Below are 115,343 nucleotides of genomic sequence, written 5' to 3'. Positions count from 1 at the left end.
CTCCTCACGAACCACTCCGGCCGGCAGCAGGCGCTCCTGGCGCAGGACCGTCATCAGCCGCTGCCCCTGCAGTTCGTGAAGCAGTGCCGTACCGGCACGGCCCGCGGGCGGGCACCAGCCCAGGCGGCGAGCTTCGCTGCTGCCGGGCAGGCGCGCCGCCTGTTCGGCCAGCGCCGTTTCCAGGTCGGCTGCCGGGATCGCCGCTGACTCATGCAGGCGGTAAAGGTGCAAGTGCTTGAACCACATGGCGCATTCCCTGAGCAAAAAGGACGCATATTATGGCCAAGGGGAGGCGGGGGTTCCAGTGCTGTAGGAATTGATGAGCAACACAGATTCAAACTGTTGTTTGAATGTGGGCAGCTGAGGGTCCTAGAATCGGGGTTGATCTCTACCCGCTTCAAGGAGGAGCAACAATGGATTCCCGACTCTCCCGCGTCACCCTGCGCGTTCGTGGCTATCACCTGGATGGCTATGGCCACGTCAACAATGCCCGTTACCTGGAATTCCTCGAAGAGGGGCGCTGGGGCTACTTCGACGATCGGCCCGACGTCGCTCGTCCATTCGCCAGCGGCAACCCCGCCCTGGTGGCCGTCAACCTCAACATCAACTACCGCCTGGCAGCGGTGGCGGGGGATGACCTGGAGGTGCATACGCGCCTGGCCGAGCTGGGCAGTCGAAGCGCGCGCATGCATCAGGAGATCCGGCGGGTTCGTGACGACAAGCTGGTGGTCGACGCCGACCTCACCTTCGTGCTGCTCGATGTGAAGGCCAACCGGCCCCTTGCCATCGAAGGCGAGCTGCATGAACTTCTGGCGCCCCTTGTCATGGAGGATTAAAGACGATTGGGGAGCGGGGAGGAACTCGAGTCGGAGCACGCATGTGGCTGGCTGAGCGTAAGGCTGGGTTATTTCCGTCTGATCCGTGAAAGCCTCCCGCTGCCTTTGCGCTGTCCGCGATGGTATGATGTCAGGCTGAAATGGCGCGCCATGCTCTTGCACATGGACGCGCCAACCTGCTGCAGTGCAAAGGATTCGACGACCCATGGGTGACATCGCCAGAGAAATTCTGCCAGTCAACATCGAGGACGAACTCAAGCAGTCGTACCTCGACTACGCGATGAGCGTGATCATAGGCCGTGCGCTGCCGGACGTGCGCGATGGCCTCAAGCCGGTGCACCGGCGCGTGCTGTTCGCCATGCACGAGCTCAGCAACGATTGGAACAAGCCTTACAAGAAGTCGGCTCGCGTGGTCGGTGATGTCATCGGTAAATACCACCCCCACGGTGACAGCGCGGTCTATGACACCATCGTCCGCATGGCCCAGCACTTCTCCATGCGCCATGTGCTGGTGGATGGCCAGGGCAACTTCGGTTCCATCGATGGCGACAACGCCGCGGCCATGCGTTACACCGAGGTGCGCATGGCCCGGCTTGCCCATGAGCTGCTGGCCGACCTCGAAAAGGACACCGTCGACTGGGTCGACAACTACGACGGTACCGAACGCATCCCCGATGTGCTGCCCACCAAGGTGCCCAACCTGCTGATCAACGGTTCCTCGGGCATCGCCGTGGGCATGGCGACCAATATTCCACCGCACAACATGGTGGAGATCATCAGCGGCTGCCTGGCGCTGATCGATGACTACACCCTTTCCGTCGACGACCTGATGGAGTACATCCCGGGGCCCGACTTCCCCACCGGGGCCATCATCAACGGCAAGGCCGGCATCCTCGAGGCCTACCGCACCGGCCGCGGGCGCATCTATGTGCGCGCCTGCCACACCATCGAGCATGACGACAAGAGCGGTCGCGACCATATCATCGTCACCGAGCTGCCGTATCAGGTGAACAAGGCGCGGCTGATCGAGAAGATCGCCGAGCTGGTGAAAGAGAAGAAGATAGAAGGCATCGCCGAGCTGCGCGACGAGTCCGACAAGGACGGCCTGCGGGTGGTGATCGAGGTCAAGCGAGGTGAATCGGGCGAGGTGGTGGTCAACAACCTCTTCGCCCAGACCCAGCTGCAGAATGTCTTCGGCATCAACATGGTTGCCATCGAGGATGGTCAGCCGAAGATCCTCAATCTCAAAGAGATCCTCGAGGCCTTCATTCGCCACCGCCGCGAAGTGGTCACCCGCCGGACCCTGTTCGAGTTGAAGAAGGCCCGCGAGCGCGGTCATCTCCTCGAGGGCCTGGCGGTGGCCATCTCCAACATCGACGAGGTGATCGAACTGATCAAGGCCTCGCCGAGTGCCGCCGAGGCCAAGGAGAAGCTGCTGGATAAGGTCTGGCAGCCAGGGCAGGTCACCGACATGCTGGAACGTGCCGGCGCCACGTCGTGCAAGCCGGAGGAGCTGGAAGAGGGCTTCGGTCTCAACCAGACCGGCAGCGAGTACCGGCTCTCTCCGGCCCAGGCTCAGGCGATACTCGAACTGCGCCTGCTTGCCCAGAGCATTGCGATCCACCAGGAAAAGCACTCGGCGAAAGCGCTCGGTCTTCAGAAAACGATAAATCAGCCCGATAATGGTGCGAGTCTTCCCAGTCCCGGTGGCCATGGCCAGCAGGGCTCGCTGCGCACCCTCCTGCAAAGCCCCTTCCACCGCGTGGATGGCACGTTCCNGTGCCGATGACATCGTCGGCCTCTACCCCCTCGACACACAGCAGCGGCAGTCCCAGCGCTCGAACGCAGGCATGCAGCGGTTCCACCTGGGAGCGCAGGTCATCGGGCATGGGCGGGCGATGGGCCTTGTACTGATCGAAAAGCTCATCGCGAAAGGTCTTGCCCTTGGCATCGAAGAACACCGCCATGCAGGTCTACTCGGCCGACGAGATGATGCTGATCACCGACAAGGGCACCCTGGTGCGTACCCGGGTCGATGAGGTCTCGATCACGTCGCGCAATACCCAGGGCGTGATGCTGATCCGTCTCGGCGAGAACGAGAAGCTGGTCAAGACCGTACGCATCGACGAGCCCGAGGAGGTCGAAGATGTCGAAGACGCCGACGCTGAGGGTGCCGAAGTTCAGGAGACCGACGTTCCGGACACCGACGCTCAGGGTGACGAGTAAGACTCGACAATAGACAGGCGAGCGATGTGCGCCGGGGGCAAGGCGGAGCGAGGGTCTTTTGCCATGGATGGCAAAAGTAGCGCCCAGGGAGGGCGTCACAGCCCCTCGCGAAGGCTTGCCGCCGGATAAGTACATCGCTTTCCGGGCTGTGAAAGAAGCCTTAATGCTAGAACGGAACCACGACGCTGATGACACGCCACTATAATTTCTGTGCCGGCCCGGCTGCGCTGCCTGTCCCGGTGCTTGAGCGAGCTCGCGAGGAGCTGCTGGACTATCAGGGACGCGGGCTCTCGGTGATGGAGATGAGTCACCGTTCCCCCGAGTTCGTCGCCATCGCCGAGCAGGCCGAGGCCGATCTGCGCGAGCTGCTCGCGATTCCCGACAACTACCGCGTGCTGTTCCTGCAGGGGGGCGCCAGCCTGCAGTTCTCCATGGTGCCGATGAACCTGCTGGGGCAGGGCGGGAGCGCCAACTTCCTCTATACCGGAATCTGGGGCAAGAAGGCCCTGGCCGAGGCGAAGCAGCTGGGCTTTCCGGTCCAGCTGTCGGGCTCCAGCGCGGAAAGCGGACACACCGCGGTGCCGGCCGAGGCCGACATCGTGCTGTCGAGTGATGCCGCCTACCTGCACTACACCGCCAACGAGACCATCGGCGGCCTGGAATTCGACTATATCCCAGGTACCGCACAGGCTGGGTTGCGCCGCGCCGACGGTGTCGAGGTGCCGCTGGTCTGCGACCTTTCCTCGAGCATTCTTTCCGGCCCCCTGGACGTGTCGCGTTTCGGCGTGATCTACGCCGGTGCCCAGAAGAACATCGGGCCGGCCGGCCTCACCCTGGCCATCGTGCGCGACGACCTGCTCGAGCGGCGCTGCGAGCGCATTCCGAGCCTGTTCGACTATCGTGCCATGGCCGAGGCCGGGTCGATGGTCAATACGCCGCCCACCTTCGCCTGGTACCTGGCCGGCCTGGTGTTTCAGTGGCTGAAGCGCGATATCGGCGGGCTCGAGGCCATGGACGGCATCAACACACGCAAGGCGGCGAAGCTGTATGCAGCCATCGACGACAGCGATCTCTATTCCAACCCGATTGCCTTGCCGAATCGCTCGCGAATGAACGTGCCGTTCGTGCTGGGCGACGAACGCCTCGACAAGCCGTTCCTCGACGAAGCTGAGCAAGCCGGCTTGCTCAATCTCAAGGGGCACCGTAGCGTCGGTGGCATGCGGGCCAGCCTTTACAATGCCGTGCCGGAAGCGGCGGTCGACGCCCTGATCGATTTCATGGCCGACTTCGAGAAGCGAAGGGGATGACACGATGAGCGATACCCCCACCAACCTGGATGCGTTGCGCCAGCGTATCGACGAGCTGGACAACGATATCCTCCGGCTGATCAGCGACAGGGCAACCTGCGCCAAGCAGGTCGCGGATGTTAAGACCAAGAGCGACCCCGATTCCGTCTTCTATCGGCCGGAGCGCGAGGCCCAGGTCCTGCGTCGGATCATGGAGCTGAATCGCGGGCCGCTGGACAGTGAGGAGATGGCCAGGCTGTTCCGCGAGATCATGTCTGCCTGCCTGGCGCTGGAGCAGCCGATCAAGGTCGCCTACCTGGGCCCTGAGGGCACCTTCACCCAGCAGGCCGCGCTCAAGCATTTCGGTGCCAGCGCCGTCAGCCTGCCCATGGCCGCCATCGATGAAGTCTTTCGCGAGGTAGAGGCCGGTGCCGTGAACTACGGCGTAGTGCCGGTGGAAAACTCAACAGAAGGTGTCATCAGCCATACCCTGGACTCCTTCATGGACTCCTCGATTCGCATCTGTGGTGAAGTGGTGCTGCGTATTCACCACCACCTGCTGGTGTCCGAGGCCACCCTGAAGGACAAGGTGTCGCGGATCTACTCGCATCCGCAGTCCTTTGCCCAGTGTCGCAAGTGGCTCGATGCACACTACCCCCGTGCCGAGCGGGTGCCCGTGTCATCCAACGCCGAGGCTGCCAAGATGATCAAGGGGGAGTGGCACAGCGCGGCCATCGCCGGCGACATGGCGGCCAAGCTCTACGGGCTGGAGAAGATCGCCGAGAAGATCGAGGATCGCCCGGATAACTCGACGCGCTTCCTGATCATCGGCAGCCATGACGTGCCGATATCGGGCGAAGACAAGACATCCATCGTGGTGGCCATGCGCAACCAGCCTGGCGCACTGCATGAACTGCTCGAACCCTTCCATCGGCACCAGATCGACTTGACTCGCCTCGAGACCCGTCCGTCGCGGTCCGGCGTGTGGAACTATGTGTTCTTCATCGACTTCAAGGGCCACTGCGACGAGCCCCGGGTCGCCGCGGTGCTTGAAGAGGTCCGCCTGCGCGCCGCCGAGATCAAGGTATTGGGCTCCTATCCGATAGGTGTGCTCTAGGCGTGGTGGGGGATGCACCCGGCCAGGTCGCAGAGTCGCGCATCCTGATTGTCGGCCTGGGGCTGATCGGTGGCTCCCTGGCTGCCGCCCTGCGTGCCGGCGGTTATAGAGGGGCACCGACCGGCGGCTTCGGGCCGGTTGAGCCTGCCGGCGGTTTCGGGCCGGTTGAAATCGTCGCCTGTGATCCGGATCCTGACGAGATCGCCCGCGGCATTGCCATGGGGCTGATCGACCGTGGCGATACCCGCCTTGCACCGCTGGTGGAGGGCGCCTCGCTGATCGTACTGGCGGTGCCGGTGCTGGCCATGGAGAGTGTGATGGCCGAACTGGCCGAAGCGCTGCCGGCCGGTGCGCTGGAGGGTGAGAGTCCGCGGGTCACGGTGACCGACGTGGGCAGCACCGAGGCCGCGGTGCGCGACTGTGCGCTGCGGGTGTTCGGGCGCATGCCGCCGGGCCTGGTGCTGGGTCATCCCATCGCCGGGTCGGAGAAGAGCGGTGTGGCGGCGGCAAACCCGCGCCTCTACGTCAATCACAAGGTGATCCTGACGCCCAGTGGCGAGACGGCGCCGGCCGCCGTCGCCCGGGTGCGCGCCCTATGGCAAGCCTGTCGCGCCCAGGTGCTGGAGATGGATGTCGAGCGGCATGACCAGGTACTGGCCCGCACCAGCCATCTGCCGCACCTGCTGGCGTTCTCGCTGGTGGATACCCTGGCGCGGCAGGACGAGCGTCTGGATATCTTCCGCTATGCCGCCGGGGGCTTTCGCGACTTCACCCGCATCGCCGGCAGTGATCCGGTCATGTTGCGAGACATTTTCGTTGCCAATCGCGAGGCCGTTCTGGCCTCCCTGGACGACTTCGAGGCCGGTGTTGCGCGGCTGCGCCAGGCCGTGGAAGCCGGCGACGGCGATGCCATGCTCGCCATCTTCGACCGGGCCAGCCATGCGCGACACTATTTCGACTCGCTCCTGAATCAGACCAGTTATCAGGTGGAATACCAGATGGAATCACAAGAGAAACTCACCTTCCGGGCGGCTCCTGGCGGCCACGTAGCCGGTCGCATCCGCGTGCCCGGCGACAAGTCCATGTCCCACCGCTCGATCATGCTGGGCGCGTTGGCCGAAGGAATCACCGAGGTGAAGGGGTTCCTGGAGGGGGAGGACAGCCTGGCCACCCTGCAGGCCTTCCGCGAGATGGGCGTGGCCATCGAAGGGCCCCATCAGGGCCGAGTCACGGTGCATGGCGTCGGCATGCATGGGCTCAAGGCGCCTTCGGGCCCGCTCTACGTGGGCAATGCCGGCACCGCCATGCGCCTCTTCTCCGGCCTGCTGGCCGGTCAGGCCTTCGATACCGAGCTGATTGGCGATGCCTCCCTGACCAAGCGCCCCATGGGCCGGGTGGCCGACCCGCTGCGCTTGATGGGGGCAGTGATCGAGACCGCCGAAGGTGGCCGGCCGCCGCTGAAGATCCGCGGCGGGCAGACGCTCAAGGGCATCGACTACGACATGCCCATGGCCAGCGCCCAGGTGAAATCCTGCCTGCTGCTTGCCGGCCTCTATGCCGACGGCGAGACCCGGGTGCGCGAGCCCGCTCCCACCCGCGACCACACCGAGCGCATGCTGACCGGCTTCGGCTATGAGGTCGGTCGTGAAGGCGATACCTGCTGGCTCACCGGCGGTGGCAAGCTCACCGCGGCGCCGATCGACGTGCCTTCGGATATCTCCTCGGCCACCTTTTTCCTGGTTGCCGCGGCGATCTCGCCGGGGTCGAATCTGGTGCTCGAGCACGTCGGCATCAACCCCACCCGTATCGGGGTGATCAATATCCTCAAGCTGATGGGTGCCGACCTGCACCTCACCAACGAGCGCGAGGTCGGCGGCGAACCGGTAGCCGACCTGCATATTCGCTACGCGCCGCTTCACGGGATCGACATTCCCGTCGACCAGGTGCCGCTGGCCATCGATGAATTTCCGGCGCTGTTCATTGCCGCCGCCTGCGCCACCGGAACCACTCGCCTGCGTGGCGCCGAAGAATTGCGGGTCAAGGAGTCCGATCGCATCCAGGCCATGGCCGACGGCATGGCGGCCATCGGCGTGGAACATACCGTGCTGGAGGACGGCATCGATATCGTCGGTGCCGGGGAGCGCGAGGTCGCCTACGGCGGCGGGCGGATCGACAGCCTGGGTGATCACCGCATCGCCATGGCCTTCGTGATCGCCGCGCTGCGTGCCGGCGAGGAGATCGTCATCGACGACTGCGCCAATGTGGCTACCTCCTTTCCGGGGTTCGTTGAGCTGGCCCGCACGGTTGGCCTGCAGGTCGGTGAAGAGACGGGGGTGCCGGCATGATTGACAAGCCCGCGGTGTTGACCGTGGATGGCCCCGGCGGGGCCGGCAAGGGCACCATCAGCCGCCTGGTTGCCGACCGGCTTGGTTGGCACCTGCTGGACAGCGGCGCCCTCTATCGTCTCACTGCCCTGGCGGCCCAGCGACATGGCGTGGCGCCTGATGACGAACCTGCGCTTGAGCGTGTGGCCGCTGAGCTGGACGTGACGTTCGTGGCCGAAGGGGACAAGACTCGCGTGCTGCTTGAAGGTGACGATGTCAGCCGCGATATTCGCACCGAGCAGGCCGGCGAAGCGGCTTCGCAGATCGCTTCACTGCCGGCGGTGCGTCAGGCGCTGTTGCAGCGCCAGCGCGACTTTCGAAAAGCGCCCGGGCTGGTGGCGGATGGCCGCGACATGGGCACCGTGGTTTTCCCCGATGCCCAGCTCAAGGTGTTCCTCACGGCGAGCTCCGAGGAGCGTGCGCGAAGGCGCTACCTTCAGTTGCAGGAAGCCGGGGTGGATGCTAGTCTATCGAGTCTTTTGAAGGAGATTCAGGCACGCGATGCACGCGACATGCAGCGCAGCGTGGCTCCGCTCGTACCGGCCGATGACGCCCTCGAGCTGGATACCACGAGCCTGAGTATACCGGAAGTGGTGGAACGGTTGACGGAGTGGCTGGCCGAACGCGGCCTCACCCGGCTGACTTGATCTCCCTTGCGGCGCCCCCGTCAGGATGTGATGGCATGGCCGAGCAGCCCTTTCTCTGAAAGCTCGTCCAGGTCGAACCGGCGTTAACATTCCCGGGGGTTTGGCAAATTAGGCCCGCACTCGCTGGTGGTGCGGAGAAGGCGGCAACGCCTCAACACCGTTGATCACGTAGGAAAATCATGAGCGAAAGCTTTGCTGAACTGTTTGAACAGTCACTCCAGGACATCAACATGGAGCCGGGCGCCATCGTCACGGCTACTGTCGTCGACATCGAAGGTGACTGGGTCACCGTCAATGCCGGCCTGAAGTCCGAAGGACAGATTCCCGTGGCTCAGTTCCGCGACGAAAGTGGCGAACTGAACATTGCGATCGGCGACGAAGTCAGCGTCGCCCTGGAAGCCGTCGAAGACGGTTTCGGCGAGACGCGTCTGTCTCGCGAGAAGGCCAAGCGCGCCGAAGCCTGGAAGGTGCTGGAAGCGGCCTTCGAGAAGGAAGAGATCGTCAAGGGCGTGATCAACGGCAAGGTGAAAGGCGGTTTTACCGTCGATATCGATTCCATTCGTGCCTTCCTGCCTGGTTCCCTGGTGGACGTGCGTCCGGTGCGCGACACCACGCACCTGGAGCACAAGGAACTCGACTTCAAGGTCATCAAGCTCGATCCGAAGCGCAACAACGTCGTGGTTTCCCGTCGTGCCGTTCTCGAAGCCGAGAACAGCGCCGAGCGTGAAGCCCTGCTGGCCACCCTGCAGGAAGGCCAGCAGATCATGGGTATCGTCAAGAACCTGACCGACTATGGCGCCTTCGTTGATCTGGGCGGCGTCGATGGCCTCCTTCACATCACCGACATGGCCTGGAAGCGCATCAAGCATCCGAGCGAGATCGTGGCCGTGGGCGACGAGATCAACGTCAAGGTGCTCAAGTTCGACCGTGAGCGCAACCGCGTCTCGCTGGGCCTGAAGCAGCTGGGCGAAGATCCCTGGGTCAACATCAAGGATCGCTACCCCGAGAGCACCGTGGTCACCGCGCGTGTGACCAACCTCACCGACTACGGCTGCTTTGCCGAGCTGGAAGAGGGTGTCGAGGGTCTGGTTCACGTCTCCGAAATGGACTGGACCAACAAGAACATCCACCCGTCCAAGGTCGTCAACATCGGCGACGAAGTGGATGTGATGATCCTGGATATCGACGAAGAGCGTCGTCGTATCTCCCTGGGTATCAAGCAGTGCACCGCGAACCCGTGGGAAACCTTCAACGCCCAGTACAACAAGGGCGACCGGGTTGCCGGTACCATCAAGTCGATCACCGACTTCGGTATCTTCATCGGTCTGGAAGGCGGTATCGACGGCCTGGTTCACCTCTCCGACCTCTCCTGGTCAGAGACCGGTGAAGAAGCCGTTCGTCGCTTCAAGAAGGGCGACGAGGCGGAAGCCGTCATCCTCTCCATCGATCCCGAGCGTGAGCGCATCTCCCTGGGTATCAAGCAGCTCGATACCGATCCGGTTGCCGAGTACCTGGCCGTCAACGACAAGGGCACCGTCGTCTCCGGGCGCGTGGTCGAGGTCGATGCCAAGGAAGCCCATGTCGAGCTGGCGACCGATGTCGTTGCCATCCTCAAGGCTTCCGAGATCAGCGCCGACCGCGTCGAAGATGCTCGCAACGTGCTGAACGAAGGCGATACCGTCGAAGCTCGCATCGTCGGCGTCGATCGCAAGAACCGCGCGATCAGCCTCTCGATCAAGGCTAAGGATCAGGACGACACCCGTCAGAATCTGAAGAAGCTGCGTGAAGAGAGCCCCGAAGCAGGTGGTCCGACCACCATCGGTGACCTCATCAAGCAGCAGATGGGTCAGGACTGATCCCTACGGCCCCGATCACTCGGGGCCGTCAGGAACGGTTGACAGAACGCCGCCCCGGCATGCCGGGGCGGCGTTCTCATTTTTGGTATGCAGCCGCGTTGTTGGAGGGCGCCTCTGCCGCACGACTGTGGCCGAATGCTCTCCGGGGCTAGCGGCCTGTGGCACGGCGTGGCACATGACTCATCGACGGTAGCTTGATAGTGGTCAGGAGGGTACCCTGCTAGTCGTAGGTGAATTTGCCGCGTCAACCGGAGCCCAGGAAGCCGCCATGGCCACCATTGAACAGAGTGCAATACTCAGGGCCTCGCCGGAGCGCGTCTTTGCGCTTCTGGANCTTGCGGTAATGCACCAGCATGCGCTCGTGTAGCGCGCAGATCGCCGTTATGCCTTCATCGCTGATCTGCTGGCAGGCCAGTTCGCCCGAAAGCCCTTCCAGGGCACCCATGAGATCATAGGTATCCTTGACCATCTTGTAGGTCAACTGCTTGACGCGTGCCCCCCGGTTGGGCAGTAGCTCCACCAAGCTGCGTGACCCGGCCGAGATGCAGGAGGCCTGCGAACTTGCCCAGCGTCTGGCCCTTCAGGCAGAGCGCCCCCACAAGTCATGGCTGCCGGAGGCTTCCAGTTTCCGTATGGGGCTCGAGATGGCCGATATTCTAGGTCTGCTCAAGCTTGACCAGCCGGCACTGGAGGCGGCCGTGCTCTATCGGGCCGTACGTGAGGGCCAGATAGGCATCGAGGGTGTGACCAAGCGTTTTGGTAGCGAGGTGTCGGGCTTGATCGAGGGTGTGTTGCAGATGGCCGCCATCAGCAATGCCCAGACCCCGAGCCAGGGCATGGTGCAGCACGACCAGCAGGACAACCTGCGCAAGATGCTGGTCAACATGATCGACGATGTGCGCGTGGCGCTGATCAAGATCGCCGAGCGTACCTGCGCCCTGCGCCAGGCCAAGGATGCCCCTCGGGAAAAGCGCCTGCAGGTAGCCCGCGAGGTATTCGATATCTATGCGCCATTGGCCCATCGGCTGGGCATCGGCCAGGTCAAGTGGGAGCTTGAGGACCTCTCCTTTCGTTACCTGCATGAAGATGACTACAAGACCATCGCACGGCAGCTGGCCGAAAAGCGGCTGGATCGCGATCGCTATATTCATGAGGTTGTCGACACGTTGCAGGGGGTGCTGGAAGCCCAGGGCATCTCTCCCTGCGAAGTTAGCGGCCGTGCCAAGCATATCTATTCGATCTGGCGGAAGATGAAGCGCAAGCGCATCGATTTCTCCCAGGTCAACGATGTACGTGCAGTACGTATCCTGGTGCCGGAGGTAGCCGACTGCTACACCGTGCTGGGCCTGGTACATTCCCGCTGGCGGCACGTGCCCAACGAGTTCGACGACTATATCGCCAATCCCAAGAAGAACGGCTACCAGTCGCTGCATACCGCGGTGTTCGGCCCCGAGAGCAAGGTGCTCGAGATTCAGATCCGTACCTTCGCCATGCACGACGAAGCCGAGCTGGGGGTCTGCGCCCACTGGCGCTACAAGGGGCACGACACCGGCGGCAAGAGCTCCAGCTACGAGGAGAAGATCGCCTGGCTGCGCCAGGTGCTCGAATGGCAGGAGGAGGTCGGCGACTTCAGCGACCTGCGCGAAGGCCTCTCCAGCGACGTGGCTCCGGATCGCATCTACGTCTTCACCCCCGACGGCCACGTCATCGACCTGCCGCGAATCGCCACCCCCATCGACTTTGCCTACCGGGTACATACCGAGGTGGGCCACCGCTGCCGTGGGGCCAAGGTCGATGGACGTATCGTGCCGCTCACCTACAAGCTCAAGACCGGCCAGCAGGTGGAAATCCTCACTGCCAGCAAGGGCGGGCCGAGCCGCGACTGGCTCAACCCCAGCCTGGGGTACGTCCGGACGTCCCGGGCCCGGGCCAAGATCCAGGCCTGGTTCAAGCATCAGGCCCGCGATCAGAACCTCGAGGAGGGCAAGGCGCTGTTCGAGCGGGAAATGAAGCGCCTGGATGTCGAGGACATGGATCTCGACACCCTGGCGCGCAAGGTCAACTACACCACCCCCGACGACATGTACGCCGCGCTGGGGGCCGGCGACCTGCGGGTCGGCCAGGTGCTGCACCAGGCGCAGCAACTGTTCGGCGAGACCGACGACCAGGAGCAGCTCGATCGTCTGCTGGCCAAGCCGCGGCGCGATGCTGGCAGGGGGGGCAGCAGCGATATTACGGTACTGGGGGTGGGCAACCTCAAGACCAGCATGGCCAACTGCTGCCACCCGGTGCCCGGCGAGCCCATTGTCGGCTTCATCACCCAGGGCCGCGGCGTCACGGTGCATCGGCAGGACTGCCCTAATATCCTGCAGCTGCGCGTCGACGAGCCCCAGCGGGTCATCGAAGTGGAGTGGGGCGAGCGGGCGCGTACCCAGTACCCGGTGGATATCGAGATCCAGGCCTGGGATCGCTCCGGCCTGCTGCGCGATGTCACCGGCATACTCAGCCATGACAAGGTCAATGTGCTCTCGGTCAATACGCTCACTGATACCCGTGACGGCATCGCCCGGATGCGAATCACCGTGGAAGTCGACGGCCTGGAAACCCTTGGCCGGCTCTTTTCCCGTATTCAGCAACTCTCCAACGTCATCGAGGTGCAGCGTTTGCGTAGCGGTGCCAAGGGGGCCAAGAGCCAGAGGCCAAAGAACAAGGGGAAGAAGGAATGAGCGAGAGCCGTTACGGCATCGACGATCTGCTCACGCTGATGGCCGTGCTGCGCGATCCGGTAGAGGGCTGCCCCTGGGACATCAAGCAGGACTGGGATTCCATCGTGCCTCATACCCTGGAAGAGGCCTATGAGGTCGCCGATGCCATCGAACGGCGTGCCTTCGGCGAGTTGCCCGGTGAGCTCGGCGATCTGCTGTTCCAGGTGGTCTATTACAGTCGCTTCGGCAAGGAGGAGGAGCGCTTCGATTTTCATGACGTGGTCCATATCCTCACCGACAAGATGCTGCGCCGCCACCCCCACGTCTTTCCCGAGGGCACCCTGGCTTCGCGCCGACCGCCCGGCGTCAGCGCCGAGCAGGTTGAGACGCATTTAGTCAACAGCCGCTGGGAAAGCCTCAAGGCCGAAGAGCGCGACCAGCGTGCCTCCGACGGTTCGGCGAATTCGGTATTAGATGACGTGCCGCGAACCCGCGATGATGCGACAGTCTGCTGGGAACGTCGCGTCTATGACCTCGACCGGCTGGACTCCGTTGACATGATCGTTTCCAGCTGGGGGCGCCCGGGAATCGCCCATGTGATGATCTCCTTCGGCTTTGGCGGTGAGGACTTCGTGGTCTTTTCGGTGGAGGTACGACGCCAGCGGGGGGAGCGCTTCTCCGAAATTGGCGGTTTCTTCCGCCAGTACGAGCTGGCGATCGTGGCCAGCGACGAGCGCGATGCGGTGCGCCTGCGCAGTAACGTGCGTGGCGAGCAGGTTCGGCTATTTCGTATCGCCATGCCTCGCCACACCATGCGTTCGCTGTTGCTCGCCTATGTCGATGAGGCGAACCATCTGCACGATAGCCCCCGTTTCTACAATACGATCACCGCCAATTGCAGCACCCTGATATTTGCCATGGCGCGCCGTATTGGTGCCGGGCTGCCGCTGGACTACCGGATGCTGGTCACCGACAGGCTGCCTGATTATGCCTTTGCCATGGGTGGCCTGTGGCAGGGTTTTGCGCTGAGTGAGCTGGAGGACAAGGGCAATATCGTCGAGCGGGCGCATCAGGCCCACGATGACCCGGCCTTTTCACGCCAGATTCGTCGTGGTGTGCCGGGATGGGAAACGCTGCCGTAGCGTCTGAGGGCGGGCCTGAGATGGCGCTGAATCGATATGGTCAGCAACTTCTCTTGTCCTCAATAGATTGGCTGGCCAAATAATGCTGCGCTACTATAAAGAACGCCACGGGAAAGCCCGTGGCGCATGTCCTCCCTGGGCATCCTCGGGATGCCTAACCACTCCCTGGCAGGCTTCCTGCCCGCTCGCATCCGTGTCGTATCACTCAGCAGTATCCATTGCCCGTCCCGTTGGGGGACACAGCCTTTATCACTCACCTGGATGACAGTGTGGCAACAAGGAGATGAAAGGTGTGTGATGCCAGCCTAAGGAGTTTAGGAGGCGATCGCCGTTGGCGCTACTTCCAGGCTGTGCCGCTTAGTTTATTCCTGGCATCCGCCATGCCATACAGCGAGCCTCTCCTCCAACGGTGCCACGCCGCTCTAGGAGCATCTTCAGATTGCGACTGGAGGCCGAAGGACTCCCGGCGGTGTTGCCCGACGTTGGCGATCACTGCCAATGTGGCGGCCTCCGCCGAGGCGCCTGGCGGCGCCAGTCGCGATGGAGACCAGCGCTCCAACAGCTGTTTTGTCCAGCCATGGCAGGCGATTACCACCCTGTTGGAGTATCTTCAGATCACGACTGGAGGCCGAAGGACTCCCGGCGGTGTTGCCCGACGTTGGCGATCACTGCCAATGTGGCGGCCTCCGCCGAGGTGCCTGGTGGCGCCAGTCGCGATGGAGACCAGCGCTCCAACAGCTGTTGCCATGGCAGGCGATTACCACCCTGTTGGAGTATCTTCAGATCACGACTGGAGGCCGAAGGACTCCCGGCGGTGTTGCCCGACGTTGGCGATCACTGCCAATGGGGGGGCCTCCGCCGAGGTGCCTGGTGGCGCCAGTCGCGACGCAGAGTCGGAGCGCCGAACCGAGCGCTCCCACCATGATACTTTCCACCGACGGTGCTACGCCGCTGTAGGAGTCTCACGTCCGATCATCCTCGGAAGTCGAGCGGGCCACCGTTGAGTCCGGTTCCAAGGATCTGAGCAGGCCGCGCAGCAGCGAGAGCTCCTTGCGGCTGGGTTGTGCGCGTGAGAACAGGGCCTGGAGCTGGGTTTCGGTTCTGGCATGGGGCTGCGTCAAGAAACCGCTCTGCCGCATGACACGACCCAGGTGCTCATGGAAGTGCTCCAGCTGCTCGCGGGTGGGCTGGCGTTCCTCGGCGGGGCGGGGGTGTCGGTAGAGGCTCTCGGGCTGCTGGCGCCACGCGTTGAACGTCTCGTAGGCCAGCACCTGTACCGCCTGGGCGAGATTGAGGATGCCATAGTCGGGATTGGCCGGAATGCTTACCTGGTGGCTGCAGCAGCGGATCTCGTCGTTGGTCAACCCGAAGCGCTCCCGGCCGAAGACCAGGGCGACCGGATCGTCGGCGTTGGCGACCAGCTCGCGTGCCATGGCCTCGGGTTCGTCGAAATGGGGCAGCGGCAGGCTGCGCAGCCGTGCGCTGGCCCCGACCACCTGCACGCAATCACTGACGGCCTCGGCCAGGGAATTAACGATCCTGGCATTGTCGATCACGTCCTCGGCGCCGGCAGCCATGCGCGAGGCTTCTGGGTCAGGAAAACAGCGGGGGTTGACCAGCACCAGCTTGGTCAGGCCCATGGTCTTCATGGCCCGCGCCGAGGCGCCGATGTTGCCGGGGTGATAGGTCTGAACCAGTACGATACGAATATTGGCGAGCATGAGTCAGGGTCGCAGGAGTCTGAAAACGGCGATGGTACCAAAAAACAAGCCCCGCACGTGGCGGGGCTTGCTCAGTCTTGCAGGCCGGTAAGGCCTTGGGGGGCTGGCTGGCTTACATCATGCCGCCCATGCCACCCATTCCACCCATGCCGCCCATGTCCGGACCGGAGTCCTTCTCTTCCGGGTCGTCGGCGATCATGCACTCGGTGGTGATCATCAGACCAGCCACTGAACCAGCGGACTGCAGGGCAGAACGGGTCACCTTGGCCGGGTCGAGGACACCCATCTCGAACAGGTCGCCATACTCGCCGGTCTGGGCGTTGTAGCCGAAGTTGCCTTCGCCTGCCTTCACCTCGTTGAGGATCACGGAGGCTTCCTGGCCGGCGTTGGTCACGATCTGGCGCAGCGGTGATTCCATGGCGCGCAGGGCGATGGCGATACCGTGGGTCTGGTCGACGTTGTCGCCCTGGAGGTCCTTGATCTTGGTCAGCACGCGGACCAGAGCGGTACCACCGCCAGGTACGACGCCTTCCTCGACGGCGGCGCGAGTGGAGTGCAGGGCGTCTTCGACGCGGGCCTTCTTCTCCTTCATTTCCACTTCGGTGGCGGCACCGACGCGGATGACGGCAACGCCGCCGGCCAGCTTGGCGACACGCTCCTGAAGCTTCTCGCGATCGTAGTCGGAGGAGGTATCTTCAATCTGGGCGCGGATCTGGTTGACGCGGGCTTCGATGTCACCCTCGCCACCGGCACCATCGATGATGGTGGTGTTTTCCTTGGACATGGTAATGCGCTTGGCGCTGCCCAGGTGATCCAGCGTGGCCTGCTCGAGGGTCAGGCCCACTTCCTCGGAGATCACGGTGCCGTTGGTCAGGATGGCGATATCCTGCAGCATGGCCTTGCGACGATCACCGAAGCCGGGTGCCTTGGCGGCGGCGACCTTGACGATGCCGCGCATGGTGTTGACCACCAGGGTGGCCAGCGCTTCGCCTTCGATGTCTTCGGCGATGATGGCCAGCGGCTTGCCGGCCTTGGCGACAGATTCCAGCACCGGCAGTAGTTCGCGGATGTTGGAGATCTTCTTGTCGACCAGCAGCAGGTAGGGGTCTTCCAGCTCGACCGCCATGGTGTCCTGGTTGGTCACGAAGTAGGGCGACAGGTAGCCGCGGTCGAACTGCATGCCTTCGACCACTTCCAGCTCGTCTTCCAGGCCACGGCCTTCGTCGACGGTGATGACGCCTTCCTTGCCGACCTTCTCCATCGCTTCGGCAATGATCTCACCGATACGGGCGTCGCCGTTGGCGGAGATGGTGCCGACCTGGGCAATGGACTTGCGCTCGGTGCAGGGCACGGCCAGGTTCTTGATTTCCTTTACCGCAGCGATGACCGCCTGGTCGATGCCGCGCTTCAGGTCCATCGGGTTCATGCCCGCGGTCACGCCCTTCATGCCCTCGGTCACGATGGACTGGGCCAGCACGGTAGCGGTGGTGGTGCCGTCACCGGCGACGTCGGAGGTCTTGGAAGCGACTTCCTTGACCATCTGGGCGCCCATGTTCTCGAAGCGGTCCTTGAGTTCGATTTCCTTGGCGACGGAGACGCCGTCTTTGGTCACGGTCGGTGCGCCGAAGGATTTCTCGAGAACCACGTTGCGACCCTTCGGGCCCAGGGTGGCTTTGACGGCGTTGGCCAGGACGTCTACGCCACGGGCCATGCGCTTGCGGGCGTCATCGGAGAACTTGACTTGTTTCGCTGTCATTTTTCGCTACTTCCTGTGAGTTCTTGAACGTCGTATGAAAAAAGGAGGTAAGAGCAGGAGCGGCTCAGCCTTCGACAACGGCGAGGATATCGGACTCGCTCATGATCAGGACTTCCTCACCATCGATCTTCTGCTTCTCTACGCCGAAGCCTTCTTTGAAGATCACGGTATCGCCGACCTTGACGTCCAGCGGGCGAACATCGCCGCTGTCGAGAATCCGGCCGTTACCGACGGCGAGCACTTCGCCACGAGTCGGCTTTTCCTGGGCATTGCCCGGAAGCACGATGCCGCCAGCGGTTTTTTGCTCTTCTTCAACGCGACGGACGACGACGCGATCGTGCAAGGGACGGATGTTCATTGCTCACGTTCTCCTGATGGTTTGCAGTGCCATGATTAAAGACATGGCTAATAACGACAGCGAGGCCAACGACAGCGAGGCAGGCAGCGATGGGAAAAACGCTTTTCGACAAGATATGGGAGTCGCATGTCATCACCGAGCGGGATGATGGCACTGCACTTCTCTTCATAGNCACGGCTGACCCTGTGCAACCTCTCCATCGAGGGCGGCGCCCGCTGCGGCATGATCGCCCCGGACGACACCAGCTTCGCTTATCTCGAGGGCCGCCCCTGGGCGCCGGAAGGAGAACGACTGGAACAGGCCATCCGCCATTGGCACCCCCTTCTCGATGCCCTGGAGGAGTCGCTCAACCTAATCGTCACGCCCCACAGTGCCTGGATCACGCCGGAGGCGCGGCAGCGCATCGTGACGCTGACCGCGGAAAATCTGCGTCAGGTTCAAGCGAACTGAAAGAGAGGGCGCCATGCTGCACAATTTCGGATCGATCAATCTCGACCATGTCTATCGCGTCCCGCACCTGGTGCATCCTGGCGAGACGCTTGCCAGCCGGGCTTACCAGGTAGGACTCGGCGGCAAGGGAGCCAATCAGTCCCTGGCCATGGCGCTTGCCGGAGGGCAGGTCAGCCACTGGGGGCGCCTGGGGCGACAGGATGCCTGGGCGCGAGAGCGTCTGGCCGATGCCGGGGTAAACGTGGCCCATCTCGCCCTGGTCGACGAGCCTAGCGGCCATGCCATCATCCAGGTGGATGATAGTGGCGAGAACGCCATCATTCTGTTTTCCGGCGCCAATCGTGGCTTTACGCCATCGGCGCTCGCTGAGCTTGTGGCATTGGCCCGGCCCGGGGAGTGGCTGTTGGCACAGAACGAGTGCAATGCGCTGCCGGAGCTCTTCGCGAGCGCTCGCGAGCGCAGCCTGAACATCGCCTTCAACCCGGCGCCCATGACGAAAGACGTGGCCCGGCTGCCGCTGGAGACCTGCCAACTGCTGTTTGTGAACCGCGTCGAGGCCGCGGGCCTGGTCGGCTTGCCCGAGTCCTCCGGTGCCGAGGCCCTGCTGGCAGGCCTGCGGCAACGCCTGCCCGAGACCGATACGGTGCTCACGCTCGGTGGCGCTGGTGCCTGGTATCAATCGGGTGATGAACAGTGCTATCAGCCCGCCCTGCCGGTCAAGCCCGTGGATACCACGGCGGCAGGCGATACCTTCATCGGCTATTTCATGGCAGCCCTCCAGGAAGGCAAGACTGTTGCCGGCTGCCTGGGACTGGCTGCCCATGCAGCGGCACTTTGCGTCCAGCAGTTCGGCGCTGCCGAGAGCATTCCGCTACGGGCCGACGTCGAGCACGCGATGAGCCAGTTCCATGCCTGAAATGCTACCTAGCGCTCACTTCACTTAGAGAAAGGAGTCCACGTGTCCCATTCCATCATCTTCGATACCGACCCGGGCGTCGATGACGCCCAGGCCATCGCCATTGCCCTGCGCCATCCCGAGATCGAGCTGCTTGGCTTGACCACGACCTACGGCAACGTGGACGTGGAGACCGCCACCCACAATGCCCTGCTGTTGAGCGAACTGGCCGGCCGCGGCGATGTACCTGTGGCCCAGGGAGCCGCCGGCCCCATGGTCAAACCGCGTTACCCGGCACCGGCCCACATCCATGGTGCCAATGGCCTTGGCAATATTGACCTGCCCGCCGTAACGGGCTGCAGGGATCCACGCAGTGCCGCACAGTTCATTGTCGATACGGTAAATGCCCGCCCCGGTGAGGTGACCCTGGTCGCGGTAGGGCCTGTGGGCAATCTTGCTGCGGCGCTACAGCTTGACCCGGGGCTTACCGAAAAGGTTAGGCAGGTGGTGATCATGGGCGGCTCGATCGGTGAGGGTGGCAATGTCACACCAGTCGCGGAAGCCAACATGTTCAACGACCCTCATGCCGCCCAGCGCGTGCTTACCGCCGGGTGGCCGCTGACCCTGGTGGGGCTCGATGTAACTCACCGCTGTGTACTCACGCAAGAGCACATGTCCCGTATTGAGGCGGGTCAGGGCGAATTGGGCAAGGTGCTCGCGGGAAGCTATGACTTCTATCGTGACTTCTATCGGGAATTCCTCGGTATCGATGGCTGCTGCCCCCACGACAGCTGTGCGCTGGCTTGGCTGCTACGCCCCGAGCTGTTTACCACCGCGCCGGGTCACCTGTCAGTGGTGACGGAAGGCGCGGCCGAGGGGCAGACCATCTTTGCACCGGAGGGTCGCGGCTTCATCCAGGAGCGCTGGTCCCAGACGCCGCTGGCCGAGGTTTGTCTCGAGACAGACGGCGATGCCGTGGTGGAGTGGATTACCGCCACGCTGGCCTGATCGGCTAGCCTGTATGACCGAGCCTGTCTGGCTAGCTCTTGAGGCTATAGCGTGACGAAATTGTCCGGGTCCCTGGGCTCGAGTGACTCGAGCTCCACGTGGGTGACCCGGGCATTCGGCGGCCCTTGCCAGAGCCAGGTCGCGACCTTGTTGACCGCATCGCCCTCACCGCAAAGCATCACCTCCACCTGGCCATCGGGAAGGTTTTTCGCATAGCCCGTAACGCCGTGTTGGAGCGCCTGATCCTGGACCGCTTTGCGGTACCACACGCCCTGAACCTTTCCCGCCACCACTGCCTTCACACAGCGCTTGCTCATGGCACATTCTCCCTGTGAGATATCGTCCTGTCGTTCTAACATCCCGCGCGTCTATCCACCAGCCGCACGCTTCTTGCAGCTAGGCATCATTTCATGGCGTCGAGGTTAAGTCGGTTCTCGCCGCTGGCGTAATGCTCTAACATTTACTGATGGGAACCTGTCGCTGCCACAAGCGACGGCAGGCCCATAAACGGCTCCGATCGGGCCAACAACAAGACTACAAGCCATCCTCACAAGGGAGTAACACCATGCGGGTCTTCGATCATCCCGAATTCGATCATCATGAGCAGATCGTCTTCGGCAGTGATGCCGCCAGCGGTCTGCGCGCCATCATCGCCATTCATGATACTCACCGCGGTCCGGCCCTGGGTGGCCTGCGCATTTTCCCCTATGCCAGCGAAGCGGAGGCCCTCACCGATGTTCTGCGCCTCTCCCGTGGAATGAGCTACAAGTCGGCCCTTGCCGATTTGCCGCTGGGAGGCGGCAAGGCCGTGATCATCGCCGACCCGCGCCGGGACAAGACCCCGGAACTACTGCGTGCCATGGGGCGGCTGGTTGACTCCCTGAGCGGCCACTACATCACGGCGGAGGATTCCGGTACCAGCGAAGCCGACATGCGTTATATCCACGAAAGCACAGCCCATGTCAGCGGCCTGGCTCGTCGCCCCGGCGAGTCCGGCGACCCCTCCCCCTTTACCGCCCATGGTGTTTTCTGTGCCCTGCAGAGCGCCATTCGTCATGGCCTGGGACGAGCGGACATGGATGGCCTCAGGGTGGCCATTCAGGGAATCGGCCATGTCGGGGCGCATCTGGCGCGTCAGCTCCACGCTGCAGGAGCCCGCCTGGTGTTGACCGATATCGACCAGAAGGCCCTGGAGCTGTTGGCCGGAGAGGTCGACGCGACTACCACCACGCCGGCTGCGATATTCGATGCGGAGGTGGATGTCTTCGCCCCCTGTGCCATGGGAGCGGTCCTGACCGCAGATGTGGCAAAGCGCCTGCAGGCAGGTGTAGTGTGCGGAGCGGCCAACAACCAGTTGGCGACGCCGGACGTGGCGGATCTGCTGCATGACCGGGGCATTCTCTATGCACCGGATTATGTTGCCAACGCCGGCGGCGTCATCGAGGTCGAGTACCAGCGTCACGAGGACTATTCACGCAAGGCGGTGATGGCTCATGTGGAACGCATCACCGCGACCCTCGACGAGATATTCGAGCGCGCCGGGAATCGCGGCACAAGCCCGGCGGCCATTGCCGATGAACTTGCCCGTGAGCGGCTTCTGACATAGGCCAGTCCTGGCATGCGTCGGGCGGCCTGGGCCGCCCGACTCAGCTTTCCAGCAGCTCCCGCCTCACCAGGACGGCTCTGTTGCGTGGGATGATCTTTCGCCCCTGGGCCAGCAGGTGACTCCGGATGAAGGCCGCCCCGAACAGCAGGATCAGCGAACTGTAGTAGACCCACAGCAGGATCATGACCACCGAACCGGCGGCACCGTAGGTGGAAGCGGTTGCCGTATAGGCAAGATAGGCGGCGATGGCGCTGCGCCCGATAGCAAACAGAAGTGCAGTAATCAAAGCCCCCAGCAGGACATCCTTCCAGGCCAGCACCACATCTGGCAACACCTTGAAGATTGTGGCAAAGAGCGCGGTGATGACTGCCAGTGTCACCATGAACTCAACCGCCGCGGTCAAGGGGCCGACAAATGGTACCAGGTCGTCGCCGGCCACAAGCAGTGCGCGAAGCATAACGCCGAAAACCAGTGAGACCAGCAGGATAAAACCGATGGCGAGCACCACGGCCAGTGACATCAGGCGTTTCTGAAGAAACAGCAGCAAGCCGTTGCGACCCGGCTTGGCGGTCACTCCCCACATGGTGTTGAGGGAAAACTGCATCTGGGCGAAAACGGTGGTGGCGCCTATCAATAGAGCACCGACCCCGAGCAGCGTCGGCATCAGGCCACTCTCCTCGATTCTCGATGCCGCGACTGCCTGTTCGACGGCGGTTGCAGCCTCCTCACCAAGGACCCCTTCCAGCTGGGCAACGATCTGCCCCTGAGCCGCTTCCTCGCCAAACACCACGCCAATGACCGTTACCGCAATGATGATCGTCGGAGCCAACGAAAAGAGCGTATAAAAGGCCAGTGAGCCGGCATAGCTGAAGGCATTGCGCTGAAGCCATAGCTGTATGGAGTCATGAATCACCCCCCACCAGAACGTGACGATATTGGTCTTCACTCCGCCTCCTTGTGATCTGGATTCAACCGAATGGCTCCGTTGGCACCTCCATTGCAGCCCTGCCTGACGCCCTACATAATAGACGGCCCCGAGCCGCCAGCGAAGGATTCGCCGATGTCCGCTTCAGACCATGATTTTGACTGTCTCGTATTCATCGGCCGGTTCCAACCCCCCCACCTGGGCCATTTGGCAGTTATCAACGAAGCATTACGTCATGCGAGGCAGGTCATCGTGCTCGTCGGCTCCGCCTGGCAGGCGCGTTCACTGCGCAATCCCTGGCGCTTTGAGGAACGACAGAATCTGCTGCGAGGCTGTTTCGACGAGGAGGAGAACGCGCGGCTCGAGATAGTGCCGCTGCTGGATGCGCTCTATAACAATGATGTCTGGGTGCGTGATGTCCAGCGCAAGGTACGTGACATTGCCGGCCACCGACATGCCAGACTGCCACGCATCGGGCTAATTGGGGCGAGCCGTGGCCAGTCAAGCTACTATCTGTCGTTGTTCCCTCAGTGGGAGTCACTCAGTGTACCGCTGGTTGAAGGCATTTCTGCCAGTCAGATACGCGAACGCCTTTTTCGCTCGAACTCCTCTACCGACGACTACCTGAGCACCGGCGCCGTCCATGACCTGCCACCACCTGTCTGTACTGAACTGCGCCGCTTTGCCGGCGGTGAAGCCCACCAGCAGCTGATGGAAGAGCAGCAACTGCTGGAGCAATATCGCCAGGCCTGGGCCCAGGCGCCCTATCCACCGGTCTTCGTTACCGTCAATGCGGTGGTAGTGCAGTCTGGCCATGTGCTGTTGGTACGCCGCACTGCGGCACCCGGAAAGGGTCTGCTGGCCCTGCCCGGGGGGTTCATCAACCCTCACGAGCGACTGCTGGACGCCTGCTTGCGCGAACTGCGCGAAAGGGTCAGGTTGAAAGTGCCGGAGCCGGTATTGAAAGGCTCCCTGCGTGGCCAGCGCCTGTTCGACGAGCCGCATCGCAGCTGGCGCGGGCGCACCCTGGCGGAAGCCTTCTATTTTGCCCTCAGGCCCGATCAGCAGTTGCCTCAGCTAAAGCCGGTCAAGGGCGGCGATCATGCCCGCTGGGTGCCCCTGGCCGAGCTCGAACCCGATGGCCTGTTCGAGGACCACTTCTTCATCATCCAGAATTTTCTCGGACTTCCGGCCGATTTCGGCGGCATCTAAGCTTGCAAGAAATCGCGCGGCAGCTTCATCATCTGCCGCCACAGCTTCTCGACGCCCGGCTTGTGAACCAGCGAGCAGCGATAGAGGCGTATCTCCAGCGGCACATCCCATTTGTCATCGCCGGCGCGCACCACCCGGCCGCTCTTGAGTTCATCGCGAATACAGAAGTCGGGAATCCAGGCCAGGCCGACACCCTGCAGGACCATGCCCTTAAGTCCTTCGGCCATGGCTGTTTCATAGATGGTGCGCAGGCGCAGGCGCAATGGATCGTTCTTGAGTAACATGCGGACGCTACGACCAAGAAAGGCGCCTTGGGTGTATGAAAGGTACGGTATCTGATCCTGGCTCTCCAGACTGAAGAGCGGCTTGCCCTGCTTGTCCGCCAGACTGACCGGCAGCATCTTGACCTGACCGATTGAGAATGAGGGGAAGACCTCCGCATCGAGCTGCATCGTTGCATACTGGTCGTGATAGGCCAGCATAAGGTCGCAGTTGCCCTCGCGCAGCACATGAATTGCCTCTCCCACGTTCATGGCCACCAGTCGTGTCGGCAGCTCGCCCAGGCCTTCCTGCAGGCGTGAGATCCACTCAGGATAGAAGCTCAAGGCCAGGGAGTGCGCCGCGACGATATCCAGCGCCTCGCGAGCCATTGACACACCGCGCAGGTGGCCCAGGCATTCATTGAGCTGCTCGACGAGATTGCGTGCGGTCACCAGGAACAGCTGCCCTTCCGGGGTCAGGTTGATTGGTGTGGTAGAGCGATCGACAAGCGTGACACCGACTGCCTGTTCCAGTGAGCGAATGCGGCGACTGAAGGCCGGCTGGGTGACATGCCGCTGGCGAGCGGAGGCGGAAAAACTACGTGTGCTGGCCAGGGCAACGAAATCTTCCAGCCATTTGGTCTCGAGGTTCACCGCGACTCCCGATGACAGCTTTGACGAGTGAAAGTGATGAAAGCTACTGATAGCGAAACGTCGGCACGCCGTGTCGCTCTTCAGGCAGGCCCTAATGTAACCCAGCCACTAGCCGAACCCAAGACGACATGGAGCAAGATGCTACTGTATCGGCGCTGTCAGATAGGCGGCTCGGGAGATGAGCTTCTGCCACAGCGGGCGATTTTGCAGTTCGTCGTAACCGATGCGGCGACAATTGGCAAAATCCCTTTCCAACATCAGGCGGACCTCTGCTGCAAACCGGCGATCGGGAATAAAGGCTGTGATCTCGAAATTGAGCCGGAACGATCGGTTATCCAGGTTCACGGTACCCACGGCTGCCGTACTGTCGTCGATCAGAATGACCTTCTGATGTAGAAAGCCGGGCTGGTAACGATAGACCTTCACCCCGGCACGTACCATATCGGGCAAAAACGAGAAGGCCGAGAGGTAGATCAGCAGGTGATCCGGTCGTTCGGGTATCATGATACGGACATCGACACCGCGCATGGCGGCCAGCCTCAGGGCATCCTGGACCCCTTGATCGGGAACAAAATAGGGGCTGGTTACCCAGAGGCGATCATGAGCGCTATGAATGGCATGCTGCACTAACAGGCTGGCGGTTTCCTGCCGATCGGCTGGGCCGGACGGTACGATCACTACGTTCTGGCACTCCTCGCAGGTAATCTGGGGCTCCCAGCTCAGGTTGATCACCGTGCCAGTGGCCCAGTGCCAGTCCTCCCAAAAGGCCTCCTGCAATCCGAGCACGCTGGGGCCAGTAAGCTTGAGGTGAGTGTCGCGCCAGGGTCCGTGCCGTGGGTGTTCGCCAAGGTATTCGACGCCGACGTTGAAACCTCCCAGCCACCCTTCGCGCCCGTCCACTACAAGCACTTTGCGGTGGTTGCGAAAGTTGAGCTGAAACCGATGCTTGAAGCCACGCGATGAGCGAAAGGCGCTGACCTCGACGTCGGCATCGCTCAGCTCGCGCAGATAACCTTCGGATAGATTTCGGCTGCCTACCTCGTCAAACAGGAAATAGACACGAACACCGCGGTCGGCTGCCTTGATCAAGTGTTCCTTGAGCTTGATGCCCAGGGCATCGTGACGAACGATGAAAAACTGGATCAGCAGGTACTCCTCCGCTGAATCGATACCGGCAAAGAGACTAGCGAAGGTGGTCTCCCCATCGATCAGCAGTTCGGCTTGGTTACCGCTGGTGAGCGGCATCATTGCCAACTGTTCAACGGCACGCACATCGGGGTCGCGGGCGTCCGCGAGGAAGGGCTCCAACCGTTCCCGATAGCGGGCAAGGATCCGGCGCAGGACCGTGTCGCGCTCACCACGCGCCGACACATAACCATAGAAGCGGGGGCGCCCAAAGATCCAATAGGCAGGAACCGCGAGATAGGGAATCGTCACCAGGGAGATGATCCAGGCAACGGCACCTTGGGAGGTGCGACTGGAAAGCAGAGCCAGGACTGCCGAAACAAAGCCCAGCAGATGAACTAGAAATATAGCCAGGCCGAAGAGCCAGGATGCCATGATCTCTCCCTGTAAAATCAGCGTGCTACAGCATACCTCAGACAGCAGCGGCCCCGCCAGATGGCGGGGCCGTGAAGCCGTAACACGTCACATGGCATGCCCGGAAGTGGAACCGGGATCCCTTCTACCCAAGATCAGGTCGTGACACGCTCGGCAATGATCTCTTTCCACTTGGCAGGGCCGGTCTGATGGACCGAGGTACCCTGGCTGTCGACTGCCACGGTGACTGGCATGTCTTCCACTTCGAACTCGTAGATCGCTTCCATGCCCAGATCCTGGAAGCCCACGACGCGAGATTTCTTGATGGCCTGAGCGACCAGGTAGGCTGAGCCCCCCACGGCCATCAGGTAAACGGCCTTGTTGTCGCGGATGGCATCGATGGCAGCCGGGCCGCGCTCTGCCTTGCCGACCATGCCCAACAGGCCGGTCTCTTCCAGCATGGTTCGGGTGAACTTGTCCATGCGCGTTGCAGTGGTCGGACCGGCTGGCCCAACGACTTCGTCACGAACCGGGTCCACCGGACCCACGTAGTAGATGAAGCGGCCTTTCAGATCGACGGGCAGGCTTTCGCCCTTTGCCAGCATCTCGACCATGCGCTTGTGAGCGGCGTCACGGCCGGTAAGCAGCTTGCCATTGAGAAGCAGAGTGTCACCGGGCTGCCAGGTCAGCACCTCTTCTGGGGTCACGGTATCGAGATTGACGCGCTTGACGTTGTCGCCAGCCTCGCGGGTGATTTCCGGCCAGTCCTCGAGCTTTGGCACCGGCAACGATGCAGGGCCAGAGCCGTCGAGCGTGAAATGCGCGTGTCGAGTCGCAGCACAGTTGGGAATGATCGCGACCGGCTTGTTGGCGGCGTGTGTCGGGTAATCTTTCACCTTGATATCGAGCACGGTGGTCAGCCCACCGAGACCCTGCGCCCCGATACCGCTTTTATTGACCTTGTCGAACAACTCGAGGCGGAGCTCTTCGGCACGGTTGGAAGCGCCACGAGCCTGCAACTCCTGGATATCGATCGGGTCCAGCAACGCTTCCTTGGCAATCTCCATGGCCTTCTCGGCAGTACCGCCAATGCCGATACCCAGCATGCCGGGCGGGCACCAGCCGGCGCCCATCTTGGGGAGCTGCTCCATCACCCAGTCGACGACACTGTCAGACGGGTTGAGCATGGCAAACTTGGACTTGGCCTCGCTGCCACCCCCCTTGGCGGCCACATGTACTTCGACACTGTCGCCCAGGACGATCTTGTGATGAACGATGGCCGGCGTATTGTCACCGGTATTCTTGCGGGCACCATCAGGGTCGGCCAGTACCGAGGCGCGAAGTACGTTATCAGGTAGCTGGTAGGCGCGGCGCACGCCCTCGTTGATCATGTCGTCCAGGCTCATGTCGGCATCCCAGCGCACGTTCATGCCAACGTGAACGAAGACCGTCACGATGCCGGTGTCCTGGCAGATCGGGCGGTGACCCATGGCGCACATCCGTGAATTGATCAGTATCTGGGCGATGGCATCCTTGGCTGCGGGATTCTCTTCCCGTTCATAGGCCGCCGCCATGGCGTCGATGAAATCCTTGGGATGGTAATAGGAAATGTATTGCAGGGCATCGGCGACGCTTTGGATCAGGTCATCCTGGCGGATCACGGTCATGAGCAAGGGGCTCCTGGGCATTATCGGGATGCCTGCCATGGCGAAAAAAAGACACAGGCCACGACAGTCTCAAGCGGTGTCGGATTATACCTCATGGCGACCTAACTGACAGTGATGTGACGCCAAGGTCTAACATTGTCAACGCTCACCACGATAACGGTATATTACTTCGTCCTATTTGCCTGCCATGCCTCTCGCTTCTAGGCTTGCGTAGTAGCCAGGGGGGTTCTATCGGATCTAAGGAGAGGATCATGTCTGTCACTGTCAGTGATTTTATCGTGTCACGCCTGCATGAATGGGGCATTGAACGCTTATATGGCTATTCCGGGGATGGCATAAATGGCGTCATGGCCGCACTGCGCCGAGCCAACGGCACCCCTCGCCTGATCCAACCTCGCCATGAAGAGGTTGCCGCCTTCATGGCGTGCGCCCACGCCAAGTTCAGCGATCAGGTCGGTGTCTGCGTTGCCACATCGGGGCCCGGCGCAGTTCACCTGCTCAACGGCCTCTACGATGCGCGCAAGGACCACATGCCGACCGTGGCCATCATCGGGCAGCAGGCAAGAATGAGCCTGGGGACCGATTACCAGCAGGAACTGGATCTCATGGCACTGTTCAAGGATGTGGCCAGTGATTACGTGCAGATGGTTACTACCCCCTCCCAGGCACGCCATGTCATCGACCAGGCCATGCGCATCGCGATTGCACGCCGTACCGTGACCTGCGTGATCCTGCCCAATGACATACAGGATCTGCCCATGGAAGATCCTCCCATGGAGCATGGCGCGGTTTTCTCCGGCGTGGGTTACCGCTTCCCCCGAGTGGTGCCGGAATCGGCCGACCTCGATGCGGCGGCCGAGATAATCAACCAGGGCAAGCGAGTTGCCATCCTGGCTGGTGCAGGGGTAAAGCATGCCGTCGATGAACTGCTCAAGGTCGCCGAACTTACCGGTGCAGGCATCGCCAAGGCGATTCTTGCAAAGACCATGATTGCCGATGACCTGCCTCGCGTAACTGGTTCTATCGGGCTGCTGGGCACCGAGGCCAGCGACAAACTGATGAAGGAGTGCGACACCCTTCTCCTCGTCGGCACACGCTTTCCCTACGTCGAGTTTCTGCCCGAACCGGGCCAGGCGCGTGCGATCCAGATTGACGTCGTTCCCGAAGCGCTGGGCGTACGCTATCCAACGGAAGTCAACCTGCACGGCGATGCGGCCCCTACGCTCACGGCGTTGGCCAAGCGACTCAAGTCCAAGCGCAACCGGAAATGGCGCAAGCAGGTACAGAGCTGGGTCGATGACTGGTGGGAGGTGACTGAGGCACGAAGCGCCACCAGCGCCTCGCCGATAAACCCACAGCATGTTTTCCAGAGCCTATCACCACGACTGCCGAACGATGTGATGCTGGCTTGCGACGTGGGTTCGGCAACCAACTGGTATGCACGTCATTTGAAAATACGCGCCGGTATGCTTGGCTCCGTATCGGGCGGGCTGGCTTCCATGGGTAACGGCGTACCCTATCTCATTGCCGCCAAGTTCTGCCATCCCAAGCGTCCCGCCATCACCATGGTCGGTGACGGCGCCATGCAGATGCTGGGCAACAACGCCCTGATCACCCTGGCCAAGTATTGGCACGAGTGGCAGGACCCTCGCTGTATTGTATTGGTGCTGAACAACCACGATCTCAGCCAGGTGACCTGGGAGCAGCGCGTCATGGAAGGCGATCCCAAATTCGACGTATCCCAGGAACTGCCCGAGTTTCGCTACGACGAGTACGCTGAATTGCTTGGTTTCAAGGGGCTTCGCATGGAGCATGAGGACGACGTTGACCGCGTCTGGGACGAGGCGCTGGCGGCTGATCGCCCGGTGGTGATCAATGCCTACACCGACCCCGATATCGCCCCGCTGCCGCCACATATCGAATTCGAACAGGCCAAGAGTTACCTCGCCTCTATCGTGAAAGGCGACTCATCCGGCATTCACAGCGCCAAACTCTCCGCAAAGCAGATGGGACGCTCGCTGTTCAAGCGCAAGAAGTGATGGGCCTGCTCTCCCGTCCCTCAGCAAGAGGGGCAATGTACAGTGGATTAAATCAAGATAACGGTATAAATAACCATGGCTAGAACGCCACTGGTTGGCAGCCTGAACAGCAGTACAGGCGTCGCGAGGCGACCATATGCCGCTCAATCACCGTGCCACAGGCGTGACACGCTAATCCTTCGCGTTCGAAGACGGCAAAGCGACATAGCCGCGGGCTCTCTCCCCGACGCCTGGCGGTGCTTGCCCAATCGTGGCGGTTGGTTACTCCGGCCTGCTCGTAGGCCTGTCGCGTCACCTCGATGATGGTTCGCGCCAGCTGCACCTGCTTCTCCTCTGTCAGATCACAGACCCTGGCCTTGGGCGGAAGCCCGGCAAAGAACAAGATTTCGGAGCGCAGATAGTTGCCAATGCCGGCAAATAGCGCTTGATCAAGCAGCAGCCCACCCAATGAGCGCCGAGCGAAACGCGGCTCGCCCAGGCGCACTAAGGCCTTTGCCAGCGTCACGCCATGGGTCAGCAGGTCAGGGCCCAGCCGGGCCAGGAAAGGGTGCTCATCGAGCCTGTCGGCCGACCACAGCGAGACATCGGATGCGCTGTAGAGACTCGCCGAGCGCCCTTGCGTCGTCAGCCGCACGCGCAGGGAACGTTCGGTATCCGGCTCGCGCTCGGCGTCATGGAGCTTCCAGACGCCATAGAGTTGATTATGAGAGTAGAGCACGCGGCCATCATCGAAACGCGTGAGCAGCGCCTTGCCCCAGCTGTCCACGGCCGTGACCCGGCGCCCTACCAGTGAATCGGCCTCGCTGGCCAGATCGGGAAAAGCGAACCAGACCGACTCCAGCTGCCTGCCGGCGAGCAGCTCGTGGAGGCGATCCGCGGCACGGCGAATCTCGGGGCCTTCTGGCATGACACCTGACTCCCACAATCAGCTCAAGTTGATAGTGCGGATTACCCACACAGCGAGAGGCGTCGGGGACAGGTCGCAGAGGGGGTCTTTTGCCATGGATGGCAAAAGTAGCGCCCAGGGAAGGGTTTACAGCGCCCCCTCGTAGACCTGTCGCCGAAACAGCCTTGAGTGAACAACGTTAACCCAGCACCAGCTGACGCTCCTTGAGCTCATGCAGCCGGTCGCGCAGCCGTGCCGCCTCCTCGAACTCCAGGTTCTGGGCTGCCTCGAACATGGCGTCTTCCGTGCGGGAGACCTCCTTGATCAGCTCACCCGGCGACAGCGCATTGAGATCGTAGATCGCGGCACCCTCGGCCACCTGGCGTTCGCCGCGCTTGCGGCCGCTCTTCTTGCCCGGCGTCCGGGCGGTTTCCATGATGTCGGCCACCGAGCGCGATATCGTGGTGGGGGTAATGCCGTGGGCCGCGTTGTGCTCCATCTGCTTGGTCCTGCGCCGCTCGGTTTCCTCCATGGCACGACGCATCGAATCGGTCACCCGATCGCCATAGAGAATCGCCTTGCCATGGGCGTTACGCGCCGCCCGCCCGATCGTCTGGATCAGCGAGCGCTCGTTGCGCAGGAAACCCTCCTTGTCGGCATCGAGTATCGCCACCAGCGAGACTTCGGGGATGTCGAGCCCCTCCCGCAAGAGGTTGATGCCGACCAGCACATCGAACTTGCCGAGACGTAGGTCACGAATGATCTCGACCCGCTCGCGGCCGGCAACCGGGTGATGTTGAAACTGTCGGAATTCACCCCGACGATCAACGCGCTGCTCGAGGAGTTACTCGGCGCGCTGTTTTCGGCGGAACAGGTGGCGGTGGTCAACGGCGATGCAGCGGTTGGCGCTGCCTTCTCCGCCCTGCCATTCNCTGAGGCGTTGTGCCACAGCCCCCTTAACAACGGATTGCTGAGTTGCGTTAGACTGATTCATGACCTGCCTCCCTCAATAGTGGCTCTGTGTTCTGGTCCCTACCTCAACGTAACCCACGACGTTGCGGCGGGGCAGGTCAATCCATAATGTCTACAGGGTGGTAATCGCTTGCCACGGTAGGAAAAATCCGCTGTTGGAGCGCTGCTCCGCATCGCGACTGGCGCCGTCAGGCGCCCCGGCGGAGGCCACCGCCACGGCAATAACCGCAACATCTCCGACACCCCCGGGAGGCCTGCGGCCTCCAGTCGTGAGCTAAAGCTTCCTCCTACAGTGAGGTAGTCGCCGACCTTGTTGGAGCGCTCGGTTCGGCGCTCCGACTCCGCATCGCGACTGGCGCCGTAGGCGCCTCGGCGGAGGCCGCAACGTCAGGTCGCCTGCTCCAGGGCGGTGATCCGCTCCAGCGCCTGTTCGCGATCGTCGCCGCAGAGGGAGTGGTCGTAGCCGAAGCGTTCGCACACGGCCGGGCGCCGCGGGTCGCCGAACAGCCGGCACAGGTTGTTCTCGTCGAGCTGCACGCAGCGTACCCCGGCCGGTTTGCCGTCGGGCATGCCGGGGATCGCCGAGCTGATCGACGGCGCAATGCAGCAGGCGCCGCATCCGGGGCGGCAGGCGCTCAAGGCTGTCTGCAAGCTCAAGGCTGCGCCTCCGCGATCGCCCCCTTGTCGACCCCCTCGAAGGCCTGGACCCGGGTGGCGCGGCCGGTTTCCTCGGTGATCCGCCGCGCCAGCCAGCCGGCGATATGTTCCACCGTGGTGGGGGTGGGTAGGGTGAGGCAGCGCTCCGCGGGCAGCCGGATCATGAATCGGCCCTGCTCGGCGCGGTAGCGGCTGGTCATCATGCCGCGCACCACGGAATCGGGGCCGGTGGCGATGTCCGCCGCGTCGACCAGGTAACGATCTCCCAGTCGCTCGGCCCATTCCGCTTCCAGCCCCGGCATCCGCACGCCGCGCTGCCAGATATGCAGGCGTGAGCGGTGCCCGTGGGCGATGCGCTGGCAGTTGCCCAGGTGCCGCTTGAGCCCATGGCTATAGGTGTAGGCGGCGCCGTCGATCACCTCATCGCGAAGGCGCAGGCGAATGTCGGTCACCCGCGGCGGGGGGCGCTTCATCACTTCCCCTGCCAACAGCTCGGCCAGGCGCTCGGTGGTGATGGCCGGCCACGGCAGCAGGGTGAAGGCCTGCCGCGGGGCGCGAACTTCCATGGGGTAGGGCTGGGTGGCCCGCACGCAGAGCCCTTCGCTGCACTCGAAGATTTCCAGGCCGGGCGCCTTCGTCGGGATCAGCAGCGTATGGTCGACGCCACCATCCAGGCGCGACTTGATCCACGGCTTGACCTCGCCGAAGTCGAACAGCATGCCGTCCTCGCCAAGCTCACCGTCGAGCTCGGCATCCACATGCCAGCTGGCGCCGATCAAGCCATGCTGGGGAGACCACAGAGAGACATCGAGATGGCTCAGGCGGTTGACGAAAAGCGTCATCAATCGAACCCCGCGATCTTGTGAGTCTGCAGCGACAGGCGCCATTGCGGATGGGCCAGGCAGTACGCCACGGTCGCATCCATATGGCTCTCATGCTTGCCCAAGGGCGCACTGTCCATTGGCTGCAGAAAGAAATAATGAAAGTCGAGCCTTTGAAACCGCGCCGGTGGCGCTTCCTGCTGGGGGTAGACCAGCTTGATCTCGTCGCCGCCGGTCACTGCCAGCTCCGTCGCTCCTTTGGGGCTGACGCAGAGCCAGTCGATGCCCGGGGGCGGTGCGATGGTGCCATTGGTTTCCACCGCCACCTCGAAGCCCCGACGGTGCATGGCGGCGATCAGCGCCTCGTCGAGCTGCAGCAGAGGCTCGCCGCCGGTGAAAACGACATACGGTGTCACGACACCATACTGGTCGGGCCAAAGCGCGGTCAGGTGGTCGGCCAGGGCGTCGGCATCACGGAAGCGACCGCCGTTCTGGCCGTCGGTGCCGAGGAAATCGGTATCGCAGAAGGTGCAGGCCGCGGTGGCGCGATCTCGCTCGCGGCCCGACCACAAATTGCAGCCGGTGAAACGGCAGAACACGCTGGCACGGCCGGCCTGGCCGCCTTCGCCCTGCAGCGTATAGAAGGCCTCCTTGACGCTATACATCAGGCGCCTCCCTGGATTCCGGCGCATCCGTATCGGACCGTGTAGAAGTGGCGGTAGCATCGGGCCGCTGTAGATAGCCGGCTTCGGGCCGCTGAGCAGTGGCGGCGGTATCGGGCCGTTGTAGATAGCCAAGCGGGTCCGTGGCGCCATTGGCGGTAAAGGCTGCAAGCCGCTCGCGGCAGCTGCCACATCGGCCGCAGGCGAGTTCCTCGCCCAGGTAGCAGGTCCAGGTGTCGCTGTAGTCGAGCCCCATGGCCAGACCATCGGCGAGGATGTCCGCCTTGGTCGAACCCAGGTAGGGCGCATGGATTCGCACCGGTTCGAAGTTGGCGATGCCTGCCACCGCATTCATGCGCTCGACGAACTCGGGCCGGCAGTCGGGGTAGAGCACATGGTCACCGCCATGGGCGCCGTAGTCCACGCGCCCGGCGCCGATGTTCACCGCCTTGGCGATGGCCATCGACAGCAGGATCATGTTGCGGTTGGGCACCACCGTGGCACTCAGGTTGTCGCTGGCGTAGTCGCCATCGGGCATGTCGCGGCTGGCATCGGTCAGGGCCGAATTGTCGATCAGGCCATGGATGGCGCGAATGTCGACCACCTGATGGGGCACGTCGAGTTCACGGCAGACATGGGCGGCCACCTCAAGTTCGCGGGCGTGGCGCTGGCCATAGTCGAAGGAGAGGGCATGTACCGCCAGCCCCTCGCGCAGGGCGCGGTGCAGTACGGTAAAGGAATCCATGCCACCGGAGTAGATCACCACGGTAGCGGGCACGGGGGAAGTCGCGGACTGGGTCATGGGAAACTCGTTGTCGGAGAATTTATCGGGCGGCTCTCGCTGAAAGCCGCTGGCCGGGGTCCGGTCCGGCGCGGGCCAAGTTTACGCAACTGTACGAAATCTGGCCAGGGGCGGCGCCAGTTGCTAAGATTCCCGCCCCTCTCCCAAGCATCCAGGGGGCTATCTGAAACCGAGCTAGCGCCTGGTGCCATCGTCCTGAAAACGGTGACCTTATGAAAGCCCCTGAACTGCTGTCCCCCGCGGGGACGTTCAAGAACATGCGCTACGCCTTCGCCTACGGCGCCGATGCCGTCTACGCCGGCCAGCCGCGCTACTCGCTGCGCGCGCGCAACAACGACTTCAAGGTCGACAACCTGCACAAGGGCATCGCCTACGCTCACCAGCGGGGCAAGCAGTTCTACGTCGCCTCCAACATCGCGCCGCACAACAGCAAGCTCAAGACCTACCTTCGCGACATGGAGCCGGTCATCGAAGCCGGGCCCGATGCGCTGATCATGTCCGACCCGGGGCTGATCATGATGGTGCGCGAGCGCTGGCCCGACCAGGAGATCCACCTCTCGGTGCAGTCCAACGTGGTCAACTACGCCGCGGCCCGGTTCTGGCAGAAGCAGGGCATCAGCCGCATCATCCTTTCCCGGGAACTGTCGCTGGCCGAGATCGGCGAGATCCGCGCCGAATGCCCCGACCTGGAGATCGAGACCTTCGTCCACGGCGCCCTGTGCATCGCCTATTCTGGCCGTTGCCTGCTCTCCGGCTACTTCAACCACCGCGACCCCAACCAGGGCACCTGCACCAACGCCTGTCGCTGGAAATACAACACCGTGGCCGCTTCCCACGATGAGACAGGCGACCTGGTGCCGGCCAACTCCGCCCGTGCCCACGCCGGTAGCGGAGTGTGGACCCCGGACCAGGGTGGGCTGATCGCCTCCGGCGGCGGCAGTGCGGAAGTGGCCGAAAGTACCGCCACCGCCGGCGGCGTGGAAGGGCAGGACGAACTCTCGGCGCTGATAGAGGATCGCACCCGCCCGGGCGAGCTGATGCCGGTCTTCGAGGACGAGCACGGCACCTACATCATGAACTCCAAGGACCTGCGCGCTGTCCAGCACGTGCCGCAGCTCACCCAGATGGGTGTCACCTCGTTGAAGATCGAAGGGCGCACCAAGTCCCACTACTACGTCGCCCGCACCGCACAGGTCTACCGCCGCGCCATCGACGACGCCGTCGCCGGCCGGCCCTTCGACATGCGCCTGATGGACGAACTCGACAACCTCGCCAACCGTGGTTACACCGAAGGCTTCTACCGCCGTCACGTCCACGACGAGTACCAGAACTACCAGCAGGGCAACTCCGTTGGCGTACACCAGCAGTTCGTCGGAGAAGTGATAGGCTACGACCCCGGCCGCGGCGTCATTGAAATCGACGTCAAGAACCGCTTCGAAGTCGGCGACGGCATGGAACTGATGCTGCCCGGCGGCAACCGCCGCTTCACCCTCGAGCACATCGAGAACAAGAACGGCGAATCCGTCGGTGCCGCCCCCGGCTCCGGCCACATCGTTCGCATCCCGATTCCCGGCGAACCCATCGAACCGGAGCGCATCGAATACGCGCTGCTGATGCGGGATCTGGGCTAGGCTACCAACCTTGTTGGAGGCTGCTCTGCATCGCGACTGGCGCCGGCAGGCGCCTTGGCGGAGGCCGCAGCGCTGGCGATTTCCGCAACGTTTCCAACACCACCGGGAGTCCTTCGGCCTCCAGTCGTGAGCTAAAGCTTCTCCTACAACTTTTTCTCATATGGTGGGGTTCTGTTGGAGCGCTGCTCTGCATCGCGACTGGCGCCGCCAGGCGCCTTGGCGGAGGCGGCAATCCTTCTTCACAGGTTCCGGTAGCGGAACACTCGCAGGCTGGGGAGGAAGGGGGTGTCTTCCAGGCGTTCGTCGCTGCGCCGGGCGCGGGTGCGGGTTTCGGGTGGCGCGGCGGGTGGCAGGTTGTGGTCGGGCAGGCGTCCGCGGGGGGCGGGCAGGAAGAGCGGCAGCGCGACGTTCATGGCGCGCCGGGTGCGGCCGTCGTCCAGCGGTTCGGTGTAGAAGAGGTTGGCGCGCATCAGCGGTGCCTGGCTCTGCACCTGGGCGAGGGGTTCGCTCGAGGGCAGGCCGGCGAGCTTGCGCAGCTGTATGCGTACATGAGGCGCGTCGGTATCCAGCGTCATTAGCTTCTTCTCGACATCGCTCACGCTGAGCCGCTTGATCGAGCGGCCGCTGGAATACCATGCCAAGCGCACACGAGCCACCGGCGCTTCGGCCACGGGAATGGCCCGCCAGCACTGCTTGAGGTGCAGCCGGGCGAGGCCGCTGCCGCGCAGGTGGTCGTGCAGTTCGGGGTGGCGGAACGGCAGCACCGCCTTGGCCTCGGCCAGCAGCGGCGGGTGATTGTCGCGGATATGGGCCAGCTGTGTGGCGAATTCGGCCTTTGCCGCGTTCACCGCGGCGACCTTCTCCAGCAGGATGTCATCGGCGGCGACCAGCCCCACATGACTGCGGGTGGTACGTCCGTCCTGGCCGTCCTGATACCAGAAGTCGAGCAGAGCACGGCGCAACCACGCCTCGCTGGCATCGGCCTGGAATGCCCAGGCTTCGGCGGGCGAGCGGCTGTAGGCCGCCAGCAGCTCCTCGCTGCGCTCGATCAACGCATCGAAGGCCGCTTCCAGCTCGGCCAGCAGGCGGTAGGAGGGTGCCGCGGCCGGGCTCACCGGTCGTCGCCTCGCTCGGCCCGGGCCAGCCACTCTTCGATGTTGTGCTCGTCCATCGCCGGCTCACCGGCGATACGGTGGGACTCGTCGGCCCAGGCACCCAGGTCGAGCATCTTGCACCGCTCGCTGCAGAAGGGCCGGTAAGGGTTCTGTTCGCTCCACTCCACCTTGGTCTTGCATTGGGGACAGGCGACTTTCAGGGGGCGTTGGTTCGATTGGCTCATGAATCCGTTAGGCGTTGGTGAGTATAGGGACATTCTAGCGCTCTCGGGCCAGCTCACGATACTTCCGATCCAGCTCGGCTACCTGGGCCTTCAGTCGGGCTTCATCGCCGCCGTTGTCGATCACGTCGTCGGCCCTGGCCAGGCGCTCGGCGCGGGGCATCTGCGCGGCGACGATGGCGCGGGCCTGGTTCTCATCGACATCGTCACGGGCGGCGGTACGGGCGATCTGCAGGCTTTCCGGTACGTCGATCACCAGGCAGCGGTCGGCCATCTCGCTCTGGCCCGACTCGAACAGCAGCGGCGAGACCAGCAGCACATAGGGCGCGCCCTCAGCCTGCAGCCGTTCCAGGTGGGCAACGAGACGCTGCCGAATGCGGGGGTGCGTCACCGACTCCAGCCACTTCCGCTCGGCCGGGTCGGCAAAGACGATCTCGCGCAGCGCCCGGCGGTCAAGGCGGCCGTCTTCCTGCAGCACCCGCGAGCCCTCCTTTCGGGAGTAACGCTCGGCGATCTCGGCCAGGGCCGGCTCGCCGGGCTCGACCACCTCGCGTGCCACGTCGTCGGCATCCACCCAGGGCACGCCCAGCGCCGCGAAGGCCCGTGCCACGGTGGACTTGCCCGAAGCGATACCGCCGGTTACGCCAATGATCACATTCACACTCCCTGTGAGCGGGTCAAAACATCATGCCGTAGTAGAGCGCCATCAGCGGCTCGCCGACCAGCAGCGCGATCCAGCCGGCCATGGCCAGGAAGGGGCCGAAGGGCATCGGAGCCCCGCGCAGTCTAGGCATGGCCAGCTGCACCAGGATACCGACCACGGCACCGACGCCGGCGGATAGGATCAGCACCATGGGCAGATAATGCCAGCCCATCCAGGCGCCAAGCGCCGCCAGCAGCTTGAAGTCGCCGAAGCCCATGCCCTCCTTGCCGGTCACCAGCTTGAACAACCAGTAGAAGCTCCACAGCGACAGATACCCTGCCATGGCGCCGATCACCGCATCGGAAAGTAGCAGCGGCTGGAACAGCAGCTGGTAGAGCAGCCCCGCCCACAGCAGCGGAAGAGTAAGGATGTCCGGCAGCAGCTGGGTGCGCAGGTCGATCACCGCCAGTGCCAGTAGTGAAAGGCAGGCGCCGAAGATGAACAGCCCCTGCCGGGTGGGGCCGTGCAGCGCCAGCACCGCCAGCGCCAGGGCGCCGCCGGCCAGCTCCACCAGGGGATACTGTGGGCTGATGCGCGCTTCACAGTAGGCGCAGTGCCCACGGCGCTTGAGCCAGCCGATCACCGGCAGGTTGTCGTGCCAGGCGATGGGCGTTTCGCAACTCGGGCAGATCGACCGCGGTACCATCAGGTTGAAGCGGGGCCGCTCTTCATCGGGAAGCTCCAGCGCCTCGCGGGCCTCGGCTCGCCAGCCCAGCATCAGCATCACCGGCAGGCGCACGATCACCACGTTGAGGAAGCTGCCCAGACACAGGCCCAGGAAGGCCACCAAGGGCCAGAGAAGGGCGGGGGGAAGGTCAGTCAAAATAATTCCTTATCAAGCTGCCTCACTTTTCAGCAAGGGCCAGGCGCCTTGCTTGGAGGCATCGAGAATTACCACTTCCACTATACTGCCATCATCGGCATAGCTAACGTGCGTATGCCAGTCCTGTGACACTTCCTTTACGATAGGCTTTTCTGATAGATGCAGTACAAGGATGTCATCAGCTTCGTCGTAAGTGGTTCGCACTGTTACTCCTCCCAGCTGAAGTGGTGCATGATCGTCTTTACGACGAGTCTATCTTCGAGCACCACTGCCGCACAAATCATGTTGTCTTGCCTATCGGCGCGCTGATGGCAATCCAGAGCCGCATGGAATCCTTATATCGAGTATCTCCGATATCCAGCAACTCGAGTAGTAAGGCTTCAGGTATGTTGCGCTCAGCCATACGCTCGCGAGCATGACGCGTAACATGCACATGGCGTGCAAACCGTTGGCAATACAGTGCTTCACTCACAACACCGTGCCGAGCTCGAAGATGGGCAGGTACATGGAGATGACCAGGCCGCCGACCAGCACCCCGAGCACCACGATGATCAGGGGCTCCAGCAGCGAGGTGAGGGCATCGACCTTGTTGTCGACCTCCTCCTCGTAGTAGTCGGCCACGCGGTTGAGCATGGCGTCCAGCGAGCCGGACTCCTCGCCGATGCCCACCATCTGCACCGCCAGGGCGGGGAACTGCTCGGTCAGGCGCATGGCGAAGTGCAGCTGCTGGCCGGTGGCGACATCCTCGCGGATCTGCCGGGTGGCGCGTTCGTAGACCAGGTTGCCTGCCGCGCCGGCGGCGATGTCCAGCGCCTCGACCATGGGCACGCCGGCGCCGTAGGTGGTGGCCAGGGTGCGTGAATAGCGCGCCACCGACGACTTGTCGAGAATGTCGCCGATCACCGGGATCTTCAGCGAGAGCTTGTGCATGCGATAGGCGAACGCCTCTGAGCGCTTCATGCCCTGGCGCATCAGGTAGACGAAGGCCACCACGATGCCGATGCCCCACAGCCAGTACTGCTGAGCGAATTCCGACATGGCGATGGTCATGCGGGTCATGGCCGGGAGCTCGGCGCCGAAGCCATGGAACAGGCTTTCGAACTGGGGCACCACCTTGATCAGCAGCAGCGCCGTGACGCCGATGCCCACGGCGATGACCGCGATGGGATACCACAGCGCCTTTTTTACGCGCCCCTTGAGCGACTCGATCTTCTCCTTGTAGGTGGCGATCCGCTCGAGCATTCGGTCCAGTGAACCGGAGCTTTCGCCGGCCTCCACCAGATTGCAGAAGAGATTGTCGAACTGTTCGGGATGCTGGCGCAGCGCTTGGGAGAAGCTCGACCCCGCCGCCACTTCGTTCATCATCTGCTGGACCACCGCGCTCATGGCCGGCTTGCGAATGCTCTCTGCCACCACCTGGAACGCCTGCAGCACCGGCACGCCGGCACGAATCATGGTCGCCATCTGGCGGGCGAAGAGCATGATGTCCCGCGGCTTGATCTTGCCCATGCCGCCGCCAAGGCCCCCCTTGCGGCGCACGTTCTTGACGATGATGTTCTGATTGGCCAGCTCCCGCTCCACCTCGGCCTTGTGGGCGGCCACCACCTCGCCGCGCACCAGCCGGCCACCCGGCCCCTTGCCCGACCAGTTCCAGCGGTAGAGCTTCAACTTCTGGGGCGCTTTCGCGGTTTTGGTTGCCATGTGGATTCCTGCTGCGTATGGAAATTATGGTACTGGTTGATTATTGGCATCCCGCTATCAACTGTTACATCGGCTGGTTTGTCAGTTGGTTTAGTGTGAGCCGACTCAATCTTTTGTTACGCGATTGACCTCCGTCAAGCTTGTGATCCCCTGCATCACCTTCAGCAGGCCGCTTCTACGCAGGTCGGGGTGCCCCTCCTGGCGGGCCAACTGATCGAAATCCATGGAGTTGCCCTGGCGCATGATCAGCTGGCTCATCGCACTGCTCACCGGCACCACTTCGTAGATACCCACGCGGCCCTTGTAGCCGTGGGTGCAGTGCATGCAGCCCACCGGCTCGTAAACGGTGGCGCTGCCCACTTCCAGGTCGGTGAAGCCCTCGCGCAGCAGCGCCTCCCGGGGGATCTCAGCGGGCTGCTTGCACTGCTTGCAGAGCCGTCGTGCCAGGCGCTGGGCGATGATCAGGCTGACGGAGCTCGCAATGTTGAAGGGCGGCACGCCCATGTTGGCCAGGCGGGTCAGGGTTTCCGCCGCCGAATTGGTGTGGACCGTGGAGAGCACCAGGTGCCCGGTCTGTGACGCCTTCACCGCGATCTCGGCGGTCTCCAGGTCGCGGATCTCGCCCACCATCACCACGTCCGGGTCCTGGCGCAGGAAGGCGCGCAGGGCACTGGCGAAGTCCAGCCCGATCTTGGGCAGCACGTTGACCTGGTTGACCCCCGGCACCTTGATCTCCACCGGATCCTCCGCGGTACAGATATTGCGCTGCACCTCGTTGAGGATGTTCAGGCCGGTGTAGAGCGTCACCGTCTTGCCGCTGCCGGTGGGGCCGGTGACCAGGATCATCCCCTGGGGATGGTCGAGCACCGTTTCGTAGAGTCCGCGCTGCTCCGGCGTGAAGCCCAGCGCATCGATGCCGATCTGCGCCGAGGCGGGGTCGAGGATACGCAGCACGATCTTCTCGCCGTAGACGGTGGGCAACGAGTTGACGCGAAAGTCGATGGAGCGGGTCTTGGAGACCTTGAGCTTGATGGCGCCATCCTGAGGCAGGCGGCGCTCTGAGATATCCAGCCGCGACATCACCTTCAGGCGCGCGGCGATGCGCGCCCGCATGGAGAAGGGTGGGCGCGCCGCTTCAAGCAGCATGCCGTCGATGCGCATGCGCACCCGGTAGCTGGTCTCGTAGGGCTCGAAGTGAATGTCCGAGGCGCCGCGGCGGATGGCGTCGAGCAGGATCTTGTTGACGAACTTGACGATCGGCGCGTCGTCGGCGCCGCTATGGGCGGCCTGGCTCGACTCTTCGGTGAGGTCCACCCCCTCGTCGAACTCCAGCTCGCTGACCGCGTCGTCGACCCCGGTCAGGTCGTCCATCATGCTGGTGTCGTTCTGGGCCAGGTAGGCCTCCAGCACCGGAAGCAGCTGGTCGACGGGGCACAGCACCGCCTCGATGCCAAGCCCGGTGGCGAACTGCAGCTCATCGAGCTTGGCCAGGGTCGAGGGATAGGGCACCGCCACCGTCAGGCGGTGGGAGCGCCGCATCAGCGGCACCACGCACAGCTTGCGCAGCAGCTTCTCGGGATACTCCGTGGACGGCGGCAGGCTGGAAAGGCGCAGGGCGTCCAGGTCGACGATGGGCAGGCCATACTCCCAGGCGGCACACAGGGTGCCATCGCGGGCGGTGACCATGCCGGCGTCGATCACATGCTGAAGCAGCGTCACCTCGGACTCGCGGGCCTCGTGTTCGGCACGCTCGGCCGCAGCACGCGACAGCAGGCCGTACTCCACCAGCCGCCGTGCCAGGCCGCGCAGGCCCTCGGCGGCCTGGTCCGGATTGGTGGAATCGTCGGCGGTGCCGGCTTCCGAGAAGGGGCGATTACTGTTCATGGCGCCTCTGTCGTTGGCCCGCTTGGCGGGTGGCAAGCGATATAGAAATTACCAGTATACTAGCCCTTTACTACTAGCCATCACAGTGGTGATCTCACGCCTGGCTAACCCTGATATTAATTTGCTGGTACATTATCATTAGCTAAGATACTGAGGCAGACGTATGTAGTGCTTGCAGGATGCTAAAGTGTAATTTAGTGTAAGTGGCAGGGGCGTGAAATCAGGGACTGTAGCGATACGCCAAATCGGTCCAAAAAGTGGCATTCGCCCCGGCTGCAGGGCAGCGTCGCCGTAACCGGGCGACACCGCCGCACAGGCAGCCAGGCAGCCAGGCAAGGCTGCCGCTTGAAAGACTGCGATCGGAAAGACAGCAGGTAGCTAGACAGCGATACAAGGAAGCGACTGCTTCCATCGGCATCTCCTAAGGGCCGAGACAACGAACCAAAGCCACGACCGGGCAACAGAGCAGGGGATTAGGTGATGAACATGACGAAAGAAATGCAGAACCAGCGGGCAGCCAGGAAGGGCCAGGGCGGTTTCACCCTGATCGAGCTGCTTATCGTGGTGGCGATCATCGGCATTCTGGCGGCGATTGCGATACCGCAGTATAACAATTACCTTGATACAGCAGCGGAGAACGCATGTAGCTCTGAGCTTGCTTCTGCCCGGAATGTAGTAGCTGCGGAGAACGCGCTTGGTGAGGACGCTGTGGATGGCACTACTGCTTGGGCAGATCTCGATTTTGCCTTTTCGGCTTGTACTGGGAATACACCTAGTCCAGATGATTTTCTTGATAGTCCGATTGCAATTACCGGAGTTGAAACTTCTCGTGGTGGCCCGGTAGACTTCCCTTGAGTCTTTGCAATAGCGCCCAGAGAAAGCATACTGGTTTTTCAGTATAATAAACTGGAAACGCTAAGCGGCCGGTGATGGCACCGGCCGCTAAACCTCGTGCATTACCAATGTGACGCTAATCTGCTGGCAAGCCTCAAACTCTTACCTTGCGCCTTGCCTATGGATTTTTCGGGCCTATAATGTAATGTTCCGTATTTAAATGTAATTGGTGTGTCCCAGCAGAGGTGTTGATGGCGGACTCAAGGCAGCAGGGCATTGCCCTGATGGTGGTGCTGATCCTGATGTCCTCTTCGCTGACGGTGGGCCTGTCGGCCATGCAGGGTAGCCTGTAACGAGAGGCTAGCGGTGTGACTACTAGCCTGCTGCTGCACTATATATGACGATTTATTCTCTAATGCTTGAAAACAGACCCGGCTATTTGGGGGTCTGTTAAATAGCAGGCCTGTCTGCATATTTTTCCGAGGCGAGCATAAAGTCGGTTTCGTGGAGTGGATGGGGCATGCCTACGAGCTCTAGCGACTAGTCGATCTGGATACCTTCGAGCTAGAAGACATCAGCTACCGCCAGGCAGAAAATATGGCCCTGAAGGGCCACAAGGAAGGCTGTGGCCGCTGCAGGCATTATGGGCACCTCCATGTTATGGACCTTTCTGGCCGTTTGGCGTAATGTTGCGTGCATAAATGTAACCATTGCGTCACAGCGGAGGTGAGGATGGCGGGCTCAGGACAGCAGGGAGCTGCCCTGGTAGTGGTGCTGGTCCTTATGACCTCCTCACTGATAGTGGGCCTGTCGACCATGCAGGGTAGCCTGATCAAGGAGAGGCTGGCGGGTAACTACCGTTCGGCGGCTCAGGCGCAGATGGCCGCCGAATCCGCCGCCGTTGAGCTAACCAACTATCTGCAGCAACTTCAAACGACTCCCGGCAACGTGACATCCGTTCTCGCTAACCTTCCCTTCCACGACGGGTTGCAAGTCCCGCAAGCCAACTGGTCGGCGTGCCGCGGTGAGTTTGGCTGGGAGGATGACTCCGTGAGCCCGTTAAACCTGGCGCTTGGAAGGCATGGTTGTTCCCCTGCCGGGATGAGGACAACGGCGATGCTCCCCGTGTTCTTATTGAAGGGCAGGCCGGCCACGTAAACAACCCGGCTGTATATTCAGCCTTGATGGCCCTTGATCCGCTTTTTTCACCCAGCGGCCTGGCTGCGACAAACTTTATTGGTGGCATTGCCGCAGATGTGGATATTCAGTGGCCCTCCTTTCACAATTCGCGAATCGGGGCAACGGATGAGCATGGCAACACCGATCCGAATTGGCCGGCTATCTACTTCGATCACCTTTATGGTAAGACTTCGCGAATTGGCTTCTGTTGTGGAGAAATTTTGGAATCCTGATTTATAAAGATTTTGATTATTATCCAAAATTATGTTTGCCTCTTATGTCTAGGTTCTATATAAATGTGTTTTCAATATGAATAGTCTCAAAATAATGCATGTTGTATCTTCAGCTGCCTCTGGAGGTGCGGAAGTATACGTAAAAGACTTGGCTAAGGCAATGGCTGGAAAAGGGCACAAAGTTTTTTTGGTGTTTCTTGATCGAGCTTCTGAAACAGGACGTGACCTGGAATTTGAAGTGTCATTCCTTGCTGAACTGGATCAATGTGGTATTGATTATGGCTTCCTTGGACGCGAGTGCCGCAAGAATCCCTTCAAGGGCTGCTTGGGCCTTATTCGGTTTTGCCGTCGGTTTCGTCCTGACGTGATTCACTCGCATCTGTATTACGGCGCCTTGTTCTCCCTGCCTCAGTTGGGTGTTCCTCATGTGTATACCCATCATAATATCAAGCTAAAGGCTTCTGCTTGGCTATATCGCCTTCTGGATGTAAATACCAAGGCCTATGTCGGTATCTGCGAAGCATGCGAAACACTGCTCAGCCATGTCACACGCAGACAGGTTGTAAGAATCGACAATGGCGTGGCATTGACACGCATCATTCCAAAGCGGGAATATCGCACAAGCTCTCGAATCAAGTTGGTATGTGTGGGCACGCTCGGCGAGCAGAAGAATCATTCGCTATTACTGAATGCCCTGTCACGCCTTGCTGATCTTGATTATTCATTGACAGTCGCGGGAGAAGGTTCAAAGAAAACCGAGCTACAGGATTTAGCTAGTTCACTTGGTATTGAGGGTAATGTTAATTTTATTGGTAACTGTAATAATGTCAAACAGCTATTGCATGATTCCGATGTTTTTGTCATGTCATCCGCGTGGGAAGGTTTGCCTATCGCTCAGATTGAGGCAACATTAACTGGTCTCCCCGTGCTTGTTACGGACGTCGGCGGATGTGCGGAGATTGTGGATCGAGTGGGCAACGGTCTAGTGGCCAAGGCAGAGCTCGATGATTATACCAAGAAGCTGAAACGTATTATTGTCGATGATTCTCTTCGCTTGAGTTTTCACAAGAACGCTCTAGAAAACTCTGGACACTACACGGTGGATAATGCCGTGGAGCGCCATCTAGGACTCTACGATCGCCTTACTCATCAGTTGGTTTCCCATGCCTGAGATTACTTTCGTCTTTATTCTTTTTGTTCTCACAGCTGTATATTGTCTCTGGATGGGTACGCGCCATCGTTGGCTTCTCTGGCCGCTCCTGATCGCTTACACTTTTCGACTGTTTCTTTTTGCCCTGGACTATACACGCATTTTTCGGCCCCCTGGAGCTACTGCAGATGCTGCACGCTTTGTCAGTCATGCTCAACATTATGCCAGTAGAGATTGGCAATCCCTTTTTGATAATATACCACTCTGGCACTCTAGTTATTATGCTTGGCTCGGCGGAGTTATTCAGAAAGTTGTTGGAGAATCATCGCTCTTTTTGCTTTCTACCAACTTCTTCTTTGGGCACGTGGTTGTAGCCGTTACAGGGATCATCAGTTACCAGCTGTGGGGAAAGCGTGCCGCAGTCGTTGCTGCTTTGATCATGGCGCTCTACCCGTTTGGTGCGTTCAACTCGATTCTGGCCATGAGGGAAGAAGTCGCCATCATGTTTTTCCTGATGGGACTCTACTTCTATGTACGTTGGGTGGCAGGTAAATCACTTTTGGGTTTGCTTTGGGGCGGTCTTTTATTCGGTGTTGCGGTTCTGCTTCATCCAGGGTGGGTGTCGGCTTTCATAGGCGTAGCGGCTTATCTTTTCTACTTTCTGTATCGCAATCTGTTTATAGACCGTCCGCGCTTAGTCACCCGGCTCTATGCTTTCAAGATGCTGCTTTCGATTGGAATGCTGGCCTTTTCACTCGGCATGGTTACAGTCGGTGGGGGGATTAACCTGGGAAAGGGAATCGAAGTAGGAGGAGCTAGTGAGGAAGGTATAGGTGGTGCTATTGAACAGCGTTTCTCTCGAGAAGCCTTGGGAGGGTCTGCCTACCCTGGCTTCATCGCTCAGGGCAATCCCTACACGCAACCTTGGTTAATACCGGCAAGAGTAGTCTATTTCCATTTTTCTCCCTTTCCCTGGGATATCCGTAGTCCAAGGCACCTGCTGGGTCTTGTCTCTTCGGTGCTGTACTGGTTCCTTGCCTGGCGGGTTTACCGTGGCTGGCCTCAGCTCAAGGCGCGTGAGGAATGTGTCGCATTGCTGTTCATTTTTGGCGCCGTCACCTTTGTGTTTGCCATCGGCGTCACCAATGTTGGCACGGCGATCCGCCACAAGACGAAACTGCTGGGGCTTTTCGTAATTTTGGCTGCTTCGTCATTCACTAGTTTTCGAGTTCGATTCAAAAGGAAGTGACTCTTGAAGGTGATGATTCTTGCTGGAAATGCTCGCTCGCTGATTGCCAACCGGGCCGATCTCATTCGCGATATGCGCGCCGCCGGCCTGGACGTGGCCGCTGCGGTGCCCACCGCGGATTACCTGCCTGAAGTGGAGGAATTGGGGATTACGATCTATCCAGTGGAGATGGGTCGCACCGGAATTAATCCGCTGCACGATTTGAAATACCTGCTGGCTCTGCGCAAGCTGCTACGCCGTGTGCGCCCTCATGCTGTGTTTGGCTACACCATCAAGCCGGTGGTCTACGGCAGTCTGGCAGCGCGTATGGCCGGTGTGCCGCAAATCTACTCCATGATCACCGGGCTTGGCCATGTGTTCACTACCGAGAATGCGCGTAATCGGCGGCTTCAGAAAGTCATCGCGCTGCTTTACCGCAGCGGGCTTGCTGCCAACCGTAAGGTGTTCTTCCAGAACCCTGACGATCTCCAGGAGTTCATCGATCGCAGCATGCTCAAGGATCGAAGCAAGGCAGTTCGAACTTATGGCTCAGGTGTCGATATGCAGCGATTCTCTCGTGAACCACTGCCCGATGGACCGGCTACCTTTCTGTTCATCGGTCGGCTGTTGACGGAAAAAGGCGTAGCTGAGTTTTGTGAAGCGGCGCGTCAACTTCGCGCTGAGTTTCCTGAGGCGCGTTTCATCGCCGTTGGCCCCCATGACCCGAACCTGCCTCACCGGCGCGTCGAATGACCTCGACCGGGAAGTGCGAAGTGGCGTCCCATTCGGCGGCGTGGTCGGCCAGTTCGGCCCTGCTGAGGCGCCGGCGTACTCACCTGGGTATTGCAGGTGGTCCCCCTGTTCGTGTTCGTCTCGGCCGCAGTCAGTGCCGACGGTGCCCAGCGCCGGTTGGAACAGGGCCATGCCAGCACCAAAGAGGATCGAGAAGATGGCCATCATCTTCTCATCGGCGAACAGATGACTGAGCAGCCAGACCGCAAAGTTGGCGCCGCTCAGGTCGCCCCACACCGTGGGATTGGCATAGGCCGCCATTGGCATGGCGAAGGCCTGGATATTCATGACCAGGATGCCGAGCAGGGCAAAGCCACGCAGCACGTCCAGGGAGTGCATCCGCCCACCGGACGCTAACCGCGGTCCAGCTTCCCTGGCTTCAGTGCTTCCCTGCATTGGGCCCCTCCCTTGCTCGCTCTACTGCCTTCGGCGGACCTAGCGCCCCGGCTTCGCCCGGCGTGGCCTGCCTGGCTTTCCCGGTTGGCCGCCGGTTGACCTGGGCTTCAGGGACTTCTGCTTTCGGGCGTTGGCCTTCTGCTTCGGCCCGGCCCCCTTGCCTGCGCTTCCACCTGTTGACGACCTGGCCTTGGCCCCCTTGCCTGTGGTCCGGCCGCTCGAGGTTGCCTTGCCTTGGCTGGCACGCCTGCTCGCGGCCGCTCCCCCCTTTGCTACCTTGGCTGTCTTGCGCTTGCCCGGCGCCCTGGCCGCCGAAGACTTCCTGCCCTCGGCATCAGAGGCCGAGCTTTCGGTCAGCGCATTGATCGTGTCGATCTCTTTCTCGGTCAGGTCGCGCCAGTCCCCAAGCGCCAGCCCCTTGAGGGACACATTCATGATCCGGATTCGCTCGAGCCGGGTGACCTCGTAATCGAACTTTTCGCACATGCGCCGAATCTGGCGATTCAGCCCTTGCACCAGCGTTATGTTGAAAACGAAGGTCGACTCCTTGACGACCTTGCACGGCTTCGTCACCTCGCCAAGGATACGCACACCGGAACTCATGCCCACGATGAAGTCATCCGTAATCGGCTTGTTGACGGTGACCCGGTACTCCTTCTCATGATTGTTGCTGGCCCGGAGTATCTTGTTGACCAGGTCACCATTGTTGGTCAGGAAGATGAGCCCCTGGGAATCCTTGTCCAGCCGGCCGATGGGGAAGATACGCACCCCATGCTTGACGAAGTCGACGATGTTGTCCTTCTCGCTCGGCTCGGTGGTGCTGACGATGCCCACCGGCTTGTTCAAGGCAATGAAGACAAGGTCTTCGTCTTCCTGGGGCTCGATCAACTGGCCGTTGACCTTGACCTCATCCCCAGCAAACACCTGGTCTCCTGTCTTGGCCCGCTTGCCATTGAGAAAGACATTGCCCTGCTCCACATAGCGGTCGGCCTCGCGCCGGGAGCACATGCCACTTTCACTGATGAACTTGTTGATACGGGTCGAAGAACGGGAGGCCATGGCACACTTACCAGAAAGAACACGGGGACAGAGAGGCATTCAAGCATGGCAAGCCATATCGATGAAAGGGTTACGCTCATCATGGGGTGTGTCAGCCCACGCTGGAGGGTAAACTGAGCGATACCCCGTCAAACGATCCAATCGACAAAGGACGCCTCGCCGACCATGGGCAGCACCTCTCCCCTCTACCTGCAGATTCAGCAACACCTGCTGGAGAAGATCAACGGCGGCGACTGGCCGGCGCATCACCAGATTCCTCCTGAGGAGCAACTGGCCCGTGACTTTGGCGTCAGCCGCATGACGGCCAACAAGGCAATACGCGACCTGGTACAGCAGGGCTACCTCATTCGCCAGCCCGGACTCGGCACCTTCGTCACCGATCGCAAGGCGGAGTCGTCACTGGTGGAAGTGCATAATATCGCCGAGGAGGTGCGCAGCCGCGGCCATGGCTACAGTAACGAGGTCCTGTGCAGCGAAGCGATTGAAGCCGATGATGAGGTGGCGCTGCGCCTTGGCGTACGCCTGGGGACGCGGGTCTTTCACACCCTGATCGTGCATTGCGAGAATGGCGTGCCGATCCAGCTCGAGAATCGCTACGTCAATCCCCGCTGGGTGCCGGACTATCTCGATACCGACTTCACGCGCCACACCCCCAACGAGGTGCTGGTGGCGGCCTGCCCGATCAGCGATATCGAGCACGTGGTCGAAGCGGTGCTGGTGGATGAAACAACTGCACGCCATCTGGACACCGACACGACCCGCCCCTGCCTGAGCATGATTCGCCGCACCTGGTCCGGTGACCATCTGATCAGCTACGCCCGGCTGATCCACCCCGGCGAGCGCTACAAGCTGCGCTCGTCGGTGCATCGCAATGGCTCCTGATCGTACCTGGACCCCAAGCTCTAACCCACCTTCGATACGCTTATCGCAACGCGGCCGGCATGGCCGGCCGCGTTGGTGAAAGCGGCAAGCGGCTAACCGCCTAACCGCCTGACACGGCCAGTGCCAGGTAGCCCGCCGGCACGGCGAGCAGCAGGCTGAGCGCCACGCGAATGAACCAGATCACCACGATGCGCCCCACCGAGAGCGGAATGCTGGTGGAAAGGATGCAGGGAATCGAGGCGGAGAAGAACAGCACCCCCGAGACCGACACCACCCCGGCGGCGAAGCGCGCCACGAAATCGGCTTCCGCCATCAGCAGCGCGGGCAGGAACATCTCTGCCAGGCCCGAGGCCGCCGCCTGGGAGAGCGCCGCAGCATCGTCCAGCCCCCAGATGGCCACGAAGGGATAGAACAGCCAGCCCAGCCACTCGAACAGCGGCGTGTACTTGGCCAGCAGCAGGCCCAACAGCCCCACCGACATGATCGACGGCAGGATGCTGATCGCCATCACCAGACCTTCTCGCACGTTGATCGACACGCTCCTGGGCAGGCTGGGAGCCTTCTCGGCAACGGCGAGGCCGGTATGCCAGGCAGTAGAGAGCCGCTTTCCCGGTATCGACTCGGGTTCACCATCGCTCTTGCTGTTGTCCATGCCACGCAGGGGCGGCAGGCGCACGGTGATCGCCGTGACGATGAAGGTGATCAACAGCGTCAGCCAGAAGTAGAGATTCCACACGCTCATCAGGTCGAGGGTACGCGCCACGATGATCATGAAGGTGGCCGAGACCGTGGAGAAGCCGGTAGCGATGATCGCGGCTTCCCTGGCCGAGTACTGCCCCGCCTGGTAGACCCGGTTGGTGATCAGCAGGCCGATGGAGTAGCTACCGACGAAGGATGCCACGGCATCGATGGCCGAGCGCCCGGGAGTGCGCCAGATCGGCCGCATCACCGGCTGCACCAGCACACCGATCAGCTCCAGCAGGCCATAGCTGATCAACAGCGCCAGGAAGACGGCACCGATGGGCACGATCAGCCCGACGGGAATCACCAGCCGCTCGAACAGGAACGGCAGCATGTCGGGCTCATGCAGGAAGCCAGGCCCCCAGCCTGTCATGGCCATCAGTGCCGCGGCCACCCCGGCCAGCTTGAGCAGCGTGAAGATGCGCTCGGTGAGGCTGCGATTCCAGTAGCCCTTGGCCAGGGGGTAGACGGCACCGGCAACGATCAGCGCCAGGGCATAGAAGCCGCTGAAGTCCCCCAACAGGGTACGCGCCCCGGTGACCATGTGGTCCAGCAGGATGGTCGTTCGTTCGCCGATGGTCACCGGCACGAAGAAGATCAGGATACCCAGCGCACTGGGTATGAACAGCTTGAGTACGGTCATCAGCGATGGTCGACGGCGACTCTGTGCCGCCTGCTGAGGGATCGTCATGGAATCCCCTCCTCTTGTTGTCGTCGGAATGTCGTGACACGCCACGGTGCCGGTCGGGTGTCGATACGGCCTGTCATTAATGTATATACAATAAGATGAATCGCCCAGCCAGGACAACCCGCGGAATCACGCCTATACTTTCGTCGTAGAGTTATCGGACACAAGTAGAGCCCCAAGCGCATAAATCCAGTATTTTTTCTTTATTAATATAAACTTAGCTGCAGTACGAAAGGAGAGACCGTGCGCCGTGAACCGGCAACACCACGGAATAGCTCCGCCATGCTTGACGCGAGGACGGCCATCGTTTAAATGTATATACATTACATCGACCATCATCAGCAGGAGGCCCCATGACCGGCACCCCGCAAAAGCGCAAACTCTGGCGAGACGTCATCCTCTTCGATGGCGTCGACACTCTGCCCGAGCCGATGGCGGTCATGGTCGAAGGCGACCGTATCGGTCGTGTCGTGCCGATGACCGAATTCGACGAGGCCACCGCAGCCGGCTGTGAGGAGATGGCCCGCGGCGGCGTGATGACCCCTGGCCTGGTCGACTGCCACACCCATCTGGTATTCGGCGGCTCTCGAGCCGATGAATTCGAGCAGCGCCTGGAAGGCGCCAGCTACGAGGAGATCGCCCGAGCCGGCGGCGGCATCCTCAGCACGGTGAACGCCACCCGGGCAGCCACCGAAGCCGAGCTGTTCGAGGCCGCCCGGCCGAGGCTGGAGGCGCTGATGCGGGATGGCGTCACCACCGTGGAGATCAAGTCCGGCTACGGCCTCACCGTTGCCGACGAACTCAAGATGCTGCGCGTGGCACGTCGCCTGGGCCAGGAGCTGCCGGTGCGGGTAGTCACCACCCTGCTCGGCGCCCATGCCCTGCCCCCGGAATTCAGGGACGACAGCGACGGCTATATCGACCTGGTATGCAACGAGATGATCCCTGCCGCCGCCACCGAAGGATTGGCCGACGCAGTAGACGTGTTCTGCGAGAAGATCGCTTTCTCCGTTGCCCAATGCGAGCAGGTGTTCGCGGCTGCCAAGGCCCACGGCCTGTCGATCAAGGCCCATGCGGAGCAGCTCTCCAACCTGGGTGGCAGTGCCGCCGCGGCGCGCTTCGGGGCGCTCTCCGCCGACCATATCGAATTTCTCGACGAAGCCGGTGTGGAAGCCCTGCGCGAGGCCGACAGTGTCGCCGTGCTGCTCCCCGGCGCCTTCCACACCCTGCGGGAGACCCGGCTGCCCCCCATCGCGGCGTTGAGGGCCGCCGGGGTGCCAATGGCGGTGGCCACCGATGCCAACCCGGGCAGCTCGCCGATCTTCAACCCCACCCTGATGCTCAATTTCGCCTGCACCCTGTTCCGGCTGACGCCACGGGAGGCGCTGGCCGGCATGACCGCCCATGGCGCCCGGGCCTTAGGGTTTCATGAAGAACGGCTGGGTCGAATCGAGGAAGGCGCCCCGGCCGACCTCTGCCTGTGGCACGTCGACACCCCCGCCGCCCTCGCCTATGCCATACAGCCCGGCCGCCTTCGCCAACGGGTATTCGCGGGTCGCGTCTGTGAACTGGAACGAGACGAAGGAGAACGCCGCCATGTCTGAGTGGATCGATATGTCGCCCTGGGCAGGGCGTGAGGACCCGGAGCCGAACAGCCTGCGCTGGCATCAGGTGATCGAACCCCTGCCCACCGGCAGCCGGGCGGCGAACGCTCCTGCCGGCATCGCCCTGCTCGGCTTCGCCTGTGACGCCGGAGTGGCACGCAACCACGGGCGCATCGGCGCCGCTGGCGGCCCCCGCGCCATACGCAAGGCGCTGGCCAACCTGGCCTGGCACCATGGTGCGTCCGCCTTCGATGCCGGCGATGTGGTCTGCCACCCCCATGGCAGCGACGACGGCATGGAAAGCGCTCAGTCGCGGCTCGCCGGGAGGGCCGCCGCGCTGCTCGACGCCGGTCATCTGCCGGTGGTGCTCGGTGGCGGTCATGAAGTGGCCTATGGCAGCTGGTCGGGCCTGGCTCGTCACCTGGAAAACGCGGCGTCCGGCAAGACGGCGCCGGTCATCGGCATCATCAACCTCGACGCGCACTTCGATCTTCGCAACCCGCTTCTCACCCCAGGCCAGCGCGGCTCCTCGGGCACACCCTTCGCCCAGATCGCCGACGAATGCGAGCGCCGCGGCTGGCCGTTCCGCTACGCCTGCCTCGGCGTGAGCAGGGCCAATAACACCGCGGCCCTGTTCGAGCGCGCCGCCGAGTTCGGCGTGCTGGTGCGCGAGGATCACGAGATCACCGCGGCGAGCCTCGACGGCATCGGCGACGAACTCGACGCCTTTATCGCCGACTGCGACCGGATCTACCTGACCATCGATCTGGACGTGCTGCCGGCAAGCGAAGCCCCCGGTGTCAGCGCCCCCGCCGCCCATGGTGTATCGCTGCCCCTGCTGGAGCGCCTGGCCGTGCGCGTACGCGATAGCCACAAGCTGGCCCTGGTCGACCTGGCCGAACTGAACCCAGGCTTCGATATCGACGGCCGCACCGCCAAGGCGGCAGCGCGGCTGATCCATCAACTGACGCTCGCACCCTGATCCGGCCTGAGGGCATAAGGCCAGGCATCAGACCCAAGAGACACGAAACGTCACGACAATAGACAGGAGACGACAATGAACAGCCACCAGGCCCCCACAACCGACCCCCGTCACGACCCCAGCCGCCGGATCGCCGCCCCCACCGGGACCGAACTCAGCTGCAAGAGCTGGCTCACCGAAGCCCCCATGCGCATGCTGATGAACAACCTTCACCCGGACGTGGCAGAGCGCCCCGAGGACCTGGTGGTCTACGGTGGCATCGGTCGTGCCGCCCGGGACTGGCAGTGCTTCGACGCCATCGTCGACACCCTCAAGCGCCTGGAGGACAATCAGTCGCTGCTGATCCAGTCGGGCAAGCCGGTGGGCGTGTTCGAGACCCACAGGGACGCGCCGCGGGTGCTCATCGCCAACTCCAACCTGGTGCCGGCCTGGGCCAACTGGGAGCACTTCAACGAGCTGGATAAGCAGGGCCTGATGATGTACGGCCAGATGACCGCCGGCTCGTGGATCTACATCGGCTCCCAGGGCATCGTCCAGGGTACCTACGAGACCTTCGTCGAGGCCGGGCGCCAGCACTACGACGGCAAGTTGGCCGGGCGCTGGATCCTCACCGCCGGCCTCGGCGGCATGGGCGGCGCCCAACCCCTGGCCGCGACCCTGGCCGGGGCCTGTTCGCTGAATATCGAGTGCCAGCAGACCAGCATCGACTTCCGCCTGCGCACCCGCTACCTGGACGAGCAGGCCAGCGATCTCGACGACGCACTCAAACGCATCGAGCGCTACACCGCCGAGGGCAAGGCGGTCTCCATCGGCCTGTGCGCCAACGCCGCCGATATCCTGCCGGAGCTGGTCAAGCGTGGCGTGCGCCCGGACATGGTCACCGACCAGACCAGCGCCCACGACCCGCTGCATGGCTATTTGCCGTCGGGCTGGAGCTGGGACGAATACGTGGCCCGGGGCAAGACCGAACCCGCCGACGTGGTCAAGGCCGCAAAACAGTCCATGGCGGTGCATGTTCAGGCCATGCTCGACTTCCAGAAGATGGGCGTGCCGACCTTCGACTACGGCAACAATATCCGCCAGATGGCCCAGGAAGAGGGCGTGGAGAACGCCTTCGACTTCCCCGGCTTCGTACCGGCCTATATCCGCCCGCTGTTCTGCCAGGGCATCGGCCCGTTCCGCTGGGTGGCGCTATCCGGCGACCCGGAAGACATCTACAAGACCGACCAGAAGGTCAAGGAGCTGATCCCCGACGACCCGCACCTGCACAACTGGCTCGACATGGCCCGGGAGCGGATCGCCTTCCAGGGCCTGCCGGCGCGGATCTGCTGGGTGGGCCTCAAGGATCGCGCCCGCCTGGGCCAGGCCTTCAACGAGATGGTCGCCACGGGTGAGCTCAAGGCACCCATCGTCATCGGCCGCGACCACCTGGACTCCGGCTCGGTGGCCAGCCCCAACCGGGAGACCGAAGCGATGATGGACGGCAGCGACGCCGTCTCCGACTGGCCGCTGCTCAACGCCCTGCTCAATACCGCCGGCGGAGCGACCTGGGTCTCGTTGCACCACGGCGGCGGCGTGGGCATGGGCTATTCACAGCATGCCGGGGTGGTGATTGTCGCCGACGGCAGCGAAGATGCCCACGCACGCCTGGGCCGGGTGCTGCGCAACGATCCGGGCACCGGGGTGATGCGTCATGCCGACGCCGGTTACGATATCGCCAAGCAGTGCGCCCGCGACACCGGCCTCGCCCTGCCGATGCTGGAGAAATAAGCGCACCACACCAACGCCCGACGCGCTGAGCGCTGGGGACAAGGTGAAGCGAGGGTCTTTTGCCATGGATGGCAAAAGTAGCGCCCAGGGACGGGTTTACAGCGCCCTCGCGAAGGCTTGTCGACAGATCAGCTCGGCGCGAGCTACCAGCGCCCGACGCGCTGAGCGCCGGGGCAGACCGAAGAGGAGGCCCGATTCCAGGGAAGGAATCGGTAGCGCCAAGGGAGGGGTTCATAGCGCCTCCTCGAAGGTCTGCCGCCGGAAGAGATCCAATCCAGCAAGGCAATGAAATAAGCCCAAGTGGCAGACAGGAATCCCCTATATGACTCATCTCGAGATCCACCCCGGCAAGATGACCCTGGCCCAGGCCCGCCAGGTGTTCGAAGCGCCGCTGACGGTCAGCCTGCCGGCCAGTGCCGACCAGGCCATCCAACGCGCCGTCGATTGCGTCAATCAGGTGGTGGCGGAAGACCGTACCGTCTACGGCATCAATACCGGCTTCGGCCTGCTGGCCCAGACCCGCATCGACAAGGAGCACCTGGAAGAGTTGCAGCGCTCCCTGGTGCTATCCCACGCCACCGGTGTCGGCGCACCCATGGACGATGCCCTGGTACGCCTGATCATGGTGCTCAAGGTCAACAGCCTGGCCCGTGGCTTCTCGGGCATTCGCCGAAAGGTGCTCGACGCCCTGCTGGCACTGGTCAATGCCGAGGTCTACCCACACATTCCGCTAAAGGGCTCGGTGGGCGCCTCGGGCGACCTCGCGCCCCTGGCCCATATGAGCGTGGTACTGCTGGGTGAGGGCAAGGCGCGCTACCGGGGTGAGTGGGTCTCCGCCACGGAAGCACTGACCATCGCCGGCCTCGAGCCACTGGCCCTGGCCCCCAAGGAGGGCCTGGCACTGCTCAACGGCACCCAGGTCTCCACCGCCTATGCGCTCAAGGGGCTGTTCGAAGCCGAGGACCTGTTCGCCGCGGCCACGGTGTGCGGCTCACTGACGGTGGAGGCAACCCTCAGCTCGCGCTCCCCCTTCGATGCCCGGATCCACGAGGCACGCGGCCAGCCTGGCCAGATCGATGCCGCGGCGGCGTACCGCCACCTGCTGGGCGAGCGCAGCACGATCAGCGATACCCATGCCGACTGCGACAAGGTGCAGGACCCCTACTCGCTGCGCTGTCAGCCCCAGGTAATGGGTGCCTGCCTGACCCAGCTGCGCCAGGCCGCCGAGGTGCTGGCGGTGGAGGTCAACGCGGTATCGGACAACCCGTTGGTGTTCGTCGAGGGTGGGGACATCATCTCCGGCGGCAACTTCCATGCCGAACCGGTGGCCATGGCCGCCGACAACCTGGCCCTGGCCATCGCCGAGATCGGCTCGCTGACCGAGCGCCGTGTATCGCTGATGATGGACAAGCACATGTCCCAGCTGCCGCCCTTCCTCGTGGAGAACGGCGGGATCAACTCCGGCTTCATGATCGCCCAGGTCACCGCAGCGGCCCTGGCCAGTGAAAACAAGGCATTGTCGCACCCCCACAGCGTCGACAGCCTGCCCACCTCGGCCAACCAGGAGGACCATGTCTCCATGGCCCCGGCTGCCGGCAAGCGCCTGTGGGAAATGGCCGACAACGTGCGCGGCATTCTCGCCATCGAGTGGCTCGCCGCCTGCCAGGGACTCGAGTTCCGCAAGTCAGCGGACGGTCAGCACCTGGCCACCACCGAGCCGCTGGAAAGGGCCCGCCGCTCCCTGCGCGAACGAGTCGCCTACTATGACAAGGACCGCTTCTTCGCCCCGGATATCGAAGCCGCGACCGAGCTGTTGAAGACACGTACCCTCAATGCGCTGGTGCCAGTGTCGCTGCTGCCCAGCCACTGAGCTGAGCAGACGGGCTCTCGAAGGGCGTCAGCGTCATCCTCGCCCGCAGCAGCCCTTGAACTTGCCACCGCTGCCGCAAGGACAGGGGTCGTTGCGGCCCGGCTTCAGGCGGGTCACGCTGGGGCTGCCATCGAGGTAGACCCAGCGCCCTGCCTCCAGCACGAAGCGGGAGTTCTCCTCCAAAACTGCCCAGCGTCCGCCTTCACGGAAGGTGGCGCGAAAATGCACTCGGCCGCGGGCCGAGTCCCCCTCTCCCTCCTCACTCGCATCCAGCACCTCGAGACGCACCCAGCGGGTCGCGCCACCCGAATCGAGATGTTGCGGGCGCGTCGACGCATGCCAGGTCGCCAGCAGGTAATCGGTCAGGTCGAGGGCGAAGGCACTATAGCGCGATCGCATCAATGCCTCGGGATGGGGTGCCGGCTCGCCTCGGTGGAAACGACCACAGCAGGCTGCCAGAGCATTGCCACTGCCGCACGGGCAGGGCTTAACGTCCATTGATTCGAGGCCGAAATGCCCTGAAGGCGCGGCGCTCGGGCTGCTGTTGTGGCTCATGACTCACTTCTCCTACACTGGAAGGCAACTTGCCGACCTGGCACAAGTTGAACTCCTGTTCCTGTTGGGCAACCGCACTTGCCTTGAAATCAAGGATACACGTAACTCTACACTTGCTAACCAGGACCGCCACGCATGGTGGCCGGCATTAATTCCTTCCCTCTACTTGCCATTCCTTTATTCATGATGGCCGGATCCATCATGGAGCGTGGCGGTATATCAAAACGAATCGTTGGCTTGGCGAGTGCATTGGTCGGGCACTTCNGCAACACCACCGGGAGTCCTTCGGCCTCCAGTCGTGAGCTAAAGCTTCTCCTACAGCGGTGTGGCACCGCCGGTGGAAAGAATCGTTGTTGGAGCGCTGCTTTGCATCGCGGCTGGCGCCGGTAGGCGCCTTGGCGGAGGCTGCCAGCGTTCGCGGTGTTCGCTAGCCACGGCAACACCGCCGGGAGTCCTTCGGCCTCCAGTCGTGAGCTACAGCTTCTCCTACAGCGGTGTGGCACCGTCGGTGGAAAGAATCGTTGTTGGAGCGCTGCTTTGCATCGCGACTGGCGCCGGCAGGCGCCCGGCGGAGGCTGCCGGCGTTTGCGGTGTTCGCTAGCCACGGCAACACAACCGGGAGTCCTTCGGCCTCCAGTCGTGAGCTAAAGCTTCTCCTACAGCGGTGTGGCACCGCCGGTGGAAAGAATCGTTGTTGGAGCGCTGCTTTGCATCGCGACTGGCGCCGGCAGGCGCCTTGGCGGAGGCCGCAGCACTGACGATATCCGCAACGTTTCCAACACCGCCGGGAGTCCTTCGGCCTCCAGTCGCCGATGCGTCGGACCGGATCTAAAAATACTCCAACAGCAGTGTAGTTCACGTTGGTAGAGAGAATCATTGTTGGAGCGCTGGTTCCCATCGCGACTGGCGCCGGCAGGCGCCTTGGAGGAGGCTGCCAGCGTTCGCGGTGTTCGCTAGCCACGGCAACACCGCCGGGAGTCCTTCGGCCTCCAGTCGTGAGCTGAAGATACTCCAACAGCGGTGTAGTCCGCGTTGGTAGAGAGAATCATTGTTGGAGCGCTGCTCCGCATCGCGACTGGCGCCGGCAGGCGCCTTGGAGGAGGCCGAAGGGGCAGTTGCAGGAGCGGAACACTCGGCAGGGTGTTAGAATCGAGCTTCGCATCGAGTCGTCGTATCGACCGTGCAAACGACAAGGGATTGGGGGCTACTCAAAATAATGGTGGCCAAAAAAGTTGCCTGACCTTCTGCTGAACGAAGTGGGGCAAGGCTCCGGGCACTGTTGCTCCCCGTTCTGAGGTTGCCATGTCAGCGGATCTCCATCGAATCACCACCAAGCGCGACTTTGATCGTTCGTTAATCGAGGCCATTCATGAGGCCTCACCCGATGGCATCCTCGTGGTAGATGATCAGGGGATGATCGTGTCCCACAATCGGCGCCTATTTGAGGTGTTCGATATTCCTCTTGAGGCGTTGCCGGGTGACCATGGGGGTAACCTGTCGGGGTATTCCGAGCAGGCACCGTTGGCCCTAGCGATGGACCGGCTCGAAGCGCCCGAGGCATTTCTAAAGCGCACGCAGGAACTTTACGACGATCCCTCAATGGAGGACCACTGCGAGCTTTCATTGAAAGATGGCCGCACGCTGGAGCGCTTTTCCAAGGCTCTCTGGGGTAATGACAAACGGTACCTGGGACGAGTCTGGTTCTTTCGTGATATCACGCCGCGCAAGGAAGTTGAGCGCAAGCTGGAGGTTCTGGCGCGGCGTGATCCTCTAACGGGCGTCGCAAACCGTCGTCATTTCTTCGAGTTATCCGGGGCAGAGGTGGCTCGAGCCCGGAGGTACGGGACGTCGCTTTCCCTGGCCATGCTCGACCTCGACCACTTCAAGCAAATCAATGACCGCTTCGGACACTCCGCCGGTGATCGGGTACTGATCAATTTCTGCAATGACGTTGCCACATTGCTGCGCGAATCGGACGTCCTGGCTCGTCTCGGGGGTGAGGAGTTCGTCGTGCTGTTGCCTGGATCAGACCCGGATGGTGCCTTCCAACTGGCCGAACGCCTGCGCGGTCATGCCGAGAAAGCGATTGTAGAAGAGGGAGAGAGTCGCATCCGGTACACGGTGAGTGCTGGCGTGGCGAGCCTTACGCCTGACGATGCCTCGATCGAAACCGTCATGGGGCGGGCCGACGATGCCCTCTATGCTGCCAAGGCAGCCGGGCGCAACTGCACGAGGCATGAAGCCCCACGGTGATGAACAGGCTGTGCGCAGCCAGCTTTCGGAAAGCGCCTAGCTATCAATCCAGCCATATTGCATCCCAATAGGGATACTCACCGATATTCTCCACCAGCCCTGCCCGCAACGGATTGGCGACGATATACCGCGCCACGGTGCGGATATCCTCGTCGGAACGCAGGGCACGGTCGTAATACCCGGTGTCCCATACCCGCAGCCCGACCGACATCGAGACATGGGATTTATATATCCTGACGGCATGCGCGAGATCACCTTTCAACTGCAGTAGCCAATGGACATGGTCGGGCATGACGACAAAGGACTGCGTTTCGCACTGTGCATCCAGGGTGGAAATCGAAAACGTACGGCAGGCCTTGCAGGCAGTACGAAAGTCTTCAAAGAACGGATAGCGACGGCGCGTCACAAGCGTAATGTGATAATAGTGGCCGGGGATGGAGCGACGACCTGCTCTGAGAGCGCGCATACCGGGCGTTGTCATTATAAAGACTCATGTTGGGCTGGCTCAGTTCAGAGTATTTGACTGAGCTAATATGTCGTTAAGCCATTTGCGGACCTTGTTGTAGGCCGTGACCAACAGAGCGTGTAATCAATTTGTGGCGTTTTCCGTCAGCATCGGCAACACCGACGGTAGAAAGAATCTTTGTTGGAGCGCTGCTCCGCATCGCGACTGGCGCCGATAGGCGCTTGGCGGAGGCCGCAGCGCTGGCGATATTCGCAACGTTACCAACACCGCCGGGAGCCCTTCGGCCTCCAGTCGTGATCTGAAGATACTCCAACAACTACGTGGCACCGTCGGTGGAGAGATTCGCTGTTGGAGCGCTGCTCCGCATCGCGACTGGCGCCGGCAGGCGCCCGGCGGAGGCTGCAATGTCATGAAAGAACAGCTGTTGGAGCGCTGCTCTGCATCGCGACTGGCGCCGGCAGGCGCCTGGCGGAGGCCGCAGCGCTGGCGATATTCGCAACGTTACCAACACCGCCGGGAGCCCTTCGGTCTCCAGTCGCCGATGCGTCGGACCGGATCTAAAAATACTCCAACAGCGGTGTAGTTCGCGTTGGTGGAGAGAATCATTGTTGGAGCGCTGCTCTGCATCGCGACTGGCGCCGCCAGGCGCCTGGCGGAGGCCGCAATGGCATGAAAGAACAGCTGTTGGAGCGCTGCTCTGCATCGCGACTGGCGCCGCCAGGCGCCTTGGCGGTGTTACATCATTACTCTACGCCACCACCACAATCGGCAGGGGGACATTGGCAAGCAGTTCGGGGTCTTCGTCGAGGAGGTGTTCCAGCTCGGTTCGATGCAGCAGCAAACCGCCGGCATCGGCGTGGGCGAGCTGTTTTTCCAGTTCCCGGGCATGGCGGACCGGCAGTGGGGAGTGGCCGTCGAAGAGTGCCGTCAGCCAGTCGGGTATGGTTTGTTCGCCGTTAGACTGCGCCTGGCTCAGCGTTCGTAGCGGGCCGCGCCGGAAGGGGTGCCGTTCATCCCAGAGCAGTACCGTGCAGGGGGCTTCCAGTATGAGCCGGCGGCTGGTGGAGCCTAGCCGCGTGCCCCAGCGCTCTGTCGTGCCGGTCTTGCCCAGTACCAGCACATCCCCGGCGCCGGCCTTGGACAGGGCTTCGCCGACGACCGGGCCGCGGCTGACTTCAAGGCGATGCCGCAGGTCGCGCCCGGCCACGGCGAGTGCTAGCGACTGATTTACGCGCTGTAGCTGTCGGGCGATGCTGGCTTCCAGCGTATCCGCGGTCAGCGGCCGTGTGACGCCCGACTGCGCGCCGATCTCGCAGGAGAACGGAAAGGCCGCACAGCTCAGCAGGTCCAGGTCCTCGACATAGACTGCAACAAGCTCGGCCTGCCGACGGCTGGCCAGGTCCACGGCGGCCGCCAGGGCTGCCTGGCTATGCCGCGAAGCGTCGAGCAGCGCCAGTACGCGTACCACTTCGAGAAGGGGTGTGTCGCCGGAAGGGGGCGTGTCAGGCTTGGTCATCGTCACGCGCCTCCTCGTCCCTGTCGTTCTCCTGATCGTTCATCTTGCCGCTGTGCCCACGATTCTTGCTTGCCACCTTGTGGAAGGCCTCGAGACGCTCGGCAACCAGGGCGTTGACGCTGCCCTCGGGATAGTTGCCCTCATCGTCGCGCTCGCCCGGTGTCATGTCGGTCAGCAGTGCCAGTGCTTCGTCCAGGTCGTGAATGGCATAGACCTTGAAGTCACCCGCAGCAATGGCTTTGCGAACATCCTCCTTCAGCATCAGGTGCGCCACGTTGGTTGCCGGCAGCAGCACGCCGCGGCCCTTGACCTCCCCCCGCGCCCGGCAGATGTCGAAAAATCCCTCGATCTTCTCGTTGACGCCGCCCACCGCCTGCACCATGCCGTATTGATCGATGGAGCCGGTCACCGCCAGGCGCTGGTCGATGCCGACCCGGGCGATGGCCGAGATCAGCGCGCAGGCCTCGGCCACGGATGCGCTGTCGCCCTCCACGCCACCGTAGGACTGTTCGAAGGCGAGGCTCGCGGAGAGCGAGAGTGGAGAATCGGGGGCATAGCGGCTGGCCAGGTAGCGGGAAAGGATCATCACCGCCTTGGAGTGGATGCGCCCGCCCATGCGTGCCTCCCGCTCGATGTCCACTACCTGGCCGGCGCCAGGGCGCGCGGTAGCGGTGATACGACTCGGCTGGCCGAAGGCATAGTGGCCCAGGCTCAGCACCGAGAGCCCATTGATCTGGCCGACCTGGAAGCCATCGGTACGAATCGCCACCGTGCCCCGGGTGATCATTTCATGACTGCGCTCATGCAGGCGGCTGGCCCGCCACAGCTGCTGCTCCACCGCCTTCTCCACGTGGGTGCGGCCGATGACCTTTGCGGCTGCCTGGTCGGCCCAGTGGTCGGCCTCTTCCAGCAGGTCGCTGAGTTCGCGATGACGGGCGGTGAGCTTGCCCTGGTCATCGGCCAGGCGGCTGGCCCGCTCGATCACCGCCGCCACGCCGCTGCGATCCAGCGGGCGCAGGGCGGAATCCCGGGCCAGGGTGGCGATCATTCGCGCATACAGGGGCTGGTTGGCGTCGTTGCGCTCCAGCTCATCCTCCAGGTCCGCCTGCACCTTGAAAAGCTCCAGGAAATCGGGGTCGTGTTCGCACAGCAGGTAATAGAACAGCCGCTCGCCGAGAAGCACGACCTTGAGGTCCAGCGGAATCGGCTCCGGCTCCAGGGTGGTGGTGCTGATCAGCCCATACGCCTGCTCCAGCGACTCGGTACGGATCTCGCCGGCACGCAACACGCGCTTCAGGGTCTCCCAGGCACCGGGCTGCATCAGCAGGGCGCGCACATCAACCACCAGGTAGCCACCGTTGGCGCGATGCAGGCCCCCGGCGCGGATCAGCGAAAAGTCGGTCAGCAGGGTGCCGTTGTGGACATGGTGCTCGATACGCCCCACCAGGTGCTGATGGGTCGGCAGATCGAGATAGACCACCGGCGCACCCTCGCAGCCCTTGTTGTCGACGATCAGATTCAGCTGGAAGCGGGTGAACAGCGCTTCCGGCGGAATATCCGGCTCCTCGTCGATAAACGAATCCACGTTGGCCACGATCGCCTCGCGGATGGCCGCCAAGTGGGCCTGTACGCCTTCCTGCTCCACGTAACGCTGCTCCAGCTCCTCCAGTGGGGCACCTATCGCGGTCTGCAGCATCTCCTCGTTCAGGGCCACGACCTGCTCGCGCAGCAGTTTCGCCAGCCTCGGCATCTGGCGAATGGCATGGGTCAGCTTCTTCTGCAGCACCTTTACCGTGCCTTCGATGCGTTCGCGCTCATCCTGGGACAGCTTCTCGAACTCGTCCGGCGACATCATCTTCTCGTCGCTGTTGGCCGGGGCGAAGGTGAAGCCGTTGGGAGTGGAGAGCAGCAGGATGTCGTGCTCACGGGCCTCGCGGCGCACCGCCTCGATGGTATCGCGCTGGCGCTCGCCCATGGCCTGTTTCAGCTCGTGCAAGCGGTTCTGGTACTCGTCCCCCTCGAAGACCGCGGGAATCGATGTGCTCAGCTCCTGGGTCAACTGCTCGATGTCGGCGCGCAGAACCCGGCCCATGCCGGTGGGCAGCAACAGATGAAAAGGACGGGATGGGTCATCGAAGTTGAAGCGGTAGGCCACGTCCGGTGGGGTGGGCTCGTCACGGGAACGCTCGGCAAGGAAACGTCCCACCAGCTGATGCTTGCCATGCCCGGGGTGACCCAGGACGTAGAGATTAAAACCATCGCTGCGCATCGCGGTACCGAAGTCCAGCGCCTCCCGCGCCCGGTCATGGCCGCTGAGCAGATCCAGCGAAGCAAGCTCACTGCTCACCTCGAAATCGAACGCCTCCTCCGGGCAGTGGCAATACACTTGCGTCGCATCCAATGGTTTCAAGATTGCTGCCTCCCTGTTCTTGATGCACTTTGATGACGCTTCATCCCAGTATGGCGGAGTACATGCAGATATGCCTGATATAGGTCAAGAAGGAAGAGTTGGGCCTGGTGGAGAGGATCGCTGTTGGAGCGCTGGTTTCCATCGCGACTGGCGCCGGTAGGCGCCTTGGCGGAGGCTCCGACGTTGGCAGTGGTCGCTAACACAGGCAACACCGCCGGGAGGCCTTCGGCCTCCAGTCGTGATCTGAAGATACTCCTACAACTTTTTCTCATATGGTGGGGTTCTGTTGGAGCGCTGGTTCCCATCGCGACTGGCGCCGGCAGGCGCACGGCGGAGGCTCCGACGTTGGCAGTGGTCGCCACATCGGCAACTCCGCCGGGAGGCCTTCGGCCTCCAGTCGTGATCTGAAGATACTCCTACAACTTTTTCTATAGTTGGCAGTTCTGACATCGCAAGGCCCCTGCCCTTGTTGTATTCAGTAAAGCGAAAAGAGTGCCCCACCCCGGGGCTTCCTGCAAACCTGCTCCACTCACGGGCAGGATACCGCTTTTACGCGCTCCGCTCTTCACTCCTTGACCAGTCACTCCTTGCCCGGCCCATCTCTCACCTGCCTGCACGGTAGATGCCCTGGCAGGAAAAGCCCTCTTCCGGACTTGCAAAGTGCGACTTTCTGGCCCATGCTGAAAACATCCTGACCATTTGGTCAAATGGTTGCAGTCTAAGCTACCCCTCTAAGCTACCCCTGCAGGGTCAACAACAGGCTCCACTACTGATTTCAACAACAGGCTTAACGAAAGACTCAACAAGAGACACGGCGATGATCGACTTCCTGCTCAACGGGCAACCGCGCCATTGCGAGGCAAGACCCGAAACCAGCGTGCTTGAATTGCTGAGAGAAACCCTTGGTGTCACGGGTACCAAGGAGGGTTGCGCCTCCGGTGACTGCGGTGCCTGCACCGTTGCCATTGGCGAAAAAGGCCCCGACGACGAGCTGCGCTACCACAGTGCCAATGCCTGCATCACTCCGGCCCATCAGTTGAATGGACGCCATCTGGTCACCGTGGATGGCCTCGCCGATGGCGACAACCTCCATCCCGCCCAGTCCGCCATGGTCGAGTGCCATGGCAGCCAGTGCGGCTTCTGCACCCCGGGCATCGTCATGTCGCTGTTCACCCTTCACGAGGAGCAGCGCAGGGAGACCGACAAGGCTCTGGCACCGCTGACGCCGCAGCGCCTCGAGGCCGCCCTAGGGGGGAATCTCTGCCGCTGCACGGGCTACCGCCCGATCCGCGACGCCGCGCTGAGCATGAACGAGCACCCGGAGCATCGCCCGCTGTGGATGGACGCCGCCGCTCCTGAGCCGAAAGCCCAGCACGCCGCTGATGAAAGTCCCTTTGCCCAGCCCACCACGCTCGCCGAATTGACCGAGTGCCTGGCGCGCCACCCCGAGGCACGGCTCGTTGCCGGGGCCACCGACCTGTGGCTGGAGAGCACTCAGCGGCTGGTACGCTTCGAGCGGCTGATCGATGTCACTCGCGTCGCCGAATTGAACGTCATCGAGGAAACCACCCTCGAAGATGGCCGCAAGGGCTGGTGGATCGGCGCCGCCGTGACCTATACCCGCATCGAGCCGCTGCTTGAAGAGCATTTTGACGCCTTCGCCCACCTGCTCCATCGACTGGGCTCTTCCCAGATTCGCAACCGGGGCACCCTGGGCGGCAACGTGGCCAACGCCTCGCCCATCGGCGACACCCCGCCGGTACTGCTGGCGCTGGGCTCGCGCCTGCGCCTGGTCGGCCCCGAGGGTGAGCGCGAGTTGCCGTTGGACGACTTCTTCCTCGACTACAAGCGTACCGCCCTGCAGCAGGGTGAAGCGATTCACGCCCTGTTCCTGCCCCACCCCGTCGCGGGGGAAACGCTCAAGGTCTGGAAGCTGTCCAAACGACGTGAGGACGATATTTCCGCCGTGCTCGGCGCCTTCGCCTGGCGCCTGGAAGATGGCGTGATGCGCGACGTGCGCCTGGCCTTTGGCGGCATGGCCGCCATTCCCAAGCGTGCGGCCCGGGCCGAAGCGGCGCTGGAGGGCAAGTCGCCCACATCGGCGGCCTTCCAGGAGGCACGGCTGGCGCTGTCCCAGGACTTCCAGCCCATGTCGGATGTGCGTGGCAGCGCCCACTATCGCCAGGTCTCCGCCGCCAACCTGCTCGAACGCCTGCGCCTGGTCATTGCCCAGGACGCCACAGACAGCCCCCGGGAGGTGATGCTCCATGCGTACGCTCACTAAGCTTTCCAAGGCGCCCGAAACCGCGCCAGACTCCAAGGCGCCCGGAACCGCGCCAGAGCTGAACCAGGACGTCGCCGAGGACGTGAGTGCCGACTCCGCGACGGCGCGTCACGAGCTCGACGGTCGCATCAAGGGCGACGGCCCCCTGGCCCGCGACACAATTCCTTATACCAACGCTCATCCGCACTCCCAGGCCCATGAGAGCGCAATCAAGCATGTCACCGGGCGGGCGGCCTATATCGACGACCTGAGCGCACCGGCCGACACCCTGCATGTGGCCATGGGGCTCTCTCCCGTCGCCCACGGCCGCCTGACCCGCCTCGACCTGGACAAGGTCCGCGCCATGCCCGGCGTCGTGGATGTCATCGCCGTGGGCGATGTGCCCGGCCACACCGATATCGGCCCGGTGTTCCCCGGCGACCCCATCTTCGTCGAGGAGGAGATCAGCTACGTCGGTCAGGTCATCTTCGCCGTGGCCGCCGAGAGTCATCGCGCCGCGCGGGAAGCCGTCCAGGCGGCCGTCGTGGAGATCGACGAGCAGCCGGCCTGCCTAGACCCGGTGGCCGCCGCCGAGCGGGAAGAGTTCGTGCGCCCCACCCACGTACAGCAGAGCGGCGACTGGGAGCAGGCATTGAAAGACGCCGCCCTGGTCGTGGAGGACGAGCAGTTCGTCGGCGGCCAGGAGCATTTCTACCTGGAGGGCCAGGCATGTCTGGTGCAGCCCACCGAGGACGAGGGTGTGGTGGTCTTCACCTCCAACCAGCACCCCAGCGAGACCCAGAAGCTGGTAGCCGAGGTGCTGGGCATTCCATTCCATGCCGTCACCGTGGAGGTGCGCCGCATGGGCGGCGGTTTCGGCGGCAAGGAGACCCAGGCCTCGCCCTGGGCCTGCATTGCCGCACTGATCGCCCGCCGCACCGGCCGCACCACCCGCGTGCGCCTGCCCCGAGCCGAGGACATGCGCGCCACCGGCAAGCGACACCCCTTCCATAACCGCTACCGGCTGGGCGTCGACGAGACTGGCGTGATCCTTGGCGGCGAGATCACCGTGATCGGCGACTGCGGCTACTCCCCCGACCTGTCCGACGCCATCGTCGACCGCGCCATGTTCCACAGCGACAACGCCTATTCGCTGGGCGATGCCCGGGTGACCGGCCACCGTGCCCGCACCCATACCGCCTCCAATACCGCCTTTCGCGGCTTCGGCGGCCCCCAGGGCATGATGGTGATCGAGGCGGCGATGGACGATATCGCCCGGCGCATCGGCGAGGACCCGCTGACGGTACGCAAGCGCAACTTCTACCGCCCCGACCGCCAGACCACCCACTACGGCCAGCATGTCGACCAGATCGCCCTGCTCAAGGCACTGGTCGAACAGATCGAGACCAGCAGCGACTACTGGGAACGGCGCCGGGCCATCACCGAGTTCAACGCCGACAGCCCCATCGTCAAGAAAGGCCTGGCGCTTACGCCGGTGAAGTTCGGCATCTCCTTCACCGCCAAGCACCTGAACCAGGCCGGCGCGCTGCTCCACGTCTATACCGACGGTAGCGTGATGATCAATCACGGCGGCACCGAGATGGGCCAGGGCCTGCACACCAAGATCTGTCAGGTGGCCGCCCGGGAACTGGGCCTCGATACCGCAGAGGTACGCATCAGCGCCACGCGTACCGACAAGGTACCCAACACCTCGCCCACCGCGGCCTCAAGCGGCGCCGACCTCAACGGCCAGGCCGCTCGTGACGCCTGCGTGAAACTCAAGGAGCGCCTGTTCGACTTCGCCCACGAGCACCTCTACCCGGATCAGGGCCTCGACCGGGAAGACATGCGCCTGGAAGCCGGCCATCTCGTCGCCGGTCACGGCGAGAGCGAGCAGCGCATTCCCTGGGGCGAACTGGTCCAGGCGGCCTACCTCAACCGCATCTCGCTCTCGGAGAAGGGCTTCTACGCCACGCCGCTGATCCACTACGACCGCAACGTCGGCCAGGGCCGCCCCTTCTACTACTACGCCTTCGGCGCCGCCGTGGCCGAGGTCAGCGTCGATACCCTGACCGGGGAGTATCAGGTCGACCGGGTCGATATCCTCCACGACGTGGGCGACTCGCTGAACCCGGCCATCGACCTCGGCCAGGTGGAAGGCGGCTTCATCCAGGGCATGGGGTGGCTGACCAGCGAGGAGCTGAAGTGGAACGACGCCGGCCGGCTGATCTCCGACGGCCCCGCTACCTACAAGATCCCCACCTACGGCGACCTGCCGCCGGTGTTCAACGTCAAGCTGATGGAGGGCCACCCCAACTCCATGGCCAGCATCTACCGCTCCAAGGCCGTGGGCGAGCCGCCCTTCATGCTCGGCATGGCGGTGTGGTCGGCGCTGCGTGACGCCCTGGCAAGCCTGGCCGACTATGCCGAGGCGCCGCGCCTCGACACCCCGGCCACGCCGGAACGGGTACTGATGGCCGCCGAGACCCTGCGCGCCAGGTACAATCCCTGGCCGCTGGAAAAGGGTGCCAAGTGATGACCGCCCGGCGTCCCGCAAGCTGGCATGAGGCCCTGCACCGATTGCAGCGGGACGGTCTGCCCCATGCCCTGGCCACCGTGGTGACCAGCGCCGGGTCGACCCCGCGTGAACCCGGCGCGCGCATGGTGATCGCCGAGGATGTCGTGCATGACACCCTCGGCGGCGGCACCTTCGAGTTCCAGGTGATCGACGCGGCCCGGGAAAAACTGGCACGCGGCGAGAGCGGCATGAGCCTCGAGGCCTTCGCCCTGGGCGGCCGCAGCGGCCAGTGCTGTGGCGGCTTCGTCAACGTGCTGCTGGAGATCTTCCCCGGCAGTGCGGCGACGCTGGCCATCTTCGGCGCCGGCCATGTCGGCACCGAGCTGGTGCGCCTGGCCGCCCCGCTGCCCTGGCGCGTGCTGTGGCACGACAGCCGCGACGGCGTCTTCCCTGACTGGGCCGAGGCGCAGCCGCGCCTGGCATGTCGCCACGCGGCCGATCCGCGGGCCTCCGTGGCCGCCCTGCCGGCTGGCAGCCACGCGCTGGTGCTGACCCATGATCACGCCGAGGATCGCGAGCTGGTCGACGCCCTGCTACAGCGCGGCGACATGGCGTCAATCGGCCTGATCGGCTCGAAGAGCAAGTGGGCGAGCTTCCGCTCGCGGCTCACCGACGCGGGGCACGACGAGGCGGCCTTGGGCAGCGTGCGCTGCCCCATCGGCACGGCTTCCGGTGGCACCGGCGGCGACAAGACGCCCTACGCCATTGCGCTGGCGACCCTGGCCGAGCTGCTGCCTCTGGTGGGCAACGCCGAACGCGCCGACCAACGCGGCCTCGACCCGGCTGAACTGCGTGCTCTGTTTGGCCAGAACGCTTAATAGCCATGCTCAATACCCAATGACAGCCGCCCAACGATTACGAAGGGCGCCGGGGGCTGGCCGAAGAGGAGGTCATTCTTCAGGGATGAAGAATGTAGCGTCCAGGGAAGGATTCACAGCGCCTCCTCGCAGGTTTGCCGCCGGATCAGCCCGATAGCAGAAACGAACGAGCCCCTATCATGACGACAAACGACTCGCGCATAATACGCGCCGAACTGCTGAGCTTCGATGCCGACCCCGGCGAGGGCGACACCCCCGCCGAGGGCAGTGTTCGCCATATCGAGGACGGCGCCCTGTGGATCGAGGATGGCCGCATACACGCCATCGATGAATTTGCACGCCTCGAAGCGGACCTGCCGCCGGGCATCGAGGTGATCGACCATCGCGGCAAGCTACTGATGCCCGGCTTCATCGACAGCCACGTGCATTACGTGCAGCTCGAGATCATGGCCTCCTACGGGCGCCAGCTGCTCGACTGGCTCAACGACTACACCTTCCCCGAAGAGTGTCGCTTCGCCCAGTACGATCATGCACTGGCGCTCTCCAATGCCTTTCTCGACGAGGTGCTGCGAGTCGGCACCACCACCGCCCAGGTGTTCTGCTCCAGCCACCCCGATTCGGTGGACGCCTTCTTCACCGCCAGCAGCAAGCGCGACCTGCGCATGCTGGCCGGCAAGGTACACATGAATCGTCACGCCCCCGAAGCGCTCTGCGACGACACCCAGGGCGGCGTACGCGACGCCGAGCGGCTGATCAGCGACTGGCACGGCACGCGCCGGCTCGGCTACAGCCTGACGCCCCGCTTTGCCCCCACCTCGACCCGGGAGCAGCTGGACGCCACCGGCGGCATGCTGCGCAACGACCCCAGCCTGTGGCTGCAGACCCACCTTTCCGAAAACACCGGCGAGCTGGACTGGGTCGCCGAGCTGTTCCCGGAGAGCCGCGACTACCTCGAGGTCTACGAGCAGTCCGGCCTGGTCGGGCCGCGCAGCACCTTCGCCCATGGCATTCACCTCGACCAGGAGATGCGCCAGCGTCTCGCTGATCGCGGCGCCAACCTGGCCTTCTGCCCAAGCTCAAACCTGTTCCTGGGCAGCGGCCTGTTCGACCGCCAGGCGGCATCCGACATCGGGCTCAACGTTACCTATGCCAGCGATGTCGGCGGCGGCACCGACCTCTCCGGCCTGGCCACCCTCAAGGCCGCCTATCAGGTCGGCCAGCTGCGCGGCCAGCCCCTGACCGCCTGGCAGGGCCTCTACGGCCTGACCCTGGGCAACGCCAAGGCCCTCTCGCTGGATGAGAACATCGGTCGCCTGGCAACCGGCATGGAGGCCGACTTTGTGGTGCTCGACCCCGATGCCACACCGCTGCTGGCCAGGCGCCATGCCCGCTGCCGCACCCTCGGCGAGCGACTCTTTGCCCTGATGATGTTGGGCGACGACCGCAGCATACTGGAGACCTGGGCCGGCGGACGCTGTCAGCATAAGCGTGAGCAGGCCTGAAAAAGAAAATGGCGAGTGGTTCTCGTGAATCCACTGTTCCAGCAGGAACAGGATTCATGAGGACCACTCGCCACTGATAAAAAGCCTTTTCTAACTGGATATCAGCCTGTCACCGTTCTCCAGCAGGCTCATAACGCGCTCACGTCTCGCTCAGATTCTTGATGATGAAGCTACCAAGCTGCCGTGTATTCAGGGGATTTCCATTGCCGTTCAGCAGACTGAGGTTGAGCCTCCTGGCCAACTCCCGAAGCACCGGTTTTGCCGGAACCAGAAGCACGCCATCCTGCTCCACCTCGATGCTGCCGTTCTCCAGCTCTCTGACCATGTAACCCTCGAACCCAACCTCGCGCAGTACCTTGAGTGCATTTCGCGGCCGCTCCTTCCGAGCAAGACGCCTGAGAGGCAAATGCTGCTTTCCACCTCGTGCTTCTGGCATGTAGCTTATTGCCTCCTGCACAGGCGCGTTCAACAGCGTCTCGATCTGCATTTCGTCGGTATTTATACGAAGAATGATCACCCTGTCGACGAATGAAAGGGAGTTAGCGTTAAACGTGACGTGCCCCCCCGAACCCATCCTCGCCGTAGTCTTGACGGATATCCGTTCACCCTCTCCGCTGACGACATCGTAACCCTGCTGGTTGACCTCGGTAGCCATCTGCCCATTGGTGATGAGCGCCGCGTAAAGCTCCCCGATCCGGCCACAGAGATGGCGCAGTTCGGTCGGCGGCACGCCCCAGTTGAGTTCGCGTTCAAACCATGCCATCGCCTCACCCAACGACTGAATGATCTGCATCTGTGTGAGTGCCATAACACCTCAGTTAGTCCTGTCTCCAGCTGAAGGTTTCAGTGCTCAATCAAGCTATCTCTCGTAGAAAACAGAAAATTGCCACCACAAGCGTCGTTTGGATTAAGGCCAATGTTGCAATCACGCACTCGTCGCGGCATTGCCTTTTAACTATTTCGTGGGGGCATGAAATATAACGCAGAGCTAAGCCGCCGGGGAAAGCGCTCAGCGCTTTTCACGGTCGGATCCAGCGCCACGCTAGAACCATGGGCACTAAGACACGGCTGCCCATATTCAGTCTTGATAACATGGCTGTCCTGTTCTTTCGTTCCTTTTTCCTCTCAATCTGCCACTACCGAAACCAGGAAAAGGACACCAGGAAATGTTCGAAGGCCAGAAAAAGAATTGCCGCTGAACGCATACTGCATTCGATCGGGTAGCACCCACGCCCCCACCCAGGAAACGCAGCTAGGAAGACTGCGAGCAGCCGCACCTACAAATCTATCCATATCGGCTGCACTGACTGGACATTCATCACCTTCCTGCGCAGCAACGCCTTTCAGAAGGTTCCTGTATATCGGCAGCACGACCATTGATATCTTATAGGTGCTATCCACAAAAGAAAGGTTTTCCAACTCTTCACCGTTGATCCTATTGAGCTGCTCTACCGATGCGTTTATTTTTGCGTGTGCGTCCTGCGTAACGCTCCCTTCGAACAACTGCCAACTATGCTTTGCCTCTATCAGATAAACCCAACGATCTTCCTTCTGCACCCAGTAATCAAGCCAGCCCGCTGAGCACGACTCACCAAGTTCTTTCCGCCGCGTGGGCACCTCCTGCATCGCACCGAACCCCAGATTGTAGAATGCTGGCAAGAATATTGAGCTTAGCTGCCGCTCCCCGTAGGAAAACACGAAGTCACCTATAGTATCAAATACTTGAGTCGAGACCTTAGCAAACTCTTGCGCGACCTCATCAAGCAGCTCTCCTGTCTTGATCTTCCCAGTTTTTAGCGGAATCTTCTTGTGAAATGTCTTTACCTTTCCACAGTTCCTAATGGTTCTCCATGACATGGCATTCCCCCTAATGAAACTAGTCGTTAAGTTCGAATCCTAGTCGCGATGATAATAGGTGAAGGACAGCCGTTATCCTACTGAAAAACATCGAAACCCTTTCCCTACTATAACACTCAGCGTCAAAACTGAGACATTAGTTAGAGGTGCGACCTGCGAGCCCAGATTGCACCCGTGTCACGGCACCCGGTCCCGTTTTACCGTGACATCCAGCATGAAACCGCACTTGCAAGGGCTCATCGGAGGTCGCAGCCCCTACCGAGACCGCTAACCTTGCTAGGGCTTACCGAGACCTTGCGCCAACTTACGAATGCTATCTCACCTCACCCATGAGAACGGTTATCGATCTGTTACCCCCAGACCTTGAGCATGTTTTACTTGGATGACTGGGCGGTGCTCCGCCAGGAAAAAGGAGATCATCCGTGCCGACCTTCCACTATCAGGTCTCGACAGGCTCAGCCGGTAAGGTGTGAGTCCGCCATATATGGGCATCATTCGCCAAGAGCTATTCGGCGTCGGCGCGCCCGAGGGAAACCGCTCACTTGGGCCGAAGGACACGCCCTCCCGGCTTCGTGACAGCTGAGGCGCTGCAGGTAAAGCTTAAGCATGGCTTTCCTGCCACTCTCGTTTGTCGCCACCTTGGCGCTTCGCGGGAGCCTTCCTCAAAATCCAACCTTGGCTAATCACGAAATTCCGCCATTTTGTCTGCCCCACTATCTCTACGATCCATATGATGACGTCATCTAAAACGTGGAGCGTAGAGCCTGGCTCTGTGCCAGTGGGAGTGTTCCTCTTCAAGGGTGTAGCCTTGCCGATACTGGGGGAGTGAAGGGTCCTGGGAAATGTCGTTCAAAGCCAGCTTGACGATGGCAGCCAGGCGCTTTGTAGGCGACTTGCTACGGTAGCCGGCTGGATCTTTCAATTCGAGCCGCTCCACCTTGTCAGTGAGAGATTCAACCTGGTCAAGGAACAACGGGTAGGCGTAGATCGTCCACCCGTTAACCCCCTTCGTTTATCAGAGTGCCCAATCAGGGGGTTGAACCGAGGGGTTGCCGGCGCCGATCCACTTCAACAGCACCGAGTCGCTTAATCACCGGGTAACTTATCCACGCCATCACGTCCTGGACAGTGGAGCCGCCGCGATCAGTCGAGGAGAGATGCACGTCGAGAGCCGACTTAAATTCGCCCATATGCGCCTCGGCACTGCCGCGCTTGCGATACAGCGCCAGGACCTTCTGCGGCGGCCAGTCGAACTTGCCGAGGTTGGTGACCAGGAAGAAGGCATGCAGCAGCAGATCATCGGAACGTTCATTCACCACCAGCAGCACGCGTCTCGGCGATGGCCACGAGCCCACCTGATACGCAACCATGGCGAGCAGTCCTCTTGAATCGTGTTCTGACAGGAACTTCTTGATTCTACGAGAGTACTGCTCGCCTCCTCTTTTCTGCCTCAACCCGGTGAATTAGGGAGTTTATCCCTAAATTGCCCATGTTGCCTATATTGCCTATAGGCCCATCGTGCAGAGGAGTCCAGCGGACAAGGAAACGTGGCTCGGCCAGTGAGGTCGGTCTGGCAGCAGTTCAAACAAAAAATAATCGGCAAAGCGGTCTTCGACGCCGTGGTTGCCGCGAGCAAACGCCAGCGAGGTACAACACATGGCAGACGATTTGCGTGACAGCGCCTTGAACTACCACCGATTCCCCCGCCCCGGCAAGCTGGCGATCCAGGCGATCAAGCCCATGGCCAGCCAGCGGGACCTGTCGCTGGCCTATTCGCCCGGGGTGGCCGCGGCCTGCGAGGAGATCGAACGCGACCCCCTGATGGCGGCCGAGTACACCGCCCGCGCCAATCTGGTGGCCGTGGTCAGCAACGGCACGGCGGTGCTGGGGCTGGGTGCCATCGGCGCCCTGGCCTCCAAGCCGGTGATGGAAGGCAAGGCCGTGCTCTTCAAGAAATTCGCTGACGTGGACGTGTTCGACATCGAGATCGAGGAGCGTGACCCGGACAAGCTGATCGAGATCATCGCTGGTCTGGAGGCCACCTTCGGCGGCATCAACCTGGAAGACATCAAGGCACCTGAATGCTTCGAGATCGAGCGGCGCCTGCGCGAGCGAATGAAGATTCCGGTGTTCCACGACGACCAGCACGGTACCGCCATCGTCACGGGAGCCGCCCTGCTCAATGGCCTGCGGGTGGTGGGCAAGGAGCTCGCCGACATCCGCCTTGTGTGCAACGGCGCGGGCTCCGCAGCCCTGGCCTGTCTGGATCTGGCGGTGGCCCTGGGGGTACGCAAGGAGAATATCCTGGTTTGCGACCGCAGTGGCGTGATCCATACCGATCGTACCGAGGAGATGGATACCTACAAGGCGCGCTACGCGACCCGGACCGAGGCCCGAACCCTAGCCGATGCCATGAAGGGGGCCGACGTCTTCTTCGGTCTCTCGGCCGGAGGGGCTCTCAAACCGGAGATGGTGGCGACCATGGCCGACCGGCCCTTGATCCTGGCCATGGCCAACCCTACCCCGGAAATCATGCCGGAGGATGCTAAAGCGGTTCGCCCGGATGCGGTGATCGCCACCGGTCGTTCTGACTACCCCAATCAGGTCAATAACGTCCTGTGCTTCCCGTTCATCTTCCGGGGCGCCCTGGACTGCGGCGCCACCACCATCAACGAGGAGATGAAACTGGCCACCGTCAAGGCCATCGCCGATATGGCGACCACTACGGTGCCGGAAACGGTGGCGGTGGCTTATGGTGGACAGGCGATGACCTTCGGCCCGGAGTACATTCTGCCCAAACCCTTCGCCCCGCGCCTGATCGACACCATCCCGCCGGCAGTGGCCAAGGCCGCCATGGAGAGCGGGGTGGCCGCTCGACCCATCGCGGACCTCGATGAGTACGCCCGCACGCTGTCACGACTGGTATACCGCTCCGGCAATGTGATGGAGCCCGTGTTCGAGCGAGCGAGACAAAATCCTCTCCGCTTGCTCTACGCTGAAGGCGAGGACGAGCGCGTGCTCCGCGCCATGGAGGTCTGTGTCAGCCAGCACTACGCCAAGCCCGTGCTGATCGGCCGCCGTGCGGTCATTGAGGCCCGCATCGAGGAATTGGGCCTGCCGGTGAAGCCCGGTGTCGATTTCGAGCTGATTGACGCGCAGGAGTCTCCCGACTGCACCGAACTGGCCAGCGACTACCACAAGCTGATGGGGCGACGCGGTGTCCATCCTGAGGCCGCTGAAAAGCGAGTACGCAGCCGGGCCACCATCCTGGCCTCACTGCTGCTGCGTCGGGGCGATGTGGACGCCATGATTGCCGGCCCGGTGGGAACTTACCACGAGCACCTGGACCTGGTGCTGGACGTCATCGGTCTGCGCGATGGCGTCAGCACGCCTGCCTCCCTGCAACTACTGATCCTCGAACGTACCACCCTGTTCATTGCCGATCCCTTCGTCAACTACAACCCCGATGCCAACCAAATCGCCGAGATCACCCTGCTGGCCGCGGAGCAGATTCGCCGCTTCGGCATCACGCCCCGGGCGGCCCTGGTCTCCCACTCGAATTTCGGCAGTTCCGACTTCGACAGCGCCGTAAAGATGCGCCAGGCACTGGCGCTGATCCGAGAACGCGCACCGGATCTAATGGTGGACGGCGAAATGCAAGCCGATTCGGCGCTGTCCACCGGCGTTCGCGGGCGCATCCTGCCTGATTCGCTGCTCGATGGCGAGGCCAACCTGTTGATCATGCCCAACCTGGACGCGGCGAACATCGCCTTTACCGCCTTGAAGGTGCTGGGCAACGGCGTCTCTGTGGGCCCCATCTTGCTGGGGGCCGCCAAGCCGGTACATGTGCTCAACCGCACGGTCACCGCACGGGGTATCGCCAACATGAGCGCCTTCGCCGTCGTTGAAGCACAGACCCATCAATAACTAGAACAATGCCGGTCCAACCAACGGAGACGATCCATGGCCTTCGAAAATTACGATGACTTCGATCCACAGGAAACCCGGGAATGGCAGGAAGCCGTCGACGTGGTGGTGGAGCGGGTAGGCCCTGAGCGGGCTACCTATCTGCTGCACAAGGCGGTGGAAGAAGCCTACCGGACCGGCGCCGAGGCGCCGGACACCACTCGCACGCCCTACGTGAACACCATCCCGCCCCACAAGGAGGCCAAGCTGCCCGGCGACGAGGCACTGCTGCAGCGACTGATAGCCTATCTACGCTGGAACGCCATGGCCATGGTGGTACGCGCCAACAAGAAACCCGCCGAGCCCGGCGGGCACATCGCCAGCTACCAGTCCTCGGCGGTGATGTACGAAGTGGGCTTCAACCATTTCTGGCAGGCCCCCAACGAGAGCCACGGGGGGGATATCATCTACGTGCAGGGCCATTGTGCCCCGGGGATTTACGCGCGGGCGTTTCTGGAAGGCCGGCTCACCGAGGAGCAGCTGGAAAAATTCCGCCTGGAAGTGGACGGCAAGGGGATCTCCTCCTATCCCCACCCGTATTTGATGCCGGACTTCTGGCAGGTCTCCACCGTGTCCATGGGCCTGGGGCCGATCATGGCGATCTATCAGGCACGGTTCATGAAGTACCTCCACAACCGGGGTCTGGCCGACACCGAGGGGCGCAAGGTCTGGGCCTTCCTGGGCGACGGTGAGATGGACGAACCCCAGTCCCAGGGGGCCATCTCCCTGGCCCACCGGGAGAAGCTGGACAACCTGATCTTCGTGATCAACTGCAACCTGCAGCGTCTGGACGGGCCGGTGCGAGGCAACAGCAAGATCGTCCAGGAACTGGAAGGCAACTTCCGGGGCGCAGGCTGGAACGTCATCAAGTGCCTGTGGGGGTCGGGCTGGGACGAGCTGCTGGCCAAGGACACCAAGGGGCTGTTGCGCAAGCGCATGGAAGAGTGTGTCGACGGCGAGTATCAGAACTTCAAGGTCAAGGGCGGCGGTTTCATCCGCGAGCACTTCTTCGGCAAGTACCCGGAGCTCAAGGAAATGGTCGCCCACATGTCGGACGACGATATCTACTACAAGCTGATCCGCGGTGGCCACGACCCGCAGAAGGTGTACGCGGCCTATCACGCGGCGGTCAACACCACGGACAAGCCCTCGGTGCTACTGATGAAGACCGTCAAGGGCTACGGCATGGGCGAGGGTGGCGAAGGCCAGAACATCACGCACCAGAAGAAGAAACTGGGCGAGGATCACCTCAGGCACTTTCACCAGCGCTTCGACCTGCCCTTCAGCGACGAACAGGTTACCAAGGCGGCCTTCTTCAAGCCCCCCGAGGACAGCGCCGAGATGCAGTTCCTGCATGGACAACGCAAGGCGCTGGGCGGCTACCTACCCCAGCGACAGCGCAACGGCGATGTGCTCAAGGCCCCCCCACTGGACATGTTCAAGCAGGTGCTGGCGGACACCGGTGAGCGCACCATGTCCACCACCATGGCCGTGGTACGCATCATGATATCCCTGGCCCGGGACAAGACCCTGGGGCCACGGCTGACCCCGATCGTCGCCGACGAGTCGCGCACCTTCGGCATGGAGGGCATGTTCCGGCAGATCGGTATCTACGCGCCCGAAGGGCAGAAGTACGTGCCCATGGACGCCGAGGAGATCATGCCCTACCGGGAAGACCAGAAAGGCCAGATCCTGCAGGAAGGGATCAACGAGGACGGCGCCATGTCGTCGTGGATCGCCGTGGCCACCTCGTACAGCAATCACGGGGTCACCATGATCCCGTTCTACGTCTACTACTCCATGTTCGGCTTCCAGCGCATCGGCGACCTGGCCTGGGCGGCCGGCGACATGCTTGCGCGGGGTTTTTTGATCGGTGGCACCTCGGGGCGCACCACCCTGAACGGCGAGGGCCTGCAGCACCAGGACGGACACAGCCAGCTGTTTGCCCAGTTCATCCCCAACTGCATCGCCTATGACCCCACCTTCCACTACGAGGTGGCGGTGATCGTGCGCGATGGTCTGAAGCGCATGTACGAGGATCAGGAGAACGTCTTCTATTACATCACGACCCTGAACGAAAACTACCATCACCCGGCGCTGCCCGAAGGTGCCGAGGAAGGCATCATCAAGGGCATGTACTCCCTCAGCAAGGCCAAGGGCAAGGCCAAGTCACCGCGGGTACAGCTGCTGGGTTGCGGCAGCATCCTCAACGAAGTGATTGCCGCGGTGGACCTGCTGCGCGACGACTGGGGAGTGGCGGCCGACGTCTGGAGTTGCCCGAGCTTCAATGAACTGGCCCGCGACGGCCACGCCGTCAAGCGCTGGAACCGGCTGCATCCCGGTAAGCGTTCGCGCAAGAGCCATGTGGAATCGTGCCTGGAGGGCACCGAAGGACCGGTAATCGCCTCCACCGATTACATCCGGATGTTTGCCGAGCAGATTCGACCTTTCGTGCCGCGGCGTTACGAGGTACTGGGCACCGACGGCTTCGGTCGCTCCGACAGCCGCGAGGCCCTGCGCCGCCACTTCGAGGTGGATCGTCATTACGTCACCCTGGCCGCGCTCCAGGCCCTGGTCGACGAGGGCAAGCTCAAGAGCGGCAAGGTGCGGGACGCCATCGTCAAATATGGCATCGACCCCGAAAAGCCCAACCCCCTGTACGCCTGAGCCGGAGGAGAAGCAACGTGGCTATCCAAGACATCAAGGTACCCGACATCGGCGACTTCGCCGATGTGCCGATCATCCAAATCCACGTCCAGGCCGGCGACAGTATCCAGGCCGAGGACCCGCTGATCACCGTGGAGTCCGACAAGGCCTCAATGGACGTGCCCGCCCCTAAGGCAGGCACTGTCAAGGAGGTCAAGGTCAAGCTCGGTGACTCGGTCTCCGAAGGGTCGACGATCCTGACGCTGGAGGCGGACGGCGAAGCGGCGTCCCCTGCCGCCCCTTCCCCCTCCCCCGATGCGGAAGAGACGAAGACACCGCCACCGGGGGCTACCCCCTCCAGCCCACCGACGGCCGCGCCGTCGCCCGGCCAAATCGCGGACTTCAGCCGTGTTCACGCCAGCCCCTCGGCTCGCCGGCTGGCTCGCGAACTGGAGGGGGACCTGACCCGAGTGCCACCCACCGGCCTCAAGGGCAGGGTCACCCAGGAGGACATACGCAGCTTCGCCAAGGGTGGCGCCCCGGCGGCGGCTAGCGCTTCAACTGGCGCTCCAACCGCTGGCGGTGGCCTGGATCTGCTGCCCTGGCCCAAGGTGGACTTCAGCAAGTTCGGCCCGGTAGAGACCCAGCCGCTGTCGCGCATCAAGAAGATCTCCGGCGCCAACCTGCATCGCAACTGGGTGCAGATTCCCCACGTCACCAACCACGACGAGGCCGACATCACCGACCTGGAGGCCTTCCGGGTACAGTTCAACAAGGCCAACGAGAAGGCCGGCATCAAGGTCAGCATGCTGGCTTTCATGATCAAGGCCGCAGTCGCCTCCCTGAAGCAGTTCCCCGAGTTCAATGCCTCGCTGGACGGCGACAACCTGATTCTCAAGCAGTACTACCACATCGGCTTTGCCGCCGACACGCCCAACGGCCTGGTGGTCCCGGTGATCCGCGATGCGGACCAGAAAGGCGTGGCCGAGATCGCCCAGGAAATGGGGGCGCTGGCCAAGCTGGCCCGCGACGGCAAGCTCAAGCCCGATCAAATGCAGGGCGGCTGTTTCACCATCTCCTCGCTGGGCGGAATCGGTGGGCTCTATTTCACGCCCATCATCAACGCCCCCGAAGTGGCCATCATGGGGGTGTGTCGCTCCTACTGGAAGCAGGTCTCGCCGGACGGCAAGCAGTCGGAGTGGCGGTTCGTGCTGCCCCTGTCGCTCTCCTGGGATCACCGGGTGATCGACGGCGCCGCCGCGGCCCGTTTCAACGTCCATTTCGCCAACCTGCTCGCCGACATGCGGCGCATCATCATGTGAGGAGCCCACGACATGGCCAATGCAATCGAAGTCAAGGTCCCCGATATCGGGGACTTCAAGGACGTCGAGATCATCGAGGTGCTGGTCAAGCCGGGCGACGCGATTGACATCGAAGCCCCGCTGATCACGCTGGAGACCGACAAGGCCTCCATGGACGTGCCGTCGCCGATGTCGGGCACGGTGGGAGAACTCAAGGTAAAGGAGGGGGACAAGGTTTCCGAAGGCTCGATCATCCTGATGATGGAGCCGGCCGAGACCGGATCCCGGGTGGCGGATCATGATCCGCATCCGGCGGTCCATGAAAGAGGGGTTGGCTCAGCGGCGCCCGGCGATGCCGGCGGAGGTTATGGCGGTGGCAGCCTGGAAGAGGTTCGGGTGCCGGACATCGGCGATTTCCAGGACGTCCCGGTGATCGAGGTGCTGGTGCGGCCAGGCGATACCATCCGTGCCGAGGACCCGCTGATCACCGTGGAGTCCGACAAGGCCTCGATGGATGTGCCCGCCCCCAAGGCCGGCAAGATCACCGACGTGTTGGTGGCGGTGGGCGACAAGGTCTCGAAAGGCTCGGCGATTCTGATGCTCGAAGCGGAAGGCAAAGCCGCCGCCCCATCCGCTGCCGCCCCATCCGCTGCCGCCGCGGGAGCAGGCGAACAGAAAGCGGCTGCGCCCGGCCCAAAGGCGGCCACCCATACCGGCGGGGCCGATCTCGAATGCGAGATGCTGGTGCTCGGTGCCGGCCCGGGCGGCTACTCGGCCGCCTTTCGGGCCGCCGACCTGGGGATGAAAACCGTGCTGGTGGAACGCTATGCCACTCTGGGTGGGGTCTGCCTTAACGTCGGCTGCATCCCCTCAAAGGCGCTGCTGCATGTCACAGCGGTCACCGACGCAGCCAAAGGCATGGCCGAACACGGCATCGCCTTCGGTAAACCGAAGATCGATCTCGACAAGCTGCGCGGCTGGAAGGAAAAGGTCGTCGGCAAGCTCACCGGGGGGCTGGCCGGCATGGCCAAGGCACGCAAGGTCCGGACGGTGCGTGGGGTAGGAAAATTCCTCGACCCCCATCACCTGGAGGTTGCCCTGACCAGCGGCGACGGCCAGGAGCCGACCGGCGACAAGCAGGTGGTGAAGTTCGACAAGTGCATCATCGCCGCCGGTTCGCAGTCGGTGAAACTCCCCTTCATTCCCGACGACCCCCGGGTGGTCGACTCCACCGGCGCCCTGGAACTGACCACCATCCCCAAGCGCATGCTGGTCATCGGCGGCGGCATCATCGGCCTGGAGATGGCCACGGTCTACTCCAGCCTGGGCACGCGCATCGACGTGGTCGAGATGCTCGACGGGCTGATGACCGGCGCCGACCGCGACCTGGTCAAGGTCTGGGAGAAGGTCAACACGCCCCGCTTCGACAAGGTGATGCTCAAGACCCGGACCACCGACGTAAAGGCACAAAAGAACGGACTCAAGGTCAGCTTCGAGGGCGACAACGCCCCCACCGAGCCTCAGCTGTACGACATGATCCTGCAATCGGTCGGTCGCACGCCCAACGGCAACAAGATCGGTGCCGAGAACGCCGGCGTAGCGGTGGACGAACGCGGCTTCATCGCCACCGACAAGCAGATGCGCACCAACGTCGGACACATCTTCGCCATCGGCGACATCATCGGCCAGCCGATGCTGGCTCACAAGGCGGTGCATGAGGCCCATGTCGCGGCGGAAGCCGCCGCCGGCCAGAAGAGTTTCTTCGATGCCCGCCAGATACCCTCGGTGGCCTACACCGATCCGGAAGTGGCCTGGGCCGGCAAGACCGAGGCCGAATGCAAGGCCGAAGGCATCAAGTACGGCAAGGCGGTATTCCCCTGGGCAGCTTCCGGTCGTGCCATCGCCAACGGCCGCGACGAAGGGTTCACCAAGGTGTTGTTCGACGAGGAGACTCATCGCATCATCGGCGGCGCCATCGTCGGCACCCAGGCGGGGGACCTGATCAGCGAACTGTGCCTGGCCATCGAGATGGGCTGCGACCCGGTCGACATCGGCAAGACCATCCACCCGCATCCGACCCTGGGCGAATCGGTGGGCATGGCCGCCGAACTGTTCGAAGGCGTGTGTACCGATCTGCCGCCGCAGAAGAAGCGATAGGGTGAATGCCAGTGGGCGGCTGACGCCGCCGTGCTCAAGCGGCGGTCCGCCCTCAGCCGTGAACCCGGGAACGCCTGAACATGCACACCGGAGGAGGACCTAACGATGGCCGAGCAACCTCGCCAGCAAGGAGAATACGAAGACTTCTCCGGAGAGCAAGGACCCGGTGAGCGATCCGCGAAAATGATCTGGGGCCTGCGTGCCTTCGGTCTGGTCATGGCGTTGATCGTATGGATCGCCATGGGCTATGCCGAGGGACTGTCGTCAGACGCGCGCTGGGTCGCCGCGATCGCCACCCTGATGGCGGTCTGGTGGATGACCGAGGCGATCCCGCTCTCGGCCACATCCTTGTTGCCGATCGTGCTGATCCCGATGGTGACGGCGCGGACCGTCGGTGAGGCCACGGCGCCCTATGCCAGCCCCATTGTGTTTCTTTTCCTCGGCGGTTTTCTGATCGCCATCGCCATGGAGAAATGGAACCTCCATCGCCGCATTGCGCTGCTGACGCTGGCACGGGTGGGTGTCGAGCCGAAGCGCATCGTGCTCGGCATGATGCTCGCCACGGGCTTCCTGTCGATGTGGGTATCCAATACCGCGACGACGCTGATGATGCTGCCGATCGGACTCTCCGTGCTGGCCCTGGTCGCAGAGCGTAGCGGCGAGTCGCTGAAGACGGCCACGCCCGGGCACGACCCCGCCGGCCATGATCATGACCACCACCGGCCCGGTCATGTGGACTTCATCTTCGATGACAACATCAAGCGGTTCGGCCTCTGCCTGCTCCTGGCGATCGCCTGGTCGGCGAGCATGGGGGGCCTCGGCACCCTGCTCGGCAGCCCGCCGAACGCCATCGTTGCCGGCTATGCCGCCGATGAACTGGGGCGCAACATCGGCTTCCTCGAGTGGATGATGCTCGGCGTGCCGCTGGCCTTCACCTTCATCCTGGTGGGCTGGGTGCTGATGACCCGGGTGCTCTACCCGTTCAAGGTCGAGGAGATCCCCGGCGGAAAAGAGATGATCGATGGGGAGATCCAGAAGCTCGGCACCTTCAGTCAGGGTGAGAAGATGGTGCTGTTGGTGTTCCTCTCGGCGGCGTTCCTCTGGGTCGTACCCGGCGTACTCGGCAACATCCCGGGCGTAGGCCAATGGCTGGGGCCGCTGGGCAATCTCAACGACACCGCCATCGCCGTGGCCGCCGGCATCGCGATGTTCATCCTGCCCGGGAGAGGCCGCAGCGAGATGGTACTGACCTGGCAGGATGCCGAGGACGGGCTGCCCTGGGGCGTCCTGCTTCTGTTCGGTGGCGGCCTGAGCCTCGCCGGCGCCGTCGCCGCGTCCGGCCTCGACAGCTGGTTCGGCCAGCAGGTCACGGGCCTCGGCATGCTGCCGATCATCCTGTTGGTCGCCGCCGTGGCTACGATCATCCTGTTCCTGACCGAGGTGACCAGCAATACGGCAACCGCCGCGACCTTCATCCCCGTGCTCGGGGGCGTTGCGCTCGGTATCGGCGCCGACCCGATGACGCTGCTGATCCCGGCGGCCTTCGCCGCGACCTGCGCCTTCATGCTGCCGGTCGGTACGCCCCCGAACGCCATTGTCTTCGGCACCGGCGCGGTCACCATCGCCCAGATGGCGCGTGGCGGGGTCGTACTCAACGTCATCGGTATCGTCTTGATCACCCTCTTCTGCTACCTGATCGGCGGCTTCGCGCTCGGGCTGCAGTTCTGACCCAGCGGCGGTGGGCGGTGCCGCGTCGGGCTCTTGACCGGTACGACGCGGCACCCTCCCTTTTACCCCCCGAACCATGTTAACCACCTCAACCTTCAATTCATCGGAGTATCGGCGTCACCGCCGTCTGAATCAGTTCACCGGCCTCCCCCGCTACCGCCTGCCCCCCGGCAACCGCCCCGAGTCGCGGTCGGCCACCATCTTGATAAAACCACCAGTGTCGAAATTCACCAGGGCACGCGGCACGTTTTTCAGGGCGAGCACGCGGGTATCGATGCTGAAGCCTTGCTTGAGCGCCTCGGCTTCCGTCAGGCCGACGGTGGCCACCTGGGGGTCGGTGAAGATCACTGCCGGCATGGCACTGAGGTCCAGAGTGGCCTCGCCGCCGGTCATGTTGACGGCGGCTCTGGCTGACGAGCACCAGTGCCGATGAAGGCGCGCTCGATAGAGGTGAATCGCTACTGCACCACTCAGTTACCCGCGGCCTGGTTGGCGATGCCCGACAAGGCCTCGGCCACCTGCTCCAACGGAAGGTCGCAATCATCGAGGTCATGGCGCCAAGCCAGGTAATTAGGATCGTTCCACTCGATCAAGGTTGTACCGTCTTCCTCACGCAGCAGCATCTTCTGGGGCAGGTCCAGTGCGAGACCACCCTGGCACTGCATCATGGGCGTTCCCACTTCGGGGTTGCCGAACAAGAACATGCGGGTAGGGGGCAAGGACAGCGAGACTCGCTCTGCGTTAGCGGAATGATCCACCATGGTGACCAACACCATGCCACGCTCATCCAGAGCCGTGCGCAAACGCTCCTCGACACGATCGATTCCATCATCGCTGGTGACCTGCTCGATACCTTTGTCGACGTCATCGGCCTTAGCACCGCCAAGGGCGATCAGGAAGGCGGTTGCGCCGAGAAGGGGGAAAATCTTGTACATGGTCGTAGCTCTCCTGAGCGGAAAATCCTGCTGGGGGAGCCTTCAGCCTCGTCAAAGTTTTCTCCCACGGCAAGTGACGACAGCCCTGACTCTCTTGCCAGGCGTTGCAGGCTGAACCAAAGCCCCACCACCACCAGCAGCAGTGAAACGGGGGCCAGGAGAGGCGTTGAAAAATTGCCGCAGCAGCTGCGCTTATGCTTAATTAGCACGATGCGTTCGGTCGGTAGCTACCCACCCCGTGCCGGAGCAGGCGCATCAAAGCCGATCCACTGCGCGAAGGCTTCCCCATCGACGAAAACGCCTTTCCCGCCCCAAGCACAGCAAGGTACGCCCTTTTATTCAGGCGCTTGCACCAGTATGACAACTGAGCCTGGGCAGCGACTCCGCAACCCACATGAGCTATGAGCTCTGTCTTTGGCATCGCAAATCTGCTGGGAAGACGGCACCATGATAGGCCACTCATCGCTATGAGGTGCCTTCCATGCATGTAGACGATGCCATTATGTCGCGACGATCGGTGCGTCGCTTCCTGCCCACCCCCGTGCCGCGAGAGACGCTAAAGCATCTGCTGAACGTGGCGAGACAGGCCCCCAGCGGCAGCAACATCCAGCCTTGGCAGATACATGTGGTCACCGGCGAGCCGCTGGCGGCACTGCGCAATGCGCTTGAGGCAGCCTTTGATGGGGAGCCCGGCCAGCACCAGGCCGAATACGTCTACTACCCGCGTGAATGGTTCGAGCCATATATTAGCCGGCGCCGGCGCTGCGGATACGGCCTTTACGAGACACTGGGTATCCAACGGGAGGAGCGCGACAAGCGCCTGGCCCAGGCGAGGCGCAACTATGCCTTCTTCGATGCCCCGGTAGCGATGATCCTGACCCTCGACCGGCGCCTGGATACCGGCAGTTTCATGGACTGCGGCATGTTCCTGCAAAGCCTGATGCTGGCCGCCCGCGGTCAGGGCCTGCACAGCTGTGCCCAGGCCGCCATCGCCCCCTATCACCGCGTGATTCGCGAGCAGCTGACGCTGGACGACAGCGAGCTGGTGCTGTGTGCGCTGGCACTCGGCCATGCCGATCCCAACGCACCGGAGAACGGCTTCGCACCCGAGCGTGAAGGGCTTGAGTCCTTTACGCGCTTCTACAGCTGATGACGCTCTGTCATCGGACCACCATCACGGCAACCGCAACGGCTACCCCTACCAGAACGATACCGGCCAGGTTGCCGGCGTAGCGGACATATTGATGCAGCATGATCATGATCAGCCTCCTCAAACGATGTCGAAACGATCGGACGTAAGCCGCGTGGCAGGCACTTCAAGCTCGACCAGTGCCCCCTCTGCTGCGTTCATCATCGGCTCCGGCCCGCAGATGAAATACTCGCGCTGGCCGTCATCTTCCGGCAGGCAGCGTTCCAGCAACGCCTTGTCGATGTAGCCGGTCTCGCCCTGCCAGCCCTCGGGCGGGTCGCTGAGCACGTGGATAACCTTCAGCGGCAACTCGGCCTCCAGCTCGGCAAGCTCATCACGAAAGGTCGCCTCGTCCCAACTGGGGTTGGCGTAGATCAACCACAGCGGCAGGGTCACCCCCTGGTCGCGGAAGGTGCGCAGGATGCTCAGGATCGGTGTCACGCCGATACCACCGGCTAGCATCACCACCCCGGAGGCGCTGCTCACATTGGGGATGAATGCTCCGTAAGGCCCCTCGATGAAGGCCCGGGTGCCGGGAGTCACGTCCGGCAGAGTGGCGGTGAAGTCACCGAGATTCTTGGCGGTGAAAGCGACCCGTCCCGGGCTGCAGGCGCTCGATGCCAGCGAGAAGGGGTGCTGCTGCAGCGAGAACGGTGAGTCACCGAGGGTGATCCAGAAGAACTGGCCGGCATTGAAGTCGAAGCGATGGTCACCCTCGGCCTCCAGGGTCAGAGTGGTGGCATCGCCCAGGGCTGGCTGATTGTCGACCACCTGCCAGGGCCGCTTGCGCAATCGCCATAGGCGGATCAGTCGGGAGTCGAGCAGTAGATATACCGGCACCATCAGGACCACAACGAGCAGCCCGGCGGTGAGCCAGCCGGCCGTGTAGTGGCTGGCCATCAGCGCGTGGCCTAACCCGCCGAGTATCACGAATAGCGCCAGGCCACCATGCAGCAGGCGCCACCATTCGTAGGACAGCCCCAGTTGCACTCGCCATAGTGAACTGATGATCAGCACCACGCTGGCAATCAGCAAGCCGATCAGGGCCAGAGCGCGCAGGGTATCGTCGCGGGGGTCAAGAAACTCGATATAGCTCGGGTCGCTGGCAAAAATCAGCAGCGGATGCGCCACCACCAGCCACAGCGCCAGCAGCCCGGTCTGGCGGTGAAACTGCAGGATATTGTCGAAGCCAATGCTCTCTGCAAACCAGCGGTGCCGACCGGAGATGACGACCTGCATGCCGAACACCCCCAGCGCCAGCAGACCGAACATCACGCCGGTGGCACCGAGCAGACCGCGGGTTTCTTCGGGCAAGACGATGAGCGCGATGCCGAGTGGTAGTAGCGCCAATACCAGATAGAGGCTGCCCCATAGCAGCCCGCGACGAATGATGGGTCTCATATGTCCTCCTTGACTCGCATCCATGCCTGCCCTGCCAGTGTGGCTGAAGCCCTTGGCATATCCAAGCAACACCACCGGCTGCCAGCGTAATCACTCCCACTGTCCGCTCATTGCCATTGGAGTCACCAAGCAAACCGACACGGTTCAAAACTGCCTTCTACTCCGCCTAGCCCGTTTTACCACATACATTGCCGCATCGGCCCGTTTCAGCAACCCGTCGATATCCCGCTCACCGTTCCCGGCCCGTATCAAGCCGACGCTGGCACCCGGATACTCGATGGACTGATACCCGATATCAAAGCGTCCGGTGGTCAGGCTTTCGAGTCGGTGGTGCAAGACATCCTCATCCTTGTCCGCAGTATCCGCTCTGCTGCCCAGACCAAAAAAGACGAATTCGTCCCCACCAGTCCGGGCCAGGTAATCGCCGGTTCGCAGTCCCTTGGTCAGCACGGAGGTCATGCTGATCAGGAACCTGTCACCCGCGTCATGGCCATATTGGTCATTGATGGCCTTGAAGCCATCGAGGTCGATGAAGGCGATATACAGTGCCTCCCCATAGCGGGCCGCATTGGCCAGGCTTCGGGAAAGCTCATGGTAGAGGGCACGTCGGTTGGGTATGCCGGTCAAGGGGTCGGTGAGGGCATAGCTGCTGAACAGCGAGTTCTCCTGCCGCAGTTTCTGCAGCAGTCGATCACGCTCGATCTGCCGGGCGATCAGGTTCGCGAACAGGCCCAGCAGCCGCTCTGCCTCGGCGGTGACCGCGACACGAGAGGCGCTGGCACCGCATAACGTGCCATACAGCTCACTGTCACCCACCCTGACCGGGGCACTGAGGTAGGTCACCAGGCCCAGTTGCCTGGCCGCACCCGAATCGGCCCAGCATTCGGCGACAGTGTCGGTGTACGCACGCCCTTCATCCAACGCACGCTTGCAGAGCGTATCGCTCCAGGGCACCGAAAGACCTTCGGGAATCGTCAGTCCATGGGGATTGTAGGCAAACTGGATGTGCTGAAAACGCTCATCCGGATCGATGGTGGTCAGGTAAGTGGATTCCAGCTCTGTCACGGCCTGCAGCAGCTCGAGTAATGGCCTTACCAGGCTTTCCAGGTCATCGTTGTCGGTCACAGCCCGCGCCAGCTGGTCGAGCAGTTCGCCGGAGGGTAGGCCTTGCGGCGGCATTGACATGGATACCTCACTTTTGTGCATTGTACTGCATCCTATCCGGCCAACTTCAGCCCCACCAGCCCCGCCAGGATCAGAACCAGACTGAGCAGGCGCAGTGGTGACGCGCTGTCGCCATAGAGGAGTATGCCAAGCACTACCGTACCCACGGCGCCAATGCCCACCCATATGGCATAGGCGGTGCCTACCGGCAGCACTTTCATTGCCTGGGCGAGGAGGTAGAAACTGGCAACCATGGCGATGATGGTCAGAACGCTGGGCAGCGGCCGGGAGAAACCCTCGGAAGCCTTCAGGCCCAGTGCCCAGGCCACCTCGAGGAGACCGGCAACGACGAGAATGATCCACGCCATGAGCTTCGCTTCCATGGTGGAATGGGGTCGTCCCCGGTATGAAGAGGTCGTACACCGGGTCGTCCCGGCGACGAAAAGCGTGTCCGTGATTCTACTGACCCGTGCGATCAGGTCAATGCGGGAAGGCCGAACTCAGCCGCCTCCGGAGGTAACCGGCTTCGTCCGCTTGTCGGCTCTCAAGAGCGCCTCAAGCTGAGCCAGCGGCATGGGGCGGGCAAGCAGAAAGCCCTGGAAGATTTCACAGCCATACTCCTTCAGCAGGCTATGCTGCTCATCGGTTTCGATACCTTCCGCCACGACCAGCAGGCCCAGGTGGTGAGCCATGGAAATGATGGCTTGCACGATCGAGGCATCATCCGCACTGTCGATCACTTCGCTGACGAAGCTGCGATCAATCTTCACCTTGCTGATGGGCAAGTGCTTGAGGTAATTGAGGCTGGAAAAGCCGGTGCCAAAATCGTCGATGGAAACCTCGACCCCCATGCTGCGCAGGGCGTGAAGAATCTCGACAGCCTCCTCCGCATCATTGAGGAGTACGCCTTCGGTCAGCTCCAGCTCCAACCGGTTGGCCGGAAAGGATAGGCGCCCCAGTGTCTCCCTCAGTGTCTCGAGGAACCCCGAACGGTGAAACTGCATGGGTGAGAGATTGACCGCTACCTTGAGGCCTTCGAGTCCTCGCGTATCCAGCAGACGCATGTCGAGACAGGCGCGTTCGAGCACCCAGCGGCTGATGGGCATGATCTGCCCGGTCTCTTCCGCCAAGGGGATGAATTCACTGGGTGGTACAAAACCCCGGTCAGGATGTGGCCAGCGAAGCAGGGCTTCCACGGAGACGATGTGGTGGGCCGGATCATAGAGTGGCTGGTAATACAGCTGGAGCCGCTGCGTGTCAATGGCGTCCTGGAGCTCGTTGCGCATCACCAGCCGCTCATTGACGCGCCTGGTGATTTCGTGAGTGAACCACTGATAGGCATTACGCCCCTGCTGCTTGGCCCTGTACATTGCCATATCCGCCTGCTGGATCAACTCCATAGGCTGCTCGACAGCGTCACTGCTGACAGCAATACCGATACTCGCCGACAGGTGCAGCTCATGGCGCTCGATGCGATAAGGTCTTGCCAGGAGCTTGAGTAACCGCTTTGCCATTTGCGCCTGCACGTCATGGGGCGTAGCGGGCAGCAATGCCACGAACTCGTCCCCCCCCAGCCGCCCAAGGGTGTCGCCAGGGCGCATGACGCTACTCAGTCGACTGGCCACCTCGACCAGCACTCGGTCTCCTATGGCATGGCCCAGGCTATCATTGATCGGCTTGAAGTCGTCCAGGTCCACGAACATGACGGCCATGGTGTGACCTTGGCGCTGCGACAAGGCGAAATGGTGAATCAATCGTTCTTCCAGCAGCGCCCGGTTGGCCAGGCCCGTCAAGGTGTCGTGGCTGGCACTGTGGGCCAGGCGCTCTTCATAAGCCTGGCGTTCGGAGACATCGTTCAGCACGCCGACAAAGTGGGTCACTCGACCATCGCTATCGGGCACCGGCGACACGTAGAGGGCATTCCAGAAGGCGCTGCCATCCTTGCGATAGTTCCGCAGCGTGACATGGCATTCACGCTGCTCGGCCAACCGAGAGCGCAGCAGTGCCACCGTTTCGGGGTCCGTCTCCTCTCCCTGCAGGAAGCGGCAGTTACGCCCCATCAGCTCCTCCTCCCGGTAGCCTGTCATGACCTGGAAGGCGCTATTGGCGTAGGTAATGGGGCAGTCGGCCTCGGTGGCGTCGGCAATCACGATGCCGTTGATGCTGGCTTCCACACTCCGCTCGATGCCCCCGGCGCCCATGGCATCCTGCTCGAAGGTGCGGAAGTAACCGGCAAGGTTGGGACGCCCGAACTCGTTGTTGAAGGAGGCGCCGCCGATGGGGCCCTCGAGCATGATCGAAAGCGCCGACTGCATCCGGTCCGGCTTGCCGTAATCGAAGGCTTCCCAGGGCTGCACGAACTCGGGGATGCGCAGGTTGGAAACGGTAAAGCCGGTGAGACCCGCCTTGGGCTTGCCACCGATGCCCGTGGCGCCTTCGTCACGGATCTCGCCACCGGCACCGGTAGCGGCCCCGGGATAGGGCGCGATGGCCGTGGGATGGTTGTGCGTTTCCACCTTCATCAGGATGTGAATCGGCTCGTGCTGCGCGCCGTAGACGGCACGCTCGGCAGCCTTGCCGGTCAGCGGCGCTGGAAAGAAGCGCCCCGCCTCGCTGCCCCGGATCACGGCAGCATTGTCGCTGTAGGCCGAGAGGATGTCGTTTGGCGAGGCATTGAAGGTGTTCTTGATCATCTTGAACAGCGAGTGCGGCTGCGCCTTGCCGTCCACCACCCAGTCGGCATTGAATATCTTGTGGCGACAATGCTCGGAGTTCGCCTGGGCAAACATCATCAGCTCGACGTCGGTGGGGTTGCGCGCCAGCTCCTGGAAAGCGGCCAGCAGGTAGTCGATCTCGTCGTCGGCCAGGGCCAGTCCCAGTTCGCCGTTGGCCGCCTCCAGGGCGCCTCGGCCGCCTTCGAGAACATTCACCTGACCCAGCGGTGCCGGCTCATGATGGGCAAAGAGCCTGGCGGCATCGGATGCATCGGCCAGCACGTTCTCGGTCATGCGGTCGTGCAGGGTCTCCACGATGGTGGAATAGGCGGTCTCGGACATCGGCGCCCTGAGCACGACACGGTAGGCGATCCCCCGCTCCAGGCGACGGATCTTCGCCAGGCCGCAGTTATGCACGATATCGGTGGCCTTGGACGACCAGGGCGACTGGGTGCCGATTCGCGGCACCACCAGAAACAGCTGCCCCTCGGCGCCAAGATCATTCGCGCCCTCACTCTGGATGCCATAGTCGAGCAGGCGGTCGAGGACCTGTCGCTCATCGTCGGACAGCTCACCATCATGATCGACGAAATGCACGTAGGTAGCGTGCAGGGACTCGACCTCGGGAACCCGCGCGCGCAGGGCAGCCAGCAGCTTGTCGTGACGGAAAGCGGAAAGGGCAGGCGCGCCTCGAAGTTCGAGCATGTCTTTGGAGCCTCTGAAGCAAGCGAAGGAAGGGGCCGCATACGCGGCGCAGAAAGCCGACATGATACTGGAAAGCGGGGGCGGGACGAAATCCGGCGGATGACACTGGCTGCTTGTAACGTTATCGTAAAGCCCTCATCGCCGATCGTGGCCTAAATGCCCAAACCCATGAGTCGACAAGCGCAGTACCATCTGCGCCTTGCTGCCCTGCTGCTGGGTGTCATGCTGTTCCTGCTACCCTACCGGCACTTCACCCCGCCAGACGACCTCCTCGAGGCCGTGCGTGAGCGGGATTTTCTCAGCGTGCATACCCGAAACACGCCTACCACCTACTATGAAGGCCGCCATGGCCCGACTGGCTTCGAGTACGAGCTGATGCGGCGCTTTGCCGACCACCTCGAGGTCAGCCTCACCCTGGACGCCAGCCACCACATCATGAGCGTGATCGACACCGTGCGCCGGGAAGGGGACCTGGGCGCCGCCACGCTGCCCCTGGATCCGACCCTGGAAGGGCTGATCTTCAGCCGGGCTATGTTCGATCTGCAGCCAGTGCTGGTCTATCGGCGCGGCTTGCCCCCGGTCAAGAGCCCCGAAGGCCTGGCCGGCCTGGAAATCGGCACCATCCGCGGCTCCGGCGCCGACCAGGCGCTACGCGAACTGCAGGCAGAATTTCCCGAGCTTGGCTGGCGTGAATCGCCGGAAGTCGAAGTTGCCGAACTGCTCAGCCGCGTGGAGAGTGGCAATCTCGATGCGGCCGTGGTCTATGACCACCAGTTCCGCATCAACCGCATCTTCTTCCCCGGCGTCGAGCGTGGCTTTCCCATCGGCGAGCCGCTCTCCATGGCCTGGGCCTTTCCCGCCCTGGGCGGCCTGCGGTTGCAGCAGGAGGCTAATCGATTCCTCGAGCAGTTGCAGCACGAAGGGGTTCTCGACGACCTGGTCGAACGCCACTTTGGTCACGACGACTACCTGGAATATGTGGGTGCCCGGGTGTTCATCGCCCACCTGCATGAGCGTCTTCCCGACTATACGGCCCTGTTTCGAGAGGCAGCCCGCAACACCGGCTTCGACTGGAAGCTTCTGGCGGCCCTGGGCTACCAGGAGTCTCACTGGGACCCCGAAGCCACCTCCCCCACCGGCGTCCGCGGACTGATGATGCTGACCCTGCCCACCGCCGGCGAGATGGGTGTCGATGACCGCCTGGACCCGGCCCAGAGCATCGATGGCGGCGCGCGCTACCTGCGACACATCAAGGATCGCTTGCCCGACTCCATCCAGGGAGAGGACAGGCTGTTCATGGCCATGGCCGCCTACAATGTCGGCCTGGGCCACCTCTACGACGCCCGCCGTATCACCGAGCAGCTCTATGGCGACCCCGACCGCTGGAAGGACGTCCGCGAAGCCCTGCCTCTGCTGCAGAAACGCGAATGGCACAGCCAGACCCGCCATGGCTATGCCCGTGGGGGCGAGCCTGTCATCTATGTACGCAATATCCGCCGCTATTACGAGATCCTGACCTACGTCGATCGCAGCCAGCAGCAGTATCTACAGCTCAACGACCTGAATGGCGAAGCCGCCGATGACGATGGCCTGCTGTTCGATATCGTGCCCCCTATTCGTTGAGAATCCCGACCTGAACTTCACGCCTCAATGACGACAGGCTTGGCACGCTAGCCACTGGCGCATCCTGATTCGTCTTTTTTTGCACTCTCACGGCGTGCCTCGAAGAACGCCTTGAGCAGTTGCGACACTCGCGTGGCGAGCAGCCCACCTTCCACCTGCACCCGGTGGTTGTGCCAGGGCTGAACGAAGAGATTGGCCTTGGACTCGACCATACCGGTACGCGGCTCCGCCGCACCATAGACGACCCGGGCCAGACGCGCTTGAATGATCGCTCCGGTACACATCAGGCAGGGTTCGAGGGTAACGAAGAGCGTGCAGCCGTCGAGTCGGTAGTTGCCCAGCCGGGCTCCCGCATCGCGCAATGCACGAACCTCGGCATGGGCGCTGGGGTCGTGGCACGACACCGGCGCATTGTAGCCGGCTCCAACGATCTCGCCGGCCGCATCCACCACCACCGCACCCACCGGCACCTCGCCGGCAGCCAGCCCTTCCCGCGCCTGGTCGAGCGCCCGATGCATGTAGAATTCGTCACTGCGCATCGGCCCGCACTCCGTGTATGCTGATGCTATTAAACAACTGTATGATACGCCCCTGAGGATTCCCATGAGCGACGCCCTGAATGCTCTCGTTGCCTTGCTCGGCCTGGAAGAGATCGAGGAGAACCTGTTTCGCGGCCACAGCCAGGACCTTGGCCTGCCCCAGCTGTTCGGTGGCCAGGTACTCGGCCAGGCGCTCTCGGCCGCTACACAAACAGTGGATGCCGAGCGACAGGTTCATTCTCTGCACGGCTACTTCCTGCGCCCCGGCGACCCCCACCGCCCGGTAGTCTATCAGGTCGATGCCGTTCGCGATGGCGCCAGCTTCACCACGCGACGCGTCACCGCCATCCAGAAGGGACGCCCGATCTTCTTCTGCAGCGCCTCCTTCCATGGCAGCGAGCAGAGCATGGCCCACCAGATGGCCATGCCCGAGGTCACCCATCCCGAAGACCTGGACAGTGATCCCTCGGCTCGGCTGGAACGTTTCCCCGGCCACCCCATCGAGTTTCTCCACCTGGGAGACGAGGCCGAGACGGGTCAGCCCTCGCGCAAGCGGCTCTGGTTTCGCCTGACCGGCGATATGCCCGACGACCCCGCCCTGCACCGCTACTTGCTGGCCTACAGCTCGGATTTCAACCTGCTGACCACGGCGCTGGTTCCTCACGGGATAACCTTCCGCGATCCCAGGCTGCAGATCGCCAGCCTCGACCACGCGCTGTGGTTCCATCACGACGTGAAGATCAACGACTGGCTGCTGTACGACATGGACAGCCCCTGGGCCGGCGGGGCACGGGGCTTCGCTCGTGGCAGCATCTATGACCGCGATGGTCGACTGGTGGCCTCAACCCCCCAGGAGGGGCTGCCCCGCCTGCGCTCATGATCAGCCATTGAGGTGGGCCGCCACGTGCAGGTCACAGAGGCGGCCCGTTGACGCTGTCGTATCAAGCCTGGATACCGGGCTCCTCCAGTCGCTCGCGGGGCACCGCACGTGGTGGCGGTACATCGGTGGAGAGCTCGATCTCGTGCTCTTCCCCCTCCTGCCAGTAGCGCAGCCGGGCATCTTCGCCCCGGGCGGTGTCGCGTACCAGTTCAAGAAACTGCATGGGCGTGGTCGGCACCTCACCGTTCACTTCGAGTATCAAGGCACCGGGTTCCATACCGGCCTCTGCGGCAGGTCCGCGTGTATCGCTGACCAAGACGCCCTCCCGGTCGGGCAGGCTTAGCGCTTCGCGCAAGTCATCGTCCGCCGGCGTGACCGTGATACCCAGCGCAGCCACCACTTGATCGTCCAGTCCTTCGTACTCAATCTGCCGCGCCGCCTCCAGCACCTGGGGAGCCACGTGGATGCTTGCCCCCGCATAGAGCGCCAGAGCGATGGCATCGCTGGGCCTGCTGTCGATTCGCACCGGCTCATCCCAACCCTCGACGCGCAGCTCCAGCATCCCAAGGAAGGTATGATCGACAATAGCATCGACATAGATCCGCTCCAGGGTCACTTCGATGCCTGAAAGGACGTCTCCGAGCAACTCGTGGGTCATTGGGCGCCGAGAGCGCTCGCCGCCCAGGCCGTGCAGGATGGCAGCGGCCTCATTGGGACCGATGAAAATTGGGATGACATCCTGGGTGCCCGGCTCGCGTAACAGCACCACCGGCGGCCCACCAAAGCCGGCCACGCCCACGGTAGCAATCTCGACCTCGACCATGTCTTCAGGTTCGGCGGCAAGTTCACGGGCACCGGCCACTTGCGTGCCAAGCAGCAGTAGTCCGCCCAGAAACAATGACGCAAGGTAGCGCAAGAACAGTGACAGTTTCATAAGCCTCCTCGAATACCGGCCTGCGGCAATAGGGGTGTCCCATCAGGATGGCACCCGGCCTCGAACTCTGCCATGAGGCTATCACCACGAGCCGATCTCCGGTGATAACGTATCGGGACAATAACAGGAGCCAAGCCCATGAACCGCCAGACCCACCCGCTGCTGTCCCGTCGCCCCTTCAACGAGAAAGGCAAGGTCGTCACCGCAGAGGAGGCCATCGAGCTGATCCGCGATGGCGATGCCGTGGCCACGGGCGGCTTCGTCGGCATTGGCTTTGCCGAACACTTGGCCGTGGCACTGGAACAGCGCTTTCTCAAGACCGGTCAGCCGCGGGATCTCACGCTGATGTATGCGGCGGGTCAGGGGGATGGCAAGACCCGAGGGCTCAATCACCTTGGCCATGAAGGGCTGGTGGCCAAGGTGATCGGCGGGCACTGGGGGCTCGTGCCGGCACTGCAGAAACTTGCTATCGAGGGGCGCATCCAGGCCTGGAACCTGCCCCAGGGCGTGATCTCGCACCTGTTCCGCGACATCGCCGCCGGCAAGCCCGGCACCCTGACGCGGGTCGGTCTCGGCACCTTCGTCGACCCGCGACTGGGTGGCGGCAAGATCAACGACGCAACCGTGGACGAGCGAGTCACGCTATTGCCCATCAATGGCGAGGAGTACCTCTTTTATCCGGCTCTGCCGCTGCAGGTCGCACTGCTGCGCGGCACGACAGCCGATACCCTGGGCAACGTGACCATGGAGCGTGAGGCCCTGGTGCTGGAGTCGCTGGCCATCGCCACGGCGGTACGCAACTCGGGGGGCGTGGTGATCGTCCAGGTGGAGAGAGTCGCCGAGCGCGGCACCCTGCACCCCAAGGACGTACGTATACCCGGCATCCTGGTGGACTGCATCGTAATCTGCGATGAGCCGGAACATCACTGGCAAACTTTCAGTACCGCGTATAACCCGGCCTTCTCAGGGGAGATCAAGGCCCCCATGGCCGTTCCCGAAACGCTGGCGCTCTCTGCCCGGAAGATCATCGCCAGGCGCGGGGCCTTCGAACTGATTCCCAACAGCGTGGTGAACCTGGGCATCGGCATGCCCGAGGGGATCAGCTCGGTGGCCAGCGAAGAGCGCATCCTGGAACTGCTTACCCTGACCGCCGAACCCGGCGTAATCGGCGGCCTGCCCGCCGGCGGGCTCAACTTCGGCGCCGCGCTCAATACCCAGGCGATCATCGACCAGCCGGCCCAGTTCGACTTCTATGACGGTGGTGGCCTGGATATCGCCTTCCTGGGCATGGCCCAGGTCGATGCCGCAGGCAACGTCAATGTCTCGAAGTTCGGCTCTCGCCTGGCCGGCGCCGGAGGCTTCATCAATATCAGCCAGAATGCCCGCAAGGTGGTGTTCATGGGCACCTTCGTGGCCACGAAGGAAGCGCTCGCCATCATCGACGGCGCGCTGCGGCTTCCCGAGGGCGGCATGCACAAGTTCATCACTGAGGTGGAGCATCGCACCTTCAGCGGCCAGCTTGCCGCAGCAGACGGCAAGCCGGTGCGCTACGTCACCGAACGCTGTGTCTTCGAACTCACCACGGCGGGCATCCAGTTGATCGAGATCGCTCCAGGCGTCGACCTGGACCATGACATCCTGGCCCTGATGGATTTCACGCCGCTGATGCCCACGCCACCCAGGGTGATGGATGAACGCATCTTCCGCACCGCCCCCATGGGCCTTCGGGAGCTGCTGCTGGAGCTACCCCTGGCACAACGCTTCCACTTCGACGAAGCCGCCGACGTGCTGTTCATCAACTTCGAGAACCTCAAGGTCACGTCTCCGGAAGATATCGCCACGATCCGCGATACCGTGGAAGCCTGTCTGGCGCCACTGGGTCGAAAGGTGTATGCCGTCGTCAACTATGACCACTTCCGTATCGACGAATCCCTGCTCGCTGACTACACGGCCATGGTCAGCGACCTCGAGCACCGCTTCTATCATCGGGTCACCCGCTATACCACCAGCAGCTTCATGCGCAGGAAGCTCGGCCATGCCCTGGAGGAGCGCGCCGTGGCACCTCATATCTACGAGAGCGCCCAGGAGGCGCGCCAGCACCTCAAGGAGGATGAGGCCTGACCGCAGCCTCACCGGTCAAATACTCATCTCGGCCGTGGCCGGCCTCTTTATGGACCCGGCAGGTCAAGCGCTGAGTCAAGGCAGCCTCAGCACCTCTCGAAATCCGCCCCAGATCATGCGCTTGCCATCGAACGGGTGGTTAGCCGGATCCATCATGTCGGCCATTCGCGGGTCTTCCATCACCTTGGCGTTGATACGATCGCGCTCTTCGCGCGAGGCGTAGAGGATCCAGGAAAAGATCACCGTCTCCCCCGGCTCCAGCTTGACGCTCTGGGGGAAGGAGGTATGCTCCCCCGGTTTGACGTCGTCGGCCACACATTCCACGTACTCCAGCGCTCCGTGCTCGCGCCAGACCTCGCCGGCCCGCCGGGCCATGTCCAGATACGGCTCGAGTTTCCCTTCGGGAACCGGCAATACGAAACCATCGACGTAGCTCATGGGAATGTCTCCTGAGTGGTAAGTCTAGGGGGCGGCCAAAAAAGGCCTCACCCCCCTTTCGAACCAGCCAGCGACGAATCGACACCGGCAGCGTTCGCCAGCACCTCGCGCAGGCGGCGCTCGAGGAAACGCCGCTCGGCACCGTGGGTCACCAGTTTCAGCGCCTGGCGGTAATGCGCCGCCGCCTTATGATGGCGGCCCAGCCGTCGCAGCAGGTCGGCGCGTGTCGCGGGCAACAGGTGATAATCGGGCAGGTGGATCTTCTCGAGTTGCTCCAGGCCCGCTTCCAGCCCATCAGCCATGGCGATCGCCACGGCCCTGTTGAGTGCCACTACCGGTGTGGGCTGGATGGCATAAAGCAGACTGTAAAGCGAGGCGATACGCCGCCAGTCGGTCTCTGCCGGCGTCAGCGCCTGAGCGTGCAGCGCGGCAATGGCGGCCTGCACCGCATAGCCGCCGGGCACGCCACCGCGCAGCGCTATCTGCACATGGGCACTCCCCTCCTCGATCTCATCGAGGTGCCAGCGCGCGCGATCCTGCTCCTCCAGCAGCACGATGTCACCGCTATCGTCGGTACGGGCATCGCGCCGGGAATGGTGCAGCAACATCAGCGCTAACAGGCCGCGCGCCTCGCGCTCCGCCGGCAGCAGCCGCACCAGCATTCGTCCCAGGCGAATCGCTTCGGCGCAGAGGTCGCCACGCACCCAGTCGTCGCCGAAGCTGGACGCGTAGCCTTCGTTGAAGATCAGGTAGATCACCGCCAGCACCGACTCCAGGCGCTTGCCCAGGGCCGTGTCGTCGGGCACCTCGAAGGGAATGCCGGCGTCGCGAATCTTGGCCTTGGCCCGCACCAGCCGCTGGGCCAGGGTCGGCACCGGCACCATGAAGGCGCGGGCGATTTCCTCGGTACGCAACCCGCCCAGGGTATGCAGCGTCAATGCCACCTGGGCCGGTCGTGCGAGGGCCGGATGGCAGCAGGCGAAAATCAGGCGCAGGCTGTCGAGCGGCTCGGCCTCAAGGTCGCGCTCGAGCATCAGCGCCAGGTGCTGGCGCAGTTCGTCGCCCTTGCGCTCGCGCATCTGCTGATGACGCAACTGGTCGACCACCTTGTGGCGGGCCGTGGAGATCAGCCACGAGGTCGGGTTCGGTGGCCAGCCCTGCGCCGGCCACTGCACCATCGCCGCCTCGAAGGCTGCCTGCACGGCATCCTCCGCCAGTTCGAAGTGACCGAAGCGGCGAATCAGGCTGGCCAGCACACGGCCATACTCACGGCGATAGAGGTCGTCCAGGGTCACTAAAGCCCCTCATAGTTGATAGGCGGGGTCCACCGGTCTTACCTCGACCGAACCGCCGACCCGCAGCGGCGGAATGCGCCGGGCCAGCGCCAGGGCCTCGTCCAGGTCGCGACACTCCACCACATGGAAGCCGCCCAGCTGTTCGCGGCTCTCGGCGAAGGGGCCGTCCAGCGTCACCACCTTGCCGTTCTGCTCGCGCAGGGTGGTGGCCGAATCCACCGACTGCAGCCGAGCGCCGCCACGGTAGTGGCCACTGGTGACCATCTCCTGGATCAGGGCGTGGTAATCGTTCATGACTGAGTCTCGCTCGGCATCGGGCAGGCCGTTCCACAGCGCCTCGTCGATACAGCACATCAGCATGTATTGCATGGCATTGTCTCCTGATAAGCGCAGCCTCATGGCTGCCTGCTGAGAAATCGAACGGCGACACGACGAATCGACAGGCCAGTCGTCACTATCACGTTTATACCGTCAGGTTTGACAACTTCAACGATCAAGCACACTTTTCATCAGCCTGCGGTTGTCGCGGCGCGAGGCGCCACGGTGAAACAGTAAGGCGCCGAGGACCACCAGCGACGCCGCCAGGCCCAGGAAGGGCGGAACCGACTCCCCCAGCAACGTGACGGCGATCAGCGTGCCGACCAGGGCAGCCACCATGCCGATCTGACTGAGGTAGACGGGTCCGGCAATCTTCTGCAGCACGAAGTAGAAGACGTAGAGCACGGTGAAGACCATGGCTTCCACCAGCAGCAGACGAATCACTCCCCAACCGAGCAGCTGCCGTACTTGTCCTGTTTCGAACGCCAGCACGAAGGGGGCGAGCGTCAGCGCTCCGCCCAGCAGCATCAGTGCCGCCAGGTACACCGCCCCTGTCTCACCGGGCCAGCGCAGGGTGCGATAGATATTGCCCAGCGCAAGGATCAAGGGAATCGCCAGAACCAGGGCAGCCCAACCCTGGGCGCCCTGCATACCGCCCGCCTTGGCCCATGCCAGCAGCACTCCGCCAGTCAGACCCAACATGACACCCAGCAGCCGCAGCGCATTGACGCGCTCCATGCCCAGTCCTACCGCCAGCATCCAGGTCAAGAGGATCGGAAAGGTGAAGCTGAGCGAGATGAAGCCGGCACCCACGTGGCGTACCGCCAGGAAGACCAGTGCATTGGGCAGGGCGAACAGCGCACCTGAAATCAGCGCGTATTCGAGAATGCGCCGATTGAGTCTCATCGGCTGGCGCTGTACGGCTGCCAGCGCCAGTAGCAGTAGGCCGGCACCGGCCACCGCCACCATCAGGAAGCTCAAGCGCGGCGCGCCGGCATTGTCGGCGAGCTTGGCCACGACCAGCGAGAGAGCCAACAGGCTGCCGACCAGCAGCAGGCAGCCCAGGGCGTACCAGCCGGCACGGTTGCTTGGTGACGTGGAGTTCGCCATGATGGGCTCCTATAGAACGGCAAAAAGAATCTTGCTAAAAAGTATCTTGATGGAAAGATAAGCATAGCCATGAACCGTGTCAAGCAAGCCATTGCTCAATGGCAACAAGAAATGCCCGATCTCGACCTGCTGCCGATGGAGGTGGTGGGATATTTGAAAACCATGCAGTCGCTCACCCAGGAGCGGCTGCAGGCTTTCTTCAAGGAGTACGGCCTGCAGGCAGGAGAGTTCGACGTACTGGCGACGCTGCGGCGCTCGGGAGCCCCCTATCGCCTGGGACCGACGCAGCTCTTCGAGACGCTGATGATCTCGTCCGGGGGCATGACCAGCCGGCTGGACCGGCTGGAGAAAGCAGGCCTGATCAGGCGCTCGCCGAATCCCGAGGATCGGCGCGGGACGCTGGTGTCACTGACCGAAGAGGGCCTGGCGCTGATGAACCGAATGGTCCCACGTCACGTGGAGAACGAAGCTAGGATGCTTGCGGCTCTCAGCCGCGAGGAGCAGCGAGCCTTGAGTGAACTGCTGGGCAAGCTGCTGGAAGGTCTGGCCGACGAGCCCTGAGCCGGCCGAGCTAGACGAGTGCCAGCTCCCCCTGAACCAGCCCCCGCTCATGCTCCACCAGCCAACGCTTGCGCGGCAGCCCGCCACCATAGCCGGTCAGAGTGCCGTTGGCGCCGATCACCCGATGGCACGGCACCACGATGGCCACCGGGTTGGCGCCGTTGGCCAGGCCCACGGCGCGGCTGGCGCCGGGACGCCCGATGCCGGCGGCCAGCTCACCATAGCTGATCGTGGTGCCGGCCGGAATCCCGCGCAGCGCCTGCCATACTTGGCACTGGAACTCGGTGCCGCCGGTGGCCACTGGCAGCGCATCAAGGTGGGACGGGTCGCCGGCAAAGTAGGCCTCCAGCGCCTGTCGGATGACTTCAGGCGCCGTGCCCTTGACGAGTTCGTAGCGGCGATAGTGCCGCGACAGCAGGCGGTGCAGCCGCTCGTCGTGGCTATCGAATTCCAACGCCCGAAGTGTGCCCTGGTCATCGCCGACCAGGCGCAGTTCCCCCACCGGGGACGGCAGTCGATCAGTCCAGAGTCGCATCGCACTACTCCCGTTGCGGATTTGCTTGCGTGGTGGCGGCATCGGCATGCCACAGGTGCATCACGGCGTAGGCGCGCCAGGGCCGCCAGGCCTCGGCACGCGCAAGCAGCTCACGCGGCGTGGGCCGCCGGCCCTGTTCCGCCAGCACCCGTTGCAGCGCCACGTCCGAAGGCAGGAAGGCATCGCTCTCCTGCAGTCCGCGCATGGCGATGTAGTGGGCTGTCCATGCGCCAATGCCGGGCAAGGCGCACAGGTGGGCCACGGTGTCGTCGAGATCTCGCCGCTCGAACAGCTGCGGCCGCTCACGATAGGCCGACGCCACCCCCACCAGGGCATTGGCTCGCGCGCCGGGCATGCCTAGCGCCTTGATCTCATCGAAGGTGAAGCGTTCGGGCACTGGGAACAGTCGGTCCAGGCCGGTTTCCGTCTGATCCGCCAAACGTTCACCCAGACGTTCGACCAGGCGTCCGGCCAGCCGGGTGGCGGCATCAACGCTGACCTGCTGGCCAAGGATTGCCCGCACGGCGACCTCGAAAGGGTCCCAACCACCCGGCACGCGCAGTCCTGGGCGGCTCGCCACTAGCGGCGCCAGCGTGACATCGCGGCCAAGTCCCCGGCATATCGCCTCAGGATCGGCCTCCAGGTCGAACAGCCGCTGCAGCCGGGCCGTGACGCCAGACAGGGCCGCGGCCTCGGGCAGTCGGATCGAAGCGAGCAAGGCGTTGTCAGCGGGAACATGCTTCACACTTACGCTACCGACCGCCTCGCCCACCCGGAAGACCCGGTGATAGCACTCCCCATCGATGCGCTCGAGCCCCGGAATGGTCCGGCGCGCCAGGAAGGCCAGTATCGCCTGCCAGTCATAGGGTGGCCGATACGGCAAGTTCAGCGTCAGCTCGGGCAGGCGGGAAGCTTCACCGGGGCGCCCGGTTTCGGTCGAGAGATTCATGGCTCCATTCTAGCCTGAGGGCAGCGGATGGCTGGCGTTTTTCAGATATGAATGTCAACGCCAAGTGGCTCTCCAGAATCTCCCAAAACTGGCTCTTATCAAGGAACCAGCTTCGTCTCACACTGGGTGGCACCCACCAGAAAACGCGAGGAGCCATCCATGTCCATCCGCCATGCCACCCTGAACGATCTAGAGCCGCTCAGCGCACTGCTCGAAGGCTACCGACAGTTCTATCGCCAGAAACCGGACCTCGCGGGTACCCGGCAATTCCTTCAGGCACGCCTGGAGCACAGCGACTCGTACATCCTGGTCCACGAGAGCAACACGGGAGAGCTGCAGGGCTTCGTTCAGCTCTACCCGCTGCTCTCGACCGTACGCCTGGCGCCGCTGTGGCTGCTCAACGACCTGTTCGTCGCACCCCAGGCACGCCGCAGCGGTGTCGGCCGAGCCTTGATGCTGGCCGCCAGGGAGCTTGCCAGTTCTCATGGCGTCGGCCATCTCAAGCTCGCCACCGAGATCGACAACCGCACCGCCCAGGCGCTCTACGAATCGCTCGGCTGGCAGCGCGATACCACCTTCTATCACTACGGCCTGCTGTTCGACACGCAAGCAGGCGAGGGCTGAGCGGAGACGCCATGTACGTTCCCCCATCGATGCGTCTCGAACGCGAACAGGCCTGGGAGCTGATCGACCGGCACGGCTTAGCCGCCCTGATCGGCCCCGATCTCGAGGCCACTCACCTGCCCCTTATACTGGAGCGCAGCGAAGGCGAACTCGGCACGCTTTACGGCCACTTCGCCCGCGCCAATCCCCAGTGGCGTACGCTGGATGGCAACCGGGCGCTGGCGATCTTCAGCGGCCCCCATGCCTACATATCCCCGTCCTGGTACGCCAGCCAGCCCGCCGTGCCCACCTGGAACTACCTGGCCGTGCATGCCACGGGCAGCCTCGAGCTGTTGAATGACGAGGACACGCGGTCACTGCTCGACCGCAGCCTGGCACACTACGAGCCCGCGCTGCTCGATTCGCTGGGCCGCGAGCGCGAGTATCTGAGCAAGATGCAGGCCGGCGTGGTCGGCTTTCGCCTTCGCATCGAGACGCTCACGGGCAAGGCCAAGCTCGGCCGCCAGCGCTCCCGGGCCGACCAGGAAGGCGTCGAAGCGGCCCTGGCCGAAAGCCGCGATCCGCAGGCACGCCTGCTATGGCGCCATATGCAGAAGCTGGCGAAAGAGGAGCAAGGTACATGAGCCCGAGCGATGCGCAGCGCAATCAGCATGGCCAACCGGTCGGCGCCGCCCTGCCCGCCTGGCAGCCGGCACGCCGGCCCGATCGTATGGCACTGCAGGGTTGCCGGGTTCGCCTCGAGCCGTTGGCGCCGGAACGTCATGCCGATTCGCTGCATGCCGCCTTCCTGGCCCCCGGCGAAGGCCCACACGACACCCCCGAGGCGCGCTGGACCTACTCCGGCGGTATGCCGTTCGCCGATGCCGGGCAGTACCGCACCTGGCTGGAGGCCAGGACGGAAAGCGACGACCCGCTGTTCTATGCCATTGTCGAGACGACTGAGGCCATCGTCGAGACGGCTGACGAGCGGACACCTGGCCGGGCGCTGGGCCTGGCCAGCTACCTCAATATCGTCCCGGAGCACGGCAGCATCGAGGTCGGCCACATTCACTTCACGCCAGCCCTACGACGCACGTCGGCGGCCACCGAAGCCATGCTGCTGCTGATGCGCCACGCCTTCGCACTGGGCTACCGGCGCTACGAATGGAAGTGCAATGCGCTCAACGCCGCCTCGCGGCGTGCCGCCGTGCGCCTGGGCTTTCACTTCGAGGGTATCTTCCGCCAGCATCGGGTGGAGAACGGGCATAGCCGCGATACCGCCTGGTTCTCCCTTCTCGACAGTGAATGGCCAGCCGCCGAGACCCGCCTGGAGCGCTGGCTAGCGTCGGAGAACTTTGATGCGGAGGGAAGGCAGCTGAGCTCGCTGTCGGCGCTGACACAGAAGTGCCGCTGACCACTAGTCGCTTGTCAATTCACACCACGTCTGGGCCAACCAGCGACCGGCTCGTTCGATCTCGTCTTCAACAGTACCGGCATAGCCCAGCACCAGTCCAGGACGCCCAGGGGCATCGAGATAATAGCTCGACAGCGGCGACAGTGAGATGCCCTCGCCCGCCGCTCGATCGACCAGGTGGCGCTCATGTTCGACATCGTCGAGCCAGGCCACGAGGTGCATGCCGGCCTGCCCTTCGGATAGCCGCAAGCCACGCGTCACGGCCGGTGCCAAGGCCTCGCGCAGCAGGGCCTGGCGCCTGCAGTAGCAGTCGCGCATGCGACGCACATGGCGAGAAAAATGGCCCCGAGCAATGAACTCGGCCAGGGCGGCTTGAACGGTGTACTGCCCCTCGCGATGGATTCGGGCATGGGCCCGCCGAAACGGCTCGACCAGCGGCTCCGGCAGCACCAGGTAGCCCAGCCGCAGGCCGGGGTACATCACCTTGCTGAAGGTGCCCACATAGATGACCCGCGCGTCTTCCACCAGCCCCTGAAGAGCGGCAACAGGTCTCTGGCCATAGCGAAACTCACTGTCGTAGTCGTCCTCCACGATCCAGGCCCCGTGTCGCTCGGCGGCTTCCAGCAACGCCAGCCGCCGGGCGAGACTCATGGTCACGCCGCTGGGATACTGGTGCGAGGGTGTCACGTAGATCAGCCGCGGATGCCCCGAATCGTCGAGGGCCTCGATCTGCATGCCCTCACCGTCTACCGGCACCGGCTGCATATCGAGCCCCGCCGCCGCGAAACAGGCCTGGGCGCCATGGTAGCCCGGCTCCTCGAGCCATACCTCATCGCCGCTGTCGCTCAACAGTCGCACGATCAGTTCGAAGCCCTGCTGGGCCCCCTGCACGATCAGGATCTGCTCGGGGCGACAGCGCACCGAGCGTGACAGCTGCAGATAGTCGGCCAGCGCCTCGCGCAGCGACGGAACACCGCCCTGAACCTGATAGGCGAGCCAATCCATGGGCATGTGTTGCAGGTGACGGCGCACCAAACGCTGCCACCGGGCATGGGGAAAGCGGTCCAGCGCCGGCACGCCGGGAACGAAGGCAGGGTGGCGCCCTTGCTGGGCAGGACAGTAGGCAAGCAACGCCGTACCACGTGTGGAGAGGTTCACCCTGCCATCCACTGCCGATGGCGATGACGCGGTGTCAGCCGTCGGCTCATGCTGGAACGGCAGGTCGGCAACGAATGTGCCCGGCCCCTGGCGGGTTACCAGGAAGCCTTCGGCCAGCAGCTGGTCGAAGGCGGCCAGTACCGTATTGCGCCCCAGGCCCAGCTCCTGGGCCAGCTGTCGGGTGGAGGGCAGTCGCTGGCCGCTGACCAGCCGCCCCGCCTGAATCCATTCGCGCAGGGCGTGGTAGAGGCGCGAGGTCAAGGGCTGTGTCGATGGCTTGCCCAGCGCCAGGCCCAACGCATCGGACAGTCCGTCAGCCTGTTCCAGCAGAGCATATCCGCTGGACGGCACGCCCTTAACGGCCCCGCTCTTCCGCAACGACCCGATTGCGCCCGGCTCGCTTGCCTTCATAGAGATTCTGGTCGGCGCGATGCAGGATAGCCTCCACCGTTTCTTCGGTACCGTGGAATGCCGACACCCCACAGGTAATCGACACACTGAAGCGATTGCCCTCTTCCGACATGAATGCCTGTTCAAATACCAGCTGGCGCACCTTTTCCGCCACACCCACGGCCTCCTTGAGGCCGGTTTCAGGCAGCAGCAGGGCAAACTCTTCGCCGCCGAGCCGGGCAGGAATGTCGTTCGTGCGCAATCTTTCGCGCAGTAGCGCGCCCACGCTTACAAGCACCTGGTCGCCGGCGGGGTGACCATGGGTGTCGTTGATGCGCTTGAAGTAATCGAAATCGAACAGCACCACCGATGTCGGCCTGCCGTAACGCCGGTAGCGAGCCAGCTCCTGCACCAGTCGCTGCATGAAATAGCGTCGGTTGAACAGCGCGGTGAGTTCATCTGTGCGCGACAGCTGGCGCAGGCGTAGCTCGAGCTTCTTCTGTTCGGTGATGTCGCGCACGGTGCCGATCAGGATCTGATCGTCCCCTTCCGGCACGTTATCAGCCAGCTCATGGACCCAGCGGATCTCGCCATCAGGCCGAATGATTCGATGCACGACATCATGCTGTCCCTTTTGATGCGCACGCACGATGGCGGCTTCTACACTCTCCAGGTCCTCGGGGTGAACCATGCCTTTGAAGCCGAGAAGGCTAGGCGTGAAGCTCTTGGGGTCGACGCCAAAAATGTCGTAAATCACCTCGGACCAGAAGAGGTCGCCGGTCTTGAGGCTCAGGCGCCAGTAACCCAACCGGGCGATGCGCTGAACCCGATTCAGGGTGTACTTGAGATGAGCGATCTCCTCGTGCGCCTCCTCGAGCTCTCGCTGGACCTGCTCGCAGGAGACAGCGGGAGAGCCACCATAATGGCTCTCGCCTTTCGGGCGCTCACGCTTGCTATTGTTATGCGCGGCCTTCATGACATCTCTATCGCCACTTCGATGAGTGGAACGCAGCATACCTTTTTGCCTTGATGGCTACCAACCCTCCCTCGATGGCAAGCTCCCGACCTTCCCCTCCGGGTGCGGCGCAAGCCTGGCCAGGTGTCGTATCAGCCCCGCATGACCTTCGCGCATCATGGCCTGATGATTCCAGACGACCAACGGTCGTGCCAACCGAGCTAGCAGCCCCATCCAAGGAGGCACCGTACGCACCTGCCAGAGGTAATGTACACGGGTACCAAGATTCTCCTCATGCAGCTGCCAGCTCCCAAGACCAGCCACATCGCCACTCGCCACTCCCTCGATCAAGCGAGGCTCACATACACGGGTGATGCGAATATCGAAGCGCAGGTGATAGCCCAGCCGGCTCTTCCAGACGAAGTGCTGAGTGCGCCCAATGCCGTACTCGTTGCCGGCCACGAGCGGCTGCACGTCGACGAGGCCAGGCCACCAGTCGGGCCAGTGCAGCGAATCGGTCAGGGCATTGAATACCTCGCCGATCGGCGCCTCGATGTACCAGGTGGTGTCGAAGTCGAAGCTTGCCATGGCCGCTATTACCACGAACGTCAGGGTGCAAAATGGTCAGGGGGGAAGGCAGGGTCGAGCTCGACATCTTCCAGACGCACGCTTTCCAGGCGCTCGCCGCGCCGGTCGTAGCTGTTAACCCTGAGCGGGAACAGCGTGTTTTCGTCGAGCCACAGGTCGTAGCGCGCTACCTCGTGTACCGTTCGCCCGGGTTCGGCCTCCACCACCACGTGCTTGACCAAGTGCCCATCAAGCGTCGTCGGCTCGAGCAAGCGTGCGCTGCCGAGCTGCTGCAACTGCTGCACATTGCGCAGCAGCGTGCCCACATCCGACTGGTCCACGCGATGCCCTCGCGAACTGCGTACCATGCGGTTGGTAGGCCGCAGGGAAAGACCCGGCCGCCTGCCCGGCGAGCCGAAGGGCCACAGCTGCACCTTGCCCGTATCGGGACGGTAGATCAGCACCGCCCCAGCGTAGGGCGTCTCCATGTCCATGCGTACGTAGCCGGGACCCTGATAGCTGTAGCGGATGACCTCTTCACCGCTACTGCCCTGGCTGCGCAGCGTGAGGCGATACCCCTGCAGGGCATCGATGCGAGACAGCGCCGCTGCGATCAGGCCCTCTTCGGAGGGTGTGCTCATGGCGACCAGTGCGAGTAGCAACATAGGGCATATCCTCGGCTTCCTCCCTTTGAGGTTAGCAGGACCACGGCGAGTGCATGCTATCGTATTGGCGTTGCCCAACCCACGGAGAGGTCAGATGAAATACCTCGGCGCCCATGTCAGTGCCGCAGGCGGGCCCGATCAGGCCGTGCTACGCGCCGTCGAGATCGGCGCTGACGCCTTCGCCCTATTCACCAAGAACCAGCGCCAGTGGCGCGCCAAGCCCCTCGAGGACACCACCATCGAGGCCTTTCGCAGCGCCTGCAAGCAGCACGGTTTCGGTCCCGGGCAGATCCTTCCCCATGACAGCTACCTGATCAATCTCGGCCACCCGGACAGGGCAGGACTCGAGAAGTCCCGCGCCGCCTTCCTCGACGAGATGCAGCGCTGCGAGCAGCTCGGCCTGACCCTGCTCAACTTCCATCCCGGCAGCCATCTGAAGAAGATCAGCGAGAGTGAATGCCTGACCCGCATCGCCGACTCGATCAATCACGCCCTCGCCGAGACCCGCGACGTCATCGCGGTGATCGAGAACACCGCCGGCCAGGGCACCAACCTGGGTTGGCGCTTCGAACACCTGGCCGAGATCATCGGGCAGGTCGACGACAAGTCGCGAGTCGGGGTATGCATCGACACCTGCCACGCCTTCGCCGCCGGCTACGACCTGCGCACCCCCGAGGCCTGCACCGCCACCCTCGACGAGCTCGGCAAGGTGGTGGGCTTCGAGTACCTGCGCGGCATGCACCTCAACGACGCCAAGAGCGAGTACGCCAGCCGGGTCGACCGCCATCACAGCCTGGGCCGGGGCAACATCGGGCTAGACGCCTTCACCACTATCATGCGAGACCCGCGCATCGACGAGATCCCCATGGTGCTGGAAACCATCGAGCCGGAGATCTGGGCCGAGGAGATCGCCTGGCTGCGCGCTCAGATGGTCGATGGGTGACCGCAGAACCGATTGAAGTCGTGACCCGGGCGATTACTCGAGTTCGACCAGGCCATGCCGCATCGCATAGCGAAACAGGCCAGCCAGGGAGTTGGTATTGAGCTTGCGGTAGATGTTGCTGCGATGCGACTCCACCGTGCGGGCACTGATGGAGAGTGCTTCACCAATGTCGCGGCTGCTCATGCCTTCGAACATCAGTTTCAGGATGGCGGTCTCGCGCGGCGTCAGGCGATCCGGCTTCTCCTCGAGAAGCACACGGGAAACGCCGGAGCCGAAATGGCTGCGCCCGCTTGCCACCTCGCGCAGGGCGAAGACCATCTGTTCGGCCGAGGCATCCTTGAGCACGTAGCCCGCCGCCCCGCAGGCCACCGCGCGCCGGATGTACTCCTCGTTGTCATGCATGGTCAGCACCAGCACCCGAATGTCCGGACAGGTTTTCTTTAGAATCTTGCACGCTTCGAGGCCAGACAAACCGGGCATGGTGATATCCGTGACTACCACGTCCGGCTGCAACTCCCGGGCGAGTTCCAGCAACTCCTGGCCTGAGCTGGCCACCCCAATGAGATCAACGCCCTGCTGCACTTCCAGCCGGTAGCGAAGCCCCTCCAGCAAACGCTGGACATTGGCCTCGAAGTCGCGCGCGAAGTCGTCCGCCGTCTGACCATCAATCCCGACAGCACCATCCCGGCGCGTCATCAGGTAGGCCGTTTTCAGCCACTGGGCATCGATGTGGTGCGCCAGTGACGTGAAGGCACGCTGCGGGAAGCGCTCTGCCAGCGCTGCTATCCGCAATTGTGATGTGTACATGGACACAGGTTCCTATGCACCTGCCATGTTTCCATCATGCGGTTCTGATGATTGGTCGCCCCTTCCCTCCACCGGGTCCCGTCGAGCCGGTTCCCCGCCTTCGTCGGTACTATGAGCGACTCCGACTCCCGTCTTTCCATCCGGCTGGCTCCTTGTGGTCGCCTGGCCGTACCCCCTGAGTGCCTGCGCTTCGCTCCCGGCACCATCAGGCACGATAGCACTGGGCCTGGAGCTTTCGGGACAGGCAGCCCCCGCCTGTTCTCTCATCCTCGGGGGAGAATGACGGGCCTCCCAGGTTCCTGGGAAACCCTTATGCGAACATGCCCTGCTCACCGACACCGGTGACCTTTTCCCGCAAAGCCAGTTGAGCGGGTCAATGTTGCCTTCCAGGGCAGCAAGACTGTCGGCGGTCACATAAACAATAATTTCGGTGCTCAATCACACGGCCTATTCGCTCGCTGTCTACGCTTCGCAGCGGCGGTTGCCCGACGCCACGCAAGACTCGCTACCGGCTGGTGGCTAGCCTTGGCCGGGTGGGACTCTCACCCACTGGGTTTCAATTCACCCTTTCCACCACGCCTGAGCAGTAGGTTTCCCGGGTGACCAGGCTTCGCCTGGCGCACTGCTGCGGTTATTCTATGAATCTAGGATATCGAGCTTAACTCACTGAGCCGGTGTATGGATTCAGGTTGACACACAGGGGGTCATGCCGAACGGCACGGTGGTGAAGTACTGGGCAGCAAAAGACTCCCCGGCCCAGTAGTAGGAGCAGGCATGGTTCAACTGGACCTGCTGGCCCCGCGAGACGGCATCGAAGCCATCGAAGGCTGGGATCAGTTCACCGGCTTCATAAACCCGAATCTTGATGCGCCCGCCCGACATGTCTTCGACTCGCTTGGCGAAGTCCGTGGCGGCGCCGGGGCCAGATTGGAAGAATGGAAACCCGGAGGGCCAACTGGTGGTCATGCGCCAGTTGAAGGTTTCCTGGGCCTTGACGATACTCGGAGCCATCACGGTACCCACCGCGGCAGCACCACCGTACTTGAGGAAATTACGCCTGTTGACGCTCATGAAAGTGCCTTCTCCCGGCGTGCTTGATAGCATCAAGCGCACTACCAAGCAGCGCTCTTGTTTATTTTAATGATTGAATCGTGAACTGGTCAGAAAGCTGACCTTGGGGAGAATAAACTGGTGAGGAAAAAAATAAATCCAGGAGACTGCGCAATTCACACTAGTGATATTTCTTAGTCGACCTTACGGACAGGGCATCCGTAGAACTAAGTACAACCACCCAAGAATTTACCAGAATTATATACCTGGAAATGTATTTCACTAAACCGGTTAAAAAAGCAATACCAATGAGGCCAACCAGGCAGCCAGGCCAGTAACGACTCGGCGGCGGGCCACTCGGCAAGGTCGTGGACCCTTATCGCGAAGCGATAAAAATGGGTTTCTCGCCAAGCGTGAAAACTAAGTCGCTGACAACGAGTCAAAGTCTTTGTCGGCCAGCGAGAAAACTGCCATCCTCCAGAGGGCAGGCACACCTCTCGTAGGGACAGCGAAGTCCCGAGGGTCGCCCCATTCACCCGCAGGAGGACATGCACATGGGTATCATCACAATGCTGACCGTGAGCGTGGCCGCAGTGGCGCTATTGACCTACGCCATGAGCGAGAAGCAGAGGCAACCCATTCGCAAGGAAGTGCGTATCGATGAGGATGAGCGCGTCCCTTACCGGCAACGCTCCCCCCACGACTGATCGTCAGCGTATCGATATTGCAGCCCCTGGCACCCTGAGTACCGGGGGCGCTTCGTTTCACGACACACCTTCGTTGGTATTG

Annotated in this window: 98 protein-coding genes and 6 pseudogenes (1 of these 104 running past the window's edge); 50 read left to right on the top strand and 54 right to left on the bottom strand. The window is 62.7% G+C overall.

Annotation, left to right across the window (positions count from 1 at the left end):
* Window positions 1-246, bottom strand: the beginning of a protein-coding gene (locus tag LOKO_RS07960) for a recombination-associated protein RdgC (RefSeq protein ID WP_066447393.1). 687 nt of this gene lie to the left of the window's left edge; only the first 246 of its 933 coding nucleotides appear in the window; its start codon is at window positions 244-246; the stop codon falls past the left edge of the window.
* A 167-nt stretch (window positions 247-413) separates the two neighbouring features.
* On the opposite strand from LOKO_RS07960, the gene LOKO_RS07955 reads away from it, so the two are divergent.
* Entirely contained in the window at window positions 414-836 is a 423-nt protein-coding gene (locus tag LOKO_RS07955) for an acyl-CoA thioesterase (RefSeq protein ID WP_066447391.1), read from the top strand.
* 205 nt (window positions 837-1,041) lie between these two features.
* A pseudogene (locus LOKO_RS19345) lies at window positions 1,042-2,505 on the top strand (DNA gyrase subunit A); the annotation flags it as partial.
* On the opposite strand, the pseudogene LOKO_RS20155 reads toward LOKO_RS19345, so the two are convergent.
* Together LOKO_RS20155 and LOKO_RS18765 are read right to left on the bottom strand one after the other, a co-directional pair.
* A pseudogene (locus tag LOKO_RS20155) lies at window positions 2,470-2,628 on the bottom strand (DEAD/DEAH box helicase family protein); the annotation flags it as partial. The pseudogenes LOKO_RS19345 and LOKO_RS20155 sit on opposite strands and share 36 nt — an antisense overlap.
* Window positions 2,603-2,803 (bottom strand): annotated as a pseudogene (locus LOKO_RS18765) (hypothetical protein); the annotation flags it as partial. The pseudogenes LOKO_RS20155 and LOKO_RS18765, both read right to left, overlap by 26 nt.
* On the opposite strand from LOKO_RS18765, the gene LOKO_RS07945 reads away from it, so the two are divergent.
* The 9 genes and pseudogenes from LOKO_RS07945 to LOKO_RS19840 all read left to right on the top strand — a co-directional run bounded on the left by LOKO_RS07945 (window position 2,781) and on the right by LOKO_RS19840 (window position 14,199).
* Window positions 2,781-3,062 carry a DNA gyrase C-terminal beta-propeller domain-containing protein gene (locus LOKO_RS07945; protein ID WP_417935385.1) on the top strand — a complete coding sequence of 94 codons (282 nt, stop codon included), beginning with the start codon at window positions 2,781-2,783 and terminating at the stop codon, window positions 3,060-3,062. The pseudogene LOKO_RS18765 and the gene LOKO_RS07945 sit on opposite strands and share 23 nt — an antisense overlap.
* A 188-nt stretch (window positions 3,063-3,250) precedes the next feature.
* Window positions 3,251-4,369 (top strand): 3-phosphoserine/phosphohydroxythreonine transaminase, encoded by a 1,119-nt coding sequence (serC, locus tag LOKO_RS07940; protein ID WP_066447382.1) that lies wholly within the window; start codon window positions 3,251-3,253, stop codon window positions 4,367-4,369.
* 4 nt (window positions 4,370-4,373) lie between these two features.
* Entirely contained in the window at window positions 4,374-5,465 is a 1,092-nt protein-coding gene (gene pheA, locus LOKO_RS07935) for a prephenate dehydratase (protein ID WP_066447374.1), read from the top strand.
* Window positions 5,466-5,470: 5 nt separating this feature from the next.
* Window positions 5,471-7,810, top strand: coding sequence for a bifunctional prephenate dehydrogenase/3-phosphoshikimate 1-carboxyvinyltransferase (locus LOKO_RS07930; protein ID WP_066452276.1), 2,340 nt, complete (start codon window positions 5,471-5,473; stop codon window positions 7,808-7,810).
* A complete protein-coding gene (gene cmk, locus LOKO_RS07925; protein WP_066447372.1) occupies window positions 7,807-8,496 on the top strand; it encodes a (d)CMP kinase in 690 nt (229 codons plus the stop codon). Before LOKO_RS07930 ends, cmk begins: the two co-directional genes overlap by 4 nt.
* A gap of 179 nt (window positions 8,497-8,675) precedes the next feature.
* The gene (rpsA, locus tag LOKO_RS07920) at window positions 8,676-10,352 is read left to right on the top strand and encodes a 30S ribosomal protein S1 (protein WP_066447370.1); all 1,677 of its coding nucleotides are present in this window, start codon (window positions 8,676-8,678) and stop codon (window positions 10,350-10,352) included.
* A 542-nt stretch (window positions 10,353-10,894) separates the two neighbouring features.
* Window positions 10,895-13,078 (top strand): GTP diphosphokinase, encoded by a 2,184-nt coding sequence (gene relA / locus LOKO_RS07910; protein WP_235589014.1) that lies wholly within the window; start codon window positions 10,895-10,897, stop codon window positions 13,076-13,078.
* Window positions 13,075-13,548: pseudogene (locus LOKO_RS19845) on the top strand (MazG nucleotide pyrophosphohydrolase domain-containing protein); the annotation flags it as partial. The gene relA and the pseudogene LOKO_RS19845, both read left to right, overlap by 4 nt.
* Window positions 13,537-14,199, top strand: coding sequence for an Lnb N-terminal periplasmic domain-containing protein (locus LOKO_RS19840; RefSeq protein ID WP_201025397.1), 663 nt, complete (start codon window positions 13,537-13,539; stop codon window positions 14,197-14,199). The pseudogene LOKO_RS19845 and the gene LOKO_RS19840, both read left to right, overlap by 12 nt.
* Window positions 14,200-15,161: 962 nt before the next feature.
* Here the strand turns inward: LOKO_RS19840 and LOKO_RS07900 are convergent.
* The 3 genes from LOKO_RS07900 to LOKO_RS07890 form a co-directional block, all read right to left on the bottom strand.
* Complete coding sequence (locus LOKO_RS07900; protein ID WP_066447358.1) at window positions 15,162-15,920, bottom strand: RNA methyltransferase; 759 nt, start codon at window positions 15,918-15,920, stop codon at window positions 15,162-15,164.
* Window positions 15,921-16,032: 112 nt separating this feature from the next.
* Complete coding sequence (gene groL / locus LOKO_RS07895; RefSeq protein ID WP_066447355.1) at window positions 16,033-17,676, bottom strand: chaperonin GroEL; 1,644 nt, start codon at window positions 17,674-17,676, stop codon at window positions 16,033-16,035.
* A gap of 64 nt (window positions 17,677-17,740) precedes the next feature.
* Window positions 17,741-18,034 carry a co-chaperone GroES gene (locus LOKO_RS07890; RefSeq protein WP_043518768.1) on the bottom strand — a complete coding sequence of 98 codons (294 nt, stop codon included), beginning with the start codon at window positions 18,032-18,034 and terminating at the stop codon, window positions 17,741-17,743.
* 177 nt (window positions 18,035-18,211) lie between these two features.
* On the opposite strand from LOKO_RS07890, the gene LOKO_RS20615 reads away from it, so the two are divergent.
* The 3 genes from LOKO_RS20615 to LOKO_RS07875 are packed head-to-tail and all read left to right on the top strand — an operon-like array spanning window position 18,212 to window position 20,387.
* A complete protein-coding gene (locus LOKO_RS20615; protein WP_201025396.1) occupies window positions 18,212-18,484 on the top strand; it encodes an aconitase family protein in 273 nt (90 codons plus the stop codon).
* Between the two features lie 13 nt (window positions 18,485-18,497).
* Complete coding sequence (locus LOKO_RS07880) at window positions 18,498-19,400, top strand: ribokinase (RefSeq protein WP_066447346.1); 903 nt, start codon at window positions 18,498-18,500, stop codon at window positions 19,398-19,400.
* Window positions 19,401-19,442: 42 nt separating this feature from the next.
* A complete protein-coding gene (locus LOKO_RS07875; RefSeq protein WP_066447344.1) occupies window positions 19,443-20,387 on the top strand; it encodes a nucleoside hydrolase in 945 nt (314 codons plus the stop codon).
* A 44-nt stretch (window positions 20,388-20,431) separates the two neighbouring features.
* Here the strand turns inward: LOKO_RS07875 and yccX are convergent, their stop codons facing one another.
* Window positions 20,432-20,704 carry an acylphosphatase gene (yccX, locus tag LOKO_RS07870; protein WP_066447341.1) on the bottom strand — a complete coding sequence of 91 codons (273 nt, stop codon included), beginning with the start codon at window positions 20,702-20,704 and terminating at the stop codon, window positions 20,432-20,434.
* Window positions 20,705-20,952: 248 nt separating this feature from the next.
* Between yccX and LOKO_RS07865 the strand changes: the two genes are divergently transcribed.
* Complete coding sequence (locus LOKO_RS07865; protein WP_066447339.1) at window positions 20,953-21,993, top strand: Glu/Leu/Phe/Val family dehydrogenase; 1,041 nt, start codon at window positions 20,953-20,955, stop codon at window positions 21,991-21,993.
* A gap of 40 nt (window positions 21,994-22,033) precedes the next feature.
* Here LOKO_RS07865 and LOKO_RS07860 read toward each other — a convergent pair whose 3' ends face one another.
* Window positions 22,034-22,939, bottom strand: coding sequence for a YihY/virulence factor BrkB family protein (locus LOKO_RS07860; protein ID WP_066447337.1), 906 nt, complete (start codon window positions 22,937-22,939; stop codon window positions 22,034-22,036).
* Window positions 22,940-23,053: 114 nt separating this feature from the next.
* On the opposite strand from LOKO_RS07860, the gene LOKO_RS07855 reads away from it, so the two are divergent.
* Window positions 23,054-24,130 (top strand): bifunctional nicotinamide-nucleotide adenylyltransferase/Nudix hydroxylase, encoded by a 1,077-nt coding sequence (locus tag LOKO_RS07855; protein WP_066447335.1) that lies wholly within the window; start codon window positions 23,054-23,056, stop codon window positions 24,128-24,130.
* Here LOKO_RS07855 and LOKO_RS07850 read toward each other — a convergent pair.
* The 3 genes from LOKO_RS07850 to LOKO_RS07840 all read right to left on the bottom strand — a co-directional run bounded on the left by LOKO_RS07850 (window position 24,127) and on the right by LOKO_RS07840 (window position 28,250).
* A complete protein-coding gene (locus LOKO_RS07850) occupies window positions 24,127-25,044 on the bottom strand; it encodes a LysR substrate-binding domain-containing protein (protein WP_066447333.1) in 918 nt (305 codons plus the stop codon). The two genes, LOKO_RS07855 and LOKO_RS07850, sit on opposite strands and share 4 nt — an antisense overlap.
* 141 nt (window positions 25,045-25,185) lie before the next feature.
* On the bottom strand, window positions 25,186-26,604 hold the full coding sequence (gene cls / locus LOKO_RS07845) for a cardiolipin synthase (protein WP_066447331.1): 1,419 nt from the start codon (window positions 26,602-26,604) through the stop codon (window positions 25,186-25,188).
* Between the two features lie 134 nt (window positions 26,605-26,738).
* Window positions 26,739-28,250 carry a fumarate hydratase gene (locus LOKO_RS07840; protein WP_066447329.1) on the bottom strand — a complete coding sequence of 504 codons (1,512 nt, stop codon included), beginning with the start codon at window positions 28,248-28,250 and terminating at the stop codon, window positions 26,739-26,741.
* Window positions 28,251-28,501: 251 nt separating this feature from the next.
* On the opposite strand from LOKO_RS07840, the gene LOKO_RS07835 reads away from it, so the two are divergent.
* A complete protein-coding gene (locus LOKO_RS07835) occupies window positions 28,502-30,289 on the top strand; it encodes a thiamine pyrophosphate-requiring protein (protein ID WP_066447328.1) in 1,788 nt (595 codons plus the stop codon).
* 79 nt (window positions 30,290-30,368) lie between these two features.
* Here the strand turns inward: LOKO_RS07835 and nei are convergent, their stop codons facing one another.
* The 6 genes and pseudogenes from nei to queC form a co-directional block, all read right to left on the bottom strand.
* Window positions 30,369-31,196 (bottom strand): endonuclease VIII, encoded by an 828-nt coding sequence (gene nei / locus LOKO_RS07830; protein WP_066447321.1) that lies wholly within the window; start codon window positions 31,194-31,196, stop codon window positions 30,369-30,371.
* Window positions 31,197-31,374: 178 nt separating this feature from the next.
* A pseudogene (locus tag LOKO_RS07825) lies at window positions 31,375-31,953 on the bottom strand (helicase-related protein); the annotation flags it as partial.
* A 581-nt stretch (window positions 31,954-32,534) separates the two neighbouring features.
* Window positions 32,535-32,804 (bottom strand): YkgJ family cysteine cluster protein, encoded by a 270-nt coding sequence (locus tag LOKO_RS07815; RefSeq protein WP_235588973.1) that lies wholly within the window; start codon window positions 32,802-32,804, stop codon window positions 32,535-32,537.
* Window positions 32,801-33,646, bottom strand: a complete 846-nt coding sequence (locus LOKO_RS07810) for a 6-pyruvoyl trahydropterin synthase family protein (RefSeq protein ID WP_066447310.1) — start codon at window positions 33,644-33,646, stop codon at window positions 32,801-32,803. Before LOKO_RS07810 ends, LOKO_RS07815 begins: the two co-directional genes overlap by 4 nt.
* Window positions 33,646-34,290, bottom strand: a complete 645-nt coding sequence (gene queE, locus LOKO_RS07805) for a 7-carboxy-7-deazaguanine synthase (RefSeq protein ID WP_066447307.1) — start codon at window positions 34,288-34,290, stop codon at window positions 33,646-33,648. Before queE ends, LOKO_RS07810 begins: the two co-directional genes overlap by 1 nt.
* Entirely contained in the window at window positions 34,283-35,089 is an 807-nt protein-coding gene (gene queC, locus LOKO_RS07800) for a 7-cyano-7-deazaguanine synthase QueC (protein WP_083517495.1), read from the bottom strand. Before queC ends, queE begins: the two co-directional genes overlap by 8 nt.
* 212 nt (window positions 35,090-35,301) lie before the next feature.
* Between queC and trhP the strand changes: the two genes are divergently transcribed.
* Window positions 35,302-36,720 carry a prephenate-dependent tRNA uridine(34) hydroxylase TrhP gene (gene trhP / locus LOKO_RS07795; protein WP_066447305.1) on the top strand — a complete coding sequence of 473 codons (1,419 nt, stop codon included), beginning with the start codon at window positions 35,302-35,304 and terminating at the stop codon, window positions 36,718-36,720.
* Window positions 36,721-36,959: 239 nt separating this feature from the next.
* Here the strand turns inward: trhP and LOKO_RS07790 are convergent, their stop codons facing one another.
* From LOKO_RS07790 to pilB, 7 genes are all read right to left on the bottom strand, one after another.
* Window positions 36,960-37,835, bottom strand: coding sequence for a DNA replication terminus site-binding protein (locus LOKO_RS07790; protein WP_066447302.1), 876 nt, complete (start codon window positions 37,833-37,835; stop codon window positions 36,960-36,962).
* Window positions 37,832-38,059: a DNA gyrase inhibitor YacG gene (yacG, locus tag LOKO_RS07785; RefSeq protein WP_066447298.1), complete on the bottom strand. Its 228-nt coding sequence runs from the start codon at window positions 38,057-38,059 to the stop codon at window positions 37,832-37,834. Before yacG ends, LOKO_RS07790 begins: the two co-directional genes overlap by 4 nt.
* 34 nt (window positions 38,060-38,093) lie before the next feature.
* Entirely contained in the window at window positions 38,094-38,711 is a 618-nt protein-coding gene (coaE, locus tag LOKO_RS07780; RefSeq protein ID WP_066447295.1) for a dephospho-CoA kinase, read from the bottom strand.
* A gap of 22 nt (window positions 38,712-38,733) precedes the next feature.
* A complete protein-coding gene (locus LOKO_RS07775) occupies window positions 38,734-39,582 on the bottom strand; it encodes a prepilin peptidase (protein ID WP_066447292.1) in 849 nt (282 codons plus the stop codon).
* A 12-nt stretch (window positions 39,583-39,594) separates the two neighbouring features.
* Complete coding sequence (locus LOKO_RS18755; RefSeq protein ID WP_083517494.1) at window positions 39,595-39,786, bottom strand: DUF2283 domain-containing protein; 192 nt, start codon at window positions 39,784-39,786, stop codon at window positions 39,595-39,597.
* Between the two features lie 264 nt (window positions 39,787-40,050).
* Window positions 40,051-41,283: a type II secretion system F family protein gene (locus LOKO_RS07770; protein ID WP_066447289.1), complete on the bottom strand. Its 1,233-nt coding sequence runs from the start codon at window positions 41,281-41,283 to the stop codon at window positions 40,051-40,053.
* A 105-nt stretch (window positions 41,284-41,388) separates the two neighbouring features.
* Window positions 41,389-43,167: a type IV-A pilus assembly ATPase PilB gene (pilB, locus tag LOKO_RS07765; protein ID WP_066447286.1), complete on the bottom strand. Its 1,779-nt coding sequence runs from the start codon at window positions 43,165-43,167 to the stop codon at window positions 41,389-41,391.
* A 486-nt stretch (window positions 43,168-43,653) separates the two neighbouring features.
* Here pilB and LOKO_RS20500 point away from each other — a divergent pair, with 486 nt between their 5' ends.
* The 6 genes from LOKO_RS20500 (at window position 43,654) to LOKO_RS07730 (ending at window position 48,940) form a co-directional block, all read left to right on the top strand.
* Window positions 43,654-44,022: a prepilin-type N-terminal cleavage/methylation domain-containing protein gene (locus tag LOKO_RS20500; protein WP_417935384.1), complete on the top strand. Its 369-nt coding sequence runs from the start codon at window positions 43,654-43,656 to the stop codon at window positions 44,020-44,022.
* A 711-nt stretch (window positions 44,023-44,733) separates the two neighbouring features.
* The gene (locus tag LOKO_RS07755; protein ID WP_066447280.1) at window positions 44,734-45,159 is read left to right on the top strand and encodes a pilus assembly PilX family protein; all 426 of its coding nucleotides are present in this window, start codon (window positions 44,734-44,736) and stop codon (window positions 45,157-45,159) included.
* A 330-nt stretch (window positions 45,160-45,489) separates the two neighbouring features.
* Window positions 45,490-46,584: a glycosyltransferase gene (locus LOKO_RS18745; protein ID WP_083517493.1), complete on the top strand. Its 1,095-nt coding sequence runs from the start codon at window positions 45,490-45,492 to the stop codon at window positions 46,582-46,584.
* Window positions 46,577-47,812: a hypothetical protein gene (locus LOKO_RS07740; protein WP_144439635.1), complete on the top strand. Its 1,236-nt coding sequence runs from the start codon at window positions 46,577-46,579 to the stop codon at window positions 47,810-47,812. Before LOKO_RS18745 ends, LOKO_RS07740 begins: the two co-directional genes overlap by 8 nt.
* 12 nt (window positions 47,813-47,824) lie before the next feature.
* Complete coding sequence (locus LOKO_RS07735; RefSeq protein ID WP_083517705.1) at window positions 47,825-48,544, top strand: glycosyltransferase; 720 nt, start codon at window positions 47,825-47,827, stop codon at window positions 48,542-48,544.
* 96 nt (window positions 48,545-48,640) lie between these two features.
* The gene (locus tag LOKO_RS07730; RefSeq protein ID WP_144439634.1) at window positions 48,641-48,940 is read left to right on the top strand and encodes a hypothetical protein; all 300 of its coding nucleotides are present in this window, start codon (window positions 48,641-48,643) and stop codon (window positions 48,938-48,940) included.
* 78 nt (window positions 48,941-49,018) lie between these two features.
* Here LOKO_RS07730 and rluF read toward each other — a convergent pair whose 3' ends face one another.
* A complete protein-coding gene (gene rluF, locus LOKO_RS07725) occupies window positions 49,019-50,038 on the bottom strand; it encodes a 23S rRNA pseudouridine(2604) synthase RluF (RefSeq protein WP_066447266.1) in 1,020 nt (339 codons plus the stop codon).
* Between the two features lie 165 nt (window positions 50,039-50,203).
* On the opposite strand from rluF, the gene hutC reads away from it, so the two are divergent.
* A complete protein-coding gene (hutC, locus tag LOKO_RS07720; RefSeq protein ID WP_066447263.1) occupies window positions 50,204-50,920 on the top strand; it encodes a histidine utilization repressor in 717 nt (238 codons plus the stop codon).
* A gap of 100 nt (window positions 50,921-51,020) precedes the next feature.
* Here hutC and LOKO_RS07715 read toward each other — a convergent pair whose 3' ends face one another.
* A complete protein-coding gene (locus tag LOKO_RS07715) occupies window positions 51,021-52,352 on the bottom strand; it encodes a YjiH family protein (protein WP_066447260.1) in 1,332 nt (443 codons plus the stop codon).
* A gap of 350 nt (window positions 52,353-52,702) precedes the next feature.
* On the opposite strand from LOKO_RS07715, the gene hutI reads away from it, so the two are divergent.
* From hutI to hutH, 4 genes are all read left to right on the top strand, one after another.
* Entirely contained in the window at window positions 52,703-53,953 is a 1,251-nt protein-coding gene (gene hutI / locus LOKO_RS07710; protein WP_066447258.1) for an imidazolonepropionase, read from the top strand.
* Complete coding sequence (gene hutG / locus LOKO_RS07705; RefSeq protein WP_066447254.1) at window positions 53,946-54,935, top strand: formimidoylglutamase; 990 nt, start codon at window positions 53,946-53,948, stop codon at window positions 54,933-54,935. The genes hutI and hutG overlap by 8 nt, the downstream gene beginning before the upstream one ends.
* A 75-nt stretch (window positions 54,936-55,010) precedes the next feature.
* Entirely contained in the window at window positions 55,011-56,705 is a 1,695-nt protein-coding gene (gene hutU, locus LOKO_RS07700) for a urocanate hydratase (RefSeq protein ID WP_066447246.1), read from the top strand.
* A gap of 322 nt (window positions 56,706-57,027) precedes the next feature.
* On the top strand, window positions 57,028-58,575 hold the full coding sequence (hutH, locus tag LOKO_RS07695) for a histidine ammonia-lyase (RefSeq protein WP_066447243.1): 1,548 nt from the start codon (window positions 57,028-57,030) through the stop codon (window positions 58,573-58,575).
* Window positions 58,576-58,608: 33 nt separating this feature from the next.
* Here the strand turns inward: hutH and LOKO_RS07690 are convergent, their stop codons facing one another.
* Window positions 58,609-59,073 (bottom strand): YchJ family protein, encoded by a 465-nt coding sequence (locus tag LOKO_RS07690; protein ID WP_066452274.1) that lies wholly within the window; start codon window positions 59,071-59,073, stop codon window positions 58,609-58,611.
* A 192-nt stretch (window positions 59,074-59,265) separates the two neighbouring features.
* Between LOKO_RS07690 and LOKO_RS19825 the strand changes: the two genes are divergently transcribed.
* On the top strand, window positions 59,266-59,520 hold the full coding sequence (locus LOKO_RS19825) for a TRAP transporter large permease subunit (RefSeq protein ID WP_083517492.1): 255 nt from the start codon (window positions 59,266-59,268) through the stop codon (window positions 59,518-59,520).
* A 912-nt stretch (window positions 59,521-60,432) separates the two neighbouring features.
* Entirely contained in the window at window positions 60,433-61,383 is a 951-nt protein-coding gene (locus tag LOKO_RS07685) for a sensor domain-containing diguanylate cyclase (RefSeq protein WP_066447240.1), read from the top strand.
* A 43-nt stretch (window positions 61,384-61,426) separates the two neighbouring features.
* Here the strand turns inward: LOKO_RS07685 and LOKO_RS07680 are convergent, their stop codons facing one another.
* The 3 genes from LOKO_RS07680 to LOKO_RS07670 all read right to left on the bottom strand — a co-directional run bounded on the left by LOKO_RS07680 (window position 61,427) and on the right by LOKO_RS07670 (window position 65,775).
* Entirely contained in the window at window positions 61,427-61,864 is a 438-nt protein-coding gene (locus tag LOKO_RS07680; protein WP_066447238.1) for an REP-associated tyrosine transposase, read from the bottom strand.
* 733 nt (window positions 61,865-62,597) lie between these two features.
* A complete protein-coding gene (locus LOKO_RS07675) occupies window positions 62,598-63,365 on the bottom strand; it encodes a universal stress protein (RefSeq protein ID WP_066447236.1) in 768 nt (255 codons plus the stop codon).
* Entirely contained in the window at window positions 63,352-65,775 is a 2,424-nt protein-coding gene (locus tag LOKO_RS07670; RefSeq protein ID WP_235588972.1) for a Lon protease family protein, read from the bottom strand. Before LOKO_RS07670 ends, LOKO_RS07675 begins: the two co-directional genes overlap by 14 nt.
* Window positions 65,776-66,592: 817 nt before the next feature.
* Between LOKO_RS07670 and xdhA the strand changes: the two genes are divergently transcribed.
* The 4 genes from xdhA to guaD all read left to right on the top strand — a co-directional run bounded on the left by xdhA (window position 66,593) and on the right by guaD (window position 72,936).
* Window positions 66,593-68,059, top strand: a complete 1,467-nt coding sequence (gene xdhA / locus LOKO_RS07665; protein WP_066447227.1) for a xanthine dehydrogenase small subunit — start codon at window positions 66,593-66,595, stop codon at window positions 68,057-68,059.
* Window positions 68,043-70,574 carry a xanthine dehydrogenase molybdopterin binding subunit gene (gene xdhB, locus LOKO_RS07660; RefSeq protein ID WP_235588971.1) on the top strand — a complete coding sequence of 844 codons (2,532 nt, stop codon included), beginning with the start codon at window positions 68,043-68,045 and terminating at the stop codon, window positions 70,572-70,574. The genes xdhA and xdhB overlap by 17 nt, the downstream gene beginning before the upstream one ends.
* Window positions 70,574-71,434: a xanthine dehydrogenase accessory protein XdhC gene (gene xdhC / locus LOKO_RS07655; protein ID WP_066447225.1), complete on the top strand. Its 861-nt coding sequence runs from the start codon at window positions 70,574-70,576 to the stop codon at window positions 71,432-71,434. Before xdhB ends, xdhC begins: the two co-directional genes overlap by 1 nt.
* 179 nt (window positions 71,435-71,613) lie before the next feature.
* Window positions 71,614-72,936 carry a guanine deaminase gene (guaD, locus tag LOKO_RS07650; RefSeq protein ID WP_066447223.1) on the top strand — a complete coding sequence of 441 codons (1,323 nt, stop codon included), beginning with the start codon at window positions 71,614-71,616 and terminating at the stop codon, window positions 72,934-72,936.
* 139 nt (window positions 72,937-73,075) lie between these two features.
* On the opposite strand, the gene LOKO_RS07645 is transcribed toward guaD, so the two are convergent.
* From LOKO_RS07645 to LOKO_RS20610, 4 genes and pseudogenes are all read right to left on the bottom strand, one after another.
* Window positions 73,076-73,744, bottom strand: a complete 669-nt coding sequence (locus tag LOKO_RS07645) for a DUF6998 domain-containing protein (RefSeq protein WP_066447220.1) — start codon at window positions 73,742-73,744, stop codon at window positions 73,076-73,078.
* A 317-nt stretch (window positions 73,745-74,061) separates the two neighbouring features.
* Window positions 74,062-74,793, bottom strand: coding sequence for a hypothetical protein (locus LOKO_RS07640; RefSeq protein ID WP_066447216.1), 732 nt, complete (start codon window positions 74,791-74,793; stop codon window positions 74,062-74,064).
* A 739-nt stretch (window positions 74,794-75,532) separates the two neighbouring features.
* Window positions 75,533-75,781 carry a type II toxin-antitoxin system YhaV family toxin gene (locus LOKO_RS18735; protein WP_083517491.1) on the bottom strand — a complete coding sequence of 83 codons (249 nt, stop codon included), beginning with the start codon at window positions 75,779-75,781 and terminating at the stop codon, window positions 75,533-75,535.
* A 76-nt stretch (window positions 75,782-75,857) separates the two neighbouring features.
* A pseudogene (locus LOKO_RS20610) lies at window positions 75,858-76,247 on the bottom strand (transposase); the annotation flags it as partial.
* A gap of 202 nt (window positions 76,248-76,449) precedes the next feature.
* Between LOKO_RS20610 and LOKO_RS20495 the strand changes: the two are divergent.
* From LOKO_RS20495 to LOKO_RS07610, 5 genes are all read left to right on the top strand, one after another.
* Window positions 76,450-78,720, top strand: a complete 2,271-nt coding sequence (locus LOKO_RS20495; protein WP_066447211.1) for an NADP-dependent malic enzyme — start codon at window positions 76,450-76,452, stop codon at window positions 78,718-78,720.
* A gap of 36 nt (window positions 78,721-78,756) precedes the next feature.
* On the top strand, window positions 78,757-81,426 hold the full coding sequence (gene aceE / locus LOKO_RS07625) for a pyruvate dehydrogenase (acetyl-transferring), homodimeric type (RefSeq protein WP_066447209.1): 2,670 nt from the start codon (window positions 78,757-78,759) through the stop codon (window positions 81,424-81,426).
* Window positions 81,427-81,443: 17 nt separating this feature from the next.
* Complete coding sequence (aceF, locus tag LOKO_RS07620) at window positions 81,444-82,727, top strand: dihydrolipoyllysine-residue acetyltransferase (protein ID WP_066447207.1); 1,284 nt, start codon at window positions 81,444-81,446, stop codon at window positions 82,725-82,727.
* Window positions 82,728-82,739: 12 nt separating this feature from the next.
* Window positions 82,740-84,863, top strand: a complete 2,124-nt coding sequence (lpdA, locus tag LOKO_RS07615; RefSeq protein ID WP_083517490.1) for a dihydrolipoyl dehydrogenase — start codon at window positions 82,740-82,742, stop codon at window positions 84,861-84,863.
* Window positions 84,864-84,968: 105 nt separating this feature from the next.
* Complete coding sequence (locus LOKO_RS07610) at window positions 84,969-86,591, top strand: SLC13 family permease (RefSeq protein ID WP_066447205.1); 1,623 nt, start codon at window positions 84,969-84,971, stop codon at window positions 86,589-86,591.
* A gap of 153 nt (window positions 86,592-86,744) precedes the next feature.
* Here the strand turns inward: LOKO_RS07610 and LOKO_RS07605 are convergent, their stop codons facing one another.
* Entirely contained in the window at window positions 86,745-86,984 is a 240-nt protein-coding gene (locus tag LOKO_RS07605) for a hypothetical protein (protein ID WP_066447204.1), read from the bottom strand.
* A 77-nt stretch (window positions 86,985-87,061) separates the two neighbouring features.
* Window positions 87,062-87,526, bottom strand: a complete 465-nt coding sequence (locus tag LOKO_RS07600) for a DUF302 domain-containing protein (RefSeq protein WP_066447201.1) — start codon at window positions 87,524-87,526, stop codon at window positions 87,062-87,064.
* A 481-nt stretch (window positions 87,527-88,007) separates the two neighbouring features.
* Here LOKO_RS07600 and LOKO_RS07595 point away from each other — a divergent pair, with 481 nt between their 5' ends.
* On the top strand, window positions 88,008-88,676 hold the full coding sequence (locus LOKO_RS07595; RefSeq protein WP_066447200.1) for a nitroreductase: 669 nt from the start codon (window positions 88,008-88,010) through the stop codon (window positions 88,674-88,676).
* 120 nt (window positions 88,677-88,796) lie between these two features.
* On the opposite strand, the gene LOKO_RS07590 is transcribed toward LOKO_RS07595, so the two are convergent.
* The 4 genes from LOKO_RS07590 to LOKO_RS07575 all read right to left on the bottom strand — a co-directional run bounded on the left by LOKO_RS07590 (window position 88,797) and on the right by LOKO_RS07575 (window position 94,699).
* A complete protein-coding gene (locus LOKO_RS07590) occupies window positions 88,797-90,116 on the bottom strand; it encodes a ferredoxin reductase family protein (protein ID WP_066447195.1) in 1,320 nt (439 codons plus the stop codon).
* A 144-nt stretch (window positions 90,117-90,260) separates the two neighbouring features.
* On the bottom strand, window positions 90,261-91,301 hold the full coding sequence (locus tag LOKO_RS07585) for a sensor domain-containing diguanylate cyclase (RefSeq protein WP_235588970.1): 1,041 nt from the start codon (window positions 91,299-91,301) through the stop codon (window positions 90,261-90,263).
* Between the two features lie 32 nt (window positions 91,302-91,333).
* A complete protein-coding gene (gene sugE, locus LOKO_RS07580) occupies window positions 91,334-91,648 on the bottom strand; it encodes a quaternary ammonium compound efflux SMR transporter SugE (protein WP_066447192.1) in 315 nt (104 codons plus the stop codon).
* A gap of 132 nt (window positions 91,649-91,780) precedes the next feature.
* Window positions 91,781-94,699 (bottom strand): EAL domain-containing protein, encoded by a 2,919-nt coding sequence (locus tag LOKO_RS07575; RefSeq protein WP_066447189.1) that lies wholly within the window; start codon window positions 94,697-94,699, stop codon window positions 91,781-91,783.
* A 168-nt stretch (window positions 94,700-94,867) separates the two neighbouring features.
* Here LOKO_RS07575 and mltF point away from each other — a divergent pair, with 168 nt between their 5' ends.
* Window positions 94,868-96,322: a membrane-bound lytic murein transglycosylase MltF gene (mltF, locus tag LOKO_RS07570; RefSeq protein WP_235588969.1), complete on the top strand. Its 1,455-nt coding sequence runs from the start codon at window positions 94,868-94,870 to the stop codon at window positions 96,320-96,322.
* 47 nt (window positions 96,323-96,369) lie between these two features.
* On the opposite strand, the gene tadA is transcribed toward mltF, so the two are convergent.
* Window positions 96,370-96,861: a tRNA adenosine(34) deaminase TadA gene (gene tadA / locus LOKO_RS07565; protein ID WP_066447183.1), complete on the bottom strand. Its 492-nt coding sequence runs from the start codon at window positions 96,859-96,861 to the stop codon at window positions 96,370-96,372.
* A gap of 64 nt (window positions 96,862-96,925) precedes the next feature.
* On the opposite strand from tadA, the gene LOKO_RS07560 reads away from it, so the two are divergent.
* The gene (locus tag LOKO_RS07560; RefSeq protein ID WP_066447179.1) at window positions 96,926-97,741 is read left to right on the top strand and encodes an acyl-CoA thioesterase; all 816 of its coding nucleotides are present in this window, start codon (window positions 96,926-96,928) and stop codon (window positions 97,739-97,741) included.
* A 61-nt stretch (window positions 97,742-97,802) separates the two neighbouring features.
* Here the strand turns inward: LOKO_RS07560 and LOKO_RS07555 are convergent, their stop codons facing one another.
* Window positions 97,803-98,675, bottom strand: a complete 873-nt coding sequence (locus LOKO_RS07555; protein ID WP_066447177.1) for a bifunctional nuclease domain-containing protein — start codon at window positions 98,673-98,675, stop codon at window positions 97,803-97,805.
* Window positions 98,676-98,813: 138 nt separating this feature from the next.
* On the opposite strand from LOKO_RS07555, the gene LOKO_RS07550 reads away from it, so the two are divergent.
* Window positions 98,814-100,796: an acyl CoA:acetate/3-ketoacid CoA transferase gene (locus LOKO_RS07550; protein ID WP_066447176.1), complete on the top strand. Its 1,983-nt coding sequence runs from the start codon at window positions 98,814-98,816 to the stop codon at window positions 100,794-100,796.
* A 75-nt stretch (window positions 100,797-100,871) separates the two neighbouring features.
* Here LOKO_RS07550 and LOKO_RS07545 read toward each other — a convergent pair whose 3' ends face one another.
* The 4 genes from LOKO_RS07545 to LOKO_RS07530 all read right to left on the bottom strand — a co-directional run bounded on the left by LOKO_RS07545 (window position 100,872) and on the right by LOKO_RS07530 (window position 103,957).
* Window positions 100,872-101,234 carry a DUF1428 domain-containing protein gene (locus LOKO_RS07545; RefSeq protein ID WP_066447172.1) on the bottom strand — a complete coding sequence of 121 codons (363 nt, stop codon included), beginning with the start codon at window positions 101,232-101,234 and terminating at the stop codon, window positions 100,872-100,874.
* 47 nt (window positions 101,235-101,281) lie between these two features.
* Window positions 101,282-102,529, bottom strand: a complete 1,248-nt coding sequence (locus tag LOKO_RS07540; protein WP_066447170.1) for an RNA polymerase sigma factor — start codon at window positions 102,527-102,529, stop codon at window positions 101,282-101,284.
* A gap of 9 nt (window positions 102,530-102,538) precedes the next feature.
* Window positions 102,539-102,898 (bottom strand): YciI family protein, encoded by a 360-nt coding sequence (locus LOKO_RS07535; protein ID WP_066447169.1) that lies wholly within the window; start codon window positions 102,896-102,898, stop codon window positions 102,539-102,541.
* Window positions 102,899-103,015: 117 nt separating this feature from the next.
* Window positions 103,016-103,957 carry a DMT family transporter gene (locus LOKO_RS07530; protein ID WP_066447167.1) on the bottom strand — a complete coding sequence of 314 codons (942 nt, stop codon included), beginning with the start codon at window positions 103,955-103,957 and terminating at the stop codon, window positions 103,016-103,018.
* Window positions 103,958-104,026: 69 nt separating this feature from the next.
* On the opposite strand from LOKO_RS07530, the gene LOKO_RS07525 reads away from it, so the two are divergent.
* Window positions 104,027-104,518, top strand: a complete 492-nt coding sequence (locus LOKO_RS07525; RefSeq protein WP_066447165.1) for a MarR family winged helix-turn-helix transcriptional regulator — start codon at window positions 104,027-104,029, stop codon at window positions 104,516-104,518.
* A 10-nt stretch (window positions 104,519-104,528) separates the two neighbouring features.
* Here the strand turns inward: LOKO_RS07525 and ogt are convergent, their stop codons facing one another.
* Entirely contained in the window at window positions 104,529-105,053 is a 525-nt protein-coding gene (gene ogt, locus LOKO_RS07520) for a methylated-DNA--[protein]-cysteine S-methyltransferase (RefSeq protein WP_066447163.1), read from the bottom strand.
* 4 nt (window positions 105,054-105,057) lie between these two features.
* Window positions 105,058-106,002: a DNA-3-methyladenine glycosylase family protein gene (locus LOKO_RS07515; RefSeq protein ID WP_066447160.1), complete on the bottom strand. Its 945-nt coding sequence runs from the start codon at window positions 106,000-106,002 to the stop codon at window positions 105,058-105,060.
* Between the two features lie 159 nt (window positions 106,003-106,161).
* On the opposite strand from LOKO_RS07515, the gene LOKO_RS07510 reads away from it, so the two are divergent.
* From LOKO_RS07510 to LOKO_RS07500, 3 genes are read left to right on the top strand one after another with little or no spacing between them, the layout of a single operon-like run.
* Window positions 106,162-106,626: a GNAT family N-acetyltransferase gene (locus LOKO_RS07510; RefSeq protein ID WP_066447151.1), complete on the top strand. Its 465-nt coding sequence runs from the start codon at window positions 106,162-106,164 to the stop codon at window positions 106,624-106,626.
* 11 nt (window positions 106,627-106,637) lie between these two features.
* Entirely contained in the window at window positions 106,638-107,249 is a 612-nt protein-coding gene (locus LOKO_RS07505) for an FMN-binding negative transcriptional regulator (RefSeq protein WP_083517488.1), read from the top strand.
* Window positions 107,246-108,019: a GNAT family N-acetyltransferase gene (locus LOKO_RS07500; RefSeq protein ID WP_066447146.1), complete on the top strand. Its 774-nt coding sequence runs from the start codon at window positions 107,246-107,248 to the stop codon at window positions 108,017-108,019. Before LOKO_RS07505 ends, LOKO_RS07500 begins: the two co-directional genes overlap by 4 nt.
* A gap of 3 nt (window positions 108,020-108,022) precedes the next feature.
* Here the strand turns inward: LOKO_RS07500 and pdxR are convergent, their stop codons facing one another.
* Genes pdxR through LOKO_RS07480 form a run of 4 tightly spaced genes read right to left on the bottom strand, consistent with a single transcriptional unit; the run spans window position 108,023 to window position 111,754 of the window.
* Window positions 108,023-109,528, bottom strand: coding sequence for a MocR-like pyridoxine biosynthesis transcription factor PdxR (gene pdxR, locus LOKO_RS07495; protein ID WP_235588968.1), 1,506 nt, complete (start codon window positions 109,526-109,528; stop codon window positions 108,023-108,025).
* 4 nt (window positions 109,529-109,532) lie between these two features.
* Window positions 109,533-110,543: a GGDEF domain-containing protein gene (locus tag LOKO_RS07490; protein ID WP_066447144.1), complete on the bottom strand. Its 1,011-nt coding sequence runs from the start codon at window positions 110,541-110,543 to the stop codon at window positions 109,533-109,535.
* A gap of 57 nt (window positions 110,544-110,600) precedes the next feature.
* Complete coding sequence (locus LOKO_RS07485; protein WP_066447142.1) at window positions 110,601-111,110, bottom strand: SRPBCC family protein; 510 nt, start codon at window positions 111,108-111,110, stop codon at window positions 110,601-110,603.
* 20 nt (window positions 111,111-111,130) lie between these two features.
* Window positions 111,131-111,754: a LolA family protein gene (locus tag LOKO_RS07480; RefSeq protein ID WP_201025370.1), complete on the bottom strand. Its 624-nt coding sequence runs from the start codon at window positions 111,752-111,754 to the stop codon at window positions 111,131-111,133.
* A 94-nt stretch (window positions 111,755-111,848) separates the two neighbouring features.
* On the opposite strand from LOKO_RS07480, the gene nfo reads away from it, so the two are divergent.
* On the top strand, window positions 111,849-112,697 hold the full coding sequence (nfo, locus tag LOKO_RS07475) for a deoxyribonuclease IV (RefSeq protein ID WP_066447140.1): 849 nt from the start codon (window positions 111,849-111,851) through the stop codon (window positions 112,695-112,697).
* Between the two features lie 33 nt (window positions 112,698-112,730).
* Here nfo and LOKO_RS07470 read toward each other — a convergent pair whose 3' ends face one another.
* Both LOKO_RS07470 and LOKO_RS07465 read right to left on the bottom strand, forming a co-directional pair.
* Entirely contained in the window at window positions 112,731-113,504 is a 774-nt protein-coding gene (locus LOKO_RS07470; RefSeq protein ID WP_235588967.1) for a response regulator, read from the bottom strand.
* A 684-nt stretch (window positions 113,505-114,188) separates the two neighbouring features.
* On the bottom strand, window positions 114,189-114,575 hold the full coding sequence (locus LOKO_RS07465; RefSeq protein ID WP_066447138.1) for a twin-arginine translocation signal domain-containing protein: 387 nt from the start codon (window positions 114,573-114,575) through the stop codon (window positions 114,189-114,191).
* A 533-nt stretch (window positions 114,576-115,108) separates the two neighbouring features.
* Between LOKO_RS07465 and LOKO_RS19640 the strand changes: the two genes are divergently transcribed.
* Entirely contained in the window at window positions 115,109-115,261 is a 153-nt protein-coding gene (locus LOKO_RS19640) for a hypothetical protein (protein WP_158509934.1), read from the top strand.
* The last annotated feature ends 82 nt before the right edge of the window (window positions 115,262-115,343 follow it).

The sequence above is a fragment of the Halomonas chromatireducens genome (genome assembly GCF_001545155.1).
GTDB classification, from domain to species: domain Bacteria; phylum Pseudomonadota; class Gammaproteobacteria; order Pseudomonadales; family Halomonadaceae; genus Halomonas; species Halomonas chromatireducens.
Note: the sequence above shows the minus strand (reverse complement) of the source record. Positions and strands in the feature narration are given on the sequence as shown.

Bases quoted from the DNA above. Each gene is read 5' to 3' on its own strand.
- LOKO_RS07955 (WP_066447391.1), top strand. From the start codon at position 414: ATGGATTCCCGACTCTCCCGCGTCACCCTGCGCGTTCGTGGCTATCAC.
- serC (WP_066447382.1), top strand. From the start codon at position 3,251: ATGACACGCCACTATAATTTCTGTGCCGGCCCGGCTGCGCTGCCTGTC.
- pheA (WP_066447374.1), top strand. From the start codon at position 4,374: ATGAGCGATACCCCCACCAACCTGGATGCGTTGCGCCAGCGTATCGAC.
- cmk (WP_066447372.1), top strand. From the start codon at position 7,807: ATGATTGACAAGCCCGCGGTGTTGACCGTGGATGGCCCCGGCGGGGCC.
- rpsA (WP_066447370.1), top strand. From the start codon at position 8,676: ATGAGCGAAAGCTTTGCTGAACTGTTTGAACAGTCACTCCAGGACATC.
- relA (WP_235589014.1), top strand. From the start codon at position 10,895: ATGCAGGAGGCCTGCGAACTTGCCCAGCGTCTGGCCCTTCAGGCAGAG.
- LOKO_RS07900 (WP_066447358.1), bottom strand. From the start codon at position 15,920: ATGCTCGCCAATATTCGTATCGTACTGGTTCAGACCTATCACCCCGGC.
- groL (WP_066447355.1), bottom strand. From the start codon at position 17,676: ATGACAGCGAAACAAGTCAAGTTCTCCGATGACGCCCGCAAGCGCATG.
- LOKO_RS07890 (WP_043518768.1), bottom strand. From the start codon at position 18,034: ATGAACATCCGTCCCTTGCACGATCGCGTCGTCGTCCGTCGCGTTGAA.
- LOKO_RS07880 (WP_066447346.1), top strand. From the start codon at position 18,498: ATGCTGCACAATTTCGGATCGATCAATCTCGACCATGTCTATCGCGTC.
- yccX (WP_066447341.1), bottom strand. From the start codon at position 20,704: ATGAGCAAGCGCTGTGTGAAGGCAGTGGTGGCGGGAAAGGTTCAGGGC.
- LOKO_RS07865 (WP_066447339.1), top strand. From the start codon at position 20,953: ATGCGGGTCTTCGATCATCCCGAATTCGATCATCATGAGCAGATCGTC.
- LOKO_RS07855 (WP_066447335.1), top strand. From the start codon at position 23,054: ATGTCCGCTTCAGACCATGATTTTGACTGTCTCGTATTCATCGGCCGG.
- cls (WP_066447331.1), bottom strand. From the start codon at position 26,604: ATGGCATCCTGGCTCTTCGGCCTGGCTATATTTCTAGTTCATCTGCTG.
- LOKO_RS07840 (WP_066447329.1), bottom strand. From the start codon at position 28,250: ATGACCGTGATCCGCCAGGATGACCTGATCCAAAGCGTCGCCGATGCC.
- LOKO_RS07835 (WP_066447328.1), top strand. From the start codon at position 28,502: ATGTCTGTCACTGTCAGTGATTTTATCGTGTCACGCCTGCATGAATGG.
- nei (WP_066447321.1), bottom strand. From the start codon at position 31,196: ATGCCAGAAGGCCCCGAGATTCGCCGTGCCGCGGATCGCCTCCACGAG.
- LOKO_RS07810 (WP_066447310.1), bottom strand. From the start codon at position 33,646: ATGACGCTTTTCGTCAACCGCCTGAGCCATCTCGATGTCTCTCTGTGG.
- queE (WP_066447307.1), bottom strand. From the start codon at position 34,290: ATGTATAGCGTCAAGGAGGCCTTCTATACGCTGCAGGGCGAAGGCGGC.
- queC (WP_083517495.1), bottom strand. From the start codon at position 35,089: ATGACCCAGTCCGCGACTTCCCCCGTGCCCGCTACCGTGGTGATCTAC.
- trhP (WP_066447305.1), top strand. From the start codon at position 35,302: ATGAAAGCCCCTGAACTGCTGTCCCCCGCGGGGACGTTCAAGAACATG.
- yacG (WP_066447298.1), bottom strand. From the start codon at position 38,059: ATGAGCCAATCGAACCAACGCCCCCTGAAAGTCGCCTGTCCCCAATGC.
- LOKO_RS07770 (WP_066447289.1), bottom strand. From the start codon at position 41,283: ATGGCAACCAAAACCGCGAAAGCGCCCCAGAAGTTGAAGCTCTACCGC.
- pilB (WP_066447286.1), bottom strand. From the start codon at position 43,167: ATGAACAGTAATCGCCCCTTCTCGGAAGCCGGCACCGCCGACGATTCC.
- LOKO_RS20500 (WP_417935384.1), top strand. From the start codon at position 43,654: ATGACGAAAGAAATGCAGAACCAGCGGGCAGCCAGGAAGGGCCAGGGC.
- LOKO_RS07755 (WP_066447280.1), top strand. From the start codon at position 44,734: ATGGCGGGCTCAGGACAGCAGGGAGCTGCCCTGGTAGTGGTGCTGGTC.
- LOKO_RS18745 (WP_083517493.1), top strand. From the start codon at position 45,490: ATGAATAGTCTCAAAATAATGCATGTTGTATCTTCAGCTGCCTCTGGA.
- LOKO_RS07740 (WP_144439635.1), top strand. From the start codon at position 46,577: ATGCCTGAGATTACTTTCGTCTTTATTCTTTTTGTTCTCACAGCTGTA.
- LOKO_RS07735 (WP_083517705.1), top strand. From the start codon at position 47,825: ATGATTCTTGCTGGAAATGCTCGCTCGCTGATTGCCAACCGGGCCGAT.
- rluF (WP_066447266.1), bottom strand. From the start codon at position 50,038: ATGGCCTCCCGTTCTTCGACCCGTATCAACAAGTTCATCAGTGAAAGT.
- hutC (WP_066447263.1), top strand. From the start codon at position 50,204: ATGGGCAGCACCTCTCCCCTCTACCTGCAGATTCAGCAACACCTGCTG.
- LOKO_RS07715 (WP_066447260.1), bottom strand. From the start codon at position 52,352: ATGACGATCCCTCAGCAGGCGGCACAGAGTCGCCGTCGACCATCGCTG.
- hutI (WP_066447258.1), top strand. From the start codon at position 52,703: ATGACCGGCACCCCGCAAAAGCGCAAACTCTGGCGAGACGTCATCCTC.
- hutG (WP_066447254.1), top strand. From the start codon at position 53,946: ATGTCTGAGTGGATCGATATGTCGCCCTGGGCAGGGCGTGAGGACCCG.
- hutU (WP_066447246.1), top strand. From the start codon at position 55,011: ATGAACAGCCACCAGGCCCCCACAACCGACCCCCGTCACGACCCCAGC.
- hutH (WP_066447243.1), top strand. From the start codon at position 57,028: ATGACTCATCTCGAGATCCACCCCGGCAAGATGACCCTGGCCCAGGCC.
- LOKO_RS07690 (WP_066452274.1), bottom strand. From the start codon at position 59,073: ATGGACGTTAAGCCCTGCCCGTGCGGCAGTGGCAATGCTCTGGCAGCC.
- LOKO_RS07685 (WP_066447240.1), top strand. From the start codon at position 60,433: ATGTCAGCGGATCTCCATCGAATCACCACCAAGCGCGACTTTGATCGT.
- LOKO_RS07680 (WP_066447238.1), bottom strand. From the start codon at position 61,864: ATGACAACGCCCGGTATGCGCGCTCTCAGAGCAGGTCGTCGCTCCATC.
- LOKO_RS07675 (WP_066447236.1), bottom strand. From the start codon at position 63,365: ATGACCAAGCCTGACACGCCCCCTTCCGGCGACACACCCCTTCTCGAA.
- xdhA (WP_066447227.1), top strand. From the start codon at position 66,593: ATGATCGACTTCCTGCTCAACGGGCAACCGCGCCATTGCGAGGCAAGA.
- xdhB (WP_235588971.1), top strand. From the start codon at position 68,043: ATGCGTACGCTCACTAAGCTTTCCAAGGCGCCCGAAACCGCGCCAGAC.
- xdhC (WP_066447225.1), top strand. From the start codon at position 70,574: ATGACCGCCCGGCGTCCCGCAAGCTGGCATGAGGCCCTGCACCGATTG.
- guaD (WP_066447223.1), top strand. From the start codon at position 71,614: ATGACGACAAACGACTCGCGCATAATACGCGCCGAACTGCTGAGCTTC.
- LOKO_RS07645 (WP_066447220.1), bottom strand. From the start codon at position 73,744: ATGGCACTCACACAGATGCAGATCATTCAGTCGTTGGGTGAGGCGATG.
- LOKO_RS07640 (WP_066447216.1), bottom strand. From the start codon at position 74,793: ATGTCATGGAGAACCATTAGGAACTGTGGAAAGGTAAAGACATTTCAC.
- LOKO_RS20495 (WP_066447211.1), top strand. From the start codon at position 76,450: ATGGCAGACGATTTGCGTGACAGCGCCTTGAACTACCACCGATTCCCC.
- aceE (WP_066447209.1), top strand. From the start codon at position 78,757: ATGGCCTTCGAAAATTACGATGACTTCGATCCACAGGAAACCCGGGAA.
- lpdA (WP_083517490.1), top strand. From the start codon at position 82,740: ATGGCCAATGCAATCGAAGTCAAGGTCCCCGATATCGGGGACTTCAAG.
- LOKO_RS07610 (WP_066447205.1), top strand. From the start codon at position 84,969: ATGGCCGAGCAACCTCGCCAGCAAGGAGAATACGAAGACTTCTCCGGA.
- LOKO_RS07605 (WP_066447204.1), bottom strand. From the start codon at position 86,984: ATGACCGGCGGCGAGGCCACTCTGGACCTCAGTGCCATGCCGGCAGTG.
- LOKO_RS07600 (WP_066447201.1), bottom strand. From the start codon at position 87,526: ATGTACAAGATTTTCCCCCTTCTCGGCGCAACCGCCTTCCTGATCGCC.
- LOKO_RS07595 (WP_066447200.1), top strand. From the start codon at position 88,008: ATGCATGTAGACGATGCCATTATGTCGCGACGATCGGTGCGTCGCTTC.
- LOKO_RS07590 (WP_066447195.1), bottom strand. From the start codon at position 90,116: ATGAGACCCATCATTCGTCGCGGGCTGCTATGGGGCAGCCTCTATCTG.
- LOKO_RS07585 (WP_235588970.1), bottom strand. From the start codon at position 91,301: ATGTCAATGCCGCCGCAAGGCCTACCCTCCGGCGAACTGCTCGACCAG.
- sugE (WP_066447192.1), bottom strand. From the start codon at position 91,648: ATGGCGTGGATCATTCTCGTCGTTGCCGGTCTCCTCGAGGTGGCCTGG.
- LOKO_RS07575 (WP_066447189.1), bottom strand. From the start codon at position 94,699: ATGCTCGAACTTCGAGGCGCGCCTGCCCTTTCCGCTTTCCGTCACGAC.
- mltF (WP_235588969.1), top strand. From the start codon at position 94,868: ATGAGTCGACAAGCGCAGTACCATCTGCGCCTTGCTGCCCTGCTGCTG.
- tadA (WP_066447183.1), bottom strand. From the start codon at position 96,861: ATGCGCAGTGACGAATTCTACATGCATCGGGCGCTCGACCAGGCGCGG.
- LOKO_RS07560 (WP_066447179.1), top strand. From the start codon at position 96,926: ATGAGCGACGCCCTGAATGCTCTCGTTGCCTTGCTCGGCCTGGAAGAG.
- LOKO_RS07555 (WP_066447177.1), bottom strand. From the start codon at position 98,675: ATGAAACTGTCACTGTTCTTGCGCTACCTTGCGTCATTGTTTCTGGGC.
- LOKO_RS07550 (WP_066447176.1), top strand. From the start codon at position 98,814: ATGAACCGCCAGACCCACCCGCTGCTGTCCCGTCGCCCCTTCAACGAG.
- LOKO_RS07545 (WP_066447172.1), bottom strand. From the start codon at position 101,234: ATGAGCTACGTCGATGGTTTCGTATTGCCGGTTCCCGAAGGGAAACTC.
- LOKO_RS07535 (WP_066447169.1), bottom strand. From the start codon at position 102,898: ATGCAATACATGCTGATGTGCTGTATCGACGAGGCGCTGTGGAACGGC.
- LOKO_RS07530 (WP_066447167.1), bottom strand. From the start codon at position 103,957: ATGGCGAACTCCACGTCACCAAGCAACCGTGCCGGCTGGTACGCCCTG.
- LOKO_RS07525 (WP_066447165.1), top strand. From the start codon at position 104,027: ATGAACCGTGTCAAGCAAGCCATTGCTCAATGGCAACAAGAAATGCCC.
- ogt (WP_066447163.1), bottom strand. From the start codon at position 105,053: ATGCGACTCTGGACTGATCGACTGCCGTCCCCGGTGGGGGAACTGCGC.
- LOKO_RS07515 (WP_066447160.1), bottom strand. From the start codon at position 106,002: ATGAATCTCTCGACCGAAACCGGGCGCCCCGGTGAAGCTTCCCGCCTG.
- LOKO_RS07510 (WP_066447151.1), top strand. From the start codon at position 106,162: ATGTCCATCCGCCATGCCACCCTGAACGATCTAGAGCCGCTCAGCGCA.
- LOKO_RS07505 (WP_083517488.1), top strand. From the start codon at position 106,638: ATGTACGTTCCCCCATCGATGCGTCTCGAACGCGAACAGGCCTGGGAG.
- LOKO_RS07500 (WP_066447146.1), top strand. From the start codon at position 107,246: ATGAGCCCGAGCGATGCGCAGCGCAATCAGCATGGCCAACCGGTCGGC.
- LOKO_RS07490 (WP_066447144.1), bottom strand. From the start codon at position 110,543: ATGAAGGCCGCGCATAACAATAGCAAGCGTGAGCGCCCGAAAGGCGAG.
- LOKO_RS07485 (WP_066447142.1), bottom strand. From the start codon at position 111,110: ATGGCAAGCTTCGACTTCGACACCACCTGGTACATCGAGGCGCCGATC.
- LOKO_RS07480 (WP_201025370.1), bottom strand. From the start codon at position 111,754: ATGTTGCTACTCGCACTGGTCGCCATGAGCACACCCTCCGAAGAGGGC.
- nfo (WP_066447140.1), top strand. From the start codon at position 111,849: ATGAAATACCTCGGCGCCCATGTCAGTGCCGCAGGCGGGCCCGATCAG.
- LOKO_RS07470 (WP_235588967.1), bottom strand. From the start codon at position 113,504: ATGTACACATCACAATTGCGGATAGCAGCGCTGGCAGAGCGCTTCCCG.
- LOKO_RS07465 (WP_066447138.1), bottom strand. From the start codon at position 114,575: ATGAGCGTCAACAGGCGTAATTTCCTCAAGTACGGTGGTGCTGCCGCG.
- LOKO_RS19640 (WP_158509934.1), top strand. From the start codon at position 115,109: ATGGGTATCATCACAATGCTGACCGTGAGCGTGGCCGCAGTGGCGCTA.